Genomic DNA, 112,593 nt, shown 5'->3' with positions numbered 1-112,593 from the left:
GGAGACCGCGGACGCCGCCGGGGACGTCGCGACCGAAACGGCCGAGGCCGCCCAGGCCACCGAAGAGGCTGCCGAAGACGCCGCACCCGACGTCGACGTCGCGGTGGACGGTGTCGCCGCCGAGGTCGAGGAAGAAACGAGCGATATCGGAGACGCGTCGCAGGAGGCCACCTCGGCCGCCGTCGCGGCCATCGAGAACGGCGAATCGCCGACCACCGCCGCGCAGGACGAGACCGTCGAGGCCGCGACCGACGAAGGCGTGGTCGGCGCCACGGCCGATGGCGAGACCACGCTCGACACCATCCTCACCGTGGACGAGTTCGATCTCGACCGCGCACTGGCCGGTATCGAGAACTCCGACCTGGGGGCCTTGCAGCAGCGTACGCTGACCGAGGCGCTGCGCGCCGCGGAAGGCTCGCCCGACACGCTGCGCGACGTGCTCGAACGTGTTCGCGAGGCGCTGGAGCTTCCCGCTCTGGACGACGGGACCGACGCCACGACCGAGTGACGGGGCCGAACCGCCGCGAAAGACGAAAGGCCGCTGCATTGCGCAGCGGCCTTTTTCATTCCGTGATCCGGCGCGGGCCGGTCGTGTCAGCCGACGAAGGCCTTCTCCACCACGAACTCCGCGGGCGCGCTGTTGGCGCCCTCGCGCAGGCCATGGCGCTCGAAGATCGCCTTCAGGTCGGTGTTCAGCCCGATCGACCCGCAGACCATGGCGCGGTCGGTCTCGGGGCTCAGGCCGTGCGGCAGGCCCAGGTCGTCGAACAGCGTGCCGTTGTCGATCAGGTCGGTGATCCGCCCCATCTTCGGGCTCTCTTCCCGGGTGGTCGTCGGGTAATAGCGCAGCTTCGAGGTGCCGCCCTCGGTCAGTTCGGCCAGCATCTCGTCCGACTTGACCTGCTCGACCAGGCGGCGGCCGTATTCCAGCTCGGCCACGTCGCGGCAGGTATGGGTCAGGATCACCTCGTCGTAGTCGCTGTAGGTCTGCGGCTCGCGGATGAGGCTGGCGAAGGGCGCGATCCCTGTGCCGGTGGAGAAGAACCACAGCCGCTTGCCCGGCAGCAGCGCGTCATGGACGAGCGTGCCGACGGGCTTGGGGCGCAGGATGATCTGCTCGCCCGGCTGGATATGCTGCAACCGGCTGGTCAGCGGGCCGTCCTGCACCTTGATCGAATAGAACTCCAGCTCGTCGTCCCAGGCGGGCGAGGCGATGGAATAGGCCCGCAGCAGCGGCTTGCCGTCATCCTTCAACAGCCCGATCATCACGAACTCGCCCGAGCGGAAGCGCAGGGACGCGGGGCGCGTGACCTTGAAGGAAAACAGCCGGTCGGTCCAATGGGTCACGTCGGTCACGGTCTGCGCGTCGGGCAGGGCGCGGGTGGCGCTGGCCGCGTCGGTACGGGCGGGGCTGGGCGTCATGTCATTCATCGCTGGTTTCCGGACCGCGGTGGTCGGTCCGGCCTCTCGTTATCGGGAATTTCGGGTGGGGGAAAGGCGGCGCTCAGCCGCGCAGGCGCGACTGGTAGTCATGGGCACGCCAGTCGGCGCGGGCCAGCCACTGGTCCTCGGGCTGGCGCGCGGCCAGCGCCTCGTCGATCTCGATCTCGTCGAAGCCCGACCGGCGCGCCATGGCGTACTGGTCGGCGATGACGTGGCCCCGCGCGCGCAGGCGCCCGGCATAGCCCATGCGCCGCAGCATCGCGGCCAGGGTGAAGCCACGCCCGTCCGAGAAGCTGGGGAAGTCCACGCGGACCAGTTCGGCACCCAGCGCGGCCTCGAGCTCGGCGGGCGGGGTGTCCGACGGCAGGTCCAGCGCCGCGTCGCCCGTCCATGTGTCCGGGCCGAAGCCCGCGTCTGTCACGATCACGCTCATCGTTTCATCCTCTCGCGAAGACGTCCGTCTTCATCTTTCCAAAAATACCTGGACTCGCGGCGGTTCAGCCCCGCACGGCGCGGCCGTTCTCGAAGTGGATGCCGCACTCGACCTTGTCGAGGCCGCGCCAGCGGCCCGCGCGCTCGTCCTCGCCGGGCTTCACCCGCGAGGTGCAGGGGGCGCAGCCGATCGAGGCGAAGCCGTCGCGCGTCAGCGGGTGGCGCGGCAGGCGGTTGTTCAGCATGTAGTCCTGCACGTCCGCCTTGTCCCAGTGGGCCAGCGGGTTGACCTTGATCCGCCCGTCGGCATCCGCCTCGAAGAACTCCATCGCGGTGCGCGCGCCGCCCTGGAACCGCTTGCGCCCGGTGATCCAGGCGTCGAAGCCCTTCAGCGCGCGTTCCAGCGGCTCGGTCTTGCGCAGGGTGCAGCAGGCGTCGGGGTCCGAGCGGTGCAGCACGCCGTCGCTGTCGCGGGTCAGGACCTGCGCCCGGTCGGGCCGCACGCGGCGGACATCGGTCAGCTCCAGCCGCGCGGCCACGTCGCGCTGGTAGTCCAGCGTCTCGGGGAACAGCATCTCGGTGTCGAGGAAGACCACCGGTACGCTGCGGTCGATGCGGCTGAGCATGTGCAGAAGGACCACCGACTCGGCCCCGAAGCTCGAAACCAGGGCGCTGGTCCCGACCTGCGGATCGGTGAGTGCGTGGCGCAGAACCGCAACGGCGCCGTGATGCGCGTAGCGCGCGTTCAGCTCGGCAGCCCGTTCGGCCGCGGGGGCGAGGGGGGATTCAAGCGGCACGTGCGGCCTCCTTCTTGGGATACAGCGCGGATTTGAACGGGCCCATGCCCACGCGGCGATAGGCCTGGATGAAGGTCTCGGACGGGTCCTCGCGCAGGTCGAGATAGCAGTCGATCAGGCGCTCGACCGCCGGAACGATCTGGTCGTAGGCGAAGCCGGGGCCGGTGCGCGTGCCGATGGCCGCGTCCTCGGTCCCGTCGCCGCCCAGCGTGATCTGGTAGTTCTCGACCCCCGCCCGATCGAGCCCCAGGATGCCGATATGGCCCACGTGGTGGTGGCCGCAGGCATTGATGCAGCCCGAGATCTTGATCTTGAGCGGGCCCACGTCGCGCTCGACCTTCAGCGCGTCCAGGCGCGTGGCGATGTCCTGGGCGACGGGGATCGACCGGGCGGTGGCCAGGGCGCAGTAATCCATGCCGGGGCAGGCGATGATGTCGGACGCGAGGCCGATATTGGCGGTGGCCAGGCCCGCTTCCCTCAGCGTGGCGTGGATCGTAGGCAGGTCGGCACGCGCCACGTGGGGCAGGATGACGTTCTGCTCGTGGCTGATGCGCAGCTCGTCGTGGCCGAAGCCCTCGGCCAGCGCGGCCATGACTTCCATCTGTTCGGACGTCGCGTCGCCGGGCGTGGCGCCATGGGCCTTGAGCGAGATCGACACGATGGCGTGGTCGTCGCGGCGATGCGCGGTCACGTTGGTGTCCACCCACGAGCGGAACACCGGATCCGAGTCGTAGGCGGCCGTGAAGCCGTCCATCGGGCGGTCGTCCAGGTCGGGCAGCGAGAACTGCTTGCGGATCGCGGCCAGCATCTGCTGATCCACGCCCGAGAAGTTCGGGCGGATCTGGGCGAAGCGCTCCTCGACCAGGCGCGAGATCTCCTCGACCCCGTGCTCGTGCACGGTGATCTTGATCCGGGCCTTGTACTTGTTGTCGCGGCGGCCCAGCAGGTTCCAGACCGACACGATGGCCTCGGAGTAGGGCAGCAGGTCCTCCTCGGGCAGGAAGTCGCGCAGGACCTTGCCGATCATCGGCGTGCGCCCGAGACCGCCGCCCACGAAGACGCGGAAGCCGCGCGCGCCGTCACGCTCGACGATCTGCAGGCCGATGTCGTGGGCACGGATCACGGCGCGGTCGGCCTCGGCCCCGGTGACGGCGACCTTGAACTTGCGCGGCAAGAACTGGAACTCGGGGTGGTCGGTGGACCACTGCCGCAGCAGCTCGGCATAGGGGCGCGGATCGGCGATCTCGTCGCCCGCGGCCCCGGCGAAATGGTCGGCGGTCACGTTGCGGATGGTGTTGCCGCTGGTCTGGATGGCGTGCATTTCCACGTCCGCCAGCGCGTCCAGCATGTCGGGCACGTCGGCCAGCTTGGGCCAGTTGAACTGGATGTTCTGGCGCGTGGTGAAGTGGCCATAGCCCTTGTCCCAGCGTTTTGCGATCATCGCCAGCTGACGCATCTGGCGGCCGTTAATCGTGCCATAGGGGATCGCCACCCGCAGCATGTAGGCGTGCAATTGCAGGTACAGCCCGTTCATCAGGCGCAGCGGCTTGAATTCATCCTCGGTCAGCGACCCGTCGATGCGGCGTTCGACCTGGCCGCGGAACTGCGCCACGCGTTCGCGGACGAAGGCGGCGTCGAAATCGGAATAGTGATACATCATCGGCTCCTGTCATGCCCGGTGGCGGGCAGGATGTTCGAAAAGGTCAAGCGCCGGGATCAGAGATCCGCCTCGGCCTGCTTGCCATGGTCATAGTTCGAGGGACCGCGCGTGCGGAACGCCTCGCGGAAATGGGTCGGCTGCGGACCTTTCGGCGTCGGCTCGGCATCGGCGAGGTATGCGCCCACCGCGATATGCGGCTGCGCCTGCGCGTGCAGCAGCCGCAGGTCGGCATGGGCCACGTCCTCGAGGATCTCGGCGCGGGACATGTCGCGGGTCCAGCTGTCGTCCTCGCACAGCCATATGGCGTCGCCCTCCATCAGGTGATTGGCGGTGACGACCTTGGGGGTGAAACGGCGGCTCATAGCATGGCCTCCTTCGCGGTTGCATCGGGTGCGGACAGTGTGACGTCGGTCTGCGACAGGGCCGTGACGGCGGCGCGCGGCGCGAGGCCCAGCATCACCACGGCGGGCCCCGTCAGCCCGGCCTCGGACAGGTCCGGCTCGAGCTGCGACAGCGTGCTGGGCAGCACGCGCATGGTCGGACGCCCGGCGTTCTCGACGACGGTGACCGGCGTGGCCGGGTCGGCCCCGTGCATCATCAGCCGGCCCTGCATGAACCGCGCGGCGCGCTTGCCCATGTAGATCGCCGCGACCGCTCCGGGGCGGGCCAGCGCGGCCCAATCGTGATCGGCGAAACCCTTCATGTCATGGCCGGTCAGGAACCGCACCTCGGCGTTGCGGCCGCGCCGGGTCAGGCTTTGACCAAGGCCCGCGACGGCGGCCGAGGCGGCGGTGATGCCCGGCACGATGGTATGGGCGATCCCGGCGGCCTCGACGGCCTCGAGCTCCTCGTCCAGTCGGCCGAAGACGGTGGGATCGCCCGACTTCAGGCGGACGACCTGCGCACCTTCCAGCCCGTGACGCACGATCAGGTCGTTGATGTCGTCCTGGCTGGTGGACGGGCCGAAGCCGGTCTTGCCCACGTCGAGGATCATCGCCTCGCGGCGCGCGAGTTCCAGAATCTCGGGCGTGACCAGCCTGTCGTGGATCACCACGTCGGCCTCGTGCAGGGCGCGGCGGGCCTTCATGGTCAGAAGGTCCGGATCGCCGGGGCCTGCGCCCACGAAGTGCACGTGGCCGTCGCGCGCCTGGACACCGAGGTGATTCCCCAGAAGGTCGTCCAGGCCGGCGCGCACGGCGTCCTCGCCGCCCGCGATGTCGCGGGGGCCGGTGCGGTTGTAGTAGTCGGACCAGAAGTCGCGACGCGGCCGACCGAAGGGCAGGCGGTCGGCCATCTTGCGGAATTCCTTGCCGATGCGCGCGAGCGTGCCCAGGGCGGCGGGCAGGCGTTCTTCCAGGTCGCGCTTGATCTGGCGGGCCAGCACGGGCGCCGCACCCTCGGTGCCGATGGCCACGGTGACCGGGTCGCGGTCGACGATCGCGGGCGTGATGAAGGCGCTGTCGTGCAGGTTGTCGACGATGTTGACCAGCGCGCCCTCGGCATGGGCGATTGCGGCGGTGCGCGCATCCTCGTCCGCATCCTCGGAGGCCGCGTAGAACAGCTTGGCGCAGATCGCGTCGCCGGGCGCCATGGCGCGACGGTGCAGGACCAGCTTGCCCTGTGCGGCCCAGGTCTCGATCTCGGGGGCCGGGTCCTCGGCCAGCACCGTGATGCGCGCATCGGTCTTCATCAGCAGCCGCAGCTTGGCCAGCGCGGCATCGCCACCGCCCGCCAGGACGATGCGGCGGCCCTCGACGGCCAGGAAGATCGGAAAGTGCTTCATCGCGGAATCCGTTTGGTTGCTTGCCCTGACAGATAGAACATTTTCCCCCTTCCCGGCAGGGTCCCGGCCGAGTTAAGGAACGTTTGTTCCGCATCACGCCGCCTGCGGAACGGTGTTTCGCTTGGGGAGGTAGGTTTGGAATGAACGTTCAACTGGATGCGCTGGACCGGAAAATCCTGCGCGCGGTGCAGCGCGACGCCGGGCAATCCCTGGATGACATCGCCAAGACGGTGGGCTCGTCGAAGACGCCCGTCTGGAACCGGATGCGCAAGCTGCGTGAGGCCGGGGTCATCGGCCAGCAGACCGTGCTGCTGGACCCCGAGAAGCTGGGACTGGAAGCGTGCTTCTTCGTGCTGATCCGCACGTCGGAACACGACGCCCAGTGGCAGAATCGCTTCCTCGAAACGCTGCGCGCCCGTCCCGAGGTGCTCGAGGCGCACCGGCTGGCGGGCGATATCGACTACATCCTGAAGGTGCGCGTGGCCAACGCGCGGGCCTATGACAGTTTCTACCAGGCGCTGATCGCGCAGGTGAAGATCCACAACGTCACCGCGTTGCTGTCGATGGAAGAACTGAAGAGCACGACCGAGCTGCCGGTCTGAGTCGAACGCACCCCGTCGGAGCGCGGCGCCCGCGTTGGTATTTGCCCGCCCGTTGTGCATCCTGAGAACGCCGCGGACCGTTTTCTTCAAGAAAACGTCAGAAAGACGCTGTCCGCGGCGGACCAGACCATGCGCAATGGATGCGCCGGGCCGCGCAGCTTTTCGGATCGAATATTATCGACTGCTGCACGACTTGCGCCATCTTCTGCAAAGCGGATGGCAAAGCCCGGTTTCTGCAACCCCGGGTTGACCGGGCGTCAAGCGGGCGGGATGCTGCCGGTGGCGGTTGCGTGCATCGGCTGTAACTGGCTTTCTACCTGCCATCGAAATGGAACGGTGCCGCCATATCGGCCCGGAACCACGCAGGGAGATCCAAATCATGAACAGAACCACATTCCTTTCCATGGCGAGCGCCACCGCCATGCTCGCCGCCGGTGCGGTCCAGGCCGCCGACGTGCCCGACGGCGTGACGCTGGCCGACAACCAGACCTTTTCCTATCGCGAGCTCGACCAGTTCGCCTCGATCGACCCGCAGCTGATCGAAGGCGTGCCGGGCAGCCACGCCGCGCGCCAGCTGTTCGAAGGGCTGATGAACCAGGACGAGAACGGGGACCTGGTGCCCGGCGTCGCCACCGGGTTCGAGGTGAACGACGACAACACCGTCTATACCTTCACCCTGCGCGACAACGCCCGCTGGTCCAACGGCGAGCCGGTGACGGCCGGCGATTTCGTCTACGCCTGGCGCCGCGCTGCAGACCCGGCCACCGCGTCCAGCTATGCCTGGTTCGTCGAGCTGTCGGGCATCGTCAACGCGGCCGAGATCATCGCCGGCGAGATGGAGCCCGACGCGCTGGGCGTCGAGGCGGTGGACGCCACCACCCTGCGCGTCACGCTGACCGGTCCCAAGCCGTATTTCCCGCTGATGACCACGCACACGACGCTTTTCCCCACGCCGCAGGCCACCATCGAGGAGCACGACGACAACTGGCTCGACCCCGAGAACATCGTCTCGAACGGCGCATACACCCTGAGCGAGGTCAGCCTGAACGAGTTCTGGTCGGCCACCAAGAACCCCGAGTACTGGGACGCCGAGAACACCGTGATCGAGGAAGTGACCTCCTACGTCATCAACGACACCAGCCAGGCTTTGACCCGGTGGGAAGCGGGCGAGTTCGACCTGCTGGAGCCCGTGCCGGCCGGCACCTTCCCGCGCCTGCAGGAAGAATACCCCGATGCCGCGCACTCCACGCCGCGGCTCTGTTCGTACTATTACACGCTGAACCAGGGTGAGGGCGGCCCCGAGGCCCTGAAGGACGCCCGCGTGCGTCGCGCGCTTGGCCTGGCCATCGATCGCGAGATCATCACCGACCGCATCCTGCAGGGCGGCCAGACGCCGGCCTTCTCGTTCACGCCCGACGCGACCTCGGGCTTCTCGGCCCCCGAGATCGAGTATGCCGGCTGGACCCAGGCCGAGCGTGACGAAGAGGCCAAGCGCCTTTGGGACGAGGTGGGATACACCGACGTCAATCTCGACCTGCTCTACAACACCGACGAGTCGCACCGTCAGATCGCCACGGTCATCAGCCAGATGTGGAGTCAGAAGCTGGGGGTCGAGACGACGCTCGAGAACCAGGAATGGTCGACCTACCTGGAAACCCGGCGCGCCGGCGGCTTCGACGTGGCTCGCGCGGCCTGGTGCGGCGACTACAACGAGGCGTCGACCTTCCTCGACCTGCTGACCACGGGCGTGCCCCAGAACTCGGGCAAGTTCTCGAACGAGGAATACGACAACCTGATCGCGTCGGCGACCACCGCCGAGAACCCGCAGGAGGCCTATACCGCCGCCGAGCAGGTGCTGGCGCAGGAAATGCCGATCATCCCGATCTACCACTACGCCAACTCGTTCCTGCTGGACCCGACGCTGAAGGGCTTCCCCATGAACAACGTGGAAAACAACTGGTACGTGAAGGACTTTTACCGCGTGGCGGAAGACTGATCCTTCCCTGACACCGGCGCGGGCGGCCCCCGCCCGCGCCATCTGACCGACAAGGCACAGCCCCCGTGACAAGCTATATCCTGCGCCGCCTTCTGGTGGCGGTTCCCACCCTTCTTGCGCTGATCGTGCTGTCGTTCCTGCTGATGGAATTCGCGCCCGGCTCGCCCTTCGCGACCGAGAGAGGCATCCCAGAGGCGGTGATGGCCAACCTCGAACGGGAATACGGTCTCGACCGTCCGCTTTGGGAACGGATGGCGACTTATGTCTGGGGCGTGGTCACCCAGTTCGATTTCGGGCCATCCTTCACCTTCCCCGACCGCAGCGTGAACGACATCATCGCGCAGGGCTTTCCGGTCACGCTGACCTACGGGTTCTGGTCCTTCGTGGTCGCCGTGGTGGTGGGTGTGACGCTGGGCGCCGTCGCGGCGATCAAGCACAACTCGGCGCTCGACTACGCGGCGGTCGGCGTGACCGTGGGCGCGCAGGTGCTGCCGAACTTCGTCATGGCGCCGATCCTCGTGCTGATCTTCACCCTGTGGCTGGGGTGGCTGCCCGGTGGCGGCTGGCGCGGGGGGCAGGTGGAATACGTGGTCCTGCCGGTCATCGCGCTCTCGACCTCGTACATGGCGTCCATCGCGCGGATCACGCGGTCCTCCATGCTCGACGTGCTGAACGCGGGCTTCGTGCGCACCGCGCGGGCCAAGGGCCTTCCCGCGCACCGGGTGATCCTGCGCCACGCGCTGAAGCCCGCGCTGCTGCCGGTCGTCAGCTACCTAGGCCCGGCCTTCGTGGGCATGATCACGGGGTCGGTGGTGATCGACGTCTTCTTCTCGACGGGCGGGATCGGGCAGTTCTTCGTGAACGCCGCGCTGGCGCGCGACTACTCGGTCATCCTGGGCATCACCATCCTGTTCGGGGCGCTGACCATCTTCTTCAACCTCCTGGTCGACGTGGCATACGCCTGGATCGACCCCAAGATCCGGTACTGACATGGCTGATGCGACCATCGACACCGCCGGGCTGCCGCAGGGCAAGGCGCGATCGCTCTGGGCCGATGCACGGCGGCGGTTCCTGCGCAACCGCGCCGCCATGGCGTCCGCCGTGGTCCTGGTGCTCGTCCTGCTGTTCGCGGCGTTCGGGCAATACCTGAACCAGTGGTCCAACGAGGAGATCGACTGGGAGATGCTGGGCATGATCCCCGAGATCGGCGGGCCGTCCCTGTCGAACGGCCATTATTTCGGCGTGGACGAGACCGGGCGCGACCTGTTCCAGCGCACGGTGCAGGGCACGCGGATCAGCCTTGCGGTGGGCATCGTCGGGGCCCTGATCGCGGTCCTGGTGGGCACGGCCTACGGCGCCGTGGCGGGCTACGTGGGCGGGCGTACCGACAACGTGATGATGCGCTTCGTCGACCTGATGATGTCGATCCCCTACATGTTCGTGCTGATCCTGCTGCTGGTGATCTTCTCGCGCTCGATCGTGATGCTGTTCGTGGGGATCGGGCTGATCTCGTGGCTGGACATGGCCCGGATCGCGCGGGGCCAGACCCTGTCGATCAAGAACGCCGACTACGTCGAGGCGGCGCGGGCCATCGGCGTCTCGGGCGGCACGATCATCCGCCGCCACATCGTGCCCAACCTGCTGGGCGTCATCATCGTCTACGCCACGCTGTTGGTGCCGCAGATGATCATCTTCGAATCCTTCATCAGCTTCCTCGGGCTCGGCGTGCAGGAGCCGTCGACCTCGTGGGGGGCGCTGATCAACCAGGGGGCCGCCAACATGCGCAACGGCACGCCGTGGATGCTGGGCTTTCCGCTGTTCTTCTTCGTGGTGACGCTGTTCGCCCTGTTCTTCCTCGGCGACGGTCTGCGCGATGCGCTGGACCCGAAGGATCGCTGATGGCCCTGCTCGACGTCAAAGACCTGGCCGTGGCCTTCGACACGCCCGACGGGACCGTCAACGCGGTGAACGGGTTGTCGCTGTCGTTGGACGCGGGCGAAACCCTGGCCATCGTGGGCGAGTCCGGGTCGGGCAAGTCGCAATCGGCCTTCGCCACCATGGGCCTGCTGGCCAAGAACGGCCGCGCCACCGGGTCGGTCCGCTTCGACGGGACCGAATTGCTGGGCCTGCCCGCCAGGCAGCTGAACCGCGTGCGCGGCGACGCCATGACGATGATCTTCCAGGATCCCATGACGTCGCTGAACCCCTACCTGAAGGTCGGCACGCAGATGGCCGAGGTGCTGCAGGTCCACAAGGGCCAGTCGCGGCGCAAGGCCCGGGACGAGGCGGCGCGGATGCTGGACGCGGTGCGCATCCCGGACGCGCGCGCGCGGCTGGAGCAGTACCCGCACGAGTTCTCGGGCGGGATGCGGCAGCGGATCATGATCGCCATGGCGCTTCTGTGCCGCCCGAAGCTGCTGATCGCGGACGAGCCGACCACCGCGCTGGACGTCACCGTGCAGGCGCAGATCATGGCGCTTCTGGCCGAGATCCGGGCCGAGTTCGGGACCGCCATGATCCTCATCACCCACGATCTGGGCGTGGTGGCGGGCAGCTGCGAACGCACGCTGGTGATGTATGGCGGCCGGGTGATGGAGACCGGGCCGACCGACGCCCTGTTCGCCCAACCGACGCATCCCTACACCCGCGGGCTGATGCGCGCCGTGCCGCGGCTGGACATCGACCAGGAGGTGCTGACCACCATCCCGGGCGAGCCGCCCGACATGGCCGCGCTGGGGCCCGGATGCCCCTTCGTCCCGCGCTGCGCCTTCGCCCACGACGCCTGCCGCCGGGCGATGCCGCCGCTCGCGCCCCACGGCGCGCTTCACCGGGCCTGCCACGCGGCGCCCGAAACCGTGATCGAAAGGGATGCGGCATGAGCAGCCTTCTGTCCGTCCGTGACCTGAACCTGACCTTCCCGGTGATGCCGCGCGGGGCCTGGCCCTGGACGAGGCCGCGGATGCTCAGGGCCGTCAGCGACATGAGTTTCGACGTGGAACCCGGCGAGACGCTGGGCATCGTCGGCGAATCCGGCTCGGGCAAGTCGACCCTCGCGCGTGCGATCATCGGCACCGTTCCCGCCGCCTCGGGGCAGATCCTGTGGCAGGGACAGGACCTCGCGCAGCTGTCGCCGCGCGCGCGCCGCGCCCATCGCCGCGACGTGCAGATGGTGTTCCAGGACCCGCTGGCCGCGCTGGACCCGCGCATGACCGTGGGCCAGATCATCGCCGAGCCGCTGGTCACCCATCGCCGCGACATGTCGTCCGCGGACCGCCGCGCCAAGGTGGGCGAGATGATGGAGCGGGTGGGCCTGCTGCCGAACCTGCAGAACCGCTATCCGCACGAGTTCTCGGGCGGCCAGTGCCAGCGCATCGGGATCGCCCGCGCGCTGGTGCTGGAGCCGAAACTCCTGATCTGCGACGAGCCGGTGTCGGCGCTGGACGTGTCGGTACAGGCGCAGGTGGTGAACCTGCTGAAAGAGCTGAGCCGCGACCTGGGACTGGCGATGCTTTTCATCGCCCATGACCTGTCTGTGGTGAAGCACGTGTCCGACCGCACGCTGGTCATGTATCTGGGCCGCAAGATGGAAGAGGCCGAGGCCCGCACCATCGTCCGCGCGCCGCGCCACCCCTACACCCAGGCGCTGATCGCGTCCGTCCCGGTGCCCGACCCCGCACGCGAAGCCGCGCGGGCCGACCGTGCGCCGCTTTCGGGCGAGCTTCCGTCGCCGCTGGACCCGCCGTCGGGCTGCGTGTTCCGCACCCGCTGCCCCAAGGCCCGGCCCGACTGCGCAAAGGGTTTGCCCCCGGTGGAGCGGCTGGGACAGGATCACCTGGTCGCCTGCCCCTACCACGCGCCGATGGGGGCAGAGGCCGCGGCCGAACCGGCCGAATGACGGCGCTCGTCTACCTCGTCGCCGCGCTGGCCGAGATCGCCGGATGCTTCGCCGTCTGGTCCTGGTGGCGGGGCGGGGCGAGCGCGCTTTGGCTCATCCCCGGCCTCGGGGCGCTCGCGGCCTTCGCGTTGCTGTTGGCCCTTTCCCCGGCGGGCTTCGCCGGTCGCGCCTTCGCGGCCTATGGCGGCGTGTATATCGCGGCCTCGCTGGGCTGGCTCTGGGCCGTCGAGGGCCAGCGCCCCGGTGCCTGGGATCTTGCCGGGGCCGCCCTGTGCATCGCCGGCGCCGCGGTGATCCTCTCGGGCGGTCGCGCGGGCTGAGGCCGTTTTCAAGGGGGCTCCGCCCCCGGCCCGTGCCGGGCCTCCCCCGGAGGTATTTGGGGAAAGATGAAGGTGGGGCGGGTCCTTGCATGGTGCTCCAAATCGGCTTGCACCCATTCCGGCCCCATGCCTTGATGCGCCCAACCAGTCAGGATTGGCTCCTGTAACTCGTCTGCGGATTGCGTCTTATGCGTGTGATGTTGATCGGAACCTCGAATTCCATCTTCAAGGATGGGTATCGGGCGGAGTTCGAGAACAGCAAGGATATCAGCAGCCTGACCTTTCACGGGATGGGGGCTGCCTGCTCGATCATCCTTCCGTTCTTCCTGTCGAAGGTCGATTTGAAGGATTACGATTTTCTCGTGATCGAGACCTCGATCAATGACGTCCTGCAATGCTCGCGCGGTACCGTTTCGCACGACCAGATCCGCGCCAATCTGCGATGGGCGTGCGCCAAGGCCGTGAATGCCGGCTGCAAGCCGATCATGATGATCATGCCCACCCTGAACGGCGTTCGAAACCGCAATATCGCCGACATCTTGCACCGGGAGGTCGCGGCTGAATTCCAGGCTGGATACGTGGATGGGCACGAGTTCGTGCGCACCGCCAAATTGCTGAAGCCGAGAAAGCTGGACCTTTTCTTCCAGGACAAGTCGCACCTGAAGCCACCTGTCGGTCGGCAGGTCGGAAAGCTTGCGATCGCAAAGATGAAGAGCATGAAGAAGAAGGCGCTTCCGACCGTCGGGGTGGATCACGATTTCCGCACAATCCCGGCGGCGGAGCTTGGCGACGCCCCTCTCGAGCGCGTCAACTCTCTCATGTCCATATCCTGTCACTGCATGCAGCAGGGCGACAGCGTCACCGTCGACATCGGTCGCGAGAACTACCTGGTCGGACTGGCCATGAACCGGACCGAGTCTTGGGGACACCTGAATTTAAGTGGCGGCAGGAATGCCAGCATGGCCCTTCAGACCAATTACACGAAGCGGCCTGTCAGCTTCCTCGCGGGCATCCGCCCGGTGCCGGATTTCGCGCCAGACCCCGAAGGTAGAATTACGTTGAAGCTTTCGTCGACCGCGCTGTTCGAGGACCTCGTTCCGGCACCCGCCGGCAGCTTCGCCCCCGGCCCGGAGGGCGCGAACGTCGAGCTCATGGGTCTTATCCTGAAGTGTCCGGCCCCGCCGTTGTCCCGCGGGAAAGCATTGACCGGCTAGTCTTCTCGCACAGCATCATTTCCGCTCCGTAGCGGTTTCCGAACGGACTGGCGGACGAAGCCGTGTTCGCGCGGGGTCAGTCCCGGGCGGAGGAGTGAAATCCTTCTTGCGCGTCGAGTGAAGAGACGCCCGCAGCGGCGCGGGCGTCTCACCTTGCAAGAAAACCCCGTTCGGGCTCAGGCGTCGGCCCAGTCCCAGTGTCCGGGATAGTCGCCCATGACGCGTGCCACCGCGTCGCGGTCTGTGCCGGCGTCCGACTGGATCCGGGCGACGAGGCCGCGCTTCTTGTCCTCGACCACGCTGTCGACCCGCGCGTTCAGGCCCGCATCGTCCAGGGCCTTGTCGTAGACCCGCTTGATCGCCAGGCGCCGCAGGTCTGGCTTGAAGACCTTGCCCACGGCGGTCTTGGGCAGCTCGTCCAGGATGCCCACGAATTTGGGCCAGGCGGCGCGTTCGTGGATCTTGCCCTTGGCGTATTCCAGCAGCTCGTCGGTGGTAACGGTGGCGTCGCTCACCAGCTCGACATAGGCGCAGGGCAATTCGCCCGCGTGGGCGTCGGGCTGCCCGATGGCCCCCACCATGGCGACGGCATCGTGGCCGGCCAGCGCCTCTTCGATCTCGGCCGGGTCGATATTGTGGCCGCCACGGATGATAAGGTCCTTGGCGCGGCCGGTGATCCAGAGGTAGCCGTCGCCGTCGACGCGGCCCAGGTCACCGGTGCGCAGGTAGCGGTCCTGGTAGAACAGGTCCTTGTTCTTGTCTTCCTCGGTATAGGTTTTGCCGGCGAAGACACCCGGGCTGGACACGCAGATCTCGCCGATGCTGTCGATCTCGCATTCCTGGCCGTTCTTGACGATCTTCACGTCAGTGTAGGGGAAGGGGATGCCGATGGAGCCGACCTTCTTCTCGCCGTCGGGCGGGTTGATCGACACCAGGCAGGTCGCCTCGGTCAGGCCGTAGCCCTCGCAGATGGTGACGCCCGCCGCTTCCTCGAATCGGCGGTAGAGCTCCAGCGGCAGGGGGGCCGAGCCGCAGAAGGCGATCTTGAGCTTCGTGATGTCGGCATCCACCTTGCGCTGCATCAGCGCCGACATGGCGGTGGGCACGGTGATCATGAAGGTGATGTCGTGGCGCTGGCAGAGCTTCCAGAAATTGTCGAACACGCCTTCGCCGCGATAGCCCTGGGGCGTGGGGAAGACCACGTGCGCGCCCGAGGCCAGCGAGGCCCCCATGACCACGATGGCCGCGAAGACGTGGAACATGGGCAACGGGCAGATCAGATTGTCGTGCTCGTTGAACAGCAGCTCCTGTCCCAGCCAGCCGTTGTAGATGACGCCCGAGTACTTGTGCTGGGCGACCTTCGGCATGCCCGTGGTGCCGCCGGTGTGGAAGTTGGTGCAGACGCGGTCGGTGGTGCTGTCCTGGAATGTCAGCTTGGTCGGCTGGGCGCCCACCGCCTTGGTGAAGGCGTGGACCTTCGCCTTGTGCTTGACCTCGACCTTGGGGCGGATCAGCGGCACGATCAGCTTCTTCAACCCGGTGAGGTAGCGGTGCAGGTCGACCTCGACCACGTGCTTCACGTTCGGGGCCAGCTCGACCGCCTTGGCGGCCTTCTGCGCGACATCGGTCTTGGGGAAGGCGCGCAGGGTCACGAGGACCTTGGCGTCGGTCTGGCGCAGGATGGCGGCGATCTGCTCGGCGTCGAGCAGCGGGTTGATCGGGTTCACGACGCCCGCGACCATGCCGCCCAGGTAGGTGACGATGGCCTCGTTGCAGTTGGGCAGCAGGTAGGCGACCTTGTCGGTCTCGCCGACGCCCAGTTCGCGCAGCAGGTTGGCCATCTGCGCCGTCTGGTTGCGCAGCGCGTTCCAGCTGAGCGTTTCGGCCGGGTCGGATTCCCCCGAGAACAGCTGAAAGGTGACGGCGGGCCGCGTGCCGAACTTGTCGGCGGTGCGGTTCAGCATCTGCCAGGCAGTGACCGGCAGGTCGCGGTCTTCCCATTTCGCCGCGTTCTCGATGGCGCGACGGTCGTCGTAATTCGCGTAGCCCATGGCGGTCTCCTCCCCGTTTTGGTGCCCGTTTCTTGGCGCAGGGTTGTTGGTGCATTCCCGGCGCAGATCAAGTCTGACGCTGCGATACATCGGCGCAAGGCGAAAGTGGCGAAGTCGGCGCGGGGGCGCTGCCCCCGTCCGCTGGCGCGGACTCCCCCGGAGGTATTTCGGGAAAGATGAAGCCGGGGCCGGGTTACTCGGCGGCGAGACCTTCGGTGAATTGCAGCCGGGCGAGCCGCGCGTAAAGGCCGCCTTCGGCCACGAGCTGATCGTGGGTGCCGGTGGCGACGATCCGCCCGGCCTCGAACACCAGGATGCGGTCGGCCTTCTTCACGGTGGCCAGCCGGTGGGCCACGACCAGCGTGGTGCGGCCCTTGGCCAGGTCCTCGACCGCGCGCTGCACCGCGGCCTCGGATTCGGCGTCGAGCGCCGATGTGGCCTCGTCCAGCAGCAGCACGGGCGCGTCGCGCAGGATCGCGCGGGCGATGGCGATGCGCTGCTTCTGGCCGCCCGACAGCATCACGCCGCGTTCGCCCACATAGGTGTCGTAGCCGTCGGGCAGGCGGGTCAGGAAGTCGTGCGCGGCGGCGGCGCGGGCGGCGGATTCGACCTCGGCATCCGATGCATCGGGGCGGCCGAAGCGGATGTTCTCGCGCGCGGAGGCGGCGAAGATCACCGGGTCCTGCGGCACCAGTGCCATGTGGCGGCGGAAGTCCTTGCGCGCCATCTGCGACAACGCGACGTCGTCCAGCGTGATGGTCCCCGCTTCGGGGTCGTAGAACCGCAGGAGCAGCTGGATGATGGTGGTCTTGCCGGCGCCGGAGGGTCCCACCAGCGCCACCGTCTCGCCGGGGGCCACGGTGAAGCTGACCCCGTCCAGCGCCGCGATGTCCGGCCGCGCGGGGTAGGCGAAGCGCACGTCGTCGAAGCGGATCGCACCGCGCGGGGCGGGCAGGGCGCGCGGGGCCTCAGGATCGGTCACGCTGTCGGTGGCGGTCAGCAGCTCGACCAGCCGCTCGGTCGCGCCGGCGGCGCGCTGAAGCTCGCCCCAGATCTCGGACAGGGCCGCGACCGAGCCCGCGACCATCACCGCGTAGATGACGAACTGCACCAGCTCGCCCACGGTCATGATGTCGGCGCGGACGTCGCGCGCGCCGATCCACAGCACGCCGACGATGCCGAAGAAGACCAGCATGATGACGATCACCGTCATGGCCGCGCGCACCGCGATGCGCGTCCTGGCCGAGCGGAACGATTCCTCGGTCACGGTCGCGAAGGCCGCCTGCGAGGCCCGTTCGTGGGTGAAGGCCTGCACGGTCTGCACCGACAGGAGCGCCTCGGAGGCGTTGCCCGAGCTTTGCGCGATCCAGTCCTGGTTCTCGCGGCTGAGACGGCGCAGCCGCCGGCCAAGCGTGATGATCGGCACGATCACCAGCGGCACGATCAGCAGGACCATCAGCGTGAGCTTCACCGAGGTGAATAGCAGCAGGACCAGCCCGCCGATCAGGATCAGCACGTTGCGCAGCGCGACGCTGACCGACGAGCCGATGACCGACAGCAGCAGTGTGGTGTCGGTGGTGATACGGCTCAGCACCTCGCCGGTCATGATGCGCTCGTAGAAGGCCGGGCTCATCCCGATGACGCGATCGAACACGGCCTTGCGGATATCGGCCACGACCCGTTCGCCCAGCCGCGTGACGAGGTAATAGCGCAGGCCCGTGCCCGCGGCCATCAGCCCCGCGATGGCGAGGAAGGCCAGGAAGTAGCTGTCGAGTAGCTGTTCGGCCGAGGTTTCGAACCCGTCCACCACGCGGCGCACGGCGATGGGCAGCGCCAGCGAAACGCAGGCCGTCAGCACCAGCGCCAGCCCGGCGGCGATCAGCAGGGTCCGGTAGGGGCGCAGGAACGGCCAGAGGGCGGTCAGCGCGCCGATCTTCCTGGATTTCGCCCGCTCCTCCGCGGTGGGGTCTGCCAAGGCGGGCCTCGTGCGTGTGGTGTCGTCGTCCGGCCCTTCTAGGCCGACGGGCACGGGCCGACAAGGCTTGGGCCGGGACTGCGGCAACAGGGCAGGGAGGGGAATGGAGCGGGCGACGGGAATCGAACCCGTATCATCAGCTTGGAAGGCTGAGGTCTTACCATTACACAACGCCCGCGTCGTGCCCTAGCTAGCCTCAGAGCCGCGGCGATGCAAGGCGCAAGCGGCGCGACCGGGGCCTTCTGGTCGGGCGACGGGCGCGCTAGGGTCAGGCGACAACGCGGGAGGGTTTGCATGCACCTGGGGATCGATATCGGCACCTCGGCCGTGAAGCTGGCCGTCATGCGCGACGGACGGGTGATCGAGCAGTCCAGTGCCGACCTGGCCGTCGCCTCGCCCCGGCCCGGCTGGTCCGAGCAGGATCCGCAGGCCTGGTGGGCGGCGATCGGCGTGGCGGCGCGCAAGCTGTCGACCGATTTGGGCGGCGTGACGGGCGTCGGGCTGTCGGGGCAGATGCACGGCGCGGTGCTGCTGGACGCGGAGCACCGGCCGCTGCGCCCGGCGATCCTGTGGAACGACAGCCGCGCGGTGGCCGAATGCAGGACGCTGTCCGAGCGTGTTCCCGCGATCGGGCAGATCGCCGGGGTGCCGCCGCTGCCGGGGTTCACGGCACCGAAGCTGCTGTGGCTGGCGGCGGAAGAGCCCGGGCTTTACGCCCGCATCGCCCACCTGTTGCTGCCGAAGGACTACGTGGCGCTGCGGCTGACCGGCGAATGCGCCACCGACATGTCGGATGCGGCCGGCGCGCTTTTGCTGGACGAGGCGGCGCGCGACTGGTCGGGCGACATCGTCGCGGCCGCCGGGATCGACCCCGGTTGGCTGCCACGCCTGCTGGAAGGCACCGAGGTCGCGGGGCGCGTCACGCCCGAGGCCGCCGCCCATACCGGCCTGCCCGCGGGGTGCCCGGTGGTCATCGGTGGCGGTGACACGGCGGTGGGCGCCGTGGCCGTGGGCGCGGTCGAGCCGGGGCGCGCGGTGCTGTCGCTGGGCACCTCGGGCCAGATCTTCTTGGCGGGCGACAGGTATGCCCCCAATCCCGACGCCATGTTGCACGCATTCGCCCATGCCGTGCCCGGACGGTGGTACCAGATGGCGGCGATGCTGAACGGCGGCCGCCCCCTGGCGTGGATCGCGGGGCAGTTAAGTCTCAGTGTGCCGGACACGCTGGCGCTGGCCGCCACGGCCGACCCGGGCCGCGTGCCGCTGTTCCTGCCGTACCTGACGGGCGAACGCAGCCCCCATGCCGACCCGCATATCCGCGCGGCTTTCTACGGGCTGGAGGATTCGACCGATCGCGCCGCCATCGCCCGCGCGGTGATCGAGGCCATCGCGTTTTCCTTCGCAGATGGCGCGGCAAGCTTCGCGGGCGCGCTGGACGACGTGCCGCAGCTCTTGACCCTTGGCGGCGGTGCGCGCGGCGACCTCGTGGTCCAGACCATCAGCGACGCCACCGGCCTGACGCTGGCCCGCGCGGAAGGGGCCGCAGCGGGACCGGCGCTGGGCGCCGCCAAGCTGGCCGCCGTCGGCACCGGCGCGATGACATTCGCGGACCTGTCCCGGTCACCCGAGGCCGGCGATATCTTCACCCCGCAGGGCAGCCCCGATCTGGCGGCGCGGCTGGCCCGTTACCGCGCGCTTTACCGCGCGTTGCGGCCACTGGCGGCCGCGGGCGACATCTGAGGAGCGGGCATGACGGATCACCCTTTCGACGCGGTGCTGTGGGATATCGACGGCACCCTGGCCGACAGCGAACCGGTCCACGATCTGAGCTTCGGCCTCGCGGCCGAGCGGCTCGGGCTGCAACTGCCCGAAGACTTCCACGCGGTCGTGCTGGGCAAATCCGAGGACGCGAGCCATGCCTGGATGACCCGGCATGTCGGGTTGACCCTGAGCCTGCACGAATGGGTCGCGCTGCGCGCCATGATCTACATGGACCACCTGGACCGGGTGCGGGTCTTTGACGCGCCCGTCGATCTTTACCGCCGGGTCGCGGCGGCGGGGGTCGCGCAGGGCTTCGTGTCGAACTCCATGCGGCCCTTCGTCGAGGCGAATTTGCGCGTGCTGGGCCTCAACCATCCGATGGCGACCACGATCACCCGCAACGACGTGCGCGACGGCAAGCCCGCGCCCGAGCCCTACCTGCGCGCGGCGCATCTTCTGGGCGTCGCGCCGTCCCGCGTCGCCGTGGTCGAGGACAGTGACACCGGGGCCGCGGCGGGCGCGGCGGCCGGGATGACCGTGTTCCGCTATGGCGCCGGTGCGGAAGAAAGCGGCCTGCCCCTTTTCGACGAGCTTGACCGGATGTGGCCGTGAAAGCCGCTCAGCCCTGCGCCGCGAACACGTAGGTCGCGTAGCCCGCCAGAAGCACCAGGCCGACGACCCGTCCGATGCGCGGGCGCGCCAGCAGGAGCGCGGCCAGGACCAGCGACACGCCGATCACCACTGGCAAATCGAACCGCAGGAATCGCTCGGCCACCGGGATCGGCGAGATGACAGCCGTCAGCCCGAGGATGCCCAGGATGTTGAAGATGTTCGACCCGACCACGTTGCCGATGGCGATTTCGGACTGGCGGCGCAGCGCGGCGATGATCGAGGTGGCGAGCTCGGGCAGGGACGTGCCCACCGCCACCACCGTCAGCCCGATGAACGCCTCGGACACGCCGAGCCCCCGCGCGATGTTGCTGGCGCCATCCACCAGGAACCGCGCGCCCAGCATCAGCGCGACCAGCCCGACCGCCAGCCAGACGAGCGAAACGCCCATGGCCGCCGGGGCGAGCGTGTCCTCGGCCTCGGGCGTGGCGGGGCCGGGGCTGCGATAGGCCCAGACGAGATAGGCGACAAGCCCGGCCACCAGCAACGCGCCCGCAGGACGCGCCACCTGGGACAGGGCGAAGACCGGCAGCAGGACCAGCGCGGCGGCCAGCATGACGCCCAGGTCGCGGCGCAGCCCCGCAGCCGGCACGGGGATCGGCCGCAGCAGCGCGGTCACCCCGATGATGAGCAGGATATTGGCGATGTTCGAGCCCAGGACGTTGCCGATGGCGATATCCGGCACGCCGCCCAGCGCCGCGTCGACCGACACCAGAAGCTCGGGCGTCGAGGTGCCGAAGCCCACCACCGTCAGCCCGATCAGCAGGGCCGGAAGGCCCAGTTTCCGGGCGATGCCCACCGCGCCGCGCACAAGGGCCTCGCCGCCGAGGAACAACCCCAGCAGCCCGCCCGCCACCAACAGATAATCCACTGAAATCTCTCCCGTCTTCGCCGGACACCCGTCCCCGCGTTGCGCGCAGATGTGACCGCGCGGGTCGCGTCACAAGGGCAGGGCGCCACTGCCCCGCAAATAATTCCATGCAGCCGGTGGCAAGGGGGCGCCGCCGTGGTGCAGACCCTTGCGGAGGGACCGTTGCGCTGGGATGGTCGGCGTCGCAGCGAAAGGATCACCACGCGACATGCAGCGACACGACCTGGGCGCCCGGCCCGACTGGGAGGACAAGGCCCGCGATGCGGGCTTCACGTTCCACCACCTGGACGGTGCGCTCTATTGGGATGAAAGCGCGGCCTATGCCTTCACGCTGGACGAGATCGAGACCCAGCTGGAAGGCCCGGCCGAGGAGTTGCACCGGATGTGCCGCGAGGCCGTGGCCGAGATCGTGGGCTCCGAAGAGCTGATGGAGCGGCTGGCGATTCCCGAGGCGCATCGCGACCTCGTCGCCGCAAGCTGGGCCGAGGATCAGCCCGAGCTCTACGGTCGGATGGATTTCGCCTATGGCGCGGGCGGGCCGGCGAAGCTGCTGGAATACAACGCCGATACGCCCACCACGCTTTACGAGACCAGCGGCTTCCAGTGGCACTGGCTCGAGGACATGATCGCCAGCGGCCGCCTGCCCGAGGGCGCCGACCAGTTCAACGGGCTGCACGAGGCGCTGGCCGCGCGGCTGGCGCAGATGTTCGAGCCCGATACCGACATTCACTTCGCCGCCTTCGCCGACGCGGTCGAGGATTACGCCACCGTCGAGACCATCGGCTGGGCCGCGCGCGAGGCGGGCATGGGCGCGCATTTCACCGACATCCGCAAGATCGGGCTGGGCGAGTCGGGCCAGTTCACCGACGAAGAGGACCGGGTGATCGGCACGCTCTTCAAGCTCTACCCCTGGGAAGACATGCTGCGCGACGATTTCGCCGACGCCATCGCCGGGGCGCGGGTGCGGATCATCGAACCCGCCTGGAAGGCGCTGGTGTCGAACAAGGGGATCCTGCCGGTGCTGTGGCGAATGTTCCCGGGCCATCCCAACCTGCTGCCGTCCGTCTTCGCCGACGAGGACGCGAGCGCGCTGGGCGATACGGTGGTCGAGAAGCCCATCTTTTCGCGCGAGGGGGCAGGCGTGCGCATCCGCGGCGCGGTGGACGAGGTGTCGCCGGACACGACCTACGACGCCCACCCGCGCATCCTCCAGGCCTATGCCCCGCTGCCGCGGTTCGGCGACGATCACACGGTCTGCGGCGTCTGGATGGTGGGGCACGAGGCCCACGGTCTCGGCCTGCGCGAGGATGTGTCGCGCATCACCCAGGATACCAGCCGCTTCCGTCCGCATTATATCGAGCCTTGAGATGACCAGACCCACACCACCGACCCGCCCCCGCAAGCGCGCCCGCACCGCGGGTGTCCTGCTGCTTGGCAGTGCCGCCTTCGGCCTGGCCGCCTGCCAGGAGGACCGGGTCGAGGCCACGGTCTTCCCCTCGGTCGAGGAATGCCGCGCGCTGGCCGAGCTGCCGCAGAACGACTTCACAGTCGACGACTGCGCGTCGGGCTTCGCCGAGGCGCAGGAGGTGCACCGCGAAAGCGCGCCGCGCTACGAATCCGAGGCGCTGTGCGAGGAGCAGCACGGCGGCGAATGCGCGGTCGAGACCCGGTCGGACGGGTCGTCGATCTTCCTGCCCCTGCTGGCGGGATACATGATCGGCAACATGATGGGCGGGCGCGGCATGGGGGCGAAGCCGCTCTACCGCACGCCCGGGGGCAGCTTCGCCACGCCCGGCGGCGGCACGGTCCTGTCGGGCAACCGCGGCAGCACCACGCTGCGCTCCAGCTCGTTCGGGGCGTCGCCCAATACCCGGACGGCGGCGCCGCTCAGCCGTGCGGCGGTCCAGAGCCGGGGCGGCTTCGGCGCCGCGCGCACCGGCGGCGGCTTCGGCGGGCGCAGCTTCGGGGGCTAGCGCGCCGAACCGGCCAATGCGTGTCGGTTGACATCCCATGGCCGCGCGGCATCTTGCGCCTTGCAACGGGGGCGTCCGCATCGCGCGGGCTGAGAAGCACCCTTCGAACCTGAACCGGATCATGCCGGCGGAGGAAGTTGCGGGGATGCTTCGGGGTCGATGGCCCACGTCCGCCGTGCCTTCCGTTCGTGAAGGAGGCACAGTTGGATCTTACCTTCCTGCCAATTCCAGTCCGTCGTGGCCCGTCGGTGGTCCGCGCCCGGACGGCCCCTTGCACCCTTTCAAACAGTTGCAGGAGCCAACCAGCATGACACGTCCCCTCGATCGCCAGACCGTCCTCGTCACCGGGGCGGGACGGGGCCTCGGCGCCGCCATCGCACGGGCTTTCGCCCGCGAGGGCGCAAAAGTCGCCATAAACTACCGCACCAGCGCGGACGCGGCCGAGGCCCTTGCCGCCGAGCTTGGCGACAACGCCATCACCGTGCGGGCCGACGTGACCGACGCCGCTGCCGTGAGCGCCATGGTCGCCGAAATCTCCGAGCGGCTGGGCCCGCCCACCACGCTGGTCCACAACGCGCTGGCCGCCTACAGCTTCAACGGCGACGCCCGCGCGACGCTGGAGACGCTGGAGTGGTCCGAGATCGCCCGCCAGACCGAAACGGCGGTGGCGGGCGCGCTGCACGCCATCAAGGCCATGCGGCCGCATTTCCAGGCGGCGGGCGAGGGCCGGGTGGTCACCATCGGGTCGAACCTGGTGCAGAACCCGGTGGTGCCCTACCACGATTACACCGCCGCCAAGGCCGCGCTGATGGCCTTCACGCGCACGGCGTCGAAGGACCTGGGCCCTCTGGGTGTGACGGTGAACATGGTCGCGGGCGGCCTTCTGCGCACCACCGACGCCAGCGCGGCGACGCCGGACGCGGTGTTCGACCTGATCGCCGGTCAGACGCCGCTGGGCCATGTCACCACGCCCGAGGAACTGGCCGACGCGGTGCTGTTCTTCGCCTCGCCCTGGGCGCGCGCGGTGACGGGCCAGACGCTGGTCGTGGATGGCGGCCTGGTCTGCGGCTAGCGCGCCGCCGCGCGTTCGTTGCGCGGCGGGGATGGGGGCGCTGCCCCCGTCCGCTGTCGCGGACTCCCCCGGAGGTATTTGAGAACCAGTGATGGACCGGCGACGGCCGCGGCCGGCGTGCCGGGGCTCCGCCACGTCAATCGGCGGAGGTTTGCCGAATTCACGAAATCTTGGCGTGATCTTGCAGGAGACGGCCGGAAACCAGACGTATTCGCAGGAACAAATTCGAAAGCGGGCTCATTTCCCCGTGGCACCAACGGAGTTCCCGCATGACAGATTTTTCCAACGCCCCGGATCTGCCCCGCGTGCTGTTCATCGATGACAGCGCGATCCTGTCCCGGGCCGTCGAACGGGAACTGAACAAGGGTGGCGACCTGGCCGTGATCGGCCGCTGCGACGGTCAGCCGTCCATCGTCACGGGGGGCCAATCCGCCTGTCCCGGCTTCGACGTGGTCGTCTTCGACCCCGAGCAATCGGGCAGCGACCCGGCTGTTGCGCTGGATGTCATGCGCGAGGCGTTCGGTCCCGCGGCGATCGTCGCCTACGTCTCCGAAACCTCGGAAGACGTGGCGCGCCGGTGTCTCGGCGCGCAATACGACGGCGTCGTGTCGCGGGCCGGGGACCTCGAGATGCTGGGCGACGCGCTGCTCTGCGTTTCGGCAGGCGGGCTCTACGTGGATGGTTGCTTTGCCGAACTGGGCGAGGCGCATACCGCCGACGGCCCCCAGGCGGACGAGGACCTGACCGAGCGCGAGCGCGAGGTCCTGAAGGCGGTCGTGGGCGGGCGCAGCTGCCGCGCCATCGGGCGCGACCTGTCGATCAGCGGCAAGACCGTCGAGACCCACAAGTACCGCGCCATGTCGAAGCTGGGGCTGACCGGCGCGCGCGATCTCGAACTTTTTGCCCGGGACAACGCCTGGGCGGCCTGACCCGCGATGGTGTCGACTTCCCCCGTTCGTCTCGGCGTCGCGGATCGCAGCCCGATTTTCGCCTCGGCCGTGATCGACCTGGCCACGCGCGCTTTCGAAGCCGATGGGCTGGACGGCGAGGCCATCGACGCCGAGGATCTGGATCGCCTGCGCGCGCCGTCCTGGGACGTGCTGCTGATCGATCCCCTTTTCACCCCGACGCTCATGACGCTGGTGCCGCAGATGCTGTCGGCGCGGCCCGGTATGGCGCTGATCGCCGTCGCGTCGCTTCCCACGCGCGAGCTCGTCGACGTGTGCCTTGATGCCGGGTTCCGCTCGGTCGTGTCGAAATCGGTGTCGGGCAGCGCGCTGATGCGGGTGATCCGCGTGGCGATGGCCGGCGGCAGTTTCGTCGAGCGGTCGGTGGGCCGCGCGGCCACGGCGCCGAAGGCCGGTCCGACCGAGGGCAAGATCCCCACCCCGCGCGAGGAGGATATCCTCAAGCTTTGGGCGCGCGGCTATTCCAACAGCGATATCGCCGGGCGCATCGGGCTGAGTCCCAAGACCGTGGACACCCACCGGGCGCGCGGCATGGCCAAGCTGGGCCTGGCCGATCGACCCGCGCTGATCCGCATGGCCAGCGCGCGAGGCTGGCTGAATTAACATTTGACGGGGCGCGTGGCGGAATGCCCCACAGAGGGGTCCGGAAGCTCCCGACCCCTTCCATGAATTCCCACAACGGGTCCGGCGCTTTCCCGACTGATGGGGCGCAGCACCTTTCCTTACCTTCTCAATCGAACCGGGCGGGACCGCCGTCCGACACGGATTTCGATGCGGCCCGAAGCGGCCAGAGAAGGAAGAGCCATGACAAAGATCAGTGTTTTCGGGATCGGCTACGTGGGCGTCGTGTCCGCGGCGTGCCTGGCCCGCGACGGCCACGAGGTGATTGCCGTCGATCTCGACCAGGACAAGGTGGACGGGCTGAATGCCGGCCGCGCGCCCATCGTCGAGAAGGGCCTCGATGCCCTCGTCGCCGAGATGGCCGAAAGCGGCCGCATGACCGCCACCACCGATGCCGCCGAGGCCGTCGCCAAGACCGACGCGTCCTTCGTCTGCGTCGGCACGCCGTCGGCGCCGGACGGGTCGGTCGGGCTCGATTTCGTGGTGTCCGTCTGCGAGGATATCGGCCGTGCCATCGCCGCCAAGCGGGACCGCCACACCGTCATCATGCGTTCGACCATCGTGCCCGGCACCATGGAAGAGGTCTGCATTCCCACGCTGGAAAAGGCGTCGGGCAAGCGGGCCGGCCGTGATTTCGGCGTCGGCTATTTCCCCGAGTTCCTGCGCGAAAGCACCGCGATCGAGGACTACGCCGATCCCGGCCTGATCGTCTTCGGCAGCCTCGACGAGCAGACCGAACAGATCCTGACCGAGATCAACCAGGACCTGCCCTGCGAGATGAACAAGGTCGATATCCGAACGGCCGAGATGGTGAAATACACGTCGAACAGCTGGCGTGCGGCCAAGATCAGCTTCGCCAACGAGATCGGCAACATCGCCAAGGCGAACGAGCTCGACGGCCAGAAGGTGATGTCGATCCTGTGTTCCGACACCAAGGTCGCCATGTCGCCGGCCTTCCTGCGGCCCGGCTTCGCTTTCGGCGGCTCGTGCCTGCCCAAGGACGTGCGCGCGCTGAAGGCCGTGGGCCAGTCCTCGGGCATCGCCACGCCGCTTCTTAATGCCATTCTCGAGGCCAACGACGCCCAGATCGAGCGGGCCGAGACCATGGTGCGCGCGGCGTCGAAGAAGGCCGTCGGCCTTGTCGGCGTGAGCTTCAAGTCGGGCACCGACGACCTGCGTGAAAGCCCGCTGGCCGACCTGGCCGCGCGCTTGATCGACAGCGGCCAGGAGGTGCGCGTCTACGACCCCTACGTCGCCACCGCCTTCGCCAACGATCCGGGCGCCGTGGGGCGCGGCAACGCCGTCGTCCCCGACCTGTCCGAGCGGATGGAAGACGATATCGACCAGCTGATCGAGGACAGCGAAGTCATCGTCGTGGGCAACAAGTACCCCGAGGTGACCGAGCGGCTGAAAGGCAGCCTCGGCAACCGCCGCGTGGTCGACCTCGGCCGTATCGACCCGGACGTCGTCAGCGACGCGGGTTACCAGGGCATCTGCTGGTAAGCCGCCATGCTGGGTCATCTCATCTATATCGCGGCCTTCCTGGCCTTGGCGCTCGCCGTGCGCGACACCAGCTTCGCCGCCGCCGAAGAAGCCATCGTGGTGCTCGGCGCGATCGGCCTGTGGCGGTATGGATGGGCCACCCTGAACTTTCTGCGCGCGACGGCCTATATCCGGTGGATCTATCCCCGGCGCCGCGCGCGGGCCGAGGCGGCCTATGCGGAACGGGCCGTGCCCGCGCACGCCTATTTCATGGTCACGACCTTCAAGATCGAACCCGGCGTGACGACCGCGGTCTACGGCTCCATCTTCGAGGCCGCCCGCCGGTCTCCCGGTGGCGCCACCATCGTCGCTTCGGTGGTGGACGGGGCCGACCTGCGGGTGCTGCGCGACCTGTTCGAGGCGCGGCGCGCGGACATGCCCGATGTCCGCTTCATCATCGACCAGATCCCCGGATCGGGGAAACGCGACGCCATCGCCCGGTCGCTGCGGCTGTTGCAGCGTGAGGCGCCCCGGCGTGACGACATCATGCTGTTCGTGGACGGCGACAGCGCCGTTCCCGCCGACATCGTCGAGCGCGCGGCGCCCTTCTTCACCGACGACCGCGTCGGTGCGCTGACCACCGACGAATCCGTCGAGATCCCGAATGACTGGCTGTTCCGCAACTGGTTCGACCTGCGCTTCATGCAGCGCCAGATGATGATGTCGTCCATGGCGTTCGGCGGCCGGGTCCTGACGCTGACGGGCCGCATGTCGGTCTTCCGCGCGGATCTGGCCACCGACCCGACCTTCATCCGCCAGGTGCAGTCCGACCACATCGACCACTGGCGGCTGGGACGCATCAACTTCCTGACCGGCGACGACAAGTCGACCTGGTTCTGGCTGCTCAGCCGCGGCTTCCACATGACCTACCTGCCGGACGTGCGCTGCGTCTCGTACGAGGACCAGCCGATGCCGGGCTTCTTCGAAAGCGCCGTGGCGCTGATGAAGCGGTGGTTCGGCAACATGCTGCGCACCAACGGGCGCGCGCTGGGGCTGGGACCGGCGCGGATCGGGTTCTTCACATGGTGGTCGATCCTCGACCAGCGCGTGTCGATCTGGACCACGCTGTTCGGCCCGATCTCCATCGCGCTGACCGCGCTCTTCGCGACGCCCGCCGTGATCCCCGCCTACATCGCCTGGGTCATGTTCACCCGCTACGTCTTCTGCTGGATGCTCTCGACCTTCCGGGGCGGCGGCTTCCCCATCGTCTACGCGCCGCTGCTGTACTTCGGGCAGATCGTCGGCGCCTCGGTCAAGAGCTCGGCGCTGTTCCGGCTCGACCGGCAGAAATGGACGCGCCAGGCCTCGAAGAAGGCGGCGGCGCGGATGCCGCTGGGCGCGCGGCTGCGCTCGGCCTCCTCCACCTACATGCACGGCCTCGCGCTGGGCTGGCTCACACTCGGCGCGGCGCTCGCGACCGGACTTCTCTGAACGACCGACAGGACGCACCCAATGACACATGCACCCGACACGTCCCCCGCGCCGCTTTCGGCCGGCAACGAACACCCGCTGATCGACATCCCGTTCACCGCGGTGATCGACGGACGCCGCTATTCCGGCGGCGGCCTGTCGATGACCACGGCGCAGGTCACCGGCCTGATCGACCGGGGCATCGACGGCACCCAGAACATCGTGCGGCTGATCTTCGACTTCCCCGGCTTCCAGCTGGCCCTGTCGCCCGCCGCGCAGGTCCGCGTGATCGACGACAACACCGGCGTGCTGGTCTTCTCCGAGCCGACCGGCGACCACTCCGCCCAGCTGCGCCAGGTCCTGAACGACTACATCTCGGGTGACCTGACCAGCTCGGGCCGCCTGATCCGGTCGGGCGCGCTGGCCCAGCCCAAGAACGGCGGCAGCGGTGCGCCGGGCAAGCCGACCATCGGTCAGCGCGTCCGCAGCGGCGCCGCGACGCTGGTGGTCCTGGCGCTGACCGTCGCGCTGATCGCCCTGGCCGTCAGCCTGATGCAGGCGCGCCTGTTCACCACCGACATCGCCGCTCCCGGCCGCGTCGTGCCCGAAGGGCAGACAATCCGCGCCACCGCGGACGGCCAGATCAGCTTCATCGACGCCGAGGCCCAGGCCGGCGACGTGCTCTTCGCGCTCGACACCGTGGACGGCGAAACGCTGTCGATCGCCATGCCGATCGACGGCGTGGCGCAGCCGATCTCGGTCACCGAGGGCAGCACCGTCCTCGCCGGCGAGCCGCTGTTTGCCGTGTCGCCCGACGACGCCGCCCTGACCATCGAGGCACGCCTGCCGCAGGAGCTTCTGTTCGAAGTGCAGCAGACCGGCGGTGTCGACGTGACGCTGCCCGGTGGCGCCGAATTCCGCGCGACGCTGGCCGAAGGCTTCCGCGCGCCGGGCGCCGTGGGGTCCGATGGGCTGGTGCGCACGAACCTCGTGCCGTCCATCGACCTTCCCGATGGCACCGCCGGCCAGGTGGCGGCGCTCAGTGTCACGCGCGACGCGTTCGGCGTCGACTGGACCACTCTCACCGGCGAAGCGCTGACCGAAGCGCGCGCCTTCCGGGACGAAACCGTCCTGCCGATTTTCAATCGCATTACCCAGAATGGAGACCAATGATGAGCCGCATTATCCATCCCGTCATTTTGTCGGGCGGCATGGGGACACGCCTTTGGCCGATGTCCCGCGTCGCCCAACCCAAGCAGTTTCAATCCGTTGACGGCGTGGGCGGCCCGAGCTTCCTGCAGGCGACCGTCGCGCGGCACCGCGGCGATGGGTTCGCCGACCCGCTGCTGATCGCCGCCGCCTCGGAAGAGATTCTGGTGCGCGACCAGCTTGCCGCGATCGACACGCCGGCCCGCTTCGTGGGCGAACCGGTGGGCCGCAACACCGGCCCCGCCGTCCTGGCCGCCGCGCTGACGCTGGCCAAGGACGATCCGTCCGCGACCATGCTGGTGCTGCCCTCGGACCACAAGATCGAGGGCGACATGAACACCGTCGTCACTGCCATGCGCCCCGGCGCCGAGGCGGGACGGATCGTGCTGTTCGGCGTAGTGCCGAAACACGCCGAGACCGGCTTCGGGTACATCACCTGCGGCGCGCCCACGGACGAGCAGGAAGGCTTGTACGAGGTGAGCCGCTTCATCGAGAAGCCGGCCCTCGAAGAGGCCGAGCGCCTGGTGGCCGGGGGGGACACGCTCTGGGCGTCGGGCATCTCGATGATGCGCGCCGATGTCCTGATCGACGAGTTCGCCAAGCACGATCCCGACACCCTGGCCGCCGTCCGCGCGGCGATGGACGACGCCGAGGTGACCGAGACCGGCCTGAAGCTGTCGGAGGCACCGTTCCGCAACGCCGCCAACGAGCCGACGGAACGCCTGATCTTCGAACGCTCGGACCGCGTCGCCGTGGCGCCCGTTTCGGTGGACTGGAACGACGTGGGGGCGTGGACCGCCATCCATTCGATCAGCCCGAAGACCGACGACGGCAACGTCTCCAGCGGCGAGGCCATGACCTTCGACACCCGCAATTCGCTGATCCGCGCGGGCGACAAGCTGGTGACCGTGATCGGCATGGACGACGTGATCGTGGTGGACACACCCGACGCGCTTCTCGTGACGAACCACGCCAACGCCCAGAAGGTGAAGGACGCGGTGACGCGCCTGAAGGCCGACGGCCGCAGCGAGGTCGCGCGCCATTCCGAGTCGGCGCCGGTGGATATCGGCCAGGGCGGCAGGGCCGTGCCGGCCGTGTCGCGCCGCACGCTGGACGTGGGCGAATCCGCGACCTTCCGCGGCACCGCGTCGGGCGGCAAGCTGCTGGCCGTGTCGGACGGGCAGGGCCGTTGGAAGAACGGCGGACCCGTGCACGATTTCAGCCCCGGGCAGAACGTGAACGTCGCGCCCGGCAGCTCGGTCGAGCTGTGGAACACCGGCGACGATCCGCTGCGGATCTTCGAGATCGACCTTGGCGACGACGACGCCGACGCGCCGTGGGAAGGCAAGCGGTATGCGCGCGCCTGATTGGCTCACCCGTCTCGGCCTGGCGGCGGCGCTCGCGCTGCCGCTGGCCGCGCCCGCCGTGGCCCAGGACGAGGTTCGCGCCTCGGTCTCGGGCGTGCGGCTGGCGTTGACGCAGCTCGCCACCGGCGGCGGGGTCGAAATCGACTCCGACCTGCTGGCCGAGGCGCGGGACGGCGACGCGATCTACCTGAGCGCGGGCGACGTGACCCTGGCCGAGTTGGACGATCTTCTGGCCGCCAAGGGTCACCCGGACGTGCTGACCCGGAGCGCGGACGGCTTTTCGGCTCATCTGCCCATCGTGCTTCTGCAGGGCGCGTCCCTGCGCCTTGAAGCGGGCGACCGGCTTGAGCTGTCGCGCGGTGCGGGCAGCTATGTCCTGGCCTTCGGGCAACTCGCGGTGGACGGCGCGACCGTCGCCGCGGGGCCGGACATCCACCCCGAGATCGAGGGGTTCCGCCCCTTCATCGCGGCGCTCGGCCCGCAAAGCCTGTCGCTGAAGAACGCGACCCTCACCGGTCTCGGCTATGGCGACCGGCCCTACAGCGCCGGGCTGTTCCTGGGCGGCAGGGGCCTGATGAGCTTTGGCAGCCCGGCAGCGATGACCGGCAACGATTTCAGGGACATGCGCGGCGTGGTCCTGCAAGGGCTGGACGGCGTGAATCTGAGCGAGAACACCATCGACGGCGCGCGGGGCACCGGCCTGATGCTGCGCGATGTCGATGGCGGCACCCTGGCGGGCCTTTCGGTGCGGGACACCGGCGGGCCGCAGGCGCTGCACCTGTCCGGCGTCACCGGGATGGGTCTTGTGGATGTCGACCTCGACGGCGGGCAGGGCAAGGGCCTGCGCGTGGACGATACCAGCCGCGCGATGCGGCTGTCGGACGTGGCCGTGCACGGCTTCGACGGGTCCGGCGCCACGCTGGCGCAGGGGGCGACCTGCGTGCTCATGCAGGATGTCCAGATCGCCGGCAACAACGGCGCGGGCCTGGCCATGCGCGGCGCCGGCACCGCCATCGTCAGCGACAGCCGCCTCGTCGACAATGACGGGCCCGGCCTGATGATCCACCGGCAACGCCCCGAGACGCGCGTGCTCGTCACCTCCAGCACCTTCGCGGGCAACCGCATGGGTCTGCGGGGCACCGGCCTGGCCGAGGTTCGCCTGCACGCCAACGATTTCCGCGACCAGCGCCCGCGGCTGCTGTCGGGCGACCTGGACCAGATGACGCCCGCCTTCCTGCGCGCCGACACGGACGAGCTGAGCGTCGACGGCGTCCGCACGCTCGACCCCACGCCCCTGCGCCGCGACGCCGCGCAGGTCGCTTTTGACACCTGTTCCGGAGAGGGCACCACCTGATGGTCTTTTCCTCTGAAACCTTCCTGTTCCTGTTCCTGCCGCTGGCGCTGGCGCTCTACTACCTGACGCCGGGCCGCTGGAAGTCGCTGACGCTGCTGGGCGTCTCCTACGTCTTCTACGCGTGGTGGCGGGTCGATTTCCTGTTGCTGCTGATCGGCACGACGGCCTGGACCTGGATCACCGGCCGCATGATCCGTCATGCCGCGACCGACCGGATCGCCAGGGTCTGGACCGGGATCGGCGTGGCGGGTTGCCTCGCGGTGCTGGGCTTCTTCAAGTATTTCAACTTCTTCCTCGACAGCCTGACCGGGCTTGTCGGGACGACACCGGACGCCATCGGCGTGCACTGGCAGATCATCCTGCCCATCGGCGTGTCGTTCTACGTGTTCCAGTCGGTGAGCTATCTCGTCGACACCTATCGCGGCGACGCGCCCGACGACGTGCATCCGCTCGACTTCGCGGCGTTCATCGCGCTGTTCCCGCAGCTCATCGCCGGGCCGATCCTGCGCTACAAGGACCTCGCCCACCAGTTCCGCCACCGCACCCACTCGGTCCAGATGTTCTCGGACGGGATGATGCGCTTCTTCATCGGCCTCGCCAAGAAAGTGCTGCTGGCCGATGCCGTGGCCCCTCTGGCGGACCTCGCCTTCTCGACGCCCGAACCGTCCATGGCGCTCGCATGGGCCGGGGCCGTGGCGTACATGATGCAGCTCTACTTCGATTTCTCGGGCTATTCCGACATGGCGATCGGGCTCGGCATGATGATGGGCTTCCGCTTCACCGAGAATTTCAACGCGCCCTATATCTCGCGCTCGATCACCGAGTTCTGGCGCCGCTGGCACATCTCGCTGTCGGTCTGGCTGCGCGATTACCTCTACATCCCGCTGGGCGGCAACCGCCTGGGTCCGGTGCGCACCTACGTCAACCTGATGACGATCATGCTGCTGGGGGGCCTCTGGCACGGCGCGGCCTGGACCTTCGTGATCTGGGGCTTCTGGCATGGCGCCTGGCTGGCGTGGGAGCGGTTCTCGGGCTGGGCCAAATCCCGCTCGACCGCCGCGCTGCTGCGCACGCTGATCGTCGTGCTGCTTGGCTGGGTCGTGTTCCGCGCGACATCCGTGGTCGAGGCGGGGCAGGTCTTCGCGGGCATGTTCGGCGCCAACGGTATCGCGCTGTCACCGGCGGCGGCCTTCGAGATCACCGGCGAAAGCGTCGCCGTGCTGATCCTGGCCATCCTCGTGGCGATGATCGAGCCCTGGCTCGGCCGCGCGGTGGAGGGACCGCTGTCGCCGCGTCCCGACGGCACGCTGACGGCGACCAGCGCCATCGTTCCGCCCATCGCGGTCACCGCGCTGGCGACGCTCACGATCCTGAAGCTCGCCGAGCAGAGCTTCTCACCCTTCCTCTACTTCCAGTTCTGAAGGACCGACATGATGCAGACGATCCTGAAGACCATACGCTACAGCGTCCCGATCCTGTTCCTGGGCTACGCCGTGGTCGTCAACCTCGCCATCTTCGGCGAGGGGCTGCCCGGCGAGGTCGAGGGCGACGTGGTCACCGGCCGCGCGGCGCTGTCGCTGGACGGGCTCTACGGCCAGGCGCAGCCCCACCGCGAGACGGCCGTGGGCCTGATCGGCGCGGCGCGCTACGCGCTGATCGGCGAGGGGCGCGACGGCGTCACGGCGGGCGAGGATGGCTGGCTGTTCTCCGACGAGGAGTTCCAGCGCGCCACGACGCCCGAGATCGCGACCGCGACCCGCATCATTGAAGAGGTCGAAGCCGAGCTCGATGCGCTGGGCAGCGAGCTGACCGTCGTGCCGGTCCCGGCCAAGATCGACATCTACCGCGACCGGGGCGATGCCGAGGCCGGTGCGGCCATGGAAGAGCAGTATCGCGCCTTCCGCGCCGCGCTGCAGGAGGCCGGGGTCGAAAGTGTCGATACCCGCCCCGCGCTGGCCGATGTGGACGGCGATCCGGTCTTCCTGACCCGCGACACGCACTGGACCCCTGCGGGCGCCGCCGACGTGGCCGAGGCCGTGGCGGGTTCCGAAAAAATTTCTCGTGGTGACAAGGAGTTCGCCAAGGTCCCGGCACGACCCGAAGAATTCATCGGTGACCTTGTTTCGTTCGTCACCACCGACGATTTCGCGCCCCGGGTGGGGCTTGGACCCGAGCGGGTCACCCCTTACGTGGCAGAGGAAGCCGACGCGACGGAAGGCGGCATCTTCGCCTCCGACGACGACCCCATCGACACGGTGCTCGTCGGCACGAGCTACAGCGCGAACGAGGCCTGGAGCTTCGTCCCCGCGCTCAAGATCGCGCTCGGGCGCGACATCCTGAACCTGGCCGAAGAGGGCCGGGGCCCGATCGCGCCCATGCGCGATGTTCTTTCCGACCCGGCCTTCGCCGATGCGCCGCCCGCGCACGTGATCTGGGAATTCCCGGTCCGTTACCTGGGCGCGCCGAAACACACCGACACCGAGGAGGCCAGCAATGGCTGATCGACGCCTTCCCGCGGCGCTCGCGGGCCTTATCGCCGTTTCGCTCGCGGGTCCCCTGGCCGCGCAGGCGGTCATCGACGACCGCGTGACCCGGACGGACGATCTGCCCACATGGCAGCTGCAGCGCGACCGCAAGCGGATGCTGAACGACCGCTACCTGAGTTTCCCCGAGATGCGGGCGCTCGCCGATGCGGGCGACGGCCTGGCCGCGTTCCGCTACGCGAACCGCCTGATGGAGCTCGACAACGCCGACGACCTGGTTGGCGATGCCGCGCTCTACTACGCCTCGGCCGTCTTCACCGGGCGCGACTACGCGCTGGGCCCGCTGATCCGCATCCTCGAACGCCCCGGGCTCGACGTGTCGGACAAGCGGCTCGACCACCTGGAGAACGCCATGCGCACCATGGCGGTGCAGGGCTATCCCGAGGCGGGCGAGGCGCTGGCGCGGTTCTACGAGACCGGCGAACCCTTCGGCCGCCATCCCGACCGGGCCCGGAGGCTGCTGCTGGAACGGGCCGAGGCCGGTGACGGCGCGGCCGCCCTCAGGATCGGGTCGAACGCCCTGCAAAACCCGGGCGCTGTCGAACCCGATCGGCTGCGCGGGATCCTGTCCCTGGCCGCCGAGGATGGCGACACGCTGGGCACCCGCACCGCCGCGCGCTCGCTGCTCGCGCAGCTCGACGCCCGCAACGACGACACCGGAAAGGACACGCAATGAGCTTCCGATCGCTTCCCCTCGCCGCGGGGCTTCTCGTGGCCGGCACCGGGCTGGCCACCGCACAGGACGCCTCGGCCTACGACTGCCGCGGGCTTGCCACCGCCGACGAACTGCCCGTGCTGGAAGGGCAGGACGGGTTCTTCTACCGCCTGAACCTTAACATGCGGACCTATCACCCGCTGTCGACCGCCGCGGCCGAGACGGTGGGCACCCTGAGCCGCGTCCTCGCCGAGCGGGGGACGCAACTGATCTACGTGCCCGTCCCGACGAAGAGCCTCGCCATGCCTGGAAAGTTGCCCGATGCGGCCGCCAATTACGGCTACGACGAGGACCTGGCGCAGACTGGCTACGCCGCGTTCCTGTCCGAGCTTGACGCCGCCGGCGTGGCCGCGATCGACACGGTCGCCGCGATGCGGGCGCTGCCCGAGGACCGCGCGCCCTTCATCGGGCTCGACTTCCACTGGACGCCCGCCGGCGCGCGGGCCGTGGCAGGGGCCATCGCCGACCGGATCGACGAGACTCCGGCCCTGGACGACATGCCCACGACCGAGATCGACATGACCTCGACCGGAACCAAGCCGATGGACTCGGCCCTGCGGCGCCACATCCAGAGTTTCTGCCGCGAAAGCCTGCCGCTGCCACGGACCGAGCGGTTCGAGACGACCGAGGTCGGCGGCGACGCCGGTGGCGGCGGGATCTTCGCGGCCGACAGCGCGGGTCCGCCCATCGCGCTGGTCGGCACGTCGATGTCGGACGAGGGCACGTTCAACTTCGAGGACTCCCTGTCGGTCGAGACCCAGGCGCAGGTCGCCAACTACTCGATCACCGGCGGCAACCAGTTCGGCGGCATCACGTCGTTCCTGCTGTCCGGAGCATTCCGCGAGACCGCGCCGCGCGTGCTGGTCTGGGAAAACCCGATCTACAACAACCTGGGCGGCTTCGGCGAACGCCCGCTGCGCGAGCTGATCGCGGCGGCGGGCGCGTCGTGCGAGCCGCTCGAGACGGCCAACCCTGCGCCGCGCGTCCTGACCGCCGATCTGCCGGCCGAGCGGTTCACGCCCGAGACCTATCTCGGCGTGGATACCGGCAGCGCCAACGGCCGCCGGGCCGAGCTGAGCTTCACGACGGAAGACGGCCTGACCGGCGACGCGACCATCCAGCGCTCCGAGCGAGTCGGACCCACCCGCTGGTTTTACGAGTACGCGCGCCCGCTTTGGCGCGACGACTACACCCAAGTGCGCGTCGAGCTCGACCAGCCGGCCGAGGATGGCGCGACGCTCTCCACCTGTACCGTGAAAGGACCCCAGACATGATGACCAAGCGAACGCTTCTGCTCAGCCTTCCCGTTGCCCTGCTGCCCGCGCTGCCCGCGCTGGCGCAGGACGAGGGGCTTTATCCCGATCCGTCCTCGCCCGACGCGTCCTTCCTGCGCGTGATCGCGCCCGAGGCGAACAATGTCACGGTCGACGGCACCGTGCTCGATCCCACCGACGCGGGCCTCACGCCCTATGCCGAGGTCTCCCCGGGCGAAGTCACAATCTCCGTCGGCGACGAGGAGACCACCGTCGAGGTCGGCGCCAGCACCCACTACACCGTGCTGTCCTCGGCCGAGGCGCAGCCGCTGATCGAGGACGGCGTGACCGAAAGCCCGGCCCAGGCGGACCTGCTGCTCTACAACCTCGGCGAGATGGAGAGCTTCGATCTCTACGCCACCGAGGCCGAGACGGCCGCCCTGTCCGACGTCGCGCCCAACGGCCACGATGCGGTGGGCCTGAAGGCGCCGCTGACGCTGACCTTCGAGCTGCGCCAGGACGGCGAGACGCTGGCCAGCCTCGACCCGGTCGACCTGCGCCGCGGCACCGCGACCACGGTGATCGTCACCGATGACGGCGGGCTCGTCGCCGCCGACAGCACCTACGCCGACTGACCTTGACACGCCTCGACCCGGAGGACCCCACCATGACCTTCACACGCGCCCTTTCCGCCACCGCCCTGGGCTTTGTCGCCCTGACGGGACCGGTCCGCGCCGACCCGGTCTCGGTGCCGTTCGATCCGCCCCGGGTCGAGGCAGGCTCCGACACCTGTCTGCCGCGCCCGCCGCAACACGTGCTGACCGAACGCTGGCAGGACTACGACGGCGGACCCGTTGGCGGACGCGACATCGCGCTGATCCGGCGCGACCTGCGCCTGCTGCGCCAGAACGACCCCGAACGCTGGTTCGACACCATCGAGGCGGCCAATGACCGGCTGCTTGAGGTCGTCGATAGCTACGACGAGACGAACCGCCTGCTCGACCGGCTGGACCTGCTCGTCGCCGCCGGCCGGATGGCGGAGCTGGCCGAGTCCGGCCTCGTGGACAGGGTGCTTGAGATTGCCCCGAGCGGAACGACCTCGGCCAAGCGCACGGCGGCCGACCTGCTTTTCGAAGGCACGGGCGTCGAGCGCGACCAGGACCGCGCCATCGACCTGTGGCGCCAGGCCGCTTACGCGGGCGACGGCGCGTCGCTTCTGCGCATGGTCGAGCTGTCCTACGAGCGGGACCTGGACGATTGGGATATCGCACCGGACGTGGCCGTGACCATGGCGCTGGGCGACCTGCTGGGCGATCTCGATCCGCGCCTGTGCGACCGGGTGAACCGCATCGCGGCAGTGTTCCTCGATGGCGAGGCCGTCGCGCCGGATCCCGACCTGGCCGAGGACTGGTATCGCTTCGCGGCCGATCTCGGCGGCCACAACGCCGCCTGGAACCTGGCCGAGATGCACCGCGAGGCCATCGAGGTCGAGAAGGACAACGACCTGATGATGCAGAGCCTGCGGCAGGCGGCCGGGTTCGATCTGCCTTACGCCATGCTTCAGCTGGCCGCCATTCTCGAACGCGGTGCGCTGGCCGAGCAAGACCTGGCCGAGGCCCGCGCGCTCTACGAGGAAGCGGCCGGTTTCGGCGATCCCACGGCGCGCATCCGGCTGGTGAACCTCGCCCGCGACCGGGCCGACGGGCCCGAGGGGCGCGACCGGCTGGCCGCGGCGCTCGATCGCATGATCGACGCGCCCGACACGCCCGGCTGGGCCTACGTGCAGCGCGGCGACCTGGTGATGGTCGAGGACGGCCGCTGGGCGGGCGCGGACCGGGCGGCCGAGCTCTACCGGACGGCCGTGGAAATCGACCCGTCCCTGTCGGCGGCGCAGATGCGGCTGGCCGGTCTGATGCTGCGTGAGACCGAGACGGAGCAGGACCTGCTCGACGTGGTGTCGACCTTGCGCAACGCCGTCTACGTGGACGGCCAGACCGAGCCCATGCAGGATCTGCAAGCGATCTTCCGCTGCCGCTCGGCCGTGGCGCCGGTCCCGTCCGAGGCCGAGTACTGGACCCGGATGGAAAGTTTCGCCGGCGACACGACCGTCGAGGTCGATCCCGGACGGCTGGACGAGCTGACGGTCGAGGACGACCCGATGACACTGGCCCGACTGCAATCGCAGGCCGTCAACATGCGGTCGCGCTCCCTGGCCAATTTCCACGAAGTCCTGCCCGGCGGCGCCAGCGACGCCATGCGCCGTATGACGCGCGAGGCGGGCGGCGCGCTGTTCGTGGCCGAGGCCAAGCTCGCCCTGAACCGCGGCGATGTCGGCGCCGCCGAGGACCGGCTGGGCCGCGCCATCGACGCGGGCGAGCCGGGCGCCCGGGCGCAGCTGGTGTCGCTCCTGGCGGACACGAAGGATCTGGACGGCGACCGCCGCGCGCGGCTGGTCACGCTCGCGCGCGACTTGGCCGCCGAGGGCAACGGCGCGGCGATCCGCACGCTGATCGAGATCGGCGAAACCGATCCCGACGCCGCCTGGCAGCGCTATTCGGACGCCATCGCGCGCAACGGCGACGTGGACGCATTGCTGTTCGCGCTGCCCTACCTGGAAAGCGCTTCCCGGACCGAGGAATACCGCAACCGCATCCGCAGCACGATCGACTGCACCACCTCCAAGGCGCTGGAATATGCCCGGGTGCTGCAGAGGATCGGGGCCGACGATGCCGTCGGTCAGTGGATCGACGTGGCCGAGGCCGTTTCCGGCGGCGACGGGTGGGAACGGGTCGCCATCGGCGACGCGATGCGCGAACTGGGCGGCGGGGACGCCGACGAGGCGCGCGCCCTGGCGCTTTACCGGGCGGCGGCCGATGACGGCTATTCCGTCGGGCTGCGTCGCCTGCTGTCGCTGCGCCAGGACGGCGAGATCGAGATGACCGCCGACGAGACGGCCCGGATGTCGATCCGCCTGCTGCGCATCGCCGATACCGAGGACATCCCCGTGATCCTCAATTTCCTCGAGTACTCGGACCCGCAGGTCCGCCGGATCGTTAATGCCGAGATAGACCGTCGCGCGCTTTATGCCGAGGCCGCCGAGAACGGAAACGCGGTGGCGCAATTGGAACTGGCGCGGATCGTGCGCGACAGCGATGCCGAGGGCGACACCTCCGATCGCTATGCGGACCTGCTGCGCCGGTCCGCCGACGGTGGCAATGCCGAGGCGATGTACCTGCTGTCGCAAGCCTATGCCTACGGCGTGGGCGTCGAACAATCCGCCGCGCAGTCGCGCCGCTGGCTGACCGCTGCCGCCGAGGCGGGCAACGAGACAGCCGCGTCGACCGCGCGCATGATCCAGTAAGGAAGGATACGAGCAATGAAACGAATCCTGATGACCGGCGCGCTTTTCGCCGCCTTGCCCGCGCCAGCACTGTTGGCGCAGGAGGCGGGCGACGTGAGCTGCATCGAGGTGGCCGAACCCGTCGTCTCGCTCGACTACGGGAGCCGCTACACCGACGAGAGCGAGGACCGCTCGGATCTCGACGAGGCGTCGAACGACGCGGTCGACGCGGCGCTGGGCCCCATTGACGACTTCATCGTCGCGCTGACGGGCAAGGCCAACGACGCTGCCCGTGACGGCGACGCCGAGGCGGCGGCCTGCGTGGTCGACGCGCTGGCCGTCTGGGCCGAGGCCGACGCGATCAGCGACCTGGAAAGCATGAACGCCAACCTGTCCTCGCCGTCCCGCTTCGGCGCAATGGCGCTGGCCTATCTCCAGGCCAAGTCCGCTGCCGAGATTGACCCCGATCAGGCGGAACTGATCGAGGGCTGGCTGGTCGAGCGTGCGCGCCACGCGACCCAGTGGTTCGACACCGAGGCGCCCACCATGGCCAGCCAGAACAACCTGCGCGCCTGGGCGGGGCTCGCCGCCGCCGCCGTGGGCGAGGCCGCCGGGAACGACTACCTGAAGGCCTGGGCGCACACGACCTTCGCGCTGGTGGCCTGCCAGGCCGACGAGGACGGCGCGCTGAAATGGGAGATGGAGCGCGGCCCCCGCGCGCTGCACTACCAGATCCACGCGGTGGCGCCGCTGGTCGTCGGCGGGGCGCTGTTGCAGGACGACGGCTATCCCACCTTCGAGATGTGCGACGGCGCGGTCCACCGCGCGGTGGAGTTCATTCCCGCTGCCTTCGATGCGCCCGGGATGGTCGAGGAAAAGGCGGGCGAGCCCCAGACCTTCACCACCGGCGAGGACGAGCTGAAAAGCTTCGAGCTTGCCTGGGCCGAGGCCTACCTGTCGCTGTTCGACGCGCCCGAGATCGAAGCTTTCGTCGAGGAGTATCGTCCGCTGGGCAACTCCAAGCTGGGCGGATCGCAATCGGCCTTGTGGTAACGGGATATGTCCCCGCGCGCCGCGCCTCCGGCAATGTTTTTGCCGGGGGCAGGGCGCCTGACAGGCGGTGACAGTCCAAAGTCGATCCGGTTTCGCGGCTCGCGAACGGGCCGCGATGGCTCGAAACCCCGTTGCCTGCCCTTATTCCTTAAGATCCGTATCGCGGCTGGTATTCGAGACCGACCGGGCTGAACCCCGCCCTTTGCCTTTGGTGGGCGAGCCACCAAGTCCCGCGTGCCTCTTGCTGCCGGATCGCCGCCCGTGACGGGCAAGTGACCATCGGCGTCAAATATTCATCCCATAGACCCGGAGAGGGGCGCGTCGAGATTTCGGCGCGCTTCCGTCATGTCTTCCGTTCTCCTGATCCTGCCCGGGGGCTCTTTGCGCCCAATGCTATTCGATCACCTGCACCCGTGCCCGTGTCGCCCCGTTTCGGGGCGGTAGCTCGAAAGCACCTCGAGCGGTTCAATTTATGGGCGAGTGCGGCGGGAATCAGCACCTGATTACACTTGTCCATTGACGTAACGGAACCTTGCATCAACCATCGGAGGATCGACCTGCGCTCGGGCAGGTCGGTGTGCGGGGCAAGGCGGCGGGGGCGTCCGCCCGGATCGAAAGGACATCGGTATGGCGCAGGAAACCTTCGTCGTGGCCTACGACGACAACACCGAGGACACGGCCGTCCTGGACTGCGCGATCTCGCGCGCCTCGCGGTCGGGCGCCAGGCTGGTCATCGTGCACGTCCTCGAATGGTCGCCCTACAGCTTCCTCACGCAGCAAGAGCTTGAAGAGCGTCACAAGAAGCGGACACAGGAGCTGGACCGCGCGCACTCGCACGTGCTCGATCCGGCCATCGCCAAGGCGAAGGAAGCCGGTGTCGAGGCGGTGGGCACCGTGCAGCACGGCTCGGCGGCCGAGCTCGTCGTCAAGACGGCGACCGAGGAGAACGCCAGCTTCATCTTCGTCGGTCGCTCGGGGTCGAGCGCGGCGCGCGCCCGCATCTTCGGATCGATCCCGCTGGCCATCGCGCAGATCGCCACCGTTCCCACCGTCATCGTCCCATGAAGCCCGGAGGCCAATTCATGCGATACTTCCTTGCAGTTCTCGCAACGCTTTTCGGGTCGCCCCTTGCGGCGCAGGGCATCGACGAGACGATCAACACCATCTTCGCCGATTATACCGGCTGGTATGTCAGCTTGATCTTCGCGGACCTGCCCGGGACCAATTTCAGCTGGATCGCCCTGTGGCTTGTGGTCGGCGCCGTGGTCTTCACGGTCTATTTCGGGGCCATCCAGCTGTCGGGCTTCATCCATTCGATCCGCCTGGTGAAGGGGGATTACTCCGACCCCAACGACGCGGGCGAGGTCAGCCATTTCCAGGCCCTTGCCACGGCACTGTCGGGCACCGTGGGGCTGGGTAACATCGCGGGGGTCGCCGTGGCCGTGTCGATCGGCGGGCCGGGCGCCACCTTCTGGATGGTGATCGCGGGCCTGTTCGGCATGGCGACGAAGTTCACCGAATGCACCTTGGGGGTGAAGTACCGCAACGAATACCCGGACGGCACGGTGTCGGGCGGGCCGATGTATTACATGACCAAGGGCTTCAAGGAGCGGGGCCTGCCGTTGGGCGGGGCCATGGCGGTCCTGTTCGCCTTCTTCACCATCCTGGGCGCGCTGGGCGGCGGCAACATGTTCCAGGCCAACCAGGCCCACGCGCAGCTGGCCAACGTTCTGGGCGATTACCCCGGCTGGATCACCGGCGTGGTCATCGCCGGCGTCGTCTTCGCGGTGATCGCGGGCGGTCTGAAATCCATCGCCAAGGTGACCGAGAAGGTCGTGCCCTTCATGGGCATCTTTTACGTCCTCGTGTCGTTGGTGATCCTGCTGCGCAACTACGACGAGATCCTGTGGGCGTTCGGCCAGATCTTCGAGGGCGCCTTCACCGGCCTCGGCGTCGCCGGCGGGTTCACCGGCGCGCTGATCCAGGGCTTCCGTCGGGCCGCGTTCTCGAACGAGGCGGGGATCGGGTCGGCGGCCATCGCCCACTCGGCCGTGAAGACCAAGGAGCCGGTGACCGAGGGCTACGTCGCGCTTCTGGAGCCGTTCATCGACACGGTCGTGATCTGCACCATGACGGCGCTGGTGATCGTCATCACCGGCGTGCTGCAAGCCGATCCCGAAACCGGCCTTTACGTCTGGAACGCCGAACTGGGCCGCATCGCCACCGAAGGCGACGTGTCGGGCGTTGCGCTGACCTCGGCGGCCTATGCGCAGGCGTTCTCGTGGTTCCCGCCGCTGCTGGCCATCTCGGTCGTGCTGTTCGCGTTCTCGACCATGCTGTCCTGGAGCTATTACGGGCTGAAGGCGTGGACCTACATCCTGGGCGAGGGGCGGGTGAAGGAGCTGATCTTCAAGATCATCTTCTGCCTGTTCATCATCATCGGATCGGCCGCGAGCCTCGGGCCCGTGATCGACTTCTCCGACGCCATGCTGTTCTCGATGGCGATCGTGAACATCATCGCGCTGTATTTCCTGATGCCGATCGTGAAGGCCGAGCTCAGCCGCTACCAGGGCAAGCTGCGCTCGGGCGAGATCAAGAAATACGAGGGGTAGGGCGGGGGCCGACGGCACGCGTCGCCGGCGTCACGCGGCCCGGCGTGCCGCGCCGGCAGCTGTTGCGCGCCCACCGGATCGGCGGGCGCGCAGGAGTTTCACCTCAGGAGTGGATCGGCCCGTCGCCGCAGGCCAGCGCCGCCTCGCGCACCGCCTCGGAATAGGTCGGGTGGGCGTGGCAGGTCAGCGCCAGGTCCTCGGCCGCGGCGCCGAACTCCATCGCGACGCAGATCTCGTGGATCAGGTCGCCCGCCATGGGGCCGATGATATGGGCGCCCAGGATGCGGTCGGTTTCCTTGTGCGCGAGGATCTTGACGAAGCCCTCGCCGGCGAAGTTGGCCTTGGCGCGGCCGTTGCCCATGAAGCTGAACTTGCCGACCTTGTAGGGCGTCCCGGCCTCTTTCAGCTGTTCTTCGGTCTTGCCGACATTGGCGACCTCGGGGTGAGTGTAGATCACCCCGGGGATCACGTCGTAATTCACGTGGCCATGCTTGCCCGCAAGCACTTCGGCCACGGCCATGCCCTCGTCCTCGGCCTTGTGGGCCAGCATGGGTCCGGCGATGCAGTCGCCGATGGCATAGACGCCGTCGACCGAGGTCTTCCAGTGACCGTCGGTTTCCACCTGTCCGCGCTTCGACATGGACACGCCCAGCTTTTCCAGGCCCAGCCCGTCGGTATAGGGGCGGCGGCCCGTTGCAACCAGCACGGTATCGGCGTCCAGCGTCGCCTCGCTGTCGTCCTTTTTCAGCTTGTAGGCGACCTTGGCCTTGCCGTTTTTGACCTCGACCCCCTGGACGGCGGCGCCCAGGATGAACTCCATCCCCTGCTTCTTGAGGATCTTCTGGAAGCCCTTCTGCACCTCGCCATCCATGCCGGGGGTGATCGTGTCGAGATACTCGACCACCGTCACCTCCGAGCCGAGACGGGAATAGACGCTGCCCATTTCCAGCCCGATGACGCCCGCGCCGATCACCACCATCTTCTTGGGGATCTTCTTGAGGCTCAGCGCCCCGGTCGAGCTGACCACGACATCCTCGTCGATCTCGACGCCGGGCAACGTCGCCACGTCCGAGCCGGTGGCGATGACGATGTTCTTGGCCTCGTGCACCTCGTCGCCGACCTTGACCTTGCCGGCCTCGGGGATGGTGCCCCAGCCCTTCAGCCAGTCGATCTTGTTCTTCTTGAACAGGAACTCGATGCCCTTGGTGTTCTGGCCGATCGTGTCGGCCTTGTAGGACTGCATGTCGCCCCAGTCGACCGAGGGGCTTTTGCCCTTCAGGCCCATCTTGGCGAAGTTGTGCTCGGCCTCGTGCAGCATGTGGGTGGCGTGCAGCAGCGCCTTCGACGGGATGCAGCCCACGTTCAGGCAGGTGCCGCCCAACGTCTCGCGCCCCTCGACGCAGGCGGTCTTCAGGCCCAGCTGCGCGCAGCGGATGGCGCAGACATAGCCGCCGGGTCCGGATCCGATGATGATGACGTCGTAGCTGGCCATGGGGAAATCCTTTCGCGTGGGCGCCTAGATCAGCGCCGCGATTAACATGAGAACGGTGGCGGCCCAACCGCAAGCCCAGATCAGCGACCGTCCCGGCCGCCATCCCAGCGCGTAGGCGGGCACGTAGATGACGCGCGCGGCCAGGTAGACCCAGGCGCAGGCGGCGGTGAACCAGGTGGACTGGCCCGTGACGGCGATGACCACGCAGGCGATGGTGAAGAGGATCAGCCCTTCGAAATGGTTGTCGAGCGCGCGGCCCAGACGGGCGGTCGTGGCCGACATCTCGCGCGACGGTTCGCGGTCGCGGGCGGACATGGTGTAGCCCGGCCCGAGCTCACGGTTGGCGGGAATGGCGTAGGCCACGAACTGGATGCATTGCAGCAGCGCGGCAAGGGTCAGGGCGACGAGCTCGGGCGTCATTCAGACGGTCCCCAGGTAGTGAGCCTCGGTGCCCGACAGCGTGTTGCGCAGCCCGGTCTCGGACGACAGCCATTCGGCCACCTTCTCGCGGTCGGCCACGTCATAGAGGCCCCAGACGGCCGACGTGCCCTGTTCGCGCCAGAGCTGCAACTGCGTGAGCCCGGCCTGGTCGCGCCGCTCGGACGCGGACGCATAGGCGTCGAGAAAGGCGTCGGCGTCGGTGGTGTCGAAACGGATGAGTGCGTGCATGATCTATCCTCTGCAAATCAGCGGTGCGGCGAGCACCGTGTCTGCATAACGCGCGCCCTGCGCATTGGTTTTCGAGATGATCTCATCACGCGGCGCCCCGACCCAGCGGCACCCGGGATTCAGGTTGGCCCGCGCCAGGCGGATCCGCGCATCCAGGTCGCGCGGCTGGCTTGGGTCGAACAGGAAGATATGCCAGCGCGCGCCGTCGCCCGCGCTTTCGGTCGATGCGAAGTGGCGCACGGTGACGGACGGGTCGCGCGGGGCGACAACGCAGGCCGAAAGGAGCGCGGGCAGCAGCCAGGCGAGGCGCCGCACTGGAATCTGGGTCGCGATCGTTTCGGTCATTTTCGGGCGTCCCGGCATGGTCAGGCGGCGGACGGCGACAGCCGTCCGCCGACGGGGTCACAGGTCCATCAGCAGGCGGCGGGGGTCTTCCAGCGCCTCTTTCACGCGGACGAGGAAGGTCACGGCGCCCTTGCCGTCGACGATGCGGTGATCGTAGCTCAGCGCCAGGTACATCATCGGGCGGATCTTGATCTCGCCGCCGATGACCATGGGCCGTTCCTGGATCTTGTGCATGCCCAGGATACCCGATTGCGGCGGGTTCAGGATGGGTGAGGACATGAGCGAGCCGTAGACGCCCCCGTTCGAGATGGTGAACGTGCCGCCCTGCATGTCGGCCATGGACAGCTTGCCGTCGCGGGCCTTCACGCCCAGGTCGTTGATCGTCTTCTCGATCTCGGCGAAGGACATGGCGTCGGCGTCGCGCACCACCGGCACGACCAGGCCCGTGGGCGTGCCCACGGCGATGCCCATGTGGACGAAGTGGTGATAGACCACGTCGGTGCCGTCGATCTCGGCGTTCACCTCGGGCACTTCCTGCAGCGCGTGGCAGCAGGCCTTGGTGAAGAACGACATGAAGCCCAGCTTCACGCCGTGCTTCTTCAGGAACAGGTCCTTGTATTCGTTGCGCAGTTCCATGACCGCCGTCATGTCGACCTCGTTGTAGGTCGTCAGCATGGCGGCGGTGTTCTGCGCCTCTTTCAGGCGCTTGGCGATGGTCTGGCGCAGGCGGGTCATCTTGACCCGCTCCTCGCGGTCGGCGTCGCCCGCGGGGGTGGGCGATTTCGGCGCGGGGGCAGGGCTGTCGGACTTGGGGGCCGACCCGGCCTTGGCCACGTCTTCCTTCATCACGCGCCCGTCGCGGCCCGAGCCGCTGACCTGGTCGCGGCTGATGCCCTTCTCGGCCATGGCCTTCTTGGCCGAGGGCGCATCCTCGACATCGCGGCCGCTTTCGCCGCCCGACGGGGCCTCGGCCTTGGGCGCGTCATCGGACTTGGCGGGCGCCTTGGCGCCGCCGCTGCCGGTGGTCATGGTGGCCAGCTTGCCGCCGGCCTCGACCGTTTCGCCTTCACCCTTCAGGATCTTGCCCAGCGTGCCGGCAGCGGGGGCGGGCACCTCGACGCTGACCTTGTCGGTCTCGAGCTCGCACAGCATCTCGTCGGCCTCGACGGCGTCGCCTTCGGACTTGAACCAGGTGGCGATGGTGGCCTCGGAGACGGATTCGCCCAGGGTCGGGACCATGACGTCGATCTCGTCGCCGCCACCGTCGCCGCCGTCTGCGCCGGACTCCTTCGGCGTGTCCGCGCCCGAGTAGCCGCCCTTGGTGTCCTCTTCCGACGCGGGCTTGGCCGGCGCGTCGCCGCTGCCCGCGCCCTCGTCGATCTGGGCCAGCAGGGCGTCGACGCCCACCGTGTCCCCCTCGTTCGCGATGATCTCGCCCAGGGTGCCGGCCACGGGGGACGGAACCTCGACGGTGACCTTGTCGGTCTCGAGCTCGCACAGCATCTCGTCCACGGCGACGCTGTCGCCGGGCTTCTTGAACCAGGTCGCGACGGTGGCTTCGGAGACGGATTCGCCCAACGTGGGCACGCGCACTTCGGTCATGGTCTTATCCTTCGATTCCCAGCGCGGCATTCACCAGCGCCGCTTGTTGGGCCTTGTGTTGACTGGCGAGGCCCGTGGCGGGCGACGCGGCGGTCTGGCGACCGGCATATTCGGGGCGGGTATGCTTGGCCTTGATGCGGCTCAGCACCCATTCGATGTTGGGCTCGACGAAGGTCCAGGCGCCCTGGTTCTTGGGCTCTTCCTGACACCAGATCATTTTCGCATCCTTGAAGCGGGTCAGCTCCTTCACCAGGCTGTGCGCCGGGAAGGGGTAATACTGCTCGATCCGCAGGAGATAGACGTCGTCCAGGCCCTCGGCGTCGCGCTTCTCCAGCAGGTCGTAATAGACCTTTCCCGAGCACAGGACCACGCGCTTGATCTGGTCGTCGGACTTCAGCGTCAGCTCGGAATTGCCCTGCTGCGCGTCGTCCCACAGGATCCGGTGGAAGGACGAACCGGTGGTCATCTCCTCGGCCTTCGACACCGCCAGCTTGTGGCGCAGCAGCGACTTGGGCGTCATCAGGATCAGCGGCTTGCGAAAGCTGCGATGCATCTGCCGGCGCAGGATGTGGAAATAGTTCGCGGGCGTGGTGCAGTTCGCGACGATCCAGTTGTCCTGCCCCGACATGGTCAGGAACCGCTCCAGCCGGGCCGAGCTGTGCTCGGGGCCCTGGCCCTCGTAGCCGTGGGGCAGCAGGCAGACGAGGCCGGACATCCGCAGCCACTTGGATTCGCCCGAGCTGATGAACTGGTCGAACATGATCTGCGCGCCGTTTGCGAAGTCGCCGAACTGCGCCTCCCACAGCGTGAGGGCATTGGGCTCGGCCAGCGAATAGCCGTACTCGAAGCCCAGCACGGCGTATTCCGACAGCATCGAGTCGATGACCTCGTACTGGGCCTGCCCTTCCTTGATATGGTTGAGCGGGTAGTACCGATCCTCGGTCTTCTGGTCGACCAGCGCCGAGTGGCGTTGCGAGAACGTGCCGCGGCCCGAATCCTGGCCCGACAGCCGCACCGGGTATCCCTCGGTCAGAAGCGAGCCGAAGGCCAGCGCCTCGGCCGTGGCCCAGTCGAAGCCTTCGCCCGACTCGAACATCTGCCGTTTCGCGTCCAGCAACCGGTCGACGGTCTTGTGGGCCGCGAACCCGTCGGGCGTGGTGGTCAGTGCCTTGCCGACCTGCTGGAGCGTTTCGGGCGAGATGGCGGTCTTGCCGCGCTGGTATTTCTCGCCCTGCTTGTTCAGACCCGACCAGCGCCCGTCCAGCCAGTCGGCCTTGTTGGGCTTGAAGTCGCGCCCGGCCTCGAACTCGTCGGCCAGGTGCTGCTGGAACTTGGACTTGGCGTCCTCGATCTCGCCCTCGGGGATCAGGCCCTCGGCCACCAGACGTTCGGTGTACTTGGTCAGCGTGGTCTTCTGCTGCTTGATCTTCTTGTACATCGCCGGGTTCGTGAACATGGGCTCGTCGCCCTCGTTATGGCCGAACCGGCGGTAGCAGATGATGTCGATCACCACGTCCTTGCGGAACTTCTGGCGGAACTCGGTCGCGACCTTGGCGGCGTGGACCACGGCCTCGGGGTCGTCGCCGTTCACGTGGAAGATCGGCGCCTCGACCATCAGCGCGATGTCGGTGGGGTAGGGGGACGACCGCGAGAAGCTGGGCGCGGTGGTGAAGCCGATCTGGTTGTTCACCACGATATGCATGGTCCCGCCGGTGCGGTGGCCGCGGATGCCCGAAAGCTGGAAGCACTCGGCCACGACGCCCTGGCCCGCGAAGGCCGCGTCGCCGTGCAGAAGAACCGGCAGAACCTCGTCGCGGTCGTGGTCGTTCAGCTGGTCCTGCTTGGCGCGGGCCTTGCCCAGCACGACAGGGTTCACCGCCTCGAGATGGCTGGGGTTCGCCGTCAGCGACAGGTGCACCTTGTTGCCGTCGAATTCACGGTCGTCGGAGGCGCCCAGGTGATATTTCACGTCGCCCGAGCCATCCACGTCGTCCGGCTTGAAGCTGCCGCCCTGGAACTCGTTGAAGATCGCGCGATAGGGCTTCTGCATCACGTTGGCGAGGACCGACAGGCGGCCCCGGTGCGGCATACCGATGACGATTTCCTTCAGACCCAGCGCGCCGCCGCGCTTGATGATCTGCTCCATCGCCGGGATGAGCGCTTCGCCACCATCAAGGCCGAACCGCTTGGTGCCCATGTATTTCACGTGCAGGTATTTCTCGAAGCCCTCGGCCTCGACCAGCTTGTTCAGGATGGCGCGGCGGCCTTCCTTGGTGAAGGCGATCTCCTTGCCCAGGCCCTCGATCCGCTCCTTCAGCCAGCCGGCCTGCTCGGGGTCCGAGATGTGCATGTACTGCAGGGCGAACGTGCCGCAGTAGGTGCGCTTCACGATGGCCAGGATCTCGGCCAGCGTGGCGACTTCGAGGCCCAGCACCTTGTCGATGAAGATGGGCCGGTCCATGTCGGCATCGCTGAACCCGTAGGATTTCGGGTCGAGCTCGGGGTGATTGCTGGTCTCGCGCAGGCCCAGCGGGTCCAGGTCGGCGGCCAGGTGGCCGCGGATCCGGTAGGCGCGGATCAGCATCAGCGCGCGCAGGCTGTCCAGGACGGCCTGTCGCACCTGCTCCTGGCTGATATTGGCGCCCTTGGACTCGGCCTTCTCGGTGATCTTCCTGGCCAGCGCCTTGCCGTCGGGCTTGGCGGCCGGATCGGCGGGCCATTGGCCGTCCAGCGCGGCGGTCAGGTCGTCGTTGGGCTGGGGCGGCCAGTCGGTGCGCGCCCAGCTGGGCCCGGCCGCCTCGTGCGCGGCGGCGTCGGCATCGCCGAGACTGTCGAAATAGCTCCGCCAGCTTTCGTCCACGGCCTGCGGGTCGTCGGCATAGCGGGCGTAGAGCTGTTCCAGGTAGGCCGCGTTGTGTCCTTGCGCGAAGCTTTCGGCGCGGAACTGGTCGTTGCGGGATTGGTCGGTCATGGCGTGGACTCCGAAGGGAAACGCTTCATTCGTTGCGGGCCGCGATATGGGCGGGCGGCGGTCCGTATTTGTTGGGGTGCGGCTGGCTGGGCCGCGTCAGCCACCACAGCACCACGAGGGGGGAAATCAGAAAGACGACCATCGCGAACACGAGGATCAGGGTGCTCCCGCCGGCGATCACGGCGCCGAAATCGCCCTGCAGGACCGGGCCGAACCCGGCCACGACGCCCATGAAGGTGGTGACACCGATAATGACGATCAAGGGATAGAACAGGTGCAGGCCCGTGCGCCCGCTGTCGTGCATCCGCCGCCACCCGGCCGACAGGATCGGGATCAGCGTGGCCAGAGAGAACAGAGACGACAGTGGGCCGTTCGCCTCGTACTGGACGGCGTCGGGCGCGTATTCCACGCGGTTGAAACCGAAGATCATCCCGTCGAGCACGCCGAGGATCAGCGACATTCCGAAGATGAATAGCATGAACCACCAGTATTCGGGCCGCGACGCACGGCCCGAGAAGGTGAAATACTTGGCGAGGCAGGTACGGACGGCTTCGGTGAACGACATCTCAGGCCTCTTGCGCCACGGTTTCGGGCGGGGGGCCGTAAGCGTTCGCTCGATCGTCGCCGGGACGTGTCAGAAGCCACAGGTAGATCAGCGCCACGAGCATCTGGATCAGCATCATCGCCAGCGCGCCGATCGCCTCGCCCTGCGTGACCGGCTGAACCCCGGGCGTGCCCTGCGCGGGCGCGCCGGGCGCCAGCCACGCGAAGAGAAGCGCCAGCGCCAGCGGGACGAAGATCAGGGCCCCGGGGCGACCGGTATCCTGCAACCGTCGCGCCCCGACCGCGACCAGCGGGCAGATCACCGCCAGCACGAAGATCAACTGTGCCGCCTTGCCCAGGAGCCCCACGCCCATGCCGAAGAACAGGTAGGCCCCCATGAACCACCAGTATTCCGACCGCGACGCGCGGCCCGAGAAGCTGGCGTATTTCTGCGTCAGGCAGGTGCGGACCGACTCGGACAGGGTCATGCGCGCCACCGCGCGGCGGCCGCGTGCGCGGCCGTCGCCTGTTCCGGGTGGGTCATGTCACGGCCCCGATGCATCGGCGCGCGTCCTTTCCGCTTGGTCTACTTCCCGATGGCCTCCAGCACGGCCTCGCCCAGGGTGGCGGGGCTGTCGGCGACCACGATGCCGGCCTCCTTCATGGCGGCGATCTTCGATTCGGCGTCGCCCTTGCCGCCCGCCACGATGGCGCCCGCGTGGCCCATGCGGCGGCCCGGGGGGGCGGTGCGGCCCGCGATGAAGCCGGCCGTGGGTTTCCAACGGCCCTTCTTGCGCTCGTCCGCCAGGAACTGCGCGGCCTCTTCCTCGGCCTGGCCGCCGATCTCGCCGATCATGATGATGCTCTCGGTCTCGTCATCGGCCAGGAACCATTCCAGCACGTCGATATGCTCGGTCCCCTTGATCGGGTCGCCGCCGATGCCCACGCAGGTCGACTGGCCAAGGCCCACGTCGGTGGTCTGCTTCACGGCCTCGTAGGTCAGCGTGCCCGAGCGGCTGACCACGCCGACGCTGCCACGCTTGTGGATGTGGCCGGGCATGATGCCGATCTTGCAGGCGTCGGGGGTGATGACACCCGGACAGTTCGGCCCGATCAGCTTCGAGTTCGAGCCTTCCAGCGCGCGCTTGACCTTCATCATGTCCAGCACCGGGATGCCCTCGGTGATGCAGACGATCAGCGGGATCTCGGCGTCGATGGCCTCGAGGATCGAGTCGGCGGCGAAGGGTGGCGGCACGTAGATCACGGTGGCGTTGGCGCCGGTCTGGTGCACCGCCTCGTGGCAGGAGTTGAACACGGGCAGGTCCAGGTGCGTCTGGCCGCCCTTTCCGGGCGTGACGCCGCCGACCATCCTGGTGCCGTAGGCGATGGCCTGTTCGGAGTGGAACGTGCCCTGGCTTCCGGTGAAGCCCTGGCAGATGACTTTGGTATCTTTGTCGACGAGTACGGCCATCGGGGCCTCCTTCGGGTCTGTTGTCTCTGCCGGTCGCCCGGCGTCAGTCGAAAAGCGCCTCGCCGTCGTCGACGGCGAAGTCCAGCAGACGCACGAGGACAAGCCCCGCGCCCGCGATGATGAGGGTCCGGCCCAGCGAGCCGGTGAGGTTCGACGGCAGCACCCGCGCGATGCCGTCCCGGGTCTTGCGCGCCGCCCGCCGTGCACCGCTGTCGCGGTGCGGCGTATCGGGGCGCTCGGGCAGGCTGAGCGCCGAAGGCTGCCAGCGGCGCAGCAACATCCCGGTGCCAAGCAGCGCGGCGCCGACGATGATGGGCGAAAGTTCTGCTGGGGCGTTCCTGGTCATGCGTGCGTCCTTCCCTGACAACTCCGGCGGGTTCCATCGGGCTCCATCCGTTCGTGGTACGACCGGTTCAATGGAGCATGCGCCGGCCCGTCCGGGCCGGCCCCGTGTCTCACCCCTTCACCGCCTTCACGATCTTCTGGGCGCCGTCCTTCAGGTCGTCGGCGGCGATGACGTCCAGGCCGGAGTTCGAGATGATCTCCTTGCCCTTGTCGACATTGGTGCCTTCCAGGCGGACGACCAGCGGCACTTGCAGCCCGACTTCCTTCACCGCGGCGATGACGCCTTCGGCGATGACGTCGCAGCGCATGATGCCGCCGAAGATATTCACGAGAATGCCTTTGACCTGCGGGTCCGAGGTGATGATCTTGAATGCCTCGGTCACCTTTTCCTTGGTCGCACCGCCGCCCACGTCGAGGAAGTTGGCCGGCTCGGCGCCGTAGAGCTTGATGATGTCCATGGTCGCCATGGCCAGGCCCGCGCCGTTGACCATGCAGCCAATCTCGCCGTCCAGCGCGATGTAGTTCAGGTCGTATTTCGAGGCCTGGAGCTCCTTCGGGTCCTCCTCGGTCTCGTCCCGCAGGTTGGCGATGTCGGCGTTGCGATACAGCGCGTTGCTGTCGAAGCCCATCTTGGCGTCGAGGCATTTCAGATCGCCGCTGTCGGTCACGATCAGCGGGTTGATCTCGAGCATCTCCATGTCCTTGTCGACGAACATGGCGTAGAGCTGGCCCATCAGCTTGACGCATTGCTTGACCTGCTGGCCGGTCAGGCCAAGCGCGAAAGCAATGCGGCGGCCGTGGAACGCCTGGTAGCCGGTGGCGGGATCCACGCTGAAGCTCAGGATCTTCTCGGTGGTCGCCGCCGCGACTTCCTCGATATCCATGCCGCCCTCGGTCGAGCAGACGAAGCTGACGCGGCTGGTCTGCCGGTCCACCAGCAGCGCGAGGTAAAGCTCGGTCTCGATGCCCGAACCGTCCTCGATGTAGACGCGGCCGACCTGCTTGCCGCCGGGGCCGGTCTGGTGCGTGACCAGCGTTCGGCCCAGCATCTTCTTTGCCTGGTCGGCGGCTTCCTGCACCGACTTGGCAAGGCGGACACCGCCGCCGTCGCCGCTGTCAGCTTCCTTGAAGCTGCCCTTGCCGCGGCCGCCGGCGTGGATTTGCGCCTTGACCACCCAGAGCGGGCCGTCCAGTTCGCCCGCCGCCGTCTTGGCGTCCTCGGCGCGGGTGACGATGCGGCCGTCGCTGACCGGTGCACCGTAATCGCGCAGCAGCGCCTTGGCCTGGTATTCGTGGATGTTCATCGCACTGTCCTCACGTCCTTCGTTTGGCGGGCAGTGTAGACCACGAGCCGGGGGGCGCGCCAAACGGAATAGTGAGAAAATGCAGACGACTCGCTGAAAAACCGCGAACTGTGATCACGCGTGGTTTTGCTGTGATCACAATATCGGCGGCGCTGTCGGGGGCCCTTGCGCATCAAGTTGCCGGGTGGGTCAGGCGAGGCTGTCGTCGATCCCCTTGCAGGCGCTGACGAGGCCGCGCACGGCTTCGACCGACTTGTCGAACATGGCCTGCTCGTCCTTCTCCAGCTTGATGTCCACGACCTTCTCGATGCCGTTGGCGCCGATGATCGTGGGCACGCCCACATACATGCCGTCCAGCCCGAACTCGCCGTCGCACCAGGCCGCGCAGGGCAGCAGGCGGCGCTGGTCCTTCAGGTAGGCCTCGGCCATCTCGATGGCGCTGGTGGCCGGGGCGTAATAGGCCGAGCCGGTCTTCAGCAGGCCGACGATCTCGGCGCCGCCGTCACGGGTGCGCTGCACGATCTCGTCCAGTTTTTCCTGGCTGGTCCAGCCCATCTTCACCAAATCGGGCAGCGGGATGCCGGCCACGGTGGAATAGCGGGTCAGCGGCACCATCGTGTCGCCGTGGCCGCCCAGCACGAAGGCGCTGACGTCGCGCATGGAGACGTCGAACTCCAGGCTCAGGAAGTGGCGGAAGCGCGCGGAATCAAGCACGCCGGCCATGCCCACGACCTTCTGGTGGGGCAGGCCCGAGAACTCGCGCAGGGCCCAGACCATCGCGTCGAGCGGATTGGTGATGCAGATGACGAAGGCGTCGGGCGCGTTGGCGGCGATGCCTTCGCCCACCGACTTCATGACCTTGAGGTTGATGCCCAGCAGATCGTCGCGGCTCATGCCCGGCTTGCGCGGCACGCCCGCGGTGACGATGCAGACGTCGGCGCCGGCAATATCCTCGTACGAGGTGGTGCCTTTCAGCGCGGCGTCGAATTTCTCGGACGGGCCCGACTCGGCGATGTCGAGCGCCTTGCCCTGCGGCGTGCCGTCCGCGATGTCGAAGAGGATGACGTCGCCAAGTTCCTTGATCGCCGCCAGATGGGCGAGGGTTCCGCCGATCTGTCCCGCACCGATCAGCGCGATTTTCGGTCTGGCCATGGAAATCTCCGGTGGTTGCAAAGGTCCGGCAGACGGTTAAGCCGCAACTGCTCACGACGCAAGGGCGTGACGCCGCCCGGCCGTGTCCGGCGCCCGGATCGAAAAGGGCCGCCCGGGTCGGATCGACCGGGCGGCCCCTTTGGGACTTACTGGAAACGAGGCCAGGCTTACTGGTTGGTCTCGGTTTCGTTCATTTCCTCTTCCATCTCGGCTTCGGCGCCTTCAGCGGCCTGTTCGACCTCGTTCGCGGCCTCGGAGGCGGCAGCCTCCGCCTCGTTGGCGGTCTCTTCCAGCTCGGCTTCGGCGGCGTCGGCGGCCTGATCGACCTCGTTGGCGGCTTCGGACGCGGCGGCTTCCGCCTCGTTGGCGGTCTCCTCGGCTTCGGCCTCGGCGGCGTCGGCGGCCTGGTCGACCTCGGTCGCGGCCTCGTCCATGGCTTCGCCGGTTTTCTCGGCGGCCTCTTCCATTTCCTCTTCGACTTCCGAACGCTCGAACTCGGGCGCGTTCTCCATCTCTTCCTGCGTGGCGTTCACGACCAGGAAGTAGTCGGTGGCATCATCGCCATCGCGCACGATCTGGATCTGCGAGAAATCGACGGCCACGTCGCGCTCGCCGATGCCAAGGAAGCCACCGATGCCGAGGATCACGGTCTGGACCGACCCGTCTTCGCTGAGGATCATGTCGTTGATTTCGCCCAGGTTGTCCCACTCCTGCTCGGAGCCGGCTTCCATGGTGTCGCCGACCTCGGCCTCGGTCGCGTAGATCCGCGCGCCCACCAGGTCAGAGGCGAACAGTTCGGTCGCCGCATCGGCCTGGTAGTCGACGAAGGCGTTGTCGGAGGTCTGGCCCACGGCAACAAGCGCACTGGTCGACAGGGCAAGGGCGGCGGTGGTGGTGGTGATCAGGAAGCGATTCATTCCTATTCTCCTATTTGCATACTGCGGCGTGCTGCCGCATCTGGCCAGTAGACGCGAAGGCCAAGCCACTGGTTCCGGGATATATTTTTTGCAAGGTATGGAACCGGCGAGGCATCGCCTGTTTGGGCGAGGCGCTTGGCGGAAAGGGCCGGATGGAGCTGACACTTGGGTTTTTCGCGGTGGCGATCCCGGCCGTTCTGTATGCCGGGATCTCCAAGGGCGGGTTCGGCTCGGGCGCGGCCTTCGGCGCGGCGGTCCTGCTGGCGCTGGTCGTGCCGCCGGGCGATGCGCTGGCGGTGATGCTGCCGCTTCTCATGCTGATGGACGTGACGGCGCTGCGCCCCTACTGGCGCAAGTGGGATGGCGAGGCGGCGCGGGTGCTGATCCTGGGCGCGGCCCCGGGCGTGGCGCTGGCCGCGCTGGTCTATACCATCGTCGCGCCCGAGGTGTTCGGCCTGCTGATCGGCCTGATCGCGCTCGGCTTCGTCGCGTTCCAGATGGCGCGCGCCCGGGGCTGGCTGCGGGTCGAGGGCCTGCCCGCGGGCCGTATCGCGGGGGCCTGCTGGGGGCTCGCGGCCGGCTTCACCAGCTTCATAAGCCACGCGGGCGGGCCACCGGCGGCCGTCTACCTGCTGTCGCGCAAGGTGGCCAAGACGGACTACCAGGCGACGACGGTGATCGTGTTCTGGGCGGTGAACCTGATGAAATTCGTGCCCTACGCGGGCCTCGGGATCTTCACCCCCACCAGCCTGATGGCGGGGGTGATCCTGTCGCCCTTCGCGGTGATCGGCATCTGGCTGGGCGTCATCGCCCATCGCCGCATCCCCGAGCGCCTGTTCTTCGCGGTGACTTACCTCATGCTGCTGGCCAGCGGCGCGCGGCTGGTCTGGGGCGCGCTGGCCTAGGCCGGGTCGCCCGCCGGTGCCCGGCTTTCGGTCGTGGTCTCGAAGGACTGGCCCGCCGCGGCGACGCAGGTCAGCCCGTTCGGCGAGGTGACGATGATGGTCCAGCTGCCCGAGTCGGCGGCGAAGACCTCGACCACCTGCCCGGAGCCGGACAGACCGATGGAGCGGCGCGTCTCCTCGTATACGTCGTTCAGTTTCTGCAAGACGATCGGACGGGGGGCGCAGTTCTGGCCAGCTTGGGCGCGCGCCGCCCCGATCGCCAGCGCGATGGTGCCGAGCGACAGGGTCAGGATCATCAAGGGGCGGGTCATGGCAGGCTCCGTTCCGTTTCCAGGGTCATGATGCCCAGCCTGCGTTCCGATCCGGTAAACGCGGCTTAACCCTGCGTTCCCTGGCCGCTTTCTGCGTCGCGGCACGATTGGGGTTGCGGAAACTGTCGGATCCGTGGTCTCAAGCGACACATTATTGCCCGCAGGAGGTCTTCCCATGTCCGCGACGCACCGCCCCTGGCGATCGGTTCTCTACATTCCCGGCTCGAAGGAACGCGCGCTGGAAAAGGCGCGGGGGCTGGACGTGGATGCCATCATCTTCGACCTCGAGGACGCGGTGGCGCCGGGCGAAAAGGCCAACGCCCGCGAGACTCTGGCCGCTGCCTTGCGCGTGGGCGGCTATGGCTCGCGCGCGCAGCTGGTGCGGATGAACGGCATGGACACGCCCTGGGGCGGCGAGGATCTCGAGACCGTCATGGACGCGGGACCCCAGGCGATCCTGCTGCCCAAGGTCGGTGCCGCGACGGACGTGGCCAGCATCGCCGCGCGGCTCGACGCCCATCCCGGCTGCGCCGAGACGCGCATCTGGGCGATGATGGAAACCACGCGCGGCGTGTTCAACGCGGCCGAGATCGCGCAGGCCCCGCGCATGGGTGGCTTCATCATCGGTACCAATGACCTGGCGGCCGAGCTTGGCTGCGAGACGGGCGGCGACCGGATGCCGCTGATGATGGCGCTCCAGACATGCCTGGCCGCAGCGCGCATGGGCGGCATCCCCTGCGTCGACGGCGTGTTCAATGCCTTCAAGGACGAGGACGGCCTGCGCGCCGAATGCGAACAGGGCCGCGCGCTGGGCATGGACGGCAAGACGCTGATCCACCCCGCGCAGGTCGCCATCTGCAACGAGGTCTTCAGCCCGTCGCAGGCCCAGGTCGACACCGCCAGACGCCAGATCGAGGCGTTCGAGGCGGCCGAGGCTCAGGGGCAGGGGGTCGCCGTGCTGGACGGCAAGATCGTCGAGAACCTGCATGTCGCCACTGCCCGCAAGGTGCTGGCCCGCGCCGGGGGGGCATCCTGATGGGGCTGCTGATCGGCGGACTGGTCCTGTGGGTCGTGGCCCACGTCTTCAAACGCGTCGCGCCCGACGCCCGCGCCTCGCTGACCGACCGGTTGGGGACCGCCTCGAAAGGTGTCTTCGCCGCCGTGCTGCTGTTGTCGGTGGTGCTGATCGTCATGGGGTACCGCGCGGCACCCTTCATCCCGGTCTACACGCCGCCCGCCTGGGGCGTGCACCTGGTCGACCTGCTGATGTTCCCGGCCATCGCGCTGTTCGGGCTGGGCAGCTCCAAGTCGTCGCTGCGGCGGCACATGCGGCACCCGCAGCTCTGGGGCTTCACGCTCTGGTCGGCACTGCACCTGCTGGTGAACGGCGATCTCGCCTCGGTCATCATGTGGGGGACGTTCATCGTCTGGGCGCTGGCCGAGATGCGGCTGATCAACATGCGCGAGCCCTACTGGCAGCCCTACGAGGGCGGATCGACCAAGGGTACGATCCGTTTGGCCGTCATCACCGCCGTTCTCTACGTCATCATCACCGCCATCCACTACTGGCTGGGTGTCAATCCTTTCGGAGCCTGATCATGATCTACCGTCTGCTGACCGGCGACGACTCGTCGGCCTTTTGCCACAAGGTGTCCGAGGCGTTGTCGAAGGGCTGGGAGCTCTATGGCGACCCGGCCTACGCCTTCGATGCCGAACACGGCGTCATGCGCTGCGCCCAGGCGGTGACCAAGAAGATCGACGCGCCGTATTCGCCCGACATGAAGCTGGGCGCGCAATGAGCACCAAGACCAATCCGGGCCGCTTCTTCGAGGATTACAGCGTCGGGCAGGTGATCCGCCACGCCGTGCCGCGCACGGTGGGGCAGGGCGAACGGGCGCTGTATCACGCGCTTTACCCGGCGCGGGGGGCGATCTATTCCTCCGACGCCTTCGCGCAGGCCTGCGGGCTGGCGGCGTCGCCTCTGGACGACCTGGTCGCGTTCCACACGGTCTTCGGCAAGACGGTGCCGGACGTGTCGCTGAACGCGGTGGCGAACCTTGGCTATGCCGAAGGCCGCTGGCTCGCCCCGGTCTGGCCGGGCGATACGCTCAGCTCCGACTCCGAGGTCATCGGGCTCAAGCAGAACTCGAACGGCAAGACGGGCGTGGTCTGGGTGCGCACGACGGGCCGCAACCAGCGCGGCGAGGATGTGCTGAGCTACGTGCGCTGGGTGATGGTGCGCAAGCGCGACGCGGATGCCCCGGCCCCCGAGACGGTCGTGCCGACGCTGGCCGGCGCGGTCGACGCGGCGGACCTGGTCCTGCCCGCGGGCCTGGATTTCACCGGCTACGATTTCGAACTCGCGGGCGAGCCGCACCGCCTGAGCGATTACCAGCCGGGCGAAGTCATTCACCACGTTGACGGCGTCACCGTCGAGGAGGCCGAGCACATGCTGGCCACCCGCCTGTGGCAGAACACCGCCAAGGTGCATTTCGACGCGACCCAGCGCGAGGACGGCAAGCGGCTGATCTATGGCGGGCACGTGATCTCGCTGGCCCGCGCGCTCAGTTTCAACGGCCTTGCCAACGCGCAGATGATCGTCGGGCTGAATGCGGGCGCCCACGCCAACCCGTGTTTCGCGGGCGATACCGTGCGCGCCTGGTCCGAGGTGATCGAGACGGCCGAGACCCCGGCGCCCGGCGTGGGCGCCATCCGGCTGCGGCTGGTGGCGACGAAGGGCGACGGCGAAGGCCTGCGCGACGACGCGGGCAAGTACCTGCCGCATGTGCTGCTCGACCTGGATTACTGGGCGCTGATGCCCGCGTGATGCGCGGCCTCGGGTCACAGCGCCGCCCGTCCGGGCGACTGCTAGGCTCCTGAACATGGAGTGGACGGCCCAGATCGACGCCTATTGCGAACGCCTCGGGCCCGGTGTCTGGGCCGAGCCCGCGAACGCGCTGACGAACCTTGCCTTCCTCCTGGTGGCGGTGTGGCTGTTCCCGGCGGCGCGCGGGATCGAACGGGTTCTGTGCGTGGTGCTGTTCCTGATCGGCGTGGGGTCGGGGTTGTTCCACACCCTTGCCACGCGGTGGGCGGCGCTGGCCGACACGCTGCCCATCGCAGTGTTCATCCTGATCTACGTCTTCGCCGCGAACCGTCGCTACCTGGGCTGGCCGTGGTGGGGCGCGGCGCTGGGCACGCTGGCCTTCATCCCTTACCTGGCGCTGGGCGGCCGCATCTTCGCGGCGCTGCCGGGCTTCGCCATATCGGCCATGTACTGGCCCGTGCCGCTGGCCATCGCGGGCTACGCGCTTTGGCTGCGGGCGCGGTTGCCGCAGGTGGCGCGGGGGCTGGCGCTGGGCGCCGGGATCCTTGCGCTGTCGCTGACCTTCCGCAGCCTCGACATGCCGGTCTGCGGGGCGGTCCCGCTGGGCACCCATTTCGTCTGGCACCTGCTGAACGCGGTGATGCTGGGCTGGATGATCACCGTGCTGCGCCGGGACCGGGTTGAAAGGGCGCACGCGGGGCGCTAAGCCCAGCGCGATCAACGCCACCGACACGAAGGGTGCCGCCCCCATGTCCATCGACAAAGACACCGCCGCGCGCGTCGCCAAGCTGGCGCGCATCCGGGTCGAGCCCGACCAGCTCGACGCGCTGGCGGGTGAGTTCAACACCATCCTTGGCTTCATCGAGCAGCTGAACGAGGTCGATGTCGACGGCGTCGAACCCATGGTCAGCGTCACGCCCCAGCGGCTGAAGCGGCGCGAGGACGTGGTGACCGACGGCAACCAGCCCGACAAGGTGCTGGCCAACGCGCCCGACGCGCGCGAAGGCTTCTTTGCCGTCCCAAAGGTGGTGGAATAATGGCTGACCTGAATACCCTGACCATCGCCGAGGCGCGCGACCGCCTGCGCGCCGGTGACGTGACCGCCCGCGCCCTGACCGAGGCCTGCCTGACGGCCATCGACGGCGCCGACGCGCTCAATTCCGTGGTGCACAAGACCCCGGAAAAGGCGTTGGAGCTGGCCGATGCCGCCGATGCGCGGCTGAAATCCGGCGACGCGCCCGCGCTCTGCGGTATCCCGCTGGGCATCAAGGACCTGTTCTGCACCAGGCATGTGGACAGCCAGGCCGGCAGCCGGATCCTGCAAGGCTTCCGGCCCGAGTACGAATCCACCGTCACCCGCCAGCTGTGGGACTCCGGCGCGGTCATGCTGGGCAAGCTCAACATGGACGAATTCGCCATGGGCTCGTCGAACGAGACCAGCACCTATGGCAATGCCGTGAACCCATGGAAGGTGGACGACCGGAAGCTGACCCCCGGCGGGTCGTCCGGCGGCTCTTCGGCGGCCGTCGCGGCCGACCTCTGCCTTGCCGCCACCGGGACCGACACCGGCGGCTCGATCCGCCAGCCCGCCGCCTTCACCGGCACCGTGGGGCTGAAGCCGACCTATGGCCGCGTGTCGCGCTGGGGCATCGTCGCGTTTGCCTCGTCCCTGGACCAGGCCGGCCCGATGACCAAGTCGGTGCGCGATGCGGCGATCCTGTTGCAGGCCATGGCCGGGCACGACCCGCTGGACAGCACCAGCGCCGACATCCCCGTGCCCGATTTCGAGGCCGCGCTGACCGGCGACATCAAGGGCAAGACCATCGGCCTGCCGCGCGAATACCGCATGGAAGGCATGAGCGACGAGATCGACCGCCTGTGGGCGGAAGGGCGCAAGATGCTGGAAGACGCGGGCGCGAACATCGTCGACGTGTCCTTGCCGCATACCAAGTACGCGCTGCCCGCCTATTACGTGATCGCCCCGGCCGAGGCATCGTCGAACCTGGCGCGCTACGACGGCGTGCGCTTCGGCCACCGTGCCAAGCTGGACCAGGGCGACGGCATCACCGAGATGTACGAGAAGACACGCGCCGAAGGCTTCGGCGACGAGGTCAAGCGCCGCGTCATGGTCGGCACCTACGTGCTGTCGGCGGGGTTTTACGACGCCTACTACAACCGCGCCCGCAAGGTCCGCGCGTTGATCAAGCGCGATTTCGACGAGGTCTTCGCGCAGGGCGTCGACGCGATCCTGACGCCGGCCACGCCGACCTCGGCCTTCGGGCTAGGTGAAATGGCCGACAGCGACCCGGTGGCGATGTACCTGAACGACGTCTTCACGGTGACGGTCAACCTCGCCGGTCTGCCCGGGATCGCGGTGCCCACCGGGCTCGACTCCAAGGGGCTGCCGCTGGGTCTGCAGCTGATCGGGCGTCCGTTCGAGGAAGGCGATCTGCTCAATACCGCCGCCGAGCTCGAAGCGCGGGCGGGCTTTGTGGCCAAGCCCGAGCGTTGGTGGTAAAACGGGGCCGAGTTACTCGGAGACCTTCGTCATGTGGAAGTTCGCGCGCCTATCGGTCCTTGCGCTGGCGGCCTGCGGCCCGACCCTGCCCGAAAGCGGTGCGACGCTGGATGGCCGGCCGGTGGATTACGGCCGCGGCGTGGGCTTCGGTAGCTACGAATCCTACGAGGCCGCCCGCATCGCCCGCGAACGCGAGCTGAGCGGCGCGGACCGGCCGCAGGCGTCGGTCGCCCCGACCCAGCCGGTGATCTCGTCCGAGGAACTGCGCGCGGCGGGCCTGCCCAGCGGGCAGGGCGGTGCGCTCCCCTCGGCCGAGCCCATCGGCGCCGGCGCGCCGCTGTCGGCCAGCCGCACCGCGGCGGCCTCCAGCGCGAATGCCGGCCAGCCCGCGGGAACAGTGCCGGTGACGCCCACGAACAACCCCGGCATTTCCGACGAGCAGAGCTTCGACGCAGTCACGGCGCGCGAGACCATCGAGTCCGATGCCGAGCGCCTGGCCCGCCAGCGTGCCGCCTACCGCGTGATCCCGCCCACCGCCGTGCCGCAGCGCGACGGCGGCAATGACGGGCCGAACATCGTCGCCTACGCGCTGAACACCAGCAACGCCCGGGGGCAGCCGATCTACCGGCGGACGGGCATCGCGCTGCAGTCGCGCTCGGCCCGCGCCTGCCAAGGCTATGCCTCGCCCGACCTGGCGCAGGAAGCCTTTCTCGAGGCCGGCGGCCCCGAGCGCGATCGCCTGAATCTCGACCCCGACGGCGACGGCTTCGCCTGCGCCTGGGACCCGGCACCGTTCCGGCGGGCGCGCGGCTGACGCCCGACTGGCACCCATCCCCCAATTTCGGCCCGCGTCGCGATGGCGCGCGGCCGGACATGGTCGTCCTGCATTACACCGCCATGGCCTCCTGCGATGCCGCGCGTGACCGCCTGTGCGACCCGGCGGCCGAGGTCAGCGCCCATTACCTGGTGGGGCCGGACGGCCACGTGATCCAGATGGTGGAGGAGGACCAGCGCGCCTGGCACGCGGGTGCGGGGGCGTGGGGGGCGACGCGCGACGTGAACTCGCGCTCCATCGGGATCGAGCTGTCGAACGACGGCGCCTCGCCCTTCGCGGCCGCCCAGATGGACGCGCTGGAACGGCTTCTGCCGGGTATCCTCGACCGTCACGGTATCCCGTCCGCCCGCGTGATCGGCCATTCAGACATGGCGCCCGGGCGCAAGGTGGACCCCGGGCCCCGTTTCGATTGGGCCCGGCTGGCCCGGCAGGGGCTGGCGATCTCGGTCACGCCCGAGGGCGGTGACATGGACGACAGCGCCTTCGCCGCCGCGATGGCGCAAGCCGGCTACACCGCGACGGACGATCCCGGAACGCTTCTGTGCGCGTTGCGGCTGCGCCATCGGCCCTGGGCGACGGGCCCGCGCGATGCGACCGATGCCGGGCTCGCCCGCGCGCTGTCGCGCCGCTTTGGCGTTGACGGGGCGAAAGCGGGCGCATAGCTGCCGAACTGCGCGGATGGCTGGATGATCGCGTGCGCCGGGCGACCGGTGCGCGAGGAAAGTCCGGACTCCGGGAAGAAACGGTGCCGGGTAACGCCCGGGCGGGGCAACCCGACGGATAGCGCCACAGAAAACAGACCGCCCCGGGTCCGCCCGGGGCAAGGGTGAAACGGTGGGGTAAGAGCCCACCGGGGGCGTGGCAACACGGCCCGCATGGCAAGCCCCACCGGGAGCAATGCCGAATAGGGACCGCGCGGCTTCGCGCCAGGGCTTCTTCCGCCCAGCGGTCCGGGTAGGCAGCTCGAGCCTGTCGGCAACGGCAGGCCCAGATGAATGATCATCCACCCGTGGCGACACGGGGGACAGGATCCGGCTTACAGGCCGTCCGCGCACAATCGTCTTGCCGCCCGGTCGCGGGTTGACTATCGCGCGGCGGGGCGTAAAAGGCGCTCTCAACCCAGAATCTGACGCCGATCCCCCGCGTTGAGGAGAGAACAGCATGGCGAAGCCAACCACCATCAAGATCCGTCTCAACTCGACGGCGGATACCGGCCACTTCTATGTGACCAAGAAGAACGCGCGCACGATGACCGAGAAGATGTCGATCCGTAAATACGACCCCGTCGCGCGCAAGCACGTCGAGTACAAGGAAGGCAAGATCAAGTAACGATCGCGCCTGGTCCGAATGCCAAAACGCCGCCCCGACCCGGGGCGGCGTTTTGCATTTCGGGGAGAGGCTAGGCGCGGCCCGCGCGGGGCCGCGCCGATTCGCTCAGTAGCCGTAGGACCGGCGGCACACGCCCGCGTCGTCGCAGAACACGCCGGCCAGCCCGCCGATGATCGCGCCGCGGTCGCCGTTGCCGTTCACGGCCTTGGCCGCGCCATAGCCCATGGCCGCGCCAACAAGGCCGCGCTCCATGTCCGTGTCGATGACGCCTTGGGGACCGCAGGCGGACAGCAGTGCGGCCGAGACGAGAAGGGGGGCGACGATTTTCATGGGATTGCTCCTGCAAGCCGGCGCCGGGCCGGCGGATGTAAAGGGTCCGGCGCGAAACGCGCCGGCCGGTCCATGCCCGCACGACGACTCGGTCGGCGCGCGGGCGGGATCGACCCCGTGGCGATAGCCCGGACCGCGCGCGTCACGCGATGACAGGACCGCCCGGACGGGCCGCCATGACCTGCCCACCGGCCGTTATCGGATGACAAAGCCTTGTTTTACTGGTGTGGGGCGGGATCTATTCCCACCAGCGGTCTATGCGCGCGATGTCCGCGTCCGACCAGCCGAAATGATGCGCCAGCTCGTGGACCAGCACGTGGGCCACAAGGTCGCCCAGGGCGATGTCGCCGCGCGCGATCCATTCGTCCAGGATCGCCCGGCGAAACAGCCAGATCGTGTCGGGCCCCATGGGCTGGTCCATCACCGATTTCTCGGTCAGCGGGATCCCGTCATAAAGCCCGGTCAGAGCGTAGGGATCGTCCATCTCGAGCGAGTCGAGCATGTCGTCATCCGCCAGGTCCACGACCCGCAGCGCGATGCCGGCCGCGCCCTTGGCGAAGGTGTCGGGCAGGGCGGCCAGCGCTCCGCGCGCCATCTCTTCCATCGTTTCCAGCGTGGGGGGCGTCGCCTCGGCCCAGTCCGTGCCGCTCATAGCCTGGTCAGGGTGCAGTCCTGCATCAGGCGGTCCGTCGTCTCGCGGTCGCACAGGCGGGTGGCCTCGGTCATGACGGCGTTCGACGCGGCGGCCACCGCCAGGCGCAGGCATTCGCCGGCATCGCGCCCTTCGGCCAGGCCCAGCGTGTAGGCGCCCACGAAGCTGTCGCCTGCGCCGACCTTCGAGATGACGTCGACTTTCGGCCCGACCGAGTGCCAGGATCCTTCGGAGGTCGACAGGACCGAGCCGTCGGCCCCGCGCGCCACAATGATCGACCGCGCGACGCCGCGGTCGATCAGCTCGCGGCAGAAGGCGGCGGTGTCGGTCACCGATGGCAGCTTGCGGCCCGCCAGCTCCTCGGCCTCGGCATCGTCCATGCGCAGCAGGTGCAGCGACGGGTGCGGCTTTTCCACCAGGTGGTGCAGGGCGGGGCCGGACGTGTCGACGATCAGCCGCGCGCCCCGGTCGCCCACGTGATCGGCCAGGATCGACGGGAAATCCTTGGCCACGCCCGGCGGCTGGCTGCCCGACAGCACCACCAGGGTGTCGTCGCCCGTGGCCTGGTCGATCGAGTTCAGGGCCCGCCCGATATCACCCTCGCCCCAGGTGGGGCCGGGCATGACGAAGCGGTATTGCTGTCCATCGGTCCGGTCGATGACCGATACCGATTGCCGCGTCTCGCCGGGCCCCTGGAAGGCCACGGTCGCCACCCCCTCGTGCGCGAGGCGTTGGAGCAGCTGCGCGCCGGTCCCGCCGCCGATGGCGATCAGCGCCACGGCCTGTCCGCCCAAGAGCCGGATCGCGCGCGCCACGTTGATGCCGCCGCCGCCCGGGTCGATCTGCGGATCGTCGCAGCGCAATTTCAGCTCGGGGACGATCCCGTCCGTCGCGGTCGAGAAATCCACCGTCGGGTTCAGGGTGATGGTCAGGATATGCGCACGCATCTTTTAACCTCGGCTCTGTCGAGTTTGTGCGCTACCATTGGGAAGGTGACGTCGGGATGCAACCCCCGCGACATGCCCGTTTCTGGACAACCCCACGGCCTTGTGGGAAGGGATTCGAGAATGAGGAGCCCTTGATGACCACCACACGCTTTGCCCCGTCGCCCACGGGCTACATCCATATCGGCAATTTGCGCACTGCCCTGTTCAACTGGCTGATCGCCAAGAAGGCGGGCGGCACGTTCATCCTGCGGCTCGATGACACCGACCCCGTGCGCTCGCGCCAGGAATATGTCGATGGCATCATGGAGGACCTCGAGTGGCTGGGCCTGACATGGGACCGGGTCGAGCGGCAGTCCCACCGTCTGGAACGCTACCACGATGCGGCCGACAAGCTGCGCCACGAGGGCCGATTCTACGAGGCGTTCGAGACGCCGACCGAGCTGGACCTGAAGCGCAAGAAGCAGCTGAACATGGGCCGCCCGCCGGTCTATGACCGCGCCGCCCTGGACCTGTCCGACGCCGACAAGGATCAGCTCCGGGCCGAACGGGGCGACGGCCACTGGCGGTTCAAGCTCGACCACGAGCGGATCGAATGGCAGGACGGGATCCTCGGCGACATCTCGATCGACGCGGCCAGCGTCAGCGACCCGGTGCTGATCCGGGGCGATGGTCAGGTTCTTTATACGCTCGCCTCGGTCGTGGATGACACCGACATGGGCGTGACCCACGTGGTGCGCGGGTCGGACCACGTGACCAACACCGCGACGCAGATCCAGATCATGAAGGCCCTTGGGCACGGGCACCCCCATTTCGCGCACCATTCGCTGCTGACCGGCCCGCAGGGCGAGGCGCTGTCCAAGCGGTTGGGCACCCTGTCGCTGCGCGATTTCCGCGCCGCCGGGATCGAGCCCATGGCGCTGCTGTCGCTCATGGCGCGGCTCGGTTCGTCGGACCCGGTCGAACTGCGCCTGTCGCTGGACGAGATCGCCGAAGGCTTCGACGTCACCCGGTTCGGTGCCGCGCCCACCAAGTTCGATGCCGAGGATCTTCGTCCCCTGACCGCGCGCGTGCTGGCGGCCCAGAGCGTCGAGGACATGGCGTCGGACATCTCGGCGCTGGGGGTTCCGGATGAGCTGGCGCCGGCCTTCTGGGCGCTGGTGCACGACAATATCGAGACCCGCGGCGACATGGTGCGGTGGTGGGCGATCCTGCGGGATGGCCCCATGCCCATCGTGGCCGACGAGGACCGCGAATTCATCGACCAGGCCGTGGCCCTGCTGCCGCCGCATCCCTACACCTCCGAGACGTGGGGCGAATGGACCACGGCGGTAAAGGACGCCACGGGCCGCAAGGGCAAGGCGCTTTTCATGCCGCTGCGCCTGGCGGTGACCGGTCAGTCGCGGGGGCCCGAGATGACGCAGGTGCTGCCCCTTCTGCAGAAGCCGATCAAGGCATGAGCATCCATGCCGCCGTCAGCGCACCGGCGGCGTAGATCAGCGCGACCAGCATCGCCGCGCCGTCGCGCAGGGTGATCGCAAGCCCGAACAGGGCAATGCCTGCCAGCGGGATCAGGGCCGCGAACGGCACCACTTCCAGCGGTGGGCAGGTGGCGGCCAGCGCGATGCAGATCGCCGCCGCCACGCGGACCATGACGTCTCCGGTCAGGGAGTCGAGCCGTTTGCCGAAATGCCGGTCGAGCCACTGCGCCGGACCGCGCCCCTTCGAAACGGCGCGCTCAAGACGGTCATCATCGACGGCCCGGTCGGCCAGGACATTTGGCAGCCACAGGTTGGATTTGCCGATCGCGATCTGGATGGCGGCCACGGCCGTCACCAATGCCATCAGCGTTGGCACGGTCGGGATCCCGCCCAGCGGCGACATGCCCAGCAGCCCCGGCACCAGCAGGAACACCCCGGCACCGCGATGGCCGATCTTGTTCTGAACGTCCCGGACGCTGACATCGCTTTCGTCACCGGCCAGGTTTACGAGGTCATCCAGGATGTCGTTGATGTCGGTCACGGGGCAGGGCCTTTCGCTGTCACCGGGTCGAACGCGTCCCGCCGGTGCGGCGTTCCGTCACCCCCGCGGATCGAGCAGGCGATCCAGCACGGATTGCCGCGTGATCTGGCCGATGAGCTTGCCGTTCTCGACGACGCCCAGCGCGCGCCGTGTCTCGCCAAGCGACTCCATCACCGACTTGATGTCGGTCTCGGCCTCGATGGTTTCGGGCAGGTCCAGCATGGCCGGTTCCATCGCGTCGCGGGCCGTCAGCACCATCAGGGGGTTCATCTGCGCCACGAAATTGGCGACGTATTCGTTCGCGGGCTTCTGGAAGATGTCGCGCGGCGTGCCGTGTTGGACGATGCGCCCGCCTTCCATGATCGCGATCCGGTCACCCAGCTTGAACGCCTCGTCCAGGTCGTGGCTGACGAAGACGATGGTGCGGCCCAGATCGTCCTGCAGATCCAGCAATTCGTCCTGAAGGCGGGTGCGGATCAGCGGGTCGAGCGCGCTGAAAGGCTCGTCCATCAGCAGGATCGGCGCGTCGGTGGCGAAGGCGCGCGCCAGGCCCACGCGCTGTTGCATCCCGCCCGACAGGTCGCCGACCTTGCGGCTACCCCAATCCGCCAGCCCGACAAGGTCCAGTTGATGGCGCACGCGCTCGCGCCGCTTCTTTGCCGACAGGCCGCCCAGCTCCAGCCCCAGACCCACGTTGTCCTCGACCGTGCGCCAGGGCAGGAGGCCGAATTGCTGGAACACCATGGACACGGTGTTGAGCCTGAGCTTGCGCAGCGCCTTGGGCTTGGCCTTTGTGACGCTCACCTCGCGGCCGTCCTGGCGGATGCGAACCTCCCCGCGGGCGACCGGGTTCAGCCCGTTCACGGCGCGCAGAAGCGTGGACTTGCCCGACCCCGACAGGCCCATGAGCACCAGGATCTCGCCCTCGGGCACCGCGAGCGAGCAGTTGTGCACGCCCAGGACCTGACCGGTCTCGCGCTGAATCGGGCCACGCTCCTTCCCCGCGTCCATCAGCGGAAGTGCGTCCTCTGGCCGGTCGCCGAAAACGATCGACACGCTGTCGAAGATCACCGCGTTCTCAGCCATCCCGCGCGCCTTCCGTGAAGCGCAGCACCCCGGCCAGCCGGGCAGCGTTGCCGTCCGAAGGATGGGCCTGGCCGTCCAGCACCTCGACCTCGGGCAGGAAGGGCGTCTGGCCTTCGAGACAGGCGAGGTTCACGCCGTACTGGTCCGGATCCGAGCGGCGCTTGTGATGGGTGTAGATCCCGCAGACCGAGCAGAAGTGATGCTCGGCCACGCCGGTGTTGAAACGGTAGGTCGACAGCTTGTCCGCACCCTGATGGATCGTGACGCCGTCCAGCGGGGCCGACACGGCCACCGCCCCGCGCTTGGCGCAGAGCGAACAACTGCAGCGGCGCGCGGTGTTCAGCCCGTCGGTCAGGCGCACAGTGAAGCGAACGGTCCCGCAATGGCATTGCCCATCCAGGATCATTTCTCGCGCACCCGCAGCATCCGGTCCAGCATGATGGCGACCACCACGATGATGAACCCGGATTCGAAGCCCAGCGAGGTGTTCACCTGGTTCAGAGCGCGCACCACCGGCACGCCCAGCCCGTCGGCGCCCACCAGCGCCGCGATCACAACCATGGACAGCGACAGCATGATGGTCTGGTTCAGACCGGCCATGATCTGGGGCAGAGCCGACGGAAGCTCGACCTTCCACAGTAGCTGCCGCGGCGTGGCGCCGAAGGCCTGCGCCGCCTCGATCAGCGGCTTGGGCGTGTTCGCGATGCCCAGGTGGGTCAGGCGGATCGGCGCGGGCAGCACGAAGATCACCGTTGCCATCAGGCCCGGCACCATGCCGATGCCGAAGAACACGATGGCGGGGATCAGGTAGACGAAGGTGGGCAGCGTCTGCATCAGGTCCAGCACCGGGCGCACCCAGGCGTAGACCTTGGGCCGGTGGGCCACGGCGATCCCGATGGGCACGCCCAGCCCCATGCAGACCACGCAGGCCGACAGCACCAGCGTCAGGCTCTCGGCCGTCTCCTCCCAGTAGCCCTGGTTGAGGATGAACAGGAACCCCAGCAGCACTAGCAAGCAGGTCTGCCAGCTGCGCTGGAGCGCCCAGGTCAGCGCGACGAAACCCGCCACGATCAGCAGCGGGTGGTAGTCCTCGGGATAAAGCGGCGCGTAGCCGTCGCCCCCGGTGAACCAGTTCGCGTTGGGCGGCATCAGGAACACGGCCAGCACGAGGTCGATCAGGTCCTCGAGAAAGATCGCCACGGCGTCGAACACCGCGGCGCCGTTGGTCTGCAACCACTCGAAGGCATCGCCCGCGACGGCCCCCACGGGGATCTTGTGCTCGGTCAGCCAGTCCATCATGCGCGCCACCATACCCGCGCTGCCGCGAAAGGAAAGCGGGGCGCGGGACGTTGGCCCCGGCGCCCGGCGTTTCGCGGCGGCTTGGGCGTTCGGCGGGTCTCTCGACCGGATCGGCATCTCTTCGCCGTTCGGGCCTTTCGCCGCGGCTCAGGCTCGGGACTTTCCGGGCCGGCGGACTATCTGCCCGCGTCAGACAAGAGGAGATGCCCAGATGACCACCCGCAGAACCCTGTTGAAATCCGCCGCCGCCATGGGCGCCATCACCGTGCTGCCGTTCCGCGCCGGCGCGGCCGAGCACTCGGGCAACACGTTCCCGACGGATGGTGGCGAGATCGTCGTCCACCCCGTGAGCCACGCGTCCATGTGGATGGAGACGCCCGCCGGCGTGATCTATGTCGACCCGGTCGGCGACGCCTCGGATTACGAGGATGCGCCCGATCCCGACCTGATCCTCATCACCCACGAGCACGGCGACCACTACGCGCCCGAGCTCCTGGCCGAGATCTCGGCGGGCAAGACCCAGATGATCGCCAACCCGGCCGTCTACGACATGATGCCGGACGAGATGAAGGCGATGACCCAGAGCATCGCGAACGGCGACAGCACCGATGCGCTGGGCATCGATATCGAGGCGATCCCCGCCTACAACATCACCGAGGGGCGCGAGAACTTTCACCCGCAGGGCCGCGACAACGGCTACATCCTGAATATCGACGGCGTGCGGGTCTACATCTCGGGCGATACCGAGGGCACGCCCGAGATGCGCGCGCTCGAGGATATCGACGTGGCCTTCGTCTGCATGAACCTGCCCTTCACCATGGGCGCCGAGCAGGCGGCGGATGCCGTGGCCGAGTTCTCGCCCGCCTATGTCTATCCCTACCACTATCGCGGCCGCGATGGCGGCACGCAGGACCCCGAGGCCTTCACCCGGATGCTGTCTGACGCCGGGGCCGAGACCGAGGTCAAGATGGGCGAGTGGTATCCCGGCGGGCTGGGCTGACCCGGCCCCGCCGGGGCCGGGCGGGGGTTTCCCACCCCCGCACCCCCGGGAGGTATTTTCGGAAAGATGAAGCTAGGGGCGCGCGGCCCGGGTCGCGCGCCTTTCGCGTGCGAATTTCCATTCCAGAAGTGCGAGATAGGGCAGGAAGAACGCCCAGACCTGAATCCGGTCGAACGGCCCGGTCAGCGCCTCGTTCGACCCCCAGCCCCCGGTGGCGGCGTACCAGATCCCGTAGTGTACACGGAAGATCCAAGAGGCGACGGCCAGCACCACGAGCCGCAGCGCCCAGCGGCGGTGCCGCGCCCGGTCGCGGGCCGCGAACCGGGCGGTGGCGAGGGCGGCGAGCAACATCAGCCCACCGTAGAGCGTGAAACCCGCGCTCATGTTCGGGCCGCCGATAGTGCCGCGCAGCGCGATGAAGGTCAGCCCCGCCACCGCCGTGATCGCCGTCATCGCGACCACGACGGGGCCGGTCCGGCGGTGCAGGCCGTTGGCGCGGCGGGCGGTGACGATCTGCAGCGGGGCCATCAGGGTCAGCGCCGCCCCGAGGATCATGTGCGCGGACATGGGCGCATTGGCGAAGGTTTCCGGATGGAAAAGATAGTGATCGGGCAGGGGCGCGCGCAGCCCGTCGAGGCCGAAGCGCACCGCGTAGAGCGCAAACGGCAGCAGCGCCAGCCACAGAAGGGCGGCGCCGACGCCCCTAGCCCAGCGCATGGCTTTGCAGCGCGTCGTAGACCGGGCCGTCGTCGCGCAGTGTGGATTGATACAGCGTCAGGCCTGCCGCGGGCACCGGCGGATGGGTGAAGCCGCCATGCGCCGACAGGAACCGGCCCAGCCGTGCGTGATCCTCGGGCGCAATCGTGCTCGGGAACCGCGCCAGCGTGACGTGGGGCACGAACTTGCGGTGGGGCAGGTCGATGCCGGCCCGGCGGACCAGCGTGGCGACCTTGGCTTGCAATGCCAGCAGGGCCGGGTCGGGCGCCACGACGGCGTGCAGGCTGCGGGGATGCGCGGCGCCGAACGTGTCGAGGCCCGTCACCCGTAATGCCACCGGCGGCGGCACCAGCATTTCGAGATCGAGCGCCAGGTCGTCGAGCTGGGGGATGCTGACCTTCGGCACGAAGGCCAGCGTCAGGTGAAAGTCGTCCTCGTCCACCGGGCGGCCGACGATCAGCCTGTCCTGCACCCGGCTCAGGGCGGCCGTCAGGTCGTCGGGCAGGTCGAGGGCCACGAAGATGCGCATGTCGCGGCCCCCGGCCGGTGTGGTTACAGCCCCAGCGCGGCCTGCACGGCGGGCAGGCCCGGCTCGCCGCCCTGCGTGGTGACGCCGTCCAACCAGCCTTCGAGGATGCCGGGATTCTCGGTGAGCCAGGCGGTCGCGGCCTCGGACGCCTCGGTCCCGTCGTTCAGGATCGCGCCCATGATCTCGTTCTCCATCTCGAGCGTGAACTCGAGATTGTTCAGGAGCGCGGCCACGTTCGGGCATTCGTCGGCGAAGCCGGCGGTGACGTTGGTGTAGACGGTCGCGCCGCCCAGGTCGGGGCCGAAATAATCGTCGCCGCCCGTCAGGTAGGTCATGTCGAACTGGGCGTTCATCGGGTGCGGCTCCCAGCCGAGGAAGACGACGGGCTGGTCGCGGCGGGTCGCCCGCTCGACCTGGGCCAGCATTCCCTGCTCGGACGATTCGACGACCTCGAACTCCGAGAGACCGAACGCGTCTTCGTCGATCATCGTCTGGATCAGGCGGTTGCCGTCATTGCCCGGCTCGATGCCGTAGATCTCGCCGTCCAGGGCGTCGGCATGCTCGGCGATGGCGCCGAAGCTGTCGATGCCCAGCGCCGCGCCGGCGGCATTGGTGGCCAGCGTGTACTTGGCGCCTTCGAGGTTGGCGCGCACGGTCTCGACCGTGCCTTCCTCGCGGTAGGGGGCGATGTCGTTTTCCATTGTGGGCATCCAGTTGCCCAGGAACACCTGAACGTCGCCCTCGGCCATCGAGGTGTAGGTGACCGGCACCGACAGGACCTTGATCTCGGTGTCGTAGCCCAGCGCCTCCAGCACGACGGTGGTCGCGGCGGTCGTGGCGGTGATGTCGGTCCAGCCCACGTCCGAGAAGGTGACGCTTTCGCAATTGGCGAAGGCGGTGGTGGTGGAGGCGGCCAGCGCCAGTATCGACAGGGTGGTCTTCATCTTGATCTCCCGTTTGGTTCGCGGCCGCCCGGCGCGTCCCGTCTGGGCAGCGCAATGGTGGAAGCGGCCTTGTTGTGCATTGGCGCGAAGCCTAAGTGGTCGCCCGTTGGGGGTCAACGCGGCCCCGTGGTCAGGACAGGTGCGGTGATGGATGATCTTGGATTGGGGCGTCGCGACGGTTTGCCGGACGCGCTGCGGGTGCTGGTTGAGAAACTGCCCCGCGGCACGTGGGAGGCGCACCCCAACTTCAGCCCGCTGACCCGGTTCTGGCTGGACCGCCACGTGATGTTCCGCGACGTGCTGGACCGCTTGCAGGGCTGTACGCGGGCCTTCCTGGACGGGCAGGTGGCGCCCGAACGCTACGGGCGCGAGACGGCGCGCATGGCGCAGTTCTTCCTGCAGGAGCTTCACGGCCATCACAGCATCGAGGATCATCATTACTTCCCCGTGCTCGAGGGGCTCGACGCGCGGCTGGAGCGGGGATTCAAGCTGCTGGATGCCGATCACCACGCGCTGGACGGCCACCTGAACGCGCTGGCCGGCGGCACCAACACAATGCTGCGCGGGCTGTCCGGGGACGATCCCAAGGCGGGGGCCGGCGCGCTCGAGCGACAGCTGGGCGACTTCGACGGCTTCCTCGACCGCCACCTGACGGACGAGGAAGATCTGGTCGTGCCCGTGATCCTGACCTACGCGCCCGAGATCCACTGACCCCGTATCACTCGGCCGGTTCGGCCTCGGCCTCGGGGGTTTCGGCGCGGCGCAGGCGTTCGCGGTGGATCACGTAGAAGATCGCGGCGACGGATCCGGCCGAGGTCAGCGTCATCAGCCACAAAAGCGGCGCCGCGCCGTCGCCCGCCTGCAGGACGATTCCCGCCAGCGTCGACAGGGCCGCGCCGCCGCCGATCATGATCGCGCCGCCCAGCCCCGACGCCGTGCCCGCCAGCCGCGGCCGCACCGACAGCATCCCGGCCATGGAGTTCGGGATCACCAGGCCGTTGCCCAGGCCCACGAAGACCATGAACGAGAAGAAGGTGACGTGGTTGCGGATACCGATCAGGTCCACGATCAGCCCCGTGCCAAGGCCCGCCAGCGTGATGATCGTGCCGAAGGTGATCATGGGAATGACGCCGAACCGGGAGGAGTACTGCCCCGAGATCCCGTTGCCGACCATGTACCCGACCGCCGGCGCGCCGAAGAAGATGCCCAGCGCGAAGGGGTCGAGGCCGTAGACCTCGGACCCGACATAGGGCGCGCCGCCCAGATAGGCGAAGAACGCGCCCGAGGCGAAGGCCGCGGTCAGGGCATAGCCCCAGAAGCGCGGGCTGAGCAGCAGCTCGGGGTAGTGGCCGACTTGCTGGAACAGCGACTCGGTCGACGCCGCGGCGGTTTCGCCCATGTCGGCCCAGGCCAGCGCCAGCGCGAGCACGCCGAGGATCACCAGCGCCCAGAAATTCGCCTGCCATCCGAACAGGCCGTCGAGCGCGCCACCGAAGGCGGGCGCGATCATCGGCGCCACGGCCATGCCCATGGTCACCCAGCCGATCATCGACGCGGCCCGCGCCTCGGAGAACATGTCGCGGATGGCCGCGCGGGGCAGGATCATGCCGGCCACGATGGCCGCCTGTACCAGCCGGAAGGCCAGGAAGACCTCGATCGTGGTCGACAGGGCGCAGCCGATCGAGGCCGCGATGAAGATCACCAGCGCCCCCATCATCACCGAGCGGCGCCCGAACTTGTCCGACAGCGGGCCAATCACCAGCTGCAGGAAGGCCGAGACGCCCAGGTAACCGGCCACCGCGATCTGGATCACGCTGTACTCGGTCGCGAAGAACTCCGTCATCGTCGGGAGAGACGGCAGGAACAGGTTCATCGACAGCGCGCCCAGCGACGTCAGCAGGATCATCGTGACGACGTGCGGCGGGGTGGTGCGGTCGAGGAAGCGGACGGGAGACACTGTATTCATGCGAGGGACTTAGACCTTGGCGGGGATGGCGTCGATGCTATGCTTGTCTGACTAATCCCGCCGCTGCCCTTCGGATCCGCGTTTTTCCTTCCAACCCATGCCCCGCACACCTACTGTGCGGCAAAACACCAAGACGATGGGCGAGGGACCGGCCGATGAAAGACATCCTTGAACAGCTTGAAGCACGCCGCGCCGAGGCCCGCGCGGGCGGTGGCGAACGCCGCGTCGAGGCGCAGCACGCCAAGGGAAAGCTGACGGCGCGCGAACGGATCGAGCTTCTGCTCGACGACGAGAGCTTCGAGGAATTCGACACCTTCGTCACCCATCGCTGCACCGATTTCGGGATGGCCGACAACAAGATCCCCGGCGACGGCGTCATCACCGGCTGGGGCACGATCAACGGCCGGCAGGTCTATGTCTACAGCCAGGACTTCACGGTGCTGGGCGGGTCGCTCTCGGAAACCCACGCCCAGAAGATCTGCAAGGTCATGGACATGGCCATGCAGAACGGAGCGCCGATCATCGGGCTGAACGACTCGGGCGGGGCGCGGATCCAGGAAGGCGTGGCTTCGCTCGCCGGCTATGCCGAGGTGTTCCAGCGCAACGTGCTGGCCTCGGGCGTGATCCCGCAGATCAGTGTCATCATGGGCCCCTGCGCGGGCGGCGCGGTCTATTCGCCCGCCATGACGGACTTCATCTTCATGGTGAAGGACAGCAGCTACATGTTCGTGACCGGCCCCGACGTGGTGAAGACCGTCACGAACGAGGTCGTGACCGCCGAGGAACTGGGCGGCGCCACCACCCACACCCGCAAGTCGTCGGTGGCCGACGGCGCGTTCGAGACCGACATCGACGCCCTGATCGAGGTTCGGCGCCTGGTGGATTTCCTGCCGCAGTCGAACCGCTCGGGGCCGCCGGTGCGGCCGTTCTTCGACGACCCGCTTCGGATCGAGAACAGCCTGAACACGCTGGTGCCCGACAACCCCAACATGCCCTACGACATGAAGGAGCTGATCGCCAAGATCGCCGACGAGGGCGATTTCTTCGAGATCCAGGAGGATTTCGCCAAGAACATCCTCACCGGGTTCATCCGGCTCGAAGGCTCGACCGTGGGCGTCGTGGCGAACCAGCCCATGGTGCTGGCCGGGTGCCTCGACATCGACTCCAGCCGCAAGGCCGCGCGCTTCGTTCGGTTCTGCGACGCGTTCGAGATCCCGATCCTCACGCTGGTCGACGTGCCGGGCTTCCTGCCGGGCACCAGCCAGGAATACGGCGGCGTCATCAAGCACGGCGCCAAGCTGCTGTTCGCCTATGGCGAGGCGACGGTTCCCAAGGTCACGGTCATCACCCGCAAGGCCTATGGCGGGGCTTACGACGTCATGAGCTCGAAACACCTGCGGGGCGACCTGAACTACGCCTGGCCCTCGGCCGAGATCGCGGTCATGGGCGCGAAGGGCGCGGTCGAGATCCTGTATCGCTCGGAGTTGGGCGATTCCGACAAGATCGCCGCGCGCACGGCCGAGTACGAGAAGAACTTCGCCAACCCGTTCAAGGCGGCCGAGCGTGGCTTCATCGACGAGGTGATCCAGCCCCACTCCACCCGGCGCCGCGTCTGCCGTGCCTTTGCCTCGCTGCGCGGCAAAAAGCTGCAAAACCCGTGGAAGAAGCACGACAACATCCCGCTGTAACGCAGCCGTGAGGGCGGGGGGCTTGATCGAGCGGTTCCCGCCCTCCTAGCGTTGGATGAATTTCAAATGACGTTTGCCATGCGCCTGCTGATTCCCGCCGCCTGTTTCGCGCTCCTGCTTCCGCCCGCCGCCCGGGCCGAACAGGTGCAGGTGCCCTCGGGCCAGCCCGTCGAGTTCCACGAGGTGATCCGCGACGCCCCGGGGCTGGGCCTGGCCTATCGGTTCCGCTTCGTGGCGCCGGACCTGGCGCGCGGCGTGACCTTCGAGGTCGCCGAGGCCGACATGATGCATCTGTGCACCTCGTACGCGCTGCCGCGACTGCCCAACCTCGGCCCTGCGCCGAATCACGTGGTGATCAGCCTGTCCGAGCGGCAGATCGATTTCGGCGAGACCGTGCCGGACATCGTCCAGTTCTTCGAGGTCTACCGCCCCGAGGGAACCGCCTGCGTCTGGGATGGCTTTTAGGCCGCAGCCGCGCGACGATCCGCCGTCGGTTTGCAATTGCGCGGGACCACGGTAAGTTGCGTGCTATAACGCGTTTGGGGCCTGCGTGGCGTGGAGTGCGCAAAAGAAGGCCCTACGGAACAACCAAGGAGACAGTGATGTCCAAAGCAGTGAAAATCACCCTGGGTCTGTCGGTCGCGGCGTTCCTGGGTGCGTGCAGCCAGCCCGAGCCCGAGCCCGTCTTCGTCGAGCCCGCGCCCGTCGTGGCCGAGCCGACCTACTCCAAGTACTGATACGACGCTCAGTCGATCGGCGAACGGGCGGGCGATGACCCCGCCCGTTTCGCGTTTCAGAAGGACCGAAAGACGCCATGGCGCTGCCTCCCATGACCAAGCATCGCGGCTTTCCCAGCCGCCTGCCGGGCACCGATTTCCAGTTCACGCTGCGCCGTGCGAATCCCAAGGGCGCGACCAGGCTGATCCGGCGAGACCGCTACGCCGACCGTCGGCCCGCCGACCGGCGCGCCGATGCGTGGTTCCTGTGGGCGCTGTGGGATTATTTCGGCGACGCGCCGTTCGAGCGCGGCAATCTCGACGGGGGGCGTCTGAGCTGGCTTTTCGAGCGCGAGGTCGTGGCCGCCGAGGATCCGTTCGACCCCGAAAGCTACGAGGCGCTGCTCCGGTTGGACCCTGCGCGGATCGACGCAAGCTTCCCCGGCTTGCGCGAGAACGGACCGCAGGATTGACCTAGCGGTAAGCGGGAATCTGCTTGGTCCCCGTCGCCCGTCGGCAGATTCAGGCGCATCTCGGGGACGTGTCGAAACAGGCGTAGGCGTGGGGCGAATCCGTCGTCAAAGCTATGCATGCCGGGGCGCTGCAGCACACCGTCTCGGCAGTTGTCAAAACCGTTACCCTTCCTTTGGCCCGACCTGTCCCCGGTCGGGCCATTTTTCTTGGGGCCGGGCAAGGAACGACGGCGGGGGCTTTGCGTTGGGGCGCCAAGATTAGGATTTCAAAAGGATACGCCCCATGACCCTGACCCTTCGCATCGCTGCCGTCGGCGCCTTCGCCGCCCTTGCCGCTTGCGGCAACACCGACCTGGAACGCGCCGGAACGGGCGCCGTGGGTGGCGCCGTCGCCGGCGAGGTCGTGTCCGGCGATCCCATCACGGGCGCCGCGCTGGGCGCCGCCGCAGGCGCGGTGTCGGACGACATCTGAGCCTGGCGGCCAGCACTTTCAACAACGGGCGGCGTCGGTTCTCACGGACCGGCGCCGCCTTTTTTGTGTCACGCCCCGCGCTCTTCGCCGGTCCCCCTACACAAGGCCCATTGTTCTTTTGCTGCCGGCCATGGCATCTGGAACGGAACAAAGGCGAAAGGGGAGGGACGTGATGCGGCATTTTATGGGAGCAGGGGCCTTGGCGCTTCTGCTTGCGGGATGCGGAGCGCCCTCGGGCCCGGGTATCTCGGATGGCGGTGTCGCGGTCTCGGCCAACAGCGGCACCGGACCGGAATACGAGCGCGGCGACCCTTGCAAGGGTGTCGTGCCGCAGATGTGCGCCTACTGATCGTGCCCGGGGACCAGTGACGATGTTCAAGAAGATCCTGATCGCCAACCGTGGCGAAATCGCCTGCCGCGTCATCAAGACCGCCCGCAAGATGGGGATCGCCACCGTGGCGATCTATTCCGACGCGGACCGCGACGCGCTGCACGTGCAGATGGCCGACGAGGCGATCCATATCGGGCCCGCGCCCGCCAACCAGTCCTACATCGTGATCGACAAGGTCATGGACGCCATCCGCCAATCGGGCGCCGAGGCGGTGCACCCGGGCTATGGCTTCTTGTCCGAGAACCCCAAGTTCGCCGCTGCCCTGGACGAGGCCGGTGTCGCCTTCATCGGCCCGCCCAAGGGCGCGATCGAGGCCATGGGCGACAAGATCACGTCGAAGAAGCTGGCCGACGAGGCCGGGGTCAGCACCGTGCCGGGCCACATGGGCCTGATCGAGGATGCCGACGAAGCGGTGAAGATCGCGCAGGACATCGGCTACCCGGTCATGATCAAGGCCAGCGCCGGCGGCGGCGGCAAGGGCATGCGCATCGCCTGGAACGACGCCGAGGCGCGCGAGGGCTTCCAGAGCTCCAAGAACGAGGCGGCCAGCAGCTTCGGCGACGACCGCATCTTCATCGAGAAATTCGTCACCCAGCCCCGCCACATCGAGATCCAGGTGCTGGCCGACGCGCACGGCAACACGATCTACCTGAACGAGCGTGAGTGCTCGATCCAGCGGCGCAACCAGAAGGTCATCGAAGAGGCCCCGTCGCCGTTCCTCGACGAGAAGACCCGCAAGGCCATGGGCAAGCAGGCCTGCGACCTGGCCGAGGCGGTGGGATACACCAGCGCTGGCACCGTCGAGTTCATCGTCGACGGCGACAAGAACTTCTACTTCCTCGAAATGAATACCCGCCTGCAGGTGGAACACCCGGTGACCGAGCTGATCACCGGCATCGACCTGGTGGAGCAGATGATCCGCGTCGCCGCGGGCGAGAAGCTGTCGATCTCTCAGAAGGACGTGGGCATCAACGGCTGGGCCATCGAAAGCCGTCTTTACGCCGAGGACCCGTATCGCGGGTTCCTGCCGTCGATCGGCCGGCTCAGCCGCTATCGCCCGCCTGCCGAGCTGCAGGACGACCGGCACATCGTGCGCAATGATACCGGCGTCTACGAAGGCGGCGAGATCAGCATGTATTACGACCCGATGATCGCGAAGCTTTGCACCTGGGCGCCCGACCGGGCCCAGGCGATCGAGGCCATGCGCGTGGCGCTGGACAGCTTCGAGCTGGAAGGCATCGGTCACAACCTGCCCTTCCTGTCGGCGGTCATGGATCACCCGAAATTCGTGTCGGGCGACATGACCACTGCCTTCATCGGCGAGGAATACCCCGACGGCTTCGACGGCGTGCAGCTGAGCGATCACGCCCTGCGTCGCGTGGCCTCGGCCGCGGCCGCGATGAACCGTGTGGCCGAGATCCGGCGCACCCGCCTGTCGGGCCGCATGGACAACCACGAACGCAAGGTCGGTCGCGACTGGGTCGTGCTGGCCCAGAATGTCGAGATGCCGGTCACCATCGACGCCGACCGCGATGGCGCGACCGTGCGCCACGAGGACGGGACCGAGATGCGCGTCACCTCGGACTGGGTGCCCGGGCAGCCGCTGGCGCGGCTCACGGTCGACGGCGCGCCGCTGGTCCTGAAGATCGGGCGCGAAACCGGCGGCTACCGCATCCGCACCCGTGGCGCCGACCTGTCGGTGCGGGTCTATTCGCCCCGCCAGGCCGAGCTTGCCCGCCACATGCCCGAAAAGGCCGAGGCCGACACGTCCAAGATGCTGCTCTGCCCGATGCCGGGGCTTCTGGTGAAGCTCGACGTCGAGGAAGGCGAGGCGGTCGAGCAGGGGCAGGCGCTCTGCACCATCGAGGCCATGAAGATGGAGAACATCCTGCGGGCCGAGCGCAAGGGTATCGTCAGCAAGATCAACGCGGGCCCCGGCGACAGCCTGGCCGTGGACGAGGTCATTCTCGAGTTCGAATAATCGCCTTCGTGACGCCCTGCCCAGCGGCGGGGCGCTACGCCACGGATGCCGGATAGGCTGGGGCGGGCAGTAGCAGCCCGGTCCGGCCTACTGGTTGGCGTTCTGCCGTTCGCGAATTTCCTGGCGGCGCATGGGCATCTTGTCGATGGAGCGGCTCAGTTCGCGCACGTCCCACGGGAAGGGCTTGCGCAGCTTCACCATCCCGTCCTTGCCGATCAGGGCCAGCATGAAGCCGCGGGGGCGCAGCTTCAGACGAAGGTCCGACCGCGCGTCCGGGTCGGTGTCGGTGATGACCACCACGTCGCGCTCGGCCAGCTGGTCGGCACGGCCTGCCAGAAGGTCGATCTGTTCCTGGAAGGCCGGATCGAATTCACTGTCGGCGAACACGACCACGGGGCGCGCGATCCAGCGGAAATCCTCCAGCGACACCTCGGCCGCGTCGAAGGTCACCTTCGGGTCCTCGCGCCAGCGGTCCACGGGTTCTTCCAGCACGGGCACCTCGACGGTTTGGGCGGCCGCTGTCTCCGCTTCCTGCGCTAACAGGGGGACAGCGGGCAAAAGGGCCATTACAGACAACACGACGGCGCGGAGGGGGCTTGGTCTCATGATCTTGAATATAGGCAGCAATCGCGCGAATACGAAGACCTGCGGCACCATCGCACAGCCTTTTGAGAGCGACGCCGCGAAGACAGGAAGGATCACCCGCCATGGATGACTGGAAGAGCCGCGCCGCCAAGGAACTCCGTGGCAAGTCGGTGGAGGATCTGACCTGGCACACGGCCGAGGGCATCGACATCGCGCCGGTCCACGGGCCGGGCGAAAGCTTCGACCACATGGGCTCCATGCCGGGCGAGGCGCCGTTCACGCGCGGCCCCAAGGCCACCATGTATGCCGGGCGCCCCTGGACCATCCGGCAATACGCGGGCTTCTCCACCGCCGAGGAAAGCAACGCCTTCTATCGCCGGGCGCTCGACGCGGGCCAGCAGGGCGTCAGCGTGGCGTTCGATCTGGCGACCCATCGGGGCTATGACAGCGACCACCCCCGCGTCGAGGGCGACGTGGGCAAGGCGGGCGTGGCCATCGACAGCGTCGAGGACATGAAGATCCTCTTCGACGGCATTCCGCTACAGGACATTTCGGTGTCCATGACCATGAACGGCGCGGTGATCCCGGTGCTGGCCAGCTTCATCGTCGCGGGCGAAGAGCAGGGCGTGGACCGCGCGCAGCTTTCGGGGACCATCCAGAACGACATCCTGAAGGAGTTCATGGTCCGCAACACCTATATCTACCCGCCGGCACCCAGCATGAGGATCGTCGCGGATATCATTGATTACACAAGCAAAGAGATGCCGCGCTTCAACTCGATCAGCATCTCGGGCTACCACATGCAGGAGGCCGGCGCGAACCTGGTGCAGGAGCTGGCCTTCACCCTCGCCGACGGCAAGGAATACGTCCGCGTCGCCAAGGAGCGCGGCATGAACGTGGACAAGTTCGCCGGGCGGCTGAGCTTCTTCTTCGCCATCGGCATGAATTTCTTCATGGAAGCCGCCAAGCTGCGCGCCGCGCGCTTCCTGTGGCACGAGATCATGACCGAGATGGGCGCGCAGGACGACCGGTCGAAGATGCTGCGCACCCATTGCCAGACCAGCGGCGTGTCGCTGGCCGAGCAGGACCCCTACAACAACATCGTGCGCACCGCCTACGAGGCGATGAGCGCGGTGCTGGGCGGCACCCAGTCGCTGCACACGAACTCCTTCGACGAAGCCATTGCCCTGCCTACGGATTTCTCGTCCCGTATCGCGCGCAACACGCAGCTGATCCTCCAGAACGAGACGGGCGTGACCAACGTGGTCGACCCGCTGGCGGGCAGCTACTACGTCGAGAAACTGACCGCCGACCTGATCGACGAGGCACGCAAGCTGATCGCCGAGGTGGACGAGCTGGGCGGCATGACCCGCGCGGTGGAATCCGGGATGCCCAAGCTCCGGATCGAGGAAGCCGCCGCACGCAAGCAGGCCCGCATCGACCGCGGCGAAGAGGTCATCGTCGGGGTCAACAAGTTCCGGCTCGAGAAGGAAGACGACCTGGACATCCGCGTGGTCGACAACGCGGGCGTGCGCACCAGCCAGATGAAGCGGCTGGACAGGATCCGCGGCGAGCGGGACCAGGCCGCCTGCGACGCCGCGCTGGCCGCGCTGGAAGAAGGCGCGAAGGGCGACGGGAACCTGTTGGAGCTGGCCGTCGAGGCGGCCCGCGCCCGTGCCACGGTGGGCGAGATCAGCGACGCGATGGAGCGCGTCTTCGGCCGGCACCGCGCCGAGGTGAAGACTCTGGCCGGTGTCTACGGCGCCGCCTACGAGGGCGACGCGGGCTTCGCGCAGATCCAGAAGGACGTGGAACGCTTCGCCGAGGAAGAAGGCCGCCGGCCGCGCATGCTGGTCGTAAAGATGGGGCAGGACGGTCACGACCGCGGCGCCAAGGTCATCGCCACCGCCTTCGCCGATATCGGCTTCGACGTCGATGTGGGCCCGCTGTTCCAGACCCCAGAAGAGGCCGCGCAGGACGCGCTGGACAACGACGTGCACGTCATCGGCATCTCGTCCCAGGCGGCGGGGCACCTGACCTTGGCGCCCAAGCTCATCGCCGCGCTGCGGGCGCAGGGCGCCGAGGACATTCTCGTCGTGTGCGGCGGGGTGATTCCCGCGCAGGACTACAAGACGCTGAAAGAGGCCGGGGTGGCCGCGATCTTCGGACCGGGGACCAACATCCCCAAGGCCGCCGCCGAGATCCTGGACCTGGTCCGCGCCGCCCGCGTGCCCGCCTAGACAGCCGGTCGCGAAGGTGTGCTGATCCATCCGGTTGCACGCGCCCCCGGCTTCGGTCAGGTTGCGCACAACTGGCCGGGCCCCTTGCCCTGCATCCCGAAATTTATGGCCCGTTTCGGCCAAGGGACGGGCGGGAAAGGCATCTTTCATGCAACTGGATCACGTGGTCGTTCTGGCCGAAACGCTCGACGAGGGCAGCCGCGCCGTCGAGGAGATGCTGGGCGTCCCGCTGGAGGCGGGCGGCAGCCACGCGCTCATGGGCACCCATAACCGGCTGCTGTCGCTAGGCGAGGAATGCTACCTCGAGGTGATCGCCGTCGACCCCGACGCGCCCAAGCCCGGCCGGACCCGCTGGTTCGGCCTGGATGGCTTCAGCGGCCCGCCGCGCCTGGGCAACTGGGTCGTGCGCGCCAAGGACCTGCGCGGCCAGATGGCCGAGGCGCCCATGGGCATGGGCGAGCTGACCCAGTTCGAGCGGGGCGGGCTGGAATGGTCCATGGCCGTACCCGCCGATGGCATGCTGCCCTTCGACAACGTCCTGCCCGCTCTGATGCAGTGGAAGGGCGCGCGCGCGCAATCCCGCCTGACCGACCGGGGCTGCAAGATGAAGCGCGTGGTCCTGCGCCATCCCGAGGCCGAGCGGCTGCGCGCCGAGTGGCCCGCGCTGGCCCAGATGCCGAAGGTCGCCATCGAGGTGAGCGCGCATCCCTCGCTCGAGGCGGAAATCGTCACGCCGCGGGGGCTGGTCGCGCTGTCCAGCCTGACAGAAACCGCCTAGACTGCCGGACATGTCGATCTGGCAACGCATCTCGGACGCCGTTGCCGCGCTGGCCGCAGGCGAAAGCCTGGCCCGCGTGTTCGATCGACTGCGCGGACCGCGCGAACGGGGCGTGGCCTTCACCATCGCCGTCATCGGGCTGGGCGCCAAGATGGCCAAGGCAGACGGCACCGTGACCCGCAACGAGGTCGCCGCCTTCCGCGAGGTCTTTCACATCGCGCCCGAGGACGAGGCGTCGGCGGCCCGCGTGTTCAACCTGGCCCGTCAGGACGTGGCGGGGTTCGAGGATTACGCGAGGTCCATCCGCGCCATGTTCGCGGCAGGCGACCGTGTGCTGTGCGACCTGATGGAGGGGCTGTTCCACATCGCCATGGCCGACGGCACGTTCCACCCGGACGAGGACCGGTTCCTGGGCCGCGTGCGCGATATCTTCGAGCTCGACGATCGGCAGTACCGCGCCCTGCGCGCCCGGTTCGTCCCGGATGCCGAGCCGGATCCCTACGAGGTGCTGGGGCTCGATCCCGGGGCCAGCGCGGCCGAGGCGAAGAAACGCTGGCGCCAGCTCGTGCGCGACAGCCATCCCGACCGCATGGTGGCCCGCGGTGTCCCGCCCGAGGCGGTGCGCCTGGCCGAACGGCGGCTGGTGGCGATCAACCGCGCCTACGAGGAAATCACGGGCGACGCGGCCTGACGGGGTTGGGCCGGATCGCGGGCGTCGCGGGGGCCGCATCGAAACGCTTGGGCTGGGGCCACGACCGGCGTAGGCTCGGCGCCATGAAACACATCGCTCTGACCCTTGCCGTCCTGGCCGCCATCGGTGGTCCCGCCGCTGCACAGGAAACGCCCGATACCGGGGACGACAGCGACATCTCGGAAGGGGTCGACCTGCTGTCCGAGGGGGCGCGCCGCCTGCTGCGCGGTCTCATGGGCGAGGTCGAGCCGGCCATGCGCGACCTGGCCGAAACCCTGCGCGAGTGGGATTTCGAGGGGTTGGGAATCGAAGACCTCGGCCGGTATCACCCGCCCGAGGTCCTGCCGAATGGCGATATCATCATCCGCCGCAAATCCGACCCCGTCCCACCGGACCCTCCCGAGGGCGAGATCGAGCTGTAGCGGCGGGGCGGGCTCAGCCGCCGGGGGTGACGCGCACCAGCTCGCCGTTGCTCTTGTCGGTCAGCAGCAGGATCGCCCCGTCCTGGTCGATCTCGACATCGCGGACCCGGCCGATCTCGGGCAGGAACCGCTCTTCCCCGGCGACGCGGTCGCCTTCCAGGCTCAGCCGCACCAGCCCGCCCGGATAAAGCGAACTGGCCAGCACGTCGCCCTCCCACTCGGCGAACATCTCGCCGTCGTAGAAGGCGAAGCCGCCCGGCGCGATGACGGGATCCCAGTAATATTGCGGCTCGACGAACCCTTCGGCGCGGGGATCGCCGCTGCCGATGGGCGATCCGGAATACTGCTGGCCGTAGCTGACCACCGGCCAGCCGTAGTTTTCGCCAGCGGTGATCTTGTTCAGCTCGTCACCGCCCGCGGGCCCGTGTTCCACAGTCCAGAGCTCGCCGGTTCCGGGCCGGATGTCGGCGCCCTGCACGTTGCGATGACCCAGCGTCCAGACCAGCGCGGCCGTCTCGCCCTCGTCGGCGAAGGGATTGTCGTCGGGCGTTTCGCCGTCCAGCGTCACGCGGATCACCTTGCCATAGGTCTTGTCCAGGTCCTGCGCGTTGCCGCGTTCGCTCATGGACGAATGCTCGCCCGTGGTGATGTAGGCATAATCACCGTCCAGGACGACGCGGCTGCCATAGTGCTTGGCCGTGGGCGACGGTGGCGTCTGCACGAAGATGTCGGTCACGTCTTCCAGCGCGCTCATGTCCTCGGTCAGGGTGCCGCGCGCGGCGGCGGTTACCGACATCCCGTCGCCCATGGGCTTGGAATAGGTCAGGTAGATCGTCCGGCTGTCCTCGAAATCCTGCGCCAGCGCCACGTCCAGAAGGCCGCCCTGGTCGCGGTTGAACACCTCGGGCACGCCCGAGATCGGGTCATGCATCTCGCCCTCGCGGGTGATGTGGCGCAGCTTGCCCGCGCGCTCGGTCACCAGGTAGCTACCGTCGGGCAGGACCTCGACTCCCCAGGGATGCGTCAGGCCATCGGCGACGACCTGCGTGGACAGCGTCACGCCGCTGTCCATGGCGGGCGCGCGGGTCTGGTTGGGCCAGGCGGGCTCGAACTCGGGGACGTTCTTCGCCCCCTGTTCGACGGGTTCGCCGTGCTGCTCGGCCATGGCGGGCACGGCCAGCGCGGTGCCCAGAAGAAGCGTTGAAATCAGTCGTGTCATGGAAAACCTCCGTTTCCCGGACAACGTCGCGCCACGTTGGGCGTTCCGGCCCGGGCGTTCTGCCGCAGGGGGAACCCACGCAGTGTTGATCGGCGTTGTGGCCGCATCGAAGAAGGAGACGTCCATGTCCAGCGCCGAGAAGACCGACCCCGACCTGTGGGAGAAGGTGAAAGACGAGATCACGCAGTCCGACAAGGGGGGCGAGCCCGGCCAGTGGTCTGCCCGCAAGGCGCAGATGGCCGTGCAGGAATACCAGCGGCGCGGCGGCGGCTATGCCGATGACGGCCCCGACCAGGAAGACACCGACCTCCACGAATGGACCGAGGAGGACTGGGGCACCAAGTCGGGCGACGCGGCGCTGGAATCGGGCGAGCGGTATCTGCCCCGAAAGGTCCGCATGCTGCTGACCGAGGATGAATACGCCCGCTCGACCCAGAAGAAGAAGGACGGCTCGGGGCAGTTCGTGGAGCAGCCCGACGACGTGAAGGATAAGGTCGCGCGCATCAAGAAGGACGGCCCCACCAAGGACATGCTGATGGAGCGGGCGCAGGACCTGACCATCGACGGCCGGTCGGACATGACCAAGGACGAGCTGCTGGACGCCATCGACGAGGCCACCGACGGGAACGGGCGCGGCAAGGGCTCGAAGGCGTCGCTGGAGGCAAAGACGAAAGACGAGCTTTACGACATGGCGCAGGACCACGATGTCGACGGCCGGTCGGACATGGACAAGGACGATCTGGTCGAGGCGCTGAAGGATGCCGGTTGAGCTGTCCGAGCTGTCGAAGGACGCGCTGCGCGACCTGGGATCGGTGCGCGAACTGGGCGGGCACACCGACATGACGCGGGATGAGTTGCTAAACGCGCTGGACGGCCCGGTCGAGGACGACATCGCCGGATGGCTGGGCCGGCCTCGCGCCGAGGTCTACGAGGCCGCGAAACAGGCCGGGATCGACGCGCCCATGGACAAGGACAAGCGGACATTGATCCTCGAGCTTGCTGGGCGGCGCTAGACCTGGCGATCAGTCGCGGCGCAGCCTTGTCACGCCGCCCAGTGCTTCTTGCGCGAGGTCTTCCCGATACCCGGGTTGAACGAATTCGTCGGATCGCAGCACTTGTAGTGATCGACCAGCGCCGGTTTCGCCGCGTAGAGGTGGCCCACGTTGTGCTCGGCCGGGTACTCGGCCCCGCGCCGGTCCAGGATCTCCAGCATGCGCGCCTTCACGGCCTCGGGGTCCGCGCCGGCCTTGAGGACGTAATCCTGGTGCAGCACGTGGCACAGGAAATGGCCGTAGTAGATCTTGGCTGCGATCTGGTCGTCCAGGTCCGGCGGCAGCACTTCGAACCAGTCGTCGTCGTTGCGGCGCAGCGCGATGTCCAGCGGCAGCAGGCCGCCGCTGTCCTTGCCCAGCATCACGTCATAGCGCGCGGCGGCCCCCGCGGCGGCGAAGCGGTTCAGCGTGGCCTTGGCCGCCTCGTGCGGGTCGCACAGGAACCAGCCGTCCGCGCCTACCGTGCGGGTCAGGATCTCTTCGGTCGCCTCGGCGCTTGGACCGGCGACCTTCAGGATCAGGTGATGCTCGAACCGGTCGCGAAAGCGAAGAAGCCGCTTCGGCAGCGCCTCGGGGAAGAGGCGGCTCAGGCCCTGCATGACCCGGTCCAGCAGGTTGCCCGGCAGAAGCCCGATCTTGTGAAACCGTGCGTCCAGCGACTCCTTGATGCCGAAGAGCGTGGGCATCCGCGAGGTGCCCAGCCAGTGGATCATCAAGAGCGTATCCTTGCCGTATTTGCGCGAGATCTCGAAGCAGTCGCGATGGACGTATTCGCCGCTGATCGGCAACTCGTCCAGCTCGCTCAGCAGAGCGCGGCGCAGGGCGGTCAGCTGGGCCGTGTCGTTGGTGCCCACGTAATAGGTCTTGGCCCCTTCGGCCGTCGGGAAGGTGTCCAGCCTCACGGCGAAGACCGCCAGCTTGCCGGCGGACCCCGAAGCCTCGTGCAGGCCGCGCGGATCGGCGTTGAACCGTCCGGGCGTGGCGGCGTCGACCTCGCGCACGCGGGCGGCATAGTCGTCATCCGACGCGCGGCCCGCGTCGTCGTGGATCTGCCCGGGGCGGAAATCGCCGCCTTCGAGCTTCTCCAGCATCTCCTCGGGGTCGTTGCCCAGGTCGATCCCGAGATTGTTGACCAGCTCCAGCCTGCCATCCGCGTTCAGCCGGGCGTGGACCGACAGCTCGGTATAGGCGGGGCCGCGCCGGACCAGCGCGCCGCCCGAGTTGTTGCAGATGCCGCCGATGATCGACGCGCCCACGCAGGACGAGCCGATGACGCTGTGCGGCTCGCGCCCCAGCGGGTCGAGCAGTTCCTCGAGCTTGTAGAGCGTGCTGCCCGGCAGTCCGACGATCTGGCGCCCGTCCCGGATCAGGTGGATTCCGTCAAGGCGCAGGGTCGAAACGATCACCACGTCGCGGTCGTATCCGCCCTTGGGGGTCGAGCCTTCGGTCAGGCCCGTGTTCGCGGCCTGCATGATGACGATTGTGTCGGCCTCGACGCAGGCGCGCAGAACGCGCCACTGCTCGACCAGCGATCCCGGGCGCACCACCGCGATGGCGTCGCCTTCGCCCGAACGCCAGCCCTTGCGATAGCGCTCGGTCTGCGCCGGGTCGGTCAGGCAATGCTTGCGGCCGACGATCTGGCGCAGGCGGTCGATCAGGGCAGAGGATGCATCGGACATGCAACCTGTAAAGGCGTCCGGGGACCCTGCGTCAACCGGCAGGACCGGATTGCGACGATTGGGCCCGGTCGGTCCGCCCGGCGCTGCGCCCGGCGAAGCCGGGCTCAGGCGGCGGCGTAGATCTGCCCGATCCGGTCGATGGCCGCGTCGATGGACACCTCTTCGCTTTCGCCGGTGCGGCGGCTGGTCAGCTCGACCACGCCGTTCTGCAACCCGCGGGGCCCGACGGTGATGCGCCAGGGCAGGCCGATCAGGTCCATGGTGGCGAACTTGCCGCCGGCGCGCGTGTCGCGGTCGTCGTAGAGCGGGTCGAGCCCCCTTTCGACCAGCGCCGCCTCGATCCGTTCGCAGGCCGCGTCGCAATCGCCGTCGCCCTGGCGCAGGTTGACGATGCCGCAATGGAACGGCGTCACCTGCTCGGGCCAGATGATGCCCTTGTCGTCGTGGTTGGCCTCGATGATCGCGCCCACCAGGCGGCTGACCCCGATACCGTGCGAGCCCATGTGCACCGGTACGACCTCGCCATCCTTGTTGGTGACGCGGGCGCCCATGGCCTCGGAATACTTGGTGCCGAAGTAGAAGATCTGCCCCACCTCGATGCCGCGCGACTGGCGGCGCCGGTCCTCGGGCACCTGGTCGAACAGGGCCGGGTCGTGGGTCTCGTCGGTGCGGGCGTAGGGGGCCGTCCACTCGTCGCAGATGGCCTGGCACTGCTCGACGCTGTCGAAGTCGATGGCCCGGTCGCCCAGTTCCAGCTCCAGGATGGCGCTGTCGTAGAAGACTTCGCTCTCACCCGTGTCGGCCAGCAGCAGGAACTCGTGCGTGTTGTCGCCGCCGATGGGACCGGAATCGGCCCGCATCGGGATCGCCTTCAGGCCCATCCGTTCGTAGCTGCGCAGGTAGGTGACCATATGGCGGTTGTAGGCATGCAGCGCCGCGTCGCGGTCCACGTCGAAGTTGTAGCCATCCTTCATGTAGAACTCGCGGCCCCGCATGACGCCGAAGCGCGGGCGCACCTCGTCGCGGAATTTCCACTGGATGTGATACAGCGTCAGCGGCAGGTCGCGGTAGCTGCTCACGTGGCTGCGGAAGATGTCGGTGATCATCTCCTCGTTGGTGGGGCCGAACAGCATGTCGCGGTCGTGGCGATCGGTGATGCGCAGCATTTCCGGGCCGTAGGCGTCATAGCGGCCGGACTCGCGCCACAGGTCCGCGGACTGGATCGTGGGCATAAGCATCGGGATATGGCCCGCGCGCTGCTGTTCCTGGTGGACGATGTCCTCGATCCGCTTCAGCACGCGCCAGCCCAGGGGCAGCCACGAGTAGATCCCGGCGGAGGCCTGCTTGATCATGCCCGCCCGCAACATGTAGCGGTGCGACGCGATCTGCGCCTCGGCGGGCGTTTCCTTCAGGACCGGCAGGAAATAACGGCTGAGACGCATAAGGGCGGGCCTTTCCAACGTTGAATGCGGCCCAGCGGTAGATCAAAGCGCGCGGCTTGCCAAGCGGATGCGGCCGCGAGCGGCCGACGAGATGATCCGTGGTGATCTTGCGCGGCCAGGGCGGCGGGCCTTGCGCCGTTGGGCGGGACGTAAGACAAGGAAGGCGTCCAAGACAGAGAAGATCCATGGCCCTGCCGGTTCGCGAACAGTTGAAATATTGGGGCGCGGCGCTGGTCGTGCTGCTTGTCCTGCTGTGGTGGCTGGGCGACGTGATCCTGCCGTTCCTGCTGGGGGCGGCAGTGGCCTACCTGCTGGATCCCGTGGCCGACCGATTCGAGACGCTGGGCCTCAGCCGCGTGGTGTCGGTGGCGCTGATGACGGTGCTGGGCCTGATCCTGTTCATCACCCTCAGCCTGCTGGTCATCCCGACGCTGGTCACGCAGGCGGCGTCGCTGGTCGAGCGGATCGCCTCGATCATCGAAAGCGCGCCCGAGAACGTGGCGCGGCTTCAGGTCTGGCTGAGCGGCACCTTCCCCGGCCTTGTCGAGCGGTTCCCCGACATCGGCGATATCGAGCAGACGCTCAGCCGGTCGCTGACCTCGGTGACGGGCGCCATCCGCGAACGCGCGGGCACCCTGATCGAGGGGGCGCTGGCCTCGTTCTCGGGCATCGTCAACGCGCTGGTCCTGCTGGTCATCGTGCCCGTGGTGGCGTTCTACCTGCTGCTGGACTGGGACAAGATGGTCGCCCGCATCGACGAGCTGCTGCCCCGCGAACACGCGCCCACGATCCGCGAGCTGGCGCGCGAGATCGATCGCACGCTGGCGTCCTTCGTCCGGGGGCAGGGCACGGTCTGCCTGATCCTGGGGATCTACTATGCCGCCGCCCTGGCGCTGGTCGGCCTGCAATTCGGCTTCGTCGTTGGGGCCATCGCCGGGTTTCTGACATTCATCCCCTATGTGGGTGCGCTGGTCGGCGGCGTGTTGGCCATCGGGCTGGCGCTGTTCCAGTTCTGGGGCGACTGGCTGTGGATCCTCGCGGTGTGGGCCATCTTCCAGTCGGGCCAGTTCATCGAGGGCAACATCCTGACGCCCAAGCTGGTGGGCTCCAGCGTGGGGCTGCACCCGGTCTGGCTGCTGTTCGCGCTGTCGGCTTTCGGCGCCGTCTTCGGGTTCGTCGGCCTGCTGATCGCGGTGCCGGTGGCCGCCGCGCTGGGCGTGCTGGCGCGGTTCGGGGTCCACCGCTACACCGACTCGCCGCTCTATCGCGGCACCGCCGAGGATGACGGGGAAGGCCACGATGGCTGAGCAGTTGTTCCTGGACCTGCCCGCGCGCCGTGCGCTGGGGCGCGAGGATTTCGTCCTGTCCGAGGCGAACGCCGCCGCCGTGGCGCAGATCGACGCCTCGGACCGCTGGCCCTCGGGCAAGCTGGTGCTGTCGGGGCCCGAGGCGTCGGGCAAGACCCACCTGGCCCATGTCTGGGCGGCGCGGGTGGACGGGCTGGTGGTGGACGCCACAGCGCTGTCGCGGCTGAGCGTGCCGACCCTGGCCGAGGCGCGGCACGTGGTGGTCGAGGACGTGCCGCTGATCGGCGGGTCCCGCAAGGAAGAGGCCGCGCTGTTCCACCTGCACAACCTGCTGCTGTCGCAGAAGGGGCGGCTTCTGATGACCGGGCGCGCCGCGCCCAGCCGCTGGGCCATCGCGCTGCCCGACCTGCGGTCGCGCATCCTCGGCAGCAACCTCGCCACGCTGCTGCCGCCGGACGACGCGCTCCTGGCGGCGCTTTTGCGCAAGCAGTTCGCCGATCGCCACATCGCCGAGCGTGACGGCAAGCGGCAGGTGGAAAACGTGATCGAGTTCCTGGTCCCGCGCATGACCCGCACCGGCGCCGAGGCGCGGCGTCTGGTGGCGCGGATCGACGGCCTGTCGCTTTCGAGAAAGCGGCCCGTCACGCGCGAGCTGGCCCGCCGCGTCCTGGAAGACGACCCAGACATCCCCGGATCCGACGAGGACCTGACATGACCATCGCCGATTTCCTGAAATCCGACTTGCCGGAACCCGTCGATCCGCCCGAGGGCGAGGACCTGACCGGGCCGGCGCGGTTCTTCAACCGCGAGATGTCATGGGTCGCCTTCAACTGGCGTGTGTTGGAAGAGGCCGAGAACCCCCGCGTTCCCCTGCTCGAACGGCTGCGGTTCCTGTCGATCAGCGCCACCAACCTGGACGAGTTCTACACCGTGCGCGTGGCGGGCCTGCGCGAGCTGGCCCATGCGGGCAACACCACGCCCGGGTCAGACGGGCGTACCCCGGCCGAGCAGCTGAGGCTCATCAACATCGACGCGCGGTCGCTGCTGGCCCATCAGCAGGTGGTCTACAGCCAACTTTGCGCCGAGATGTCCGAACAGGGCATCCACATCCTCACGGCCGACGACCTGTCGAAGGGCGACCATGAATTCCTGTCGGAGGTGTTCCTCGACAAGGTCTTCCCGGTCCTGTCGCCGCTGGCCATCGACCCGGCGCATCCGTTCCCCTTCATCCCGAACACCGGCTATTCGCTGGCGATCCAGCTCGAGCGCAAGTCGGACAAGCGGACGTTGCGCGCGCTGCTGCCGATCCCGCACCAGATCGACCGCTTCATGGCGCTGCCCGCGCCCGAGGGGCAGCGCCGGTTCCTGCCGCTCGAGGACCTGCTGCTGCTGCATCTCGGCACGCTCTATCCCGGCTACAAGGTCAAGGGACACTGCACCTTCCGGGTGCTGCGCGACAGCGATCTCGAGGTCGAGGACGAGGCCGAAGACCTGGTGCGCGAATTCGAGGTCGCGCTGAAACGGCGGCGCAGGGGCGAGGTCGTGCGCTGCACCATCAGCGCGGGCGCGCCGCCCGGCCTGAAGAAGGTCATCATGTCCGAACTGCCCGTCACCGACGACGAGGTGGTCGAGGTCGACGGCATCATCGGCGTCGCCGCCCTGTCGGAACTGGTGCTGCCTGACAGGCCCGATCTCCTGTGGCCGAGCTTCACCCCGCGCGTGCCCGAGCGCGTGCAGGACCACGAGGGCAACATGTTCGCCGCCATCGCGCAGAAGGACATGCTGCTGCACCACCCCTACGAGACCTTCGACATGGTCGTGCGGTTCCTGGCGCAGGCCGCGAACGATCCCAAGGTGGTGGCGATCAAGCAGACGCTCTACCGGACGTCCTACGACAGCCCCATCGTCGACGCGCTGTGCGAGGCGGCCGAGCAGGGCAAATCGGTCACCGCGCTGGTCGAGCTGAAGGCGCGGTTCGACGAGGCCGCCAATATCCGCCAGTCGCGCAAGCTGGAACGCGCGGGCGTCCACGTGGTCTACGGGTTCCTCAACCTCAAGACCCACGCCAAGATCAGCACGGTCGTCCGGCGTGAAGGCGACCGGATGGTGACCTATTCCCATTTCGGGACCGGCAACTATCACCACATCACCGCGCGCATCTATACCGACCTGTCGCTGTTCACCTGCGATCCGGCGCTGGGGCGCGATGCCACGCGGCTTTTCAACTACCTGTCGGGCTATGCCCAGCCCGAGGCGCTCGAGAACCTGGCGATCTCGCCCATCGACCTGAAATCGACGCTGATCGCCCGCATCGACGAGGAAATCGCCCACGCGCAAGCGGGCCGCCCGGCGATCATCTGGGGCAAGATGAACGCGCTGATCGAGACCGACGTGATCGACGCGCTCTACCGCGCCAGCCAGGCGGGGGTGCAGATCAGCCTCGTGGTGCGCGGCATCTGCGGATTGCGGCCGGGGATCAAAGGGCTCAGCGAGAATATCCGCGTGAAATCGATCGTCGGCCGGTTCCTCGAACATTCGCGCATCGTCTGTTTCGGCAACGGGGCCGATATCCCGTCGAAAAAGGCGCGGGTCTACATCTCGTCGGCCGACTGGATGGGTCGCAACCTCAATCGCCGGGTCGAGACGCTGGTGGAATGCACCACCCCCACCGTGCGCAACCAGATCATGGCGCAGATCATGGCCGCGAACCTGGCAGACGAGGCGCAGAGCTGGGTCCTGCAACCCGATGGCAGCTACAGCCGCCCCGCCGCCGAGGAGGGGCAGCGCCTGTTCAACTGCCATCGCTTCTTCATGGAGAACCCGTCTCTGTCGGGGCGCGGCTCGGCCGGGGCAGGGGATGTGCCCGAACTGACCCACGCGGATGATTGACGCGACAGCTTGACGCGCCATCATCCAGCCCAGCTTGTGGCGCCCGGGAGGCCTTTCATGACCGACACCACGACGAAGACACGGGACGATTACGGCCCGTTCGGCGCGCCGCTTTTCGATGATCCCTCGGCCCGGGCGCTCAGCCGGGTGGGCGTGATCGACGTCGGCTCGAACTCGGTCCGGCTGGTGGTGTTCGACGGCGCGGCGCGCTCGCCGGCGTATTTCTTCAACGAAAAGGTCATGTGCGGCCTGGGCCGCGACTATGCCCAGACCGGCCAGTTGCACCCCGAGGGGCGCAATCGCGCGCTGGCGGCCATGAAACGGTTCGCCGAGCTCAGCCGCGGCATGGGCGCGAAACCCGTGGTCACCGTCGCCACCGCCGCCATGCGCGAGGCCGAGGACGGCCCCGCCTTCCGCGCCGAGGTCGAACGCGCCACCGGCCTGCCCATGTGGGTGGTGGACGGCCAGGAAGAGGCGCGGCTGTCGGCCCAGGGCGTGCTGCTGGGCTGGCCGGGCGCCGAGGGGCTGGTCTGCGATATCGGCGGATCATCCATGGAACTGGCCCAGATCGCGGATGGCCGCGTTGGCAAGCGCGTGACGTCGGGCCTCGGGCCGCTGCGCCTGCAGGGCATACCCGGCGGCAAGAAGGGCATGAAAGCCGAGATCAAGCGCGTGATGGCCGAGCTGGTCGAGGAAGTCGGCACCGACGCCAAGCGCCTGTTCCTCGTCGGCGGCTCGTGGCGGGCCATCGCCAAGATCGACATGGTGCGCTGCGGCTATCCGCTGCACGTGCTGCACGAGTATCGCATGACCACCAAGTCGGTGCAGGCCACGCTGAAATACATCGAGGCCTACGAGACCGACGAACTTCGCGCGCGGACCGGCATAGGCGAGGCGCGCATGGCGCTGGTCCCCACCGCCGCGCTGGTGCTGCGGCAGCTGGTGCGCGCGCTGAAACCGCGCGAGATCGCGATTTCCAGCTACGGCATCCGCGAGGGGCTGCTTTACGAACAGATGCCGCAACGGCTGCGCGACCGCGACCCGCTGATCGAAGCCTGCCGCTTCGCCGAGCAGAAGGACGCGCGCCTGCCGGGCTTCGGGCGCGCGCTCTATCATTTCATACTTCCGCTCTTCAAAGGCGAGCGCGACAGCCGTTTGCGCATCATCCGGGCCGCCTGCCTGCTGCACGATGTCAGCTGGCGCGCACACCCCGATTACCGGCACGAGGCGTGTTTCGACAACGCCACCCGCGCGAACCTCGGCGGGTTGACCCACCGCGAGCGCGTGTTCTTGGGGCTCGCATTGCTTCACCGCTACAAGAACTCGCGGACCGGAACGCGGTTTGAGGACCTGATCTCGATCCTCGACGACGACCAGATCGCCCAGGCCGAGGTCCTCGGCAAGGCCATGCGCTTCGGCGCCATGTTCTCGGCCCAGACCCCCGGCGCGCTGGGCCGCCTCAGCTGGCACCCGAAGAAGAAGCACCTTGTGCTGGCCCTGACCGACACGGCCCGCGACCTGTTCGGCGAGGTGACCGAGGCGCGCTTTGCCTCATTGGTGAGCGCGCTGGGGGCGACCTCGGAGGTCAAGCGCCTGCGCCAGGCCCCCGTCGACGTCGCGGCCGAGGGCTGAAGGCGCCGTCCGTGCTCACGCGGGGCTGACTTGACGCCACGCGGCAAAGCCCCCAAGGCTCGCGCCCAACCCGACCCCATGTAAGGCCCCGCCGTGCGCACAGCCCCCTTTGCCCGTTTCGAATGGATGATCGCCTGGCGCTACCTGCGGGCCAAGCGCGCCGAGGGCGGCGTTAGCGTGATGACCTGGATCAGCCTCGTGGGGATCACGCTGGCGGTCTTCGCGCTGATCGCGACGCTGGCCGTGCGCACGGGCTTCCGCGAGGAATTCGTCGACACGATCCTGGGCGCCAATGCCCATGTCTCGCTTTATTCCGCGCAATACATGACCGAGTCCGGTGCCATGTCGCGCGACATCGTCGAGTTCGAAGAGATGACCGACCGCGTGGCCCAGGTGCCGGGCGTGATCCGCGCGGCGCCGCTGATCAAGGGGCAGGTCATGGCCTCGGCCCAGGGCAACACCAGCGGGGTCGAGGTCTTCGGCATCCGGCCCGACGACCTGATGACCATCCCTCGCGTCGCCGACCCGCAGGAAAGCTGGGGCGATATCGACAGGTTCGGGGCCGAGGGCGTGCCGGGCATCGCCATCGGGTCGGGCGTCAGCCGCGAATTGCAGGCGACGGTGGGCGACGTGGTGCAGCTGATCTCGCCCAACGGCGTCAAGACGGCCTTCGGGACCAGCCCGCGCGTGTCGAACTACGAAATCGTCTATGTCTTCACCGCCGGGCGCTATGACATCGACCGCACGCGGGTCTACATGCCGTTCACCGAGGCGCAGACCTATTTCAACCAGGAAGGCGTCGCCGACGAGATCGAGGTGATGGTCGAGGCGCCCGAGCGCGTCGACGCGCTGGCGCCCTCGCTGCTGTCGGCCGCGGGCGACCAGATCCTTGCATGGACGTGGCGGGACGCCTCGGGCGCCTTTCTGCGCGCGCTGGATATCGAGGATAACGTGATGTTCGTCATACTGTCGGTGCTGGTGCTGATCGCGGCGATGAACATCATCTCGGGGCTGATCATGCTGGTGAAGAACAAGGGCCGCGACATCGGCATCCTGCGCACCATCGGCCTGACCGAGGGCGCCATCCTGCGGGTGTTCTTCATCTGCGGGGCCATGACGGGACTGATCGGGACGGTCCTGGGCGTCATCCTGGGCTGCGCCTTCGCGATCTGGATCGACCCCATCTTCTCGGCCATCAACTATTTCTCGGGCGGGCAGGCATGGGATCCGTCGATCCGGGGGATCTACGCGTTGCCCGCCAAGCTGCAGCTCGCCGACGTGCTGAGCGCCGTGGCGCTGTCGCTGGGGCTTTCCTTCATCGTCACCATCTTCCCGGCCCGCCGCGCGGCCCGGATGAGCCCGGTCGAGGCCCTGCGCTATGAGTGAGACGCTGCGCCTGGAAGGCATCGAGAAGGTCTATAACCGCGGAAAACCGTCCGAGGTGCAGGTGCTGCGCGGCTGCTCGCTGGCGATCCAGCCCGGCGAGGTCGTGGCGCTGGTCGCGCCTTCGGGCGCGGGCAAGTCGACCCTGCTGCATATCGCGGGCTTGCTGGACACCGCCGACGCGGGCCGGGTCCTGCTGGGCGGGCAGGACACAACCGGCCTGTCGGACCGCAAGCGCACCGCCGCGCGGCGCGCCGATATCGGCTTCGTCTACCAGTTCCACCACCTGCTGCCCGAGTTCACGGCCGCCGAGAACATCGTCCTGCCGCAGCTGGCCGAGGGCGTGCCGCAGGCGAAGGCCGAAGCACGGGCGCGCGAGCTTCTGGCCAGCGTGGGGGTCGAGCACCGCGCCGACCATCGCCCCTCGGCCATGTCGGGCGGCGAACAGCAGCGCGTCGCGGTCTGCCGGGCGCTGGCCAACGGGCCGCGCCTGCTGCTGGCCGACGAGCCCACGGGCAACCTCGACCCCGAGACGTCAGAGCGGGTCTTCGGTGCGCTCATGAGCCTCGTGCGCGACACCGGCCTGTCGGCGCTGATCGCCACCCACAACCTCGAGCTTGCCGGCCGCATGGACCGGTCGCTGCGGCTGTCGGACGGTCGGCTGGCGTAACGCTGGACACGAGAAAGCCGCCCCGCGGGCGGCCTTGGTCTGATCTGGAGCGGGCGATGAGATTCGAACTCACGACCCTTACCTTGGCAAGGTAATGCTCTACCCCTGAGCTACGCCCGCGCGCCAGATCGGTCTGCTTGATGGAGCGGGCGATGAGATTCGAACTCACGACCCTTACCTTGGCAAGGTAATGCTCTACCCCTGAGCTACGCCCGCGTCATCAAGTGGGGCAGGCTTTACCGCCGACGCGTGCGGGTCGCAAGCGGAAATTTCGGCTCCTTTCGGCGGTTGCCCAACGGCAGGCGGACGAGCCTGCGCAGCGTCCGCCGGCGGCGTGCCCGACGGTCGTCGCGGTCGCGGCGGCGCGCCGCGTCCACGCGGTCAAGGATCTCGGCGCGCTCGGCCTCGTAGGCGGTGGCGGGCCGGTCGGCGTCGGTTCGGGTCTGGCTGTGGTAGTGAACGAACATGGTGTTTCCTTTCGTATCGGGAATGATCTCACCATATGTCGATGGATAGGGGGCTATGCAGGCCCGATTTCGGCAACTAGCCTTTCAGAAATGAAAGGATCACCCTCGCTTGACGACATGGCGCTGTTCCTCGCCGTGGCCGATGCCGGCTCGCTGGCCGGTGCCGCGCGGCACAGCGGGGCCAGCGTGCCGACCCTCAGCCGCCGGATGGCCGCTCTGGAAACCCTGCTGGGGCGCCGTCTGTTCGACCGGGGCGCGCGGGGCTACGCACTGACCGCCGAGGGCCACGCGCTGGCCCGCGAAGTGGGCGGCCTGCGCGAGGTGACGCAACGGCTGGGGCGGCTGACCTCGGACCAGGGGCCGCTGTCGGTGCGGATCACCGCCGGGGACTGGACCTGCCGGTTCCTCGCCCGCCATCTCGACCGCTGGTGGTCGCCCGACGCGCCGTGGGTGCCCGCCTTCGTTCCGTCGACCGCGGACCTGGATATCGCCCGGCGCGCGGCGGATATCGGCATCCGCAACCGTCGCCCCGCGCAGGACTGGCTGGTCGGACGGCGCACGGTGACGATCCGATACGCGATCTACGCGCGATCCGAGGACGTGGAGGGCTTCGTCACGCTGCCCGAGGGCGATGGCGTGCCGCCATCTGCGCGGTGGGTCCGCTCCCGGCCGGACAGGCGCATCGTCACCACCGCCACCAGCCCCCGGCTGGCGCTGGACCTCGCGCGCGCGGGCGTCGGGCGGGTCGTGCTGCCCACGTTCGTCGGTGATGCTGAGTCCCTGCTGCGTCTCGGCCCCGAGATCGACGCGCTGGCCCACGAGGAATGGCTGGTGGCCCATCACGCGGCGCGCAACGATCCGGGCATTCGCCCGGCGCTGGATGCGCTGGCGGTGGTGCTGTCGGATCGCCGGTTGCGGGCCTCGGCGGGCGAGGGGGCGCCCTGACCCGGGCGCCCGCCGCCGATCATTCGTATTCGATCAACAGATCCTTGGCGTCGATCTGCGCGCCGGGGGCGACATGGATCGCCTTGATCGTGGCGTCGCGGTCGGCGTGAAGGCCCGTCTCCATCTTCATCGCCTCGATGGTCAGCAGCATGTCGCCCTGCTTGACGTCCTTGCCGACCTCGACCGCGATCGAGCCGATGACACCCGGCATGGGCGCGCCCACGTGGTTGGTGTTGCCGGGTTCTGCCTTCTGCTTCACGCCGGCGGCACCGACGATCTTGCGGTTGGGCACCCGCACGGTGCGGGGTTGGCCGTTCAGTTCGAAGAAGACCTTGACCTCGCCCTCCTCGTTGGTTTCGCCCAAGGCCTGCAGCCGGATTTCCAGAGTCTTGCCCGGGTCGATCTCGGCGGTGATCTCGTCACCCGTTTCCATGCCGTAGAAGAAGGTGGGCGTGGGCAGGGTGCGCACGGGGCCGTATTCCTCGTGGCGCAGGCGATAATCGGTGAAGACCTTGGGATACATCAGGTATCCCATCAGGTCCTCGTCGTCGATTTCGCCGCCACAGGCCTCGGCGGCCTCGGCCCGTGCCTTTTCAAGGTCCACCGGCTTCAGCGTCTTCCCGGGGCGGTCTTCCAGCGGCTTTTCGTTCTTCAGGATCTTCTTCTGGATGCCCTCGGGCCAGCCCCCCGGCGGCTTGCCCAGGTAGCCCTTCATCATCTCGACCACCGAGTCGGGGAAGGACACGTCCTTCTTGGGATCCTCGACATCGGCGCGGGTCAGGCCCTGGGCCACCATCATCAGGGCCATGTCGCCCACCACTTTCGAGGACGGCGTCACCTTCACGATGTCGCCGAACATCTGGTTCACGTCGGCATAGGTCTGGGCCACCTCGTGCCAGCGTTCTTCCAGCCCCATGGAGCGTGCCTGCGCCTTGAGGTTGGTGAACTGGCCGCCCGGCATCTCGTGCAGATAGACCTCGGAGGCGGGGGCCTGGAGCCCCGACTCGAACGCCGCGTAGTGTTCGCGCACCGTCTCCCAGTAATTGCTGATCTCGCGGATGGCCGCGATGTCGAGCCCGGTGTCCCGCTCGGTCCCGGCAAGCGCTTCGACCACGGTGCCCATGGTGGCCTGGCTGGTGTTGCCCGACAGCGCGTCCATGGCGCAATCCACCGCGTCGACGCCGGATTCGGCGCAGGCGAGGATCGTGCCGCAGGCGATGCCGGCCGTGTCGTGGGTGTGGAAGTGGATGGGCAGGCCGACCTCTTCCTTCAGGGCGGTGATCAGGACGCGCGCGGCGTTGGGCTTCAGCAGGCCGGCCATGTCCTTCAGGCCGAGCACGTGGGCGCCGGCGGCCTTCAGCTCCTTGCCCATTTTCACGTAATAGTCGCGGTCGTACTTGGACCGGTCCGGGTCCATCATGTTGCCGGTATAGCAGATGGTGCCCTCGCAGACCTTGTTCTGGGCGATGACCTCGTCCATGGCGACGCGCATGTTCTCGACCCAGTTGAGGCTGTCGAACACGCGGAAGACGTCGACGCCGCTGCTGGCCGCCTGCCGGATGAACCCGCGCACCACGTTGTCGGGATAGTTGGTGTAGCCCACGCCGTTCGACGCGCGCAGCAGCATCTGGGTCATCAGGTTCGGCATGGCCGCGCGCAGGTCGCGCAGGCGCTGCCACGGACATTCCTGCAGGAACCGGTAGGCCACGTCGAAGGTCGCGCCGCCCCAGCATTCCATCGAGAAAAGCTGCGGCATGTTGGCTGCATAGGCCGGTGCCACGCGGGTCATGTCGATCGAGCGCATCCGCGTCGCCAGCAGCGACTGGTGCCCGTCGCGCATGGTGGTGTCGGTGATCAGCAGCTGCTTCTGGTCCAGCATCCAGTCGGCCACCGCCTGCGGGCCGAAATCGTCCAGGATGTTGCGCGTGCCCTGGGGGATGCCCTCGGTGCGCGGGGCGGGGGGCACTGGTGTCTTGGCCTCGGCATGGGGCCGCGTGCGGCCCTCGGTCTCGGGGTGGCCGTTCACCGTAATGTCCGCGATGTAGCGCAGGATCTTGGTGGCCCGGTCGCGCCGCTGCTTGAACGAGAACAGCTCGGGCGTCTGGTCGATGAACTTGGTGTGGTATTCGTAGTTCAGGAAGGTCGGGTGCTTCAGCAGGTTGATGACGAACTCGATATTCGTGTTCACCCCGCGGATGCGAAATTCACGCAGGGCGCGGTCCATCCGGGCGATCGCGGCCTCGGGCGTGGGGGCCCAGGCCGTCACCTTTTCAAGAAGCGAGTCGTAGTAGCGGGTGATGATCGCGCCGGAATAGGCGGTTCCGCCATCCAAGCGGATGCCCATGCCCGTGGCGCCGCGATAGGCGGTGATGCGGCCGTAATCGGGGATGAAGTTGTTGGTCGGATCCTCGGTGGTGATGCGGCACTGGATCGCGTGGCCGTCCAGTTTCACGTCGTATTGCGACGCGGTGCCCGTGGCCTCGACCAGGCTCTTGCCCTCGGCGATCAGGATCTGGGCGCGGACCACGTCGATGCCCGTGACCTCTTCGGTCACGGTATGCTCGACCTGGACGCGGGGGTTCACCTCGATGAAGTAGAAATCGCCGGTATCCATGTCCATCAGGAACTCGATGGTTCCGGCGCATTCGTAGCCCACGTGCTCGGCGATCTTCTTGCCGAGGTTGCAAAGCTTCTCGCGCTGCGCGCCCGCCAGGTAGGGGGCCGGCGCGCGTTCGACGACCTTCTGGTTGCGCCGCTGGACCGAGCAGTCGCGTTCCCACAGGTGGTAGATCTGGCCGTGCTGGTCGCCGAGGATCTGGACCTCCACGTGGCGCGCCCGCTCGATCATCTTTTCCAGGTAGCCCTCGCCGTTGCCGAAGGCGGCCTCGGCCTCGCGCCGGCCCTCGCGGACCTTTTCCTCGAGCTCCTTGGGCGACAGGATCGGGCGCATGCCGCGGCCGCCGCCGCCCCAGCTGGCCTTCAGCATCATGGGGTAGCCGATGTCCTCGGCAGCCTTGCGCGTCGCCTCCATGTCGTCTGTCAGGACTTCGGACGCAGGGATGACGGGGACACCGGCCTCGATGGCCACGCGGCGGGCGCTGGCCTTGTCGCCCAGGGCCCGCATGGTGTCTGCCTTGGGCCCGATGAATGTGATGCCGTTGCGGGCGCAGGCGTCGACGAACTCGGGGTTCTCCGATAGCAGGCCATAGCCGGGGTGGATGGCGTCGGCGCCGCAGGCGCGGGCCACGCGGATGATCTCGTCGATGGACAGGTAGGCCGCCACCGGGCCCATCCCCGCGCCGATGCGATAGGCCTCGTCCGCCTTGAAGCGGTGAAGGCTCAGCTTGTCCTCGTCGGCGTAGACCGCGACGGTGCGCTTGCCCAGCTCGTTCGCGGCGCGCATCACGCGGATTGCAATCTCGCCCCGGTTCGCGATCAGGATCTTTTCGAAATCGGCCATGCTGTGCTTCCCCTGTTTGCAAGTGCAGCATAGCCCGCCCCGACCCGGGGGAAAGAGGTCTTTCTATCCGATCTGGCGATCAGGCGCCGGGTCTGAGCAAGGACGAGATCTGTTCCAGCGATTTGCGCACCGGATCCTGGGGGCTGTTGGCCGCATCCGCGGGCGACGGCGTATTGGCCACGTCGTTTGCGGAAATGGCGATCAGGTAACCTTGCGAGGCGTCCCCGACGGCTGCCACCTGGGGCTCGGACAGGCTGCGGATGTCTTCCAGGGTCCGGTTCACCGTGCGGCACAATGCGGCAAGGATCTCCAGGTCGACCCGCCCGATGGGACCGGCCCGGTGATCGAGGGCATCGAGATACGTGGACATGCGCGACAGCTGGAACTGCGACTGCATCGAGAAATAGGTGATGTCCTCGAAGATGCGCGCGCCGTCTTCGGTCTTCAACAGAACCGCATTTCCGATGACTCGCTTGCGCCCGGCATCGCTGACCGCGGGGATCAGCGTCGTGTACCATTGGGTTTCCGAGCCGTTCAGCGTCAGTGTCTCCTGGTATTCCGACGGTTGGCCGGACCGGACGCAGTCGTGATACTTCGCGATGACGTGCCGCGCATCCTCGGGTGAAAGCAACTCGTCGATGCGGCGGTCCGCGACCTCGGTCTTGTCCATCTGGCTTGCCCGGGCATGGCAATCATTGATCGCGATCAGTCGATAGACCGGGTTCGCATCGTCATCGACTTCGCAATCGGCAACGAACATGGGCACCTGGAACGCATCGAGGAGCGAAGACAGCACCTCCGGAATGTCGGATGTGAACATGAATTTCCCCTCAACCACCTATCGATAGGGGTAAGGCTAGGTAACGCTTGTGAACGAAGTGTTATCGCCCACGATGAAATTCGCGCGATTTCGATTTTTCAGAGTTCCGCATTTGTCCCTTGCCCCGATCCGGGGTCATCGCAGGTGGGCGCGCACCTCGGGTGGGCGGGTGATGCCAAGCTGGGCCATGTCGGCCTCGATCCCGGCGCGCAGGATGTGGAACGCGTGGTCGGCGCCGCGCGCGCCGAACGCGGCGACCCCGTGGTGAAAGGCGCGGCCCAGCATCACGAAATCGGCCCCCAGCGCGATCAGCCGCAGCACGTCCGTTCCCGACCGGACCGACCCGTCGGCGATGAGCGGGTAATCCGGGCCGACGGCCTGCCGGATCGCGGGCAGCACGTCGGCGGGGGCCGGTGCGCCCGCGAACTGCCGGCCACCGTGGTTCGAGACCCAGACGGCGTCGGCCACGCCGGCGGCCCGCGATGCATCATCGGGACTTAAGACGCCCTTAACCATCAATGGGCCATCCCATTCCTCGCGCAGGGCGTCGAGATAGGCCCAGTCCGGCGCGGTGCGCAGCATGTAGCCGATATGCGCCGTCGCGCCGGTGGCCGCGTTCGGATCGGCGTATTTCTCGAGCGTCTTCAGATGCGGCTTGCCGTTGCGCAGGGTCTCGACCGCCCAGAAGGGGGCCAGCGCCGACTGCACGGCGATCCGCGGCGTGACGCGCATGGGGTTGGTCAGCCGCGCCCGGCGCTGACGTTCGCGCCGGCTGGCGGCGGGCACGTCGCCGGTGAGGATCAGGCCGGTGAACCCCGCGTCGCGGGCGCGGGTCAGCATGTCGCGCCGGATCTCGGGGTCGCCGGGGGCGTAAAGCTGGAACCACCCGCCGTGACCCAGGTGCGGGCCGACCTCCTCGGGCGTCATGGCGGCGACCGTGGACAGGCCGAAGGGCGCGTTGGCGCGCGCGGCGGCCTCGGCCAGCGTGACCTCGGCCCGGGGCCAGACCGATCCCGACATCCCGACCGGCGCGATGCCGACCGGCAGGTCGAAGCGATGGCCGAAAAGCTCGGTCGACAGGTCCGGTTTCACGTTGCGCAGGACGCCGGGCACCAGCGTGATCGCGTCCAGCGCGGCGGCGGCGCGGCGCGACGCGCCCTCGTCGCCGGTGGCGCTGTCGAGATATTCCCAGATGAAATGCGGCACGCGCCACCTGGCGCGGCGGGCCAGGTCCGAAAGGGATGGGTGAGTATCGTCGAGATCCATGAAGGGGTTCTATCGCGCGACACCGTGCGGGCAAGGCCGGTCGCCGGGATCAGCCGCCGCTGCCGGCCAGCGCCATGTGCCCCGCCAGCCCCAGCGCGAAGCCACCGACGGCGCCCAGCGGCGGCAGGACAGACCCCTCGGCCGGGGCGCCCGGCGCCACGTCCTCGAACACCAGGTAAAGGATCCCGCCCGCGGCGAACAGCATGAGCGCGCCCAGCAGCGCCTCGCGATCGGCCAGGACAAGAAGTCCGAACGCGGCCGAGGCCGGGCCGAGGCAGGCGATGGCCGCGAAAGCCGTCAGCAGCCGGCGCGGGCTTTGCCCGCCGCTGCGCGCCTCGCCGAACGCGTTGAAGGCCTCGGGCAGGTTCTGCAGCGCGATCAGCATGGCCAGCAGCGGCCCGCCCGCGCCCCCGGTGGCGAAGAGCGCCCCGAGCGCCACGGATTCGGGGATGAAATCGGTCAGCATCGCCAGAAGCTGCCCGCGATTGCCCATGCGCCGCTTCATCCACCCGTCGAGGGCCGCGAAGCCGACGCCGCCCAGGACGAACGCCACCAGCGCGGGGATAGCGGGCAGGGACGCGATGCCGTCGGGCACCAGCACCAGCGCAACTGCCGAGACCAGTGCCCCGCCGCCGAAGGCGACGATCCCGTGGCCCCATGCGGCCATCGGGGTATCCGAACGGCCGAGCGCCAGCGCGCACAGCCCGCCCAGCGGGATGGCGAGACCGGCGAGCGCGGCGAAGACGAGGGCGTTCCACATGGGTTGTGTCTAGCGCGGGCGGAAAGTTGGGAACAGGCCAAGTCCTTCCCCGCGCTCGCGGAACCGGCACGAAAAAGGGCGGCCCGCAAGCCGCCCTCTCGATTCCATCGGGGTCCGGGACCCGCGATCAGCGCACGATATAGACGATCTGGCGCGTCTCGGGGTCGATCGCCACGGGGCGGCCGTTGATATAGGCGTATTGCACCGGCGCCTCGGGCACCTCGTAGACGGCGACGCCCTGCGGGACGCCCGCGCCGACCACGACTTCACCGTCCAGGTAGACCGGCTCGACCGGGTTGTCCTGGATGTAGGTCACAGTCGTTTCCTCGATGCCCGCATCCGCGCCGATGGCACCGCCAAGAAGGCCGCCGGCCGCGGCGGCGGTTCCGGCCGCAGCGCCCACGGGGCCGGCGATCAGCGCACCGGCAGCGGCACCCACGGCAGCGCCGGCAAGTCCGCCGCCCAGGCTGTTGCGCTCGACCGTGGTCACTTCAAGCGGGGCGTAGTTTTCGTAGACGACAGTGGGCTCCGAATCGACGGTGGCCGTCAGGTACTGGGAATAGGCCCAGCCGGTCTGCCCGTCGTAGCTGACTTCGCACCACGCGCCCTCGGCGATGCAGCGCTCGATCTCGACCGCGCCGTCGGCGGGGATGACGCCCGGGATCTCGAAGCTGGGGCCGGGGCCCGTGCGCAGGTTCAGGTCGGTGGTGGCGTTGGCGGCCACCTGGGCCGAGGCCGCTCCGGCAAGGGTGATGGCCGAAACACTGGCGATAAGGGTCCGTTTCATCATGACTTACTCCTCTACATCTCCGGGACACAGCGTCCTCCGCCGCCCGGTATGCGGCATAGAAGACCCGTCGCGATCATTCGTTCCGGGGCGCTTCTGGCGGGTGCGCCAAACCCCGCCACGCCGTCGGCGGGTTCCCGCGGGACCCGCAGGGTGACGTGACGACAGGTCCATTCAACTTCGCCGACCCGGGAAGAACGAAGGTGGAACGCCGCGCTTTCCAACGGGCCGCGGTTTCGCTAGAAAGAGTGCATGAGCAGTTTCGACGAAGCCGACGCGTTCGACGCCGCCAGCGTGCCGCTGTCGCAGCGTGCCATGCAATCCGCACGGCCCGCGCCTTATCTTGACGGTCTGAACCCGGCGCAGCGCGAAGCGGTCGAAACGCTGGACGGACCGGTCCTGATGCTGGCGGGGGCGGGCACCGGCAAGACCCGCGCGCTGACGGCCCGCATCGCGCACCTGATGACCCAGGGAAAGGCCCGCCCGAACGAGATCCTGGCCGTGACCTTCACCAACAAGGTCGCGCGCGAGATGAAGGAGCGGGTGAGCAGCCTCCTGGGCCAGACGGTCGAAGGGATGCCGTGGCTCGGCACCTTCCACGCGATCTGCGTCAAGCTGCTGCGGCGCCACGCCGAGCTGGTGGGGCTGAAATCGAACTTCACCATCCTCGATACCGATGACCAGATCCGCCTGCTCAAGCAGCTGGTCGTCGCCGAGAGCATCGACGAGAAGCGCTGGCCGCCCCGGCAGCTGGCGGGCATCATCGACCACTGGAAGAACCGGGCCTGGACACCGGCGAAGGTCCCGACCTCGGAGGCGGGTGCCTTCAACCACCGCGGCACCGAGCTTTACGACTATTACCAGCAGCGGCTGAAAGCTTTGAACGCCGTCGATTTCGGCGACCTGCTGCTGCACATGGTCACCATCTTCCAGGACCATCCCGACGTTCTGGCGCAGTACCAGCGCTGGTTCCGCTATATCCTGGTGGACGAGTACCAGGATACCAACGTGGCCCAGTACCTGTGGCTGCGGCTTCTGGCGCAGGGGCACCGGAACATCTGCTGCGTGGGCGACGACGACCAGTCGATCTATGGCTGGCGCGGCGCCGAGGTGGGCAACATCCTGCGGTTCGAGAAGGACTTTCCGGGCGCCAAGGTCGTCCGGCTCGAGCAGAACTATCGCTCGACCCCTCACATCCTGGCCGCGGCCGCCGGCGTCATCGACGCCAACAAGGGGCGGCTGGGCAAGACGCTGTTCACCGACCTGACCGAGGGCGAGCGCGTGCGCCTGATCGGCCACTGGGACGGCGAGGAAGAGGCGCGCTGGATCGGCGAAGAGGTCGAATCGATGTCTCGCGGCACGCGGGGCATGGAACCGGTGTCGCTGGACGACCAGGCGATCCTCGTGCGCGCGTCGCACCAGATGCGCGCGTTCGAGGACCGGTTCCTGACCATCGGCCTGCCCTATCGGGTGATCGGCGGGCCGCGCTTCTACGAACGGCTCGAGATTCGCGATGCCATGGCCTATTTCCGCTGCGCCGTGTCGCCCGACGACGACCTGGCGTTCGAGCGGATCGTGAACACCCCCAAGCGCGGGCTGGGCGATAAGGCCCAGCAGAAGATCCAGCGCGCGGCCCGCGACAACGGCACCACGCTGATCGACGGCGCGCGCATCCTGCTGGCCGACAAGGGCCTGACCGGCAAGGGCGCGGCCGAGCTGCGCGTGCTGGTCGATGGCCTCGCGCGTTGGCACCGCATGACCCGCGACCCCGATCAAAGCCATATCGAGCTGGCCGAGGTCATCCTGGAAGAATCCGGCTACACCGCCCATTGGCAGAACGACAAGACGCCCGAGGCGCCCGGCCGGCTGGAAAACCTCAAAGAGCTGATCAAGGCGCTGGAGCAGTTCGAGAACCTGCAAGGCTTCCTCGAACACGTCGCGCTGATCATGGACAACGAAACCGAGGAGGGCGGCGCCAAGGTCAGCATCATGACGCTGCACGCGGCCAAGGGGCTGGAGTTTCCCGCCGTCTTCCTGCCGGGCTGGGAGGACGGACTGTTCCCGTCCCAGCGCAGCATGGACGAATCCGGTCTCAAGGGACTCGAGGAAGAACGGCGTTTGGCCTACGTGGGCATCACCCGGGCCGAGCGGGTCTGCACCATCAGCTTCGCCGCCAACCGCCGGGTCTATGGCCAGTGGCAATCCGCGTTGCCGTCGCGCTTCATCGACGAGTTGCCCGAAGCCCATGTCGAGGTCCTGACACCGCCCGGGCTCTACGGCGGCGGGTACGGCGCGGCCGGCATGGCGTCCAGCGCATCGCCCGCCATCATGGCCGCCAGCCAAAGCGACCTGCACGACCGGGCCGGCCGGGCCGATGTCTACAATTCTCCGGGATGGCGGCGTCTTCAGGAACGCAGCAGCCAGCGGCCGATGCGCCAGCCCAGCGAACAGCGCAACATGACCATCGACCTGGACGCCGTGTCGTCCTTCACCGATGGCGACCGCGTGTTCCACAAGAAATTCGGCTACGGCACGGTGATGGCGATCGAGGGCGACAAGCTCGACATCTGCTTCGACAAGGCGGGCCAGAAGAAGGTCGTTGCGAAATTCATCGTCGATGCGGACCGCGCGGACGACGTGCCGTTCTAGCACCATCCCGGTGCGCGGCCCGGGGCCGCCTGCTTTCACATGCGAAACGAACGCGATCCCGACCTTGCCAGGTCGGTCGCCGCGACGTGGTGCGCAGTCATCCGAGTTTTGGGAAGATTTGGGACGGCGGGACCGGGGAGGAGGTCGGTCCCGCCGCCAGACACGAATTCGACCGGGGAGGAGGTCGGTCGATCCGCGATGCG

At 68.1% G+C, this 112,593-nt stretch carries 109 protein-coding genes, 3 tRNA genes, 1 other RNA gene and 1 riboswitch (1 of these 114 only partly in view); of the genes, 66 read left to right on the top strand and 47 right to left on the bottom strand.

The annotated features are described in order from the left end of the window. On the top strand, positions 1–508 hold the 3' portion of the coding sequence (locus tag BUB76_RS07755) for a hypothetical protein (protein ID WP_139250812.1). 650 nt of this gene lie to the left of the window's left edge; 508 of the gene's 1,158 nt are visible here — the last part of the coding sequence; its start codon lies beyond the left edge, outside the window; it ends in the stop codon at positions 506–508. 86 nt (positions 509–594) lie between these two features. Here BUB76_RS07755 and BUB76_RS07750 read toward each other — a convergent pair whose 3' ends face one another. The 6 genes from BUB76_RS07750 to cysG form a co-directional block, all read right to left on the bottom strand. Next, on the bottom strand, positions 595–1,431 hold the full coding sequence (locus tag BUB76_RS07750) for a ferredoxin--NADP reductase (protein WP_073128196.1): 837 nt from the start codon (positions 1,429–1,431) through the stop codon (positions 595–597). Positions 1,432–1,504: 73 nt separating this feature from the next. After that, positions 1,505–1,876: a DUF934 domain-containing protein gene (locus BUB76_RS07745; RefSeq protein WP_073128195.1), complete on the bottom strand. Its 372-nt coding sequence runs from the start codon at positions 1,874–1,876 to the stop codon at positions 1,505–1,507. Positions 1,877–1,940: 64 nt separating this feature from the next. Next, positions 1,941–2,672, bottom strand: a complete 732-nt coding sequence (locus BUB76_RS07740) for a phosphoadenylyl-sulfate reductase (protein ID WP_073128194.1) — start codon at positions 2,670–2,672, stop codon at positions 1,941–1,943. Then, positions 2,662–4,329 (bottom strand): nitrite/sulfite reductase, encoded by a 1,668-nt coding sequence (locus BUB76_RS07735; protein WP_073128193.1) that lies wholly within the window; start codon positions 4,327–4,329, stop codon positions 2,662–2,664. Before BUB76_RS07735 ends, BUB76_RS07740 begins: the two co-directional genes overlap by 11 nt. A 59-nt stretch (positions 4,330–4,388) precedes the next feature. Then, on the bottom strand, positions 4,389–4,694 hold the full coding sequence (locus tag BUB76_RS07730; protein ID WP_073128192.1) for a DUF2849 domain-containing protein: 306 nt from the start codon (positions 4,692–4,694) through the stop codon (positions 4,389–4,391). Then, the gene (gene cysG, locus BUB76_RS07725) at positions 4,691–6,115 is read right to left on the bottom strand and encodes a siroheme synthase CysG (protein ID WP_073128191.1); all 1,425 of its coding nucleotides are present in this window, start codon (positions 6,113–6,115) and stop codon (positions 4,691–4,693) included. Before cysG ends, BUB76_RS07730 begins: the two co-directional genes overlap by 4 nt. Before the next feature lie 140 nt (positions 6,116–6,255). Here cysG and BUB76_RS07720 point away from each other — a divergent pair, with 140 nt between their 5' ends. The 8 genes from BUB76_RS07720 (at position 6,256) to BUB76_RS07685 (ending at position 14,142) form a co-directional block, all read left to right on the top strand. Further along, positions 6,256–6,717 carry an Lrp/AsnC family transcriptional regulator gene (locus BUB76_RS07720; RefSeq protein WP_073128190.1) on the top strand — a complete coding sequence of 154 codons (462 nt, stop codon included), beginning with the start codon at positions 6,256–6,258 and terminating at the stop codon, positions 6,715–6,717. A 379-nt stretch (positions 6,718–7,096) separates the two neighbouring features. Then, positions 7,097–8,713 (top strand): peptide ABC transporter substrate-binding protein, encoded by a 1,617-nt coding sequence (locus BUB76_RS07715; RefSeq protein ID WP_073128189.1) that lies wholly within the window; start codon positions 7,097–7,099, stop codon positions 8,711–8,713. A gap of 65 nt (positions 8,714–8,778) precedes the next feature. Further along, a complete protein-coding gene (oppB, locus tag BUB76_RS07710) occupies positions 8,779–9,702 on the top strand; it encodes an oligopeptide ABC transporter permease OppB (protein WP_073128188.1) in 924 nt (307 codons plus the stop codon). A 1-nt stretch (position 9,703) separates the two neighbouring features. Further along, positions 9,704–10,612 (top strand): ABC transporter permease subunit, encoded by a 909-nt coding sequence (locus BUB76_RS07705; protein ID WP_073128187.1) that lies wholly within the window; start codon positions 9,704–9,706, stop codon positions 10,610–10,612. Beyond that, complete coding sequence (locus BUB76_RS07700) at positions 10,612–11,592, top strand: oligopeptide/dipeptide ABC transporter ATP-binding protein (RefSeq protein ID WP_073128186.1); 981 nt, start codon at positions 10,612–10,614, stop codon at positions 11,590–11,592. The genes BUB76_RS07705 and BUB76_RS07700 overlap by 1 nt, the downstream gene beginning before the upstream one ends. After that, entirely contained in the window at positions 11,589–12,608 is a 1,020-nt protein-coding gene (locus tag BUB76_RS07695) for an ABC transporter ATP-binding protein (RefSeq protein ID WP_073128185.1), read from the top strand. The genes BUB76_RS07700 and BUB76_RS07695 overlap by 4 nt, the downstream gene beginning before the upstream one ends. Further along, a complete protein-coding gene (locus BUB76_RS07690; protein WP_073128184.1) occupies positions 12,605–12,928 on the top strand; it encodes a YnfA family protein in 324 nt (107 codons plus the stop codon). Before BUB76_RS07695 ends, BUB76_RS07690 begins: the two co-directional genes overlap by 4 nt. Before the next feature lie 197 nt (positions 12,929–13,125). After that, entirely contained in the window at positions 13,126–14,142 is a 1,017-nt protein-coding gene (locus BUB76_RS07685; RefSeq protein WP_139250811.1) for an SGNH/GDSL hydrolase family protein, read from the top strand. A gap of 176 nt (positions 14,143–14,318) precedes the next feature. Here BUB76_RS07685 and BUB76_RS07680 read toward each other — a convergent pair whose 3' ends face one another. The 3 genes from BUB76_RS07680 to BUB76_RS07670 all read right to left on the bottom strand — a co-directional run bounded on the left by BUB76_RS07680 (position 14,319) and on the right by BUB76_RS07670 (position 18,346). Further along, positions 14,319–16,193, bottom strand: coding sequence for an acyl-CoA synthetase (locus tag BUB76_RS07680; RefSeq protein WP_073128182.1), 1,875 nt, complete (start codon positions 16,191–16,193; stop codon positions 14,319–14,321). Positions 16,194–16,386: 193 nt separating this feature from the next. Continuing rightward, positions 16,387–18,168 carry an ABC transporter transmembrane domain-containing protein gene (locus BUB76_RS07675; protein WP_073128181.1) on the bottom strand — a complete coding sequence of 594 codons (1,782 nt, stop codon included), beginning with the start codon at positions 18,166–18,168 and terminating at the stop codon, positions 16,387–16,389. A gap of 104 nt (positions 18,169–18,272) precedes the next feature. Beyond that, positions 18,273–18,346 (bottom strand) — tRNA-Gly (locus tag BUB76_RS07670). Between the two features lie 116 nt (positions 18,347–18,462). Here BUB76_RS07670 and xylB point away from each other — a divergent pair. Together xylB and BUB76_RS07660 are read left to right on the top strand one after the other, a co-directional pair. After that, complete coding sequence (xylB, locus tag BUB76_RS07665) at positions 18,463–19,908, top strand: xylulokinase (RefSeq protein ID WP_073128180.1); 1,446 nt, start codon at positions 18,463–18,465, stop codon at positions 19,906–19,908. Between the two features lie 9 nt (positions 19,909–19,917). Then, positions 19,918–20,541, top strand: a complete 624-nt coding sequence (locus BUB76_RS07660; protein WP_073128179.1) for an HAD family hydrolase — start codon at positions 19,918–19,920, stop codon at positions 20,539–20,541. A gap of 7 nt (positions 20,542–20,548) precedes the next feature. Here BUB76_RS07660 and BUB76_RS07655 read toward each other — a convergent pair whose 3' ends face one another. After that, the gene (locus BUB76_RS07655) at positions 20,549–21,469 is read right to left on the bottom strand and encodes a calcium/sodium antiporter (protein ID WP_073128178.1); all 921 of its coding nucleotides are present in this window, start codon (positions 21,467–21,469) and stop codon (positions 20,549–20,551) included. A gap of 208 nt (positions 21,470–21,677) precedes the next feature. Between BUB76_RS07655 and BUB76_RS07650 the strand changes: the two genes are divergently transcribed. The 19 genes from BUB76_RS07650 to BUB76_RS07560 all read left to right on the top strand — a co-directional run bounded on the left by BUB76_RS07650 (position 21,678) and on the right by BUB76_RS07560 (position 44,501). Continuing rightward, positions 21,678–22,835, top strand: a complete 1,158-nt coding sequence (locus BUB76_RS07650) for a glutathionylspermidine synthase family protein (RefSeq protein WP_073128177.1) — start codon at positions 21,678–21,680, stop codon at positions 22,833–22,835. A gap of 1 nt (position 22,836) precedes the next feature. Beyond that, positions 22,837–23,442, top strand: a complete 606-nt coding sequence (locus BUB76_RS07645; RefSeq protein WP_073128176.1) for a DUF1190 domain-containing protein — start codon at positions 22,837–22,839, stop codon at positions 23,440–23,442. Positions 23,443–23,499: 57 nt separating this feature from the next. Beyond that, positions 23,500–23,595: riboswitch (TPP riboswitch) on the top strand. Positions 23,596–23,749: 154 nt separating this feature from the next. Continuing rightward, positions 23,750–24,514, top strand: a complete 765-nt coding sequence (locus BUB76_RS07640) for a 3-oxoacyl-ACP reductase (protein ID WP_073128175.1) — start codon at positions 23,750–23,752, stop codon at positions 24,512–24,514. A 269-nt stretch (positions 24,515–24,783) separates the two neighbouring features. After that, positions 24,784–25,443 carry a LuxR C-terminal-related transcriptional regulator gene (locus BUB76_RS07635; RefSeq protein ID WP_073128174.1) on the top strand — a complete coding sequence of 220 codons (660 nt, stop codon included), beginning with the start codon at positions 24,784–24,786 and terminating at the stop codon, positions 25,441–25,443. Between the two features lie 6 nt (positions 25,444–25,449). Further along, positions 25,450–26,085, top strand: a complete 636-nt coding sequence (locus BUB76_RS07630; protein WP_073128173.1) for a response regulator transcription factor — start codon at positions 25,450–25,452, stop codon at positions 26,083–26,085. A gap of 201 nt (positions 26,086–26,286) precedes the next feature. Beyond that, a complete protein-coding gene (locus BUB76_RS07625; RefSeq protein ID WP_073128172.1) occupies positions 26,287–27,606 on the top strand; it encodes a nucleotide sugar dehydrogenase in 1,320 nt (439 codons plus the stop codon). A 6-nt stretch (positions 27,607–27,612) separates the two neighbouring features. Next, positions 27,613–29,076, top strand: a complete 1,464-nt coding sequence (locus BUB76_RS07620; RefSeq protein ID WP_073128171.1) for a glycosyltransferase — start codon at positions 27,613–27,615, stop codon at positions 29,074–29,076. Positions 29,077–29,097: 21 nt separating this feature from the next. Beyond that, the gene (locus tag BUB76_RS07615) at positions 29,098–30,228 is read left to right on the top strand and encodes an HlyD family efflux transporter periplasmic adaptor subunit (protein ID WP_073128170.1); all 1,131 of its coding nucleotides are present in this window, start codon (positions 29,098–29,100) and stop codon (positions 30,226–30,228) included. Further along, positions 30,225–31,631, top strand: a complete 1,407-nt coding sequence (locus BUB76_RS07610) for a mannose-1-phosphate guanylyltransferase (RefSeq protein ID WP_084140588.1) — start codon at positions 30,225–30,227, stop codon at positions 31,629–31,631. Before BUB76_RS07615 ends, BUB76_RS07610 begins: the two co-directional genes overlap by 4 nt. Continuing rightward, positions 31,618–32,985 (top strand): right-handed parallel beta-helix repeat-containing protein, encoded by a 1,368-nt coding sequence (locus BUB76_RS07605; RefSeq protein WP_073128168.1) that lies wholly within the window; start codon positions 31,618–31,620, stop codon positions 32,983–32,985. The genes BUB76_RS07610 and BUB76_RS07605 overlap by 14 nt, the downstream gene beginning before the upstream one ends. Next, complete coding sequence (locus tag BUB76_RS07600) at positions 32,985–34,406, top strand: MBOAT family O-acyltransferase (protein WP_073128167.1); 1,422 nt, start codon at positions 32,985–32,987, stop codon at positions 34,404–34,406. Before BUB76_RS07605 ends, BUB76_RS07600 begins: the two co-directional genes overlap by 1 nt. A 12-nt stretch (positions 34,407–34,418) precedes the next feature. Beyond that, positions 34,419–35,486, top strand: coding sequence for an alginate O-acetyltransferase AlgX-related protein (locus BUB76_RS07595; protein WP_175550277.1), 1,068 nt, complete (start codon positions 34,419–34,421; stop codon positions 35,484–35,486). Continuing rightward, positions 35,479–36,204: an SEL1-like repeat protein gene (locus tag BUB76_RS07590; RefSeq protein WP_073128165.1), complete on the top strand. Its 726-nt coding sequence runs from the start codon at positions 35,479–35,481 to the stop codon at positions 36,202–36,204. Before BUB76_RS07595 ends, BUB76_RS07590 begins: the two co-directional genes overlap by 8 nt. Then, positions 36,201–37,517: an alginate O-acetyltransferase AlgX-related protein gene (locus BUB76_RS07585; protein WP_073128164.1), complete on the top strand. Its 1,317-nt coding sequence runs from the start codon at positions 36,201–36,203 to the stop codon at positions 37,515–37,517. Before BUB76_RS07590 ends, BUB76_RS07585 begins: the two co-directional genes overlap by 4 nt. Then, positions 37,514–38,131 carry an alginate O-acetyltransferase AlgF gene (locus BUB76_RS07580; RefSeq protein WP_073128163.1) on the top strand — a complete coding sequence of 206 codons (618 nt, stop codon included), beginning with the start codon at positions 37,514–37,516 and terminating at the stop codon, positions 38,129–38,131. The genes BUB76_RS07585 and BUB76_RS07580 overlap by 4 nt, the downstream gene beginning before the upstream one ends. A gap of 32 nt (positions 38,132–38,163) precedes the next feature. Next, complete coding sequence (locus BUB76_RS07575) at positions 38,164–40,857, top strand: tetratricopeptide repeat protein (protein WP_073128162.1); 2,694 nt, start codon at positions 38,164–38,166, stop codon at positions 40,855–40,857. Between the two features lie 15 nt (positions 40,858–40,872). Continuing rightward, positions 40,873–41,889, top strand: a complete 1,017-nt coding sequence (locus tag BUB76_RS07570) for an alginate lyase family protein (RefSeq protein WP_073128161.1) — start codon at positions 40,873–40,875, stop codon at positions 41,887–41,889. 627 nt (positions 41,890–42,516) lie between these two features. After that, positions 42,517–42,954 carry a universal stress protein gene (locus tag BUB76_RS07565; protein WP_073128160.1) on the top strand — a complete coding sequence of 146 codons (438 nt, stop codon included), beginning with the start codon at positions 42,517–42,519 and terminating at the stop codon, positions 42,952–42,954. A 17-nt stretch (positions 42,955–42,971) separates the two neighbouring features. Further along, positions 42,972–44,501 carry an alanine/glycine:cation symporter family protein gene (locus BUB76_RS07560; protein WP_073128159.1) on the top strand — a complete coding sequence of 510 codons (1,530 nt, stop codon included), beginning with the start codon at positions 42,972–42,974 and terminating at the stop codon, positions 44,499–44,501. 103 nt (positions 44,502–44,604) lie between these two features. On the opposite strand, the gene lpdA is transcribed toward BUB76_RS07560, so the two are convergent. The 13 genes from lpdA to BUB76_RS07495 all read right to left on the bottom strand — a co-directional run bounded on the left by lpdA (position 44,605) and on the right by BUB76_RS07495 (position 57,312). Further along, the gene (gene lpdA / locus BUB76_RS07555) at positions 44,605–45,993 is read right to left on the bottom strand and encodes a dihydrolipoyl dehydrogenase (RefSeq protein WP_073128158.1); all 1,389 of its coding nucleotides are present in this window, start codon (positions 45,991–45,993) and stop codon (positions 44,605–44,607) included. A gap of 24 nt (positions 45,994–46,017) precedes the next feature. Continuing rightward, entirely contained in the window at positions 46,018–46,413 is a 396-nt protein-coding gene (locus BUB76_RS07550) for an MAPEG family protein (protein WP_073128157.1), read from the bottom strand. Next, positions 46,414–46,662: a DUF3303 family protein gene (locus tag BUB76_RS07545; RefSeq protein WP_139250809.1), complete on the bottom strand. Its 249-nt coding sequence runs from the start codon at positions 46,660–46,662 to the stop codon at positions 46,414–46,416. Positions 46,663–46,665: 3 nt separating this feature from the next. Further along, entirely contained in the window at positions 46,666–47,007 is a 342-nt protein-coding gene (locus tag BUB76_RS07540) for a hypothetical protein (protein ID WP_073128155.1), read from the bottom strand. A 57-nt stretch (positions 47,008–47,064) separates the two neighbouring features. Beyond that, positions 47,065–48,609 carry a 2-oxoglutarate dehydrogenase complex dihydrolipoyllysine-residue succinyltransferase gene (odhB, locus tag BUB76_RS07535; RefSeq protein WP_073128154.1) on the bottom strand — a complete coding sequence of 515 codons (1,545 nt, stop codon included), beginning with the start codon at positions 48,607–48,609 and terminating at the stop codon, positions 47,065–47,067. 4 nt (positions 48,610–48,613) lie between these two features. Then, positions 48,614–51,580 (bottom strand): 2-oxoglutarate dehydrogenase E1 component, encoded by a 2,967-nt coding sequence (locus BUB76_RS07530; protein WP_073128153.1) that lies wholly within the window; start codon positions 51,578–51,580, stop codon positions 48,614–48,616. A gap of 25 nt (positions 51,581–51,605) precedes the next feature. Then, positions 51,606–52,145, bottom strand: a complete 540-nt coding sequence (locus tag BUB76_RS07525; protein ID WP_073128152.1) for a DUF805 domain-containing protein — start codon at positions 52,143–52,145, stop codon at positions 51,606–51,608. Position 52,146: 1 nt separating this feature from the next. Continuing rightward, complete coding sequence (locus BUB76_RS07520) at positions 52,147–52,611, bottom strand: DUF805 domain-containing protein (protein WP_139250808.1); 465 nt, start codon at positions 52,609–52,611, stop codon at positions 52,147–52,149. A gap of 98 nt (positions 52,612–52,709) precedes the next feature. Next, entirely contained in the window at positions 52,710–53,594 is an 885-nt protein-coding gene (sucD, locus tag BUB76_RS07515; protein WP_073128150.1) for a succinate--CoA ligase subunit alpha, read from the bottom strand. A 43-nt stretch (positions 53,595–53,637) separates the two neighbouring features. Continuing rightward, positions 53,638–53,940 carry a hypothetical protein gene (locus tag BUB76_RS07510; RefSeq protein ID WP_236737879.1) on the bottom strand — a complete coding sequence of 101 codons (303 nt, stop codon included), beginning with the start codon at positions 53,938–53,940 and terminating at the stop codon, positions 53,638–53,640. Positions 53,941–54,049: 109 nt separating this feature from the next. Further along, entirely contained in the window at positions 54,050–55,243 is a 1,194-nt protein-coding gene (sucC, locus tag BUB76_RS07505; protein WP_073128149.1) for an ADP-forming succinate--CoA ligase subunit beta, read from the bottom strand. 189 nt (positions 55,244–55,432) lie between these two features. After that, positions 55,433–56,395: a malate dehydrogenase gene (gene mdh / locus BUB76_RS07500; protein ID WP_073128148.1), complete on the bottom strand. Its 963-nt coding sequence runs from the start codon at positions 56,393–56,395 to the stop codon at positions 55,433–55,435. Positions 56,396–56,562: 167 nt separating this feature from the next. Beyond that, positions 56,563–57,312, bottom strand: a complete 750-nt coding sequence (locus BUB76_RS07495) for a PRC-barrel domain-containing protein (RefSeq protein WP_073128147.1) — start codon at positions 57,310–57,312, stop codon at positions 56,563–56,565. A gap of 152 nt (positions 57,313–57,464) precedes the next feature. Between BUB76_RS07495 and BUB76_RS07490 the strand changes: the two genes are divergently transcribed. Next, the gene (locus BUB76_RS07490; RefSeq protein WP_073128146.1) at positions 57,465–58,217 is read left to right on the top strand and encodes a sulfite exporter TauE/SafE family protein; all 753 of its coding nucleotides are present in this window, start codon (positions 57,465–57,467) and stop codon (positions 58,215–58,217) included. Here BUB76_RS07490 and BUB76_RS07485 read toward each other — a convergent pair. After that, positions 58,214–58,528, bottom strand: coding sequence for a hypothetical protein (locus tag BUB76_RS07485; protein ID WP_236737878.1), 315 nt, complete (start codon positions 58,526–58,528; stop codon positions 58,214–58,216). The genes BUB76_RS07490 and BUB76_RS07485 overlap by 4 nt on opposite strands. Positions 58,529–58,703: 175 nt before the next feature. On the opposite strand from BUB76_RS07485, the gene BUB76_RS07480 reads away from it, so the two are divergent. The 11 genes from BUB76_RS07480 to rpmG all read left to right on the top strand — a co-directional run bounded on the left by BUB76_RS07480 (position 58,704) and on the right by rpmG (position 66,037). Then, the gene (locus BUB76_RS07480) at positions 58,704–59,564 is read left to right on the top strand and encodes an HpcH/HpaI aldolase/citrate lyase family protein (protein WP_073128145.1); all 861 of its coding nucleotides are present in this window, start codon (positions 58,704–58,706) and stop codon (positions 59,562–59,564) included. Continuing rightward, positions 59,564–60,124 (top strand): NnrU family protein, encoded by a 561-nt coding sequence (locus BUB76_RS07475; protein ID WP_084140587.1) that lies wholly within the window; start codon positions 59,564–59,566, stop codon positions 60,122–60,124. Before BUB76_RS07480 ends, BUB76_RS07475 begins: the two co-directional genes overlap by 1 nt. Next, the gene (locus tag BUB76_RS07470) at positions 60,121–60,327 is read left to right on the top strand and encodes a DUF1737 domain-containing protein (RefSeq protein ID WP_175550287.1); all 207 of its coding nucleotides are present in this window, start codon (positions 60,121–60,123) and stop codon (positions 60,325–60,327) included. The genes BUB76_RS07475 and BUB76_RS07470 overlap by 4 nt, the downstream gene beginning before the upstream one ends. Then, complete coding sequence (locus tag BUB76_RS07465) at positions 60,324–61,355, top strand: MaoC family dehydratase (protein ID WP_073128143.1); 1,032 nt, start codon at positions 60,324–60,326, stop codon at positions 61,353–61,355. Before BUB76_RS07470 ends, BUB76_RS07465 begins: the two co-directional genes overlap by 4 nt. 55 nt (positions 61,356–61,410) lie before the next feature. Further along, positions 61,411–62,061 carry a hypothetical protein gene (locus BUB76_RS07460; protein WP_073128142.1) on the top strand — a complete coding sequence of 217 codons (651 nt, stop codon included), beginning with the start codon at positions 61,411–61,413 and terminating at the stop codon, positions 62,059–62,061. A gap of 43 nt (positions 62,062–62,104) precedes the next feature. Beyond that, positions 62,105–62,392 carry an Asp-tRNA(Asn)/Glu-tRNA(Gln) amidotransferase subunit GatC gene (gatC, locus tag BUB76_RS07455; protein ID WP_073128141.1) on the top strand — a complete coding sequence of 96 codons (288 nt, stop codon included), beginning with the start codon at positions 62,105–62,107 and terminating at the stop codon, positions 62,390–62,392. Further along, positions 62,392–63,873: an Asp-tRNA(Asn)/Glu-tRNA(Gln) amidotransferase subunit GatA gene (gatA, locus tag BUB76_RS07450; RefSeq protein WP_073128140.1), complete on the top strand. Its 1,482-nt coding sequence runs from the start codon at positions 62,392–62,394 to the stop codon at positions 63,871–63,873. Before gatC ends, gatA begins: the two co-directional genes overlap by 1 nt. A 31-nt stretch (positions 63,874–63,904) precedes the next feature. Continuing rightward, a complete protein-coding gene (locus BUB76_RS07445) occupies positions 63,905–64,687 on the top strand; it encodes a hypothetical protein (RefSeq protein WP_073128139.1) in 783 nt (260 codons plus the stop codon). Further along, positions 64,651–65,370, top strand: a complete 720-nt coding sequence (locus BUB76_RS07440; protein WP_373280048.1) for an N-acetylmuramoyl-L-alanine amidase — start codon at positions 64,651–64,653, stop codon at positions 65,368–65,370. Before BUB76_RS07445 ends, BUB76_RS07440 begins: the two co-directional genes overlap by 37 nt. Positions 65,371–65,382: 12 nt before the next feature. Continuing rightward, positions 65,383–65,763: RNase P RNA component class A (gene rnpB, locus BUB76_RS07435), an RNA gene on the top strand. 106 nt (positions 65,764–65,869) lie between these two features. Beyond that, a complete protein-coding gene (rpmG, locus tag BUB76_RS07430) occupies positions 65,870–66,037 on the top strand; it encodes a 50S ribosomal protein L33 (RefSeq protein WP_073128137.1) in 168 nt (55 codons plus the stop codon). A gap of 105 nt (positions 66,038–66,142) precedes the next feature. On the opposite strand, the gene BUB76_RS07425 is transcribed toward rpmG, so the two are convergent. The 3 genes from BUB76_RS07425 to BUB76_RS07415 form a co-directional block, all read right to left on the bottom strand. Next, on the bottom strand, positions 66,143–66,367 hold the full coding sequence (locus BUB76_RS07425) for a hypothetical protein (RefSeq protein WP_073128136.1): 225 nt from the start codon (positions 66,365–66,367) through the stop codon (positions 66,143–66,145). 238 nt (positions 66,368–66,605) lie between these two features. Continuing rightward, on the bottom strand, positions 66,606–67,019 hold the full coding sequence (locus BUB76_RS07420; protein ID WP_073128135.1) for a metallopeptidase family protein: 414 nt from the start codon (positions 67,017–67,019) through the stop codon (positions 66,606–66,608). Continuing rightward, the gene (locus tag BUB76_RS07415; protein WP_073128134.1) at positions 67,016–67,966 is read right to left on the bottom strand and encodes a 1-phosphofructokinase family hexose kinase; all 951 of its coding nucleotides are present in this window, start codon (positions 67,964–67,966) and stop codon (positions 67,016–67,018) included. The genes BUB76_RS07420 and BUB76_RS07415 overlap by 4 nt, the downstream gene beginning before the upstream one ends. 134 nt (positions 67,967–68,100) lie before the next feature. On the opposite strand from BUB76_RS07415, the gene gltX reads away from it, so the two are divergent. After that, the gene (gene gltX, locus BUB76_RS07410; protein ID WP_073128133.1) at positions 68,101–69,423 is read left to right on the top strand and encodes a glutamate--tRNA ligase; all 1,323 of its coding nucleotides are present in this window, start codon (positions 68,101–68,103) and stop codon (positions 69,421–69,423) included. On the opposite strand, the gene BUB76_RS07405 is transcribed toward gltX, so the two are convergent. The 4 genes from BUB76_RS07405 to choW are packed head-to-tail and all read right to left on the bottom strand — an operon-like array spanning position 69,413 to position 72,367. Next, positions 69,413–69,985, bottom strand: a complete 573-nt coding sequence (locus BUB76_RS07405; protein ID WP_073128132.1) for an exopolysaccharide biosynthesis protein — start codon at positions 69,983–69,985, stop codon at positions 69,413–69,415. The genes gltX and BUB76_RS07405 overlap by 11 nt on opposite strands. Positions 69,986–70,042: 57 nt before the next feature. Beyond that, a complete protein-coding gene (gene choV / locus BUB76_RS07400; protein WP_073128131.1) occupies positions 70,043–71,071 on the bottom strand; it encodes a choline ABC transporter ATP-binding protein in 1,029 nt (342 codons plus the stop codon). Then, positions 71,064–71,477 (bottom strand): GFA family protein, encoded by a 414-nt coding sequence (locus BUB76_RS07395; protein ID WP_073128130.1) that lies wholly within the window; start codon positions 71,475–71,477, stop codon positions 71,064–71,066. Before BUB76_RS07395 ends, choV begins: the two co-directional genes overlap by 8 nt. Next, positions 71,474–72,367 (bottom strand): choline ABC transporter permease subunit, encoded by an 894-nt coding sequence (choW, locus tag BUB76_RS07390; RefSeq protein ID WP_073128362.1) that lies wholly within the window; start codon positions 72,365–72,367, stop codon positions 71,474–71,476. The genes BUB76_RS07395 and choW overlap by 4 nt, the downstream gene beginning before the upstream one ends. Positions 72,368–72,581: 214 nt before the next feature. Here choW and BUB76_RS07385 point away from each other — a divergent pair, with 214 nt between their 5' ends. Further along, positions 72,582–73,370: an MBL fold metallo-hydrolase gene (locus tag BUB76_RS07385; RefSeq protein WP_073128129.1), complete on the top strand. Its 789-nt coding sequence runs from the start codon at positions 72,582–72,584 to the stop codon at positions 73,368–73,370. Positions 73,371–73,442: 72 nt separating this feature from the next. Here the strand turns inward: BUB76_RS07385 and BUB76_RS07380 are convergent, their stop codons facing one another. From BUB76_RS07380 to choX, 3 genes are read right to left on the bottom strand one after another with little or no spacing between them, the layout of a single operon-like run. Then, a complete protein-coding gene (locus BUB76_RS07380) occupies positions 73,443–74,087 on the bottom strand; it encodes a DUF2306 domain-containing protein (RefSeq protein ID WP_073128128.1) in 645 nt (214 codons plus the stop codon). Then, positions 74,074–74,616, bottom strand: a complete 543-nt coding sequence (gene thpR / locus BUB76_RS07375; protein WP_073128127.1) for an RNA 2',3'-cyclic phosphodiesterase — start codon at positions 74,614–74,616, stop codon at positions 74,074–74,076. Before thpR ends, BUB76_RS07380 begins: the two co-directional genes overlap by 14 nt. A gap of 23 nt (positions 74,617–74,639) precedes the next feature. After that, complete coding sequence (choX, locus tag BUB76_RS07370) at positions 74,640–75,560, bottom strand: choline ABC transporter substrate-binding protein (protein WP_073128126.1); 921 nt, start codon at positions 75,558–75,560, stop codon at positions 74,640–74,642. A 147-nt stretch (positions 75,561–75,707) separates the two neighbouring features. On the opposite strand from choX, the gene BUB76_RS07365 reads away from it, so the two are divergent. Continuing rightward, positions 75,708–76,271: a hemerythrin domain-containing protein gene (locus BUB76_RS07365; RefSeq protein WP_073128125.1), complete on the top strand. Its 564-nt coding sequence runs from the start codon at positions 75,708–75,710 to the stop codon at positions 76,269–76,271. Positions 76,272–76,278: 7 nt separating this feature from the next. On the opposite strand, the gene BUB76_RS07360 is transcribed toward BUB76_RS07365, so the two are convergent. After that, positions 76,279–77,526 (bottom strand): multidrug effflux MFS transporter, encoded by a 1,248-nt coding sequence (locus tag BUB76_RS07360; RefSeq protein ID WP_073128124.1) that lies wholly within the window; start codon positions 77,524–77,526, stop codon positions 76,279–76,281. Positions 77,527–77,681: 155 nt separating this feature from the next. Here BUB76_RS07360 and BUB76_RS07355 point away from each other — a divergent pair, with 155 nt between their 5' ends. The 7 genes from BUB76_RS07355 (at position 77,682) to BUB76_RS07335 (ending at position 83,247) form a co-directional block, all read left to right on the top strand. Continuing rightward, the gene (locus BUB76_RS07355; RefSeq protein ID WP_073128123.1) at positions 77,682–79,214 is read left to right on the top strand and encodes an acyl-CoA carboxylase subunit beta; all 1,533 of its coding nucleotides are present in this window, start codon (positions 77,682–77,684) and stop codon (positions 79,212–79,214) included. 78 nt (positions 79,215–79,292) lie between these two features. After that, positions 79,293–79,679, top strand: a complete 387-nt coding sequence (locus tag BUB76_RS07350; protein WP_073128122.1) for a DUF6497 family protein — start codon at positions 79,293–79,295, stop codon at positions 79,677–79,679. A 137-nt stretch (positions 79,680–79,816) separates the two neighbouring features. Next, a complete protein-coding gene (locus BUB76_RS18255; RefSeq protein ID WP_269085819.1) occupies positions 79,817–79,951 on the top strand; it encodes a hypothetical protein in 135 nt (44 codons plus the stop codon). Between the two features lie 92 nt (positions 79,952–80,043). Then, positions 80,044–80,403 (top strand): hypothetical protein, encoded by a 360-nt coding sequence (locus tag BUB76_RS07345; protein ID WP_073128361.1) that lies wholly within the window; start codon positions 80,044–80,046, stop codon positions 80,401–80,403. 283 nt (positions 80,404–80,686) lie between these two features. Next, complete coding sequence (locus tag BUB76_RS07340) at positions 80,687–80,875, top strand: hypothetical protein (RefSeq protein ID WP_073128121.1); 189 nt, start codon at positions 80,687–80,689, stop codon at positions 80,873–80,875. Positions 80,876–81,074: 199 nt separating this feature from the next. Continuing rightward, on the top strand, positions 81,075–81,224 hold the full coding sequence (locus BUB76_RS17910) for a hypothetical protein (RefSeq protein ID WP_175550276.1): 150 nt from the start codon (positions 81,075–81,077) through the stop codon (positions 81,222–81,224). 22 nt (positions 81,225–81,246) lie between these two features. Further along, positions 81,247–83,247, top strand: a complete 2,001-nt coding sequence (locus tag BUB76_RS07335; RefSeq protein ID WP_073128120.1) for an acetyl-CoA carboxylase biotin carboxylase subunit — start codon at positions 81,247–81,249, stop codon at positions 83,245–83,247. Between the two features lie 87 nt (positions 83,248–83,334). Here BUB76_RS07335 and BUB76_RS07330 read toward each other — a convergent pair whose 3' ends face one another. After that, complete coding sequence (locus BUB76_RS07330; RefSeq protein WP_308417668.1) at positions 83,335–83,739, bottom strand: DUF4174 domain-containing protein; 405 nt, start codon at positions 83,737–83,739, stop codon at positions 83,335–83,337. A gap of 215 nt (positions 83,740–83,954) precedes the next feature. Between BUB76_RS07330 and scpA the strand changes: the two genes are divergently transcribed. The 4 genes from scpA to BUB76_RS07310 all read left to right on the top strand — a co-directional run bounded on the left by scpA (position 83,955) and on the right by BUB76_RS07310 (position 87,963). Then, a complete protein-coding gene (gene scpA, locus BUB76_RS07325; protein ID WP_073128119.1) occupies positions 83,955–86,072 on the top strand; it encodes a methylmalonyl-CoA mutase in 2,118 nt (705 codons plus the stop codon). A gap of 148 nt (positions 86,073–86,220) precedes the next feature. Continuing rightward, complete coding sequence (locus BUB76_RS07320) at positions 86,221–86,850, top strand: VOC family protein (protein ID WP_073128118.1); 630 nt, start codon at positions 86,221–86,223, stop codon at positions 86,848–86,850. A gap of 10 nt (positions 86,851–86,860) precedes the next feature. Then, entirely contained in the window at positions 86,861–87,541 is a 681-nt protein-coding gene (locus tag BUB76_RS07315) for a molecular chaperone DjiA (RefSeq protein ID WP_073128117.1), read from the top strand. An 83-nt stretch (positions 87,542–87,624) separates the two neighbouring features. Beyond that, positions 87,625–87,963, top strand: coding sequence for a hypothetical protein (locus BUB76_RS07310; protein ID WP_073128116.1), 339 nt, complete (start codon positions 87,625–87,627; stop codon positions 87,961–87,963). Between the two features lie 13 nt (positions 87,964–87,976). On the opposite strand, the gene BUB76_RS07305 is transcribed toward BUB76_RS07310, so the two are convergent. Beyond that, positions 87,977–89,182 (bottom strand): PQQ-dependent sugar dehydrogenase, encoded by a 1,206-nt coding sequence (locus BUB76_RS07305; RefSeq protein ID WP_073128115.1) that lies wholly within the window; start codon positions 89,180–89,182, stop codon positions 87,977–87,979. 124 nt (positions 89,183–89,306) lie between these two features. Between BUB76_RS07305 and BUB76_RS07300 the strand changes: the two genes are divergently transcribed. Continuing rightward, the gene (locus BUB76_RS07300; RefSeq protein ID WP_073128114.1) at positions 89,307–89,951 is read left to right on the top strand and encodes a Rho termination factor N-terminal domain-containing protein; all 645 of its coding nucleotides are present in this window, start codon (positions 89,307–89,309) and stop codon (positions 89,949–89,951) included. Next, positions 89,941–90,195, top strand: coding sequence for a hypothetical protein (locus tag BUB76_RS07295; RefSeq protein ID WP_073128113.1), 255 nt, complete (start codon positions 89,941–89,943; stop codon positions 90,193–90,195). The genes BUB76_RS07300 and BUB76_RS07295 overlap by 11 nt, the downstream gene beginning before the upstream one ends. A gap of 29 nt (positions 90,196–90,224) precedes the next feature. Here the strand turns inward: BUB76_RS07295 and dld are convergent, their stop codons facing one another. Both dld and proS read right to left on the bottom strand, forming a co-directional pair. Continuing rightward, entirely contained in the window at positions 90,225–91,913 is a 1,689-nt protein-coding gene (dld, locus tag BUB76_RS07290; RefSeq protein ID WP_073128112.1) for a D-lactate dehydrogenase, read from the bottom strand. Between the two features lie 104 nt (positions 91,914–92,017). After that, positions 92,018–93,355 (bottom strand): proline--tRNA ligase, encoded by a 1,338-nt coding sequence (gene proS, locus BUB76_RS07285; protein WP_073128111.1) that lies wholly within the window; start codon positions 93,353–93,355, stop codon positions 92,018–92,020. Between the two features lie 185 nt (positions 93,356–93,540). On the opposite strand from proS, the gene BUB76_RS07280 reads away from it, so the two are divergent. From BUB76_RS07280 to BUB76_RS07255, 6 genes are all read left to right on the top strand, one after another. After that, positions 93,541–94,662, top strand: a complete 1,122-nt coding sequence (locus tag BUB76_RS07280; RefSeq protein WP_073128110.1) for an AI-2E family transporter — start codon at positions 93,541–93,543, stop codon at positions 94,660–94,662. Next, positions 94,655–95,377 (top strand): P-loop NTPase family protein, encoded by a 723-nt coding sequence (locus BUB76_RS07275; RefSeq protein WP_073128109.1) that lies wholly within the window; start codon positions 94,655–94,657, stop codon positions 95,375–95,377. Before BUB76_RS07280 ends, BUB76_RS07275 begins: the two co-directional genes overlap by 8 nt. Then, positions 95,374–97,551, top strand: coding sequence for an RNA degradosome polyphosphate kinase (locus BUB76_RS07270; RefSeq protein ID WP_073128108.1), 2,178 nt, complete (start codon positions 95,374–95,376; stop codon positions 97,549–97,551). The genes BUB76_RS07275 and BUB76_RS07270 overlap by 4 nt, the downstream gene beginning before the upstream one ends. A gap of 57 nt (positions 97,552–97,608) precedes the next feature. Then, on the top strand, positions 97,609–99,183 hold the full coding sequence (locus tag BUB76_RS07265; protein ID WP_073128107.1) for a Ppx/GppA family phosphatase: 1,575 nt from the start codon (positions 97,609–97,611) through the stop codon (positions 99,181–99,183). 126 nt (positions 99,184–99,309) lie between these two features. Next, positions 99,310–100,569 carry an ABC transporter permease gene (locus BUB76_RS07260; protein WP_073128106.1) on the top strand — a complete coding sequence of 420 codons (1,260 nt, stop codon included), beginning with the start codon at positions 99,310–99,312 and terminating at the stop codon, positions 100,567–100,569. After that, positions 100,562–101,236: an ABC transporter ATP-binding protein gene (locus BUB76_RS07255; RefSeq protein ID WP_073128105.1), complete on the top strand. Its 675-nt coding sequence runs from the start codon at positions 100,562–100,564 to the stop codon at positions 101,234–101,236. The genes BUB76_RS07260 and BUB76_RS07255 overlap by 8 nt, the downstream gene beginning before the upstream one ends. Positions 101,237–101,281: 45 nt before the next feature. Here BUB76_RS07255 and BUB76_RS07250 read toward each other — a convergent pair. From BUB76_RS07250 to BUB76_RS07240, 3 genes are all read right to left on the bottom strand, one after another. Then, a tRNA-Gly gene (locus tag BUB76_RS07250) sits at positions 101,282–101,356 on the bottom strand. Positions 101,357–101,377: 21 nt separating this feature from the next. Next, a tRNA-Gly gene (locus BUB76_RS07245) sits at positions 101,378–101,452 on the bottom strand. A gap of 20 nt (positions 101,453–101,472) precedes the next feature. Further along, positions 101,473–101,703 carry a hypothetical protein gene (locus BUB76_RS07240; protein WP_073128104.1) on the bottom strand — a complete coding sequence of 77 codons (231 nt, stop codon included), beginning with the start codon at positions 101,701–101,703 and terminating at the stop codon, positions 101,473–101,475. A 90-nt stretch (positions 101,704–101,793) separates the two neighbouring features. Between BUB76_RS07240 and BUB76_RS07235 the strand changes: the two genes are divergently transcribed. Further along, positions 101,794–102,648, top strand: coding sequence for a LysR family transcriptional regulator (locus BUB76_RS07235; protein WP_073128103.1), 855 nt, complete (start codon positions 101,794–101,796; stop codon positions 102,646–102,648). A gap of 19 nt (positions 102,649–102,667) precedes the next feature. On the opposite strand, the gene BUB76_RS07230 is transcribed toward BUB76_RS07235, so the two are convergent. The 5 genes from BUB76_RS07230 to BUB76_RS07210 form a co-directional block, all read right to left on the bottom strand. Continuing rightward, on the bottom strand, positions 102,668–106,108 hold the full coding sequence (locus BUB76_RS07230; RefSeq protein WP_073128102.1) for a pyruvate carboxylase: 3,441 nt from the start codon (positions 106,106–106,108) through the stop codon (positions 102,668–102,670). A gap of 79 nt (positions 106,109–106,187) precedes the next feature. After that, positions 106,188–106,928 (bottom strand): PAS domain-containing protein, encoded by a 741-nt coding sequence (locus BUB76_RS07225; RefSeq protein WP_073128101.1) that lies wholly within the window; start codon positions 106,926–106,928, stop codon positions 106,188–106,190. Between the two features lie 135 nt (positions 106,929–107,063). Beyond that, entirely contained in the window at positions 107,064–108,194 is a 1,131-nt protein-coding gene (locus BUB76_RS07220) for an alpha-hydroxy acid oxidase (RefSeq protein ID WP_073128100.1), read from the bottom strand. Positions 108,195–108,243: 49 nt separating this feature from the next. Continuing rightward, positions 108,244–108,954 (bottom strand): ZIP family metal transporter, encoded by a 711-nt coding sequence (locus BUB76_RS07215; protein WP_073128099.1) that lies wholly within the window; start codon positions 108,952–108,954, stop codon positions 108,244–108,246. Between the two features lie 127 nt (positions 108,955–109,081). Then, positions 109,082–109,741, bottom strand: a complete 660-nt coding sequence (locus tag BUB76_RS07210) for a DUF1236 domain-containing protein (protein ID WP_084140598.1) — start codon at positions 109,739–109,741, stop codon at positions 109,082–109,084. Positions 109,742–109,993: 252 nt separating this feature from the next. Here BUB76_RS07210 and BUB76_RS07205 point away from each other — a divergent pair, with 252 nt between their 5' ends. Beyond that, positions 109,994–112,390 carry an ATP-dependent helicase gene (locus BUB76_RS07205; protein WP_073128097.1) on the top strand — a complete coding sequence of 799 codons (2,397 nt, stop codon included), beginning with the start codon at positions 109,994–109,996 and terminating at the stop codon, positions 112,388–112,390. Positions 112,391–112,593 lie beyond the last annotated feature (203 nt).

It is taken from the genome of Palleronia salina (assembly GCF_900141995.1).
In the GTDB taxonomy this organism is placed as follows: Bacteria; Pseudomonadota; Alphaproteobacteria; order Rhodobacterales; family Rhodobacteraceae; genus Palleronia; species Palleronia salina.
Note: the sequence above shows the minus strand (reverse complement) of the source record. Positions and strands in the feature narration are given on the sequence as shown.

Coding starts and splice junctions, on each gene's coding strand:
- BUB76_RS07750 (WP_073128196.1), bottom strand. CDS start 1,431: ATGAATGACATGACGCCCAGCCCCGCCCGTACCGACGCGGCCAGCGCC.
- BUB76_RS07745 (WP_073128195.1), bottom strand. CDS start 1,876: ATGAGCGTGATCGTGACAGACGCGGGCTTCGGCCCGGACACATGGACG.
- BUB76_RS07735 (WP_073128193.1), bottom strand. CDS start 4,329: ATGTATCACTATTCCGATTTCGACGCCGCCTTCGTCCGCGAACGCGTG.
- BUB76_RS07730 (WP_073128192.1), bottom strand. CDS start 4,694: ATGAGCCGCCGTTTCACCCCCAAGGTCGTCACCGCCAATCACCTGATG.
- cysG (WP_073128191.1), bottom strand. CDS start 6,115: ATGAAGCACTTTCCGATCTTCCTGGCCGTCGAGGGCCGCCGCATCGTC.
- BUB76_RS07720 (WP_073128190.1), top strand. CDS start 6,256: ATGAACGTTCAACTGGATGCGCTGGACCGGAAAATCCTGCGCGCGGTG.
- BUB76_RS07715 (WP_073128189.1), top strand. CDS start 7,097: ATGAACAGAACCACATTCCTTTCCATGGCGAGCGCCACCGCCATGCTC.
- BUB76_RS07705 (WP_073128187.1), top strand. CDS start 9,704: ATGGCTGATGCGACCATCGACACCGCCGGGCTGCCGCAGGGCAAGGCG.
- BUB76_RS07700 (WP_073128186.1), top strand. CDS start 10,612: ATGGCCCTGCTCGACGTCAAAGACCTGGCCGTGGCCTTCGACACGCCC.
- BUB76_RS07695 (WP_073128185.1), top strand. CDS start 11,589: ATGAGCAGCCTTCTGTCCGTCCGTGACCTGAACCTGACCTTCCCGGTG.
- BUB76_RS07690 (WP_073128184.1), top strand. CDS start 12,605: ATGACGGCGCTCGTCTACCTCGTCGCCGCGCTGGCCGAGATCGCCGGA.
- BUB76_RS07685 (WP_139250811.1), top strand. CDS start 13,126: ATGTTGATCGGAACCTCGAATTCCATCTTCAAGGATGGGTATCGGGCG.
- BUB76_RS07680 (WP_073128182.1), bottom strand. CDS start 16,193: ATGGGCTACGCGAATTACGACGACCGTCGCGCCATCGAGAACGCGGCG.
- xylB (WP_073128180.1), top strand. CDS start 18,463: ATGCACCTGGGGATCGATATCGGCACCTCGGCCGTGAAGCTGGCCGTC.
- BUB76_RS07660 (WP_073128179.1), top strand. CDS start 19,918: ATGACGGATCACCCTTTCGACGCGGTGCTGTGGGATATCGACGGCACC.
- BUB76_RS07650 (WP_073128177.1), top strand. CDS start 21,678: ATGCAGCGACACGACCTGGGCGCCCGGCCCGACTGGGAGGACAAGGCC.
- BUB76_RS07645 (WP_073128176.1), top strand. CDS start 22,837: ATGACCAGACCCACACCACCGACCCGCCCCCGCAAGCGCGCCCGCACC.
- BUB76_RS07640 (WP_073128175.1), top strand. CDS start 23,750: ATGACACGTCCCCTCGATCGCCAGACCGTCCTCGTCACCGGGGCGGGA.
- BUB76_RS07635 (WP_073128174.1), top strand. CDS start 24,784: ATGACAGATTTTTCCAACGCCCCGGATCTGCCCCGCGTGCTGTTCATC.
- BUB76_RS07630 (WP_073128173.1), top strand. CDS start 25,450: ATGGTGTCGACTTCCCCCGTTCGTCTCGGCGTCGCGGATCGCAGCCCG.
- BUB76_RS07625 (WP_073128172.1), top strand. CDS start 26,287: ATGACAAAGATCAGTGTTTTCGGGATCGGCTACGTGGGCGTCGTGTCC.
- BUB76_RS07620 (WP_073128171.1), top strand. CDS start 27,613: ATGCTGGGTCATCTCATCTATATCGCGGCCTTCCTGGCCTTGGCGCTC.
- BUB76_RS07615 (WP_073128170.1), top strand. CDS start 29,098: ATGACACATGCACCCGACACGTCCCCCGCGCCGCTTTCGGCCGGCAAC.
- BUB76_RS07610 (WP_084140588.1), top strand. CDS start 30,225: ATGATGAGCCGCATTATCCATCCCGTCATTTTGTCGGGCGGCATGGGG.
- BUB76_RS07605 (WP_073128168.1), top strand. CDS start 31,618: ATGCGCGCGCCTGATTGGCTCACCCGTCTCGGCCTGGCGGCGGCGCTC.
- BUB76_RS07600 (WP_073128167.1), top strand. CDS start 32,985: ATGGTCTTTTCCTCTGAAACCTTCCTGTTCCTGTTCCTGCCGCTGGCG.
- BUB76_RS07595 (WP_175550277.1), top strand. CDS start 34,419: ATGCAGACGATCCTGAAGACCATACGCTACAGCGTCCCGATCCTGTTC.
- BUB76_RS07590 (WP_073128165.1), top strand. CDS start 35,479: ATGGCTGATCGACGCCTTCCCGCGGCGCTCGCGGGCCTTATCGCCGTT.
- BUB76_RS07585 (WP_073128164.1), top strand. CDS start 36,201: ATGAGCTTCCGATCGCTTCCCCTCGCCGCGGGGCTTCTCGTGGCCGGC.
- BUB76_RS07580 (WP_073128163.1), top strand. CDS start 37,514: ATGATGACCAAGCGAACGCTTCTGCTCAGCCTTCCCGTTGCCCTGCTG.
- BUB76_RS07575 (WP_073128162.1), top strand. CDS start 38,164: ATGACCTTCACACGCGCCCTTTCCGCCACCGCCCTGGGCTTTGTCGCC.
- BUB76_RS07570 (WP_073128161.1), top strand. CDS start 40,873: ATGAAACGAATCCTGATGACCGGCGCGCTTTTCGCCGCCTTGCCCGCG.
- BUB76_RS07565 (WP_073128160.1), top strand. CDS start 42,517: ATGGCGCAGGAAACCTTCGTCGTGGCCTACGACGACAACACCGAGGAC.
- BUB76_RS07560 (WP_073128159.1), top strand. CDS start 42,972: ATGCGATACTTCCTTGCAGTTCTCGCAACGCTTTTCGGGTCGCCCCTT.
- lpdA (WP_073128158.1), bottom strand. CDS start 45,993: ATGGCCAGCTACGACGTCATCATCATCGGATCCGGACCCGGCGGCTAT.
- BUB76_RS07550 (WP_073128157.1), bottom strand. CDS start 46,413: ATGACGCCCGAGCTCGTCGCCCTGACCCTTGCCGCGCTGCTGCAATGC.
- BUB76_RS07545 (WP_139250809.1), bottom strand. CDS start 46,662: ATGCACGCACTCATCCGTTTCGACACCACCGACGCCGACGCCTTTCTC.
- BUB76_RS07540 (WP_073128155.1), bottom strand. CDS start 47,007: ATGACCGAAACGATCGCGACCCAGATTCCAGTGCGGCGCCTCGCCTGG.
- odhB (WP_073128154.1), bottom strand. CDS start 48,609: ATGACCGAAGTGCGCGTGCCCACGTTGGGCGAATCCGTCTCCGAAGCC.
- BUB76_RS07530 (WP_073128153.1), bottom strand. CDS start 51,580: ATGACCGACCAATCCCGCAACGACCAGTTCCGCGCCGAAAGCTTCGCG.
- BUB76_RS07525 (WP_073128152.1), bottom strand. CDS start 52,145: ATGTCGTTCACCGAAGCCGTCCGTACCTGCCTCGCCAAGTATTTCACC.
- BUB76_RS07520 (WP_139250808.1), bottom strand. CDS start 52,611: ATGACCCTGTCCGAGTCGGTCCGCACCTGCCTGACGCAGAAATACGCC.
- sucD (WP_073128150.1), bottom strand. CDS start 53,594: ATGGCCGTACTCGTCGACAAAGATACCAAAGTCATCTGCCAGGGCTTC.
- BUB76_RS07510 (WP_236737879.1), bottom strand. CDS start 53,940: ATGACCAGGAACGCCCCAGCAGAACTTTCGCCCATCATCGTCGGCGCC.
- sucC (WP_073128149.1), bottom strand. CDS start 55,243: ATGAACATCCACGAATACCAGGCCAAGGCGCTGCTGCGCGATTACGGT.
- mdh (WP_073128148.1), bottom strand. CDS start 56,395: ATGGCCAGACCGAAAATCGCGCTGATCGGTGCGGGACAGATCGGCGGA.
- BUB76_RS07495 (WP_073128147.1), bottom strand. CDS start 57,312: ATGAATCGCTTCCTGATCACCACCACCACCGCCGCCCTTGCCCTGTCG.
- BUB76_RS07490 (WP_073128146.1), top strand. CDS start 57,465: ATGGAGCTGACACTTGGGTTTTTCGCGGTGGCGATCCCGGCCGTTCTG.
- BUB76_RS07485 (WP_236737878.1), bottom strand. CDS start 58,528: ATGACCCGCCCCTTGATGATCCTGACCCTGTCGCTCGGCACCATCGCG.
- BUB76_RS07480 (WP_073128145.1), top strand. CDS start 58,704: ATGTCCGCGACGCACCGCCCCTGGCGATCGGTTCTCTACATTCCCGGC.
- BUB76_RS07475 (WP_084140587.1), top strand. CDS start 59,564: ATGGGGCTGCTGATCGGCGGACTGGTCCTGTGGGTCGTGGCCCACGTC.
- BUB76_RS07465 (WP_073128143.1), top strand. CDS start 60,324: ATGAGCACCAAGACCAATCCGGGCCGCTTCTTCGAGGATTACAGCGTC.
- BUB76_RS07460 (WP_073128142.1), top strand. CDS start 61,411: ATGGAGTGGACGGCCCAGATCGACGCCTATTGCGAACGCCTCGGGCCC.
- gatC (WP_073128141.1), top strand. CDS start 62,105: ATGTCCATCGACAAAGACACCGCCGCGCGCGTCGCCAAGCTGGCGCGC.
- gatA (WP_073128140.1), top strand. CDS start 62,392: ATGGCTGACCTGAATACCCTGACCATCGCCGAGGCGCGCGACCGCCTG.
- BUB76_RS07445 (WP_073128139.1), top strand. CDS start 63,905: ATGTGGAAGTTCGCGCGCCTATCGGTCCTTGCGCTGGCGGCCTGCGGC.
- rpmG (WP_073128137.1), top strand. CDS start 65,870: ATGGCGAAGCCAACCACCATCAAGATCCGTCTCAACTCGACGGCGGAT.
- BUB76_RS07425 (WP_073128136.1), bottom strand. CDS start 66,367: ATGAAAATCGTCGCCCCCCTTCTCGTCTCGGCCGCACTGCTGTCCGCC.
- BUB76_RS07420 (WP_073128135.1), bottom strand. CDS start 67,019: ATGAGCGGCACGGACTGGGCCGAGGCGACGCCCCCCACGCTGGAAACG.
- BUB76_RS07415 (WP_073128134.1), bottom strand. CDS start 67,966: ATGCGTGCGCATATCCTGACCATCACCCTGAACCCGACGGTGGATTTC.
- gltX (WP_073128133.1), top strand. CDS start 68,101: ATGACCACCACACGCTTTGCCCCGTCGCCCACGGGCTACATCCATATC.
- choV (WP_073128131.1), bottom strand. CDS start 71,071: ATGGCTGAGAACGCGGTGATCTTCGACAGCGTGTCGATCGTTTTCGGC.
- BUB76_RS07395 (WP_073128130.1), bottom strand. CDS start 71,477: ATGATCCTGGATGGGCAATGCCATTGCGGGACCGTTCGCTTCACTGTG.
- choW (WP_073128362.1), bottom strand. CDS start 72,367: ATGGACTGGCTGACCGAGCACAAGATCCCCGTGGGGGCCGTCGCGGGC.
- BUB76_RS07385 (WP_073128129.1), top strand. CDS start 72,582: ATGACCACCCGCAGAACCCTGTTGAAATCCGCCGCCGCCATGGGCGCC.
- BUB76_RS07380 (WP_073128128.1), bottom strand. CDS start 74,087: ATGCGCTGGGCTAGGGGCGTCGGCGCCGCCCTTCTGTGGCTGGCGCTG.
- thpR (WP_073128127.1), bottom strand. CDS start 74,616: ATGCGCATCTTCGTGGCCCTCGACCTGCCCGACGACCTGACGGCCGCC.
- choX (WP_073128126.1), bottom strand. CDS start 75,560: ATGAAGACCACCCTGTCGATACTGGCGCTGGCCGCCTCCACCACCACC.
- BUB76_RS07365 (WP_073128125.1), top strand. CDS start 75,708: ATGGATGATCTTGGATTGGGGCGTCGCGACGGTTTGCCGGACGCGCTG.
- BUB76_RS07360 (WP_073128124.1), bottom strand. CDS start 77,526: ATGAATACAGTGTCTCCCGTCCGCTTCCTCGACCGCACCACCCCGCCG.
- BUB76_RS07355 (WP_073128123.1), top strand. CDS start 77,682: ATGAAAGACATCCTTGAACAGCTTGAAGCACGCCGCGCCGAGGCCCGC.
- BUB76_RS07350 (WP_073128122.1), top strand. CDS start 79,293: ATGCGCCTGCTGATTCCCGCCGCCTGTTTCGCGCTCCTGCTTCCGCCC.
- BUB76_RS18255 (WP_269085819.1), top strand. CDS start 79,817: ATGTCCAAAGCAGTGAAAATCACCCTGGGTCTGTCGGTCGCGGCGTTC.
- BUB76_RS07345 (WP_073128361.1), top strand. CDS start 80,044: ATGACCAAGCATCGCGGCTTTCCCAGCCGCCTGCCGGGCACCGATTTC.
- BUB76_RS07340 (WP_073128121.1), top strand. CDS start 80,687: ATGACCCTGACCCTTCGCATCGCTGCCGTCGGCGCCTTCGCCGCCCTT.
- BUB76_RS07335 (WP_073128120.1), top strand. CDS start 81,247: ATGTTCAAGAAGATCCTGATCGCCAACCGTGGCGAAATCGCCTGCCGC.
- scpA (WP_073128119.1), top strand. CDS start 83,955: ATGGATGACTGGAAGAGCCGCGCCGCCAAGGAACTCCGTGGCAAGTCG.
- BUB76_RS07320 (WP_073128118.1), top strand. CDS start 86,221: ATGCAACTGGATCACGTGGTCGTTCTGGCCGAAACGCTCGACGAGGGC.
- BUB76_RS07315 (WP_073128117.1), top strand. CDS start 86,861: ATGTCGATCTGGCAACGCATCTCGGACGCCGTTGCCGCGCTGGCCGCA.
- BUB76_RS07310 (WP_073128116.1), top strand. CDS start 87,625: ATGAAACACATCGCTCTGACCCTTGCCGTCCTGGCCGCCATCGGTGGT.
- BUB76_RS07305 (WP_073128115.1), bottom strand. CDS start 89,182: ATGACACGACTGATTTCAACGCTTCTTCTGGGCACCGCGCTGGCCGTG.
- BUB76_RS07300 (WP_073128114.1), top strand. CDS start 89,307: ATGTCCAGCGCCGAGAAGACCGACCCCGACCTGTGGGAGAAGGTGAAA.
- BUB76_RS07295 (WP_073128113.1), top strand. CDS start 89,941: ATGCCGGTTGAGCTGTCCGAGCTGTCGAAGGACGCGCTGCGCGACCTG.
- dld (WP_073128112.1), bottom strand. CDS start 91,913: ATGTCCGATGCATCCTCTGCCCTGATCGACCGCCTGCGCCAGATCGTC.
- proS (WP_073128111.1), bottom strand. CDS start 93,355: ATGCGTCTCAGCCGTTATTTCCTGCCGGTCCTGAAGGAAACGCCCGCC.
- BUB76_RS07280 (WP_073128110.1), top strand. CDS start 93,541: ATGGCCCTGCCGGTTCGCGAACAGTTGAAATATTGGGGCGCGGCGCTG.
- BUB76_RS07275 (WP_073128109.1), top strand. CDS start 94,655: ATGGCTGAGCAGTTGTTCCTGGACCTGCCCGCGCGCCGTGCGCTGGGG.
- BUB76_RS07270 (WP_073128108.1), top strand. CDS start 95,374: ATGACCATCGCCGATTTCCTGAAATCCGACTTGCCGGAACCCGTCGAT.
- BUB76_RS07265 (WP_073128107.1), top strand. CDS start 97,609: ATGACCGACACCACGACGAAGACACGGGACGATTACGGCCCGTTCGGC.
- BUB76_RS07260 (WP_073128106.1), top strand. CDS start 99,310: ATGATCGCCTGGCGCTACCTGCGGGCCAAGCGCGCCGAGGGCGGCGTT.
- BUB76_RS07255 (WP_073128105.1), top strand. CDS start 100,562: ATGAGTGAGACGCTGCGCCTGGAAGGCATCGAGAAGGTCTATAACCGC.
- BUB76_RS07240 (WP_073128104.1), bottom strand. CDS start 101,703: ATGTTCGTTCACTACCACAGCCAGACCCGAACCGACGCCGACCGGCCC.
- BUB76_RS07235 (WP_073128103.1), top strand. CDS start 101,794: ATGAAAGGATCACCCTCGCTTGACGACATGGCGCTGTTCCTCGCCGTG.
- BUB76_RS07230 (WP_073128102.1), bottom strand. CDS start 106,108: ATGGCCGATTTCGAAAAGATCCTGATCGCGAACCGGGGCGAGATTGCA.
- BUB76_RS07225 (WP_073128101.1), bottom strand. CDS start 106,928: ATGTTCACATCCGACATTCCGGAGGTGCTGTCTTCGCTCCTCGATGCG.
- BUB76_RS07220 (WP_073128100.1), bottom strand. CDS start 108,194: ATGGATCTCGACGATACTCACCCATCCCTTTCGGACCTGGCCCGCCGC.
- BUB76_RS07215 (WP_073128099.1), bottom strand. CDS start 108,954: ATGTGGAACGCCCTCGTCTTCGCCGCGCTCGCCGGTCTCGCCATCCCG.
- BUB76_RS07210 (WP_084140598.1), bottom strand. CDS start 109,741: ATGAAACGGACCCTTATCGCCAGTGTTTCGGCCATCACCCTTGCCGGA.
- BUB76_RS07205 (WP_073128097.1), top strand. CDS start 109,994: ATGAGCAGTTTCGACGAAGCCGACGCGTTCGACGCCGCCAGCGTGCCG.